Annotated in this window: 118 protein-coding genes and 4 tRNA genes (2 of these 122 running past the window's edge); 27 read left to right on the top strand and 95 right to left on the bottom strand. The window is 69.3% G+C overall.

All coding sequences use genetic code 11. The annotated features are described in order from the left end of the window. A protein-coding gene (locus tag ACIQHQ_RS24885; protein WP_402615143.1) for a DUF397 domain-containing protein crosses the window boundary here: on the top strand, positions 1-136 show its 3' portion. It extends 86 nt beyond the left edge of the window; 136 of the gene's 222 nt are visible here — the last part of the coding sequence; its start codon lies beyond the left edge, outside the window; it ends in the stop codon at positions 134-136. Here the strand turns inward: ACIQHQ_RS24885 and glmS are convergent. Next, the gene (glmS, locus tag ACIQHQ_RS24880) at positions 97-1,944 is read right to left on the bottom strand and encodes a glutamine--fructose-6-phosphate transaminase (isomerizing) (protein ID WP_402615141.1); all 1,848 of its coding nucleotides are present in this window, start codon (positions 1,942-1,944) and stop codon (positions 97-99) included. The genes ACIQHQ_RS24885 and glmS overlap by 40 nt on opposite strands. 210 nt (positions 1,945-2,154) lie before the next feature. Here glmS and coaA point away from each other — a divergent pair, with 210 nt between their 5' ends. Together coaA and ACIQHQ_RS24870 are read left to right on the top strand one after the other, a co-directional pair. Beyond that, entirely contained in the window at positions 2,155-3,123 is a 969-nt protein-coding gene (gene coaA, locus ACIQHQ_RS24875) for a type I pantothenate kinase (protein WP_402615138.1), read from the top strand. A gap of 31 nt (positions 3,124-3,154) precedes the next feature. Beyond that, positions 3,155-4,084: a DUF389 domain-containing protein gene (locus ACIQHQ_RS24870; RefSeq protein WP_402615356.1), complete on the top strand. Its 930-nt coding sequence runs from the start codon at positions 3,155-3,157 to the stop codon at positions 4,082-4,084. A gap of 123 nt (positions 4,085-4,207) precedes the next feature. On the opposite strand, the gene glmM is transcribed toward ACIQHQ_RS24870, so the two are convergent. The 4 genes from glmM to ACIQHQ_RS24850 all read right to left on the bottom strand — a co-directional run bounded on the left by glmM (position 4,208) and on the right by ACIQHQ_RS24850 (position 7,258). After that, positions 4,208-5,566, bottom strand: coding sequence for a phosphoglucosamine mutase (gene glmM / locus ACIQHQ_RS24865; protein WP_402615353.1), 1,359 nt, complete (start codon positions 5,564-5,566; stop codon positions 4,208-4,210). A 164-nt stretch (positions 5,567-5,730) separates the two neighbouring features. Further along, positions 5,731-6,243, bottom strand: a complete 513-nt coding sequence (gene rpsI / locus ACIQHQ_RS24860; RefSeq protein ID WP_004927169.1) for a 30S ribosomal protein S9 — start codon at positions 6,241-6,243, stop codon at positions 5,731-5,733. 42 nt (positions 6,244-6,285) lie between these two features. Beyond that, the gene (gene rplM, locus ACIQHQ_RS24855) at positions 6,286-6,729 is read right to left on the bottom strand and encodes a 50S ribosomal protein L13 (protein WP_010036634.1); all 444 of its coding nucleotides are present in this window, start codon (positions 6,727-6,729) and stop codon (positions 6,286-6,288) included. Positions 6,730-6,946: 217 nt separating this feature from the next. Next, complete coding sequence (locus ACIQHQ_RS24850; protein ID WP_402615133.1) at positions 6,947-7,258, bottom strand: hypothetical protein; 312 nt, start codon at positions 7,256-7,258, stop codon at positions 6,947-6,949. Between the two features lie 74 nt (positions 7,259-7,332). Between ACIQHQ_RS24850 and ACIQHQ_RS24845 the strand changes: the two genes are divergently transcribed. Further along, positions 7,333-8,202: a hypothetical protein gene (locus tag ACIQHQ_RS24845; protein WP_402615132.1), complete on the top strand. Its 870-nt coding sequence runs from the start codon at positions 7,333-7,335 to the stop codon at positions 8,200-8,202. Between the two features lie 21 nt (positions 8,203-8,223). On the opposite strand, the gene ACIQHQ_RS24840 is transcribed toward ACIQHQ_RS24845, so the two are convergent. From ACIQHQ_RS24840 to ACIQHQ_RS24820, 5 genes are all read right to left on the bottom strand, one after another. Next, positions 8,224-9,309 carry an NlpC/P60 family protein gene (locus ACIQHQ_RS24840; protein WP_402615129.1) on the bottom strand — a complete coding sequence of 362 codons (1,086 nt, stop codon included), beginning with the start codon at positions 9,307-9,309 and terminating at the stop codon, positions 8,224-8,226. A gap of 40 nt (positions 9,310-9,349) precedes the next feature. Next, complete coding sequence (locus ACIQHQ_RS24835; protein WP_402615126.1) at positions 9,350-9,832, bottom strand: poly-gamma-glutamate biosynthesis protein PgsC/CapC; 483 nt, start codon at positions 9,830-9,832, stop codon at positions 9,350-9,352. A gap of 87 nt (positions 9,833-9,919) precedes the next feature. Then, positions 9,920-11,407 carry a poly-gamma-glutamate synthase PgsB gene (gene pgsB / locus ACIQHQ_RS24830; protein ID WP_402615123.1) on the bottom strand — a complete coding sequence of 496 codons (1,488 nt, stop codon included), beginning with the start codon at positions 11,405-11,407 and terminating at the stop codon, positions 9,920-9,922. A 7-nt stretch (positions 11,408-11,414) separates the two neighbouring features. Next, the gene (locus ACIQHQ_RS24825; protein WP_402615350.1) at positions 11,415-13,661 is read right to left on the bottom strand and encodes a HAMP domain-containing protein; all 2,247 of its coding nucleotides are present in this window, start codon (positions 13,659-13,661) and stop codon (positions 11,415-11,417) included. Between the two features lie 205 nt (positions 13,662-13,866). Further along, positions 13,867-15,024, bottom strand: a complete 1,158-nt coding sequence (locus ACIQHQ_RS24820; protein WP_402615121.1) for a CapA family protein — start codon at positions 15,022-15,024, stop codon at positions 13,867-13,869. A 131-nt stretch (positions 15,025-15,155) separates the two neighbouring features. Here ACIQHQ_RS24820 and ACIQHQ_RS24815 point away from each other — a divergent pair, with 131 nt between their 5' ends. Then, a complete protein-coding gene (locus ACIQHQ_RS24815; RefSeq protein ID WP_402615118.1) occupies positions 15,156-16,055 on the top strand; it encodes a hypothetical protein in 900 nt (299 codons plus the stop codon). Between the two features lie 17 nt (positions 16,056-16,072). Here ACIQHQ_RS24815 and truA read toward each other — a convergent pair whose 3' ends face one another. The 37 genes from truA to ACIQHQ_RS24630 form a co-directional block, all read right to left on the bottom strand. After that, positions 16,073-16,927, bottom strand: a complete 855-nt coding sequence (gene truA, locus ACIQHQ_RS24810; RefSeq protein ID WP_402615115.1) for a tRNA pseudouridine(38-40) synthase TruA — start codon at positions 16,925-16,927, stop codon at positions 16,073-16,075. A gap of 139 nt (positions 16,928-17,066) precedes the next feature. Continuing rightward, positions 17,067-17,555, bottom strand: coding sequence for a 50S ribosomal protein L17 (gene rplQ, locus ACIQHQ_RS24805; RefSeq protein WP_390987734.1), 489 nt, complete (start codon positions 17,553-17,555; stop codon positions 17,067-17,069). A 176-nt stretch (positions 17,556-17,731) separates the two neighbouring features. After that, positions 17,732-18,754, bottom strand: coding sequence for a DNA-directed RNA polymerase subunit alpha (locus tag ACIQHQ_RS24800; protein ID WP_003966937.1), 1,023 nt, complete (start codon positions 18,752-18,754; stop codon positions 17,732-17,734). 207 nt (positions 18,755-18,961) lie between these two features. Beyond that, positions 18,962-19,366 (bottom strand): 30S ribosomal protein S11, encoded by a 405-nt coding sequence (rpsK, locus tag ACIQHQ_RS24795; RefSeq protein WP_003956432.1) that lies wholly within the window; start codon positions 19,364-19,366, stop codon positions 18,962-18,964. Between the two features lie 64 nt (positions 19,367-19,430). Further along, positions 19,431-19,811 carry a 30S ribosomal protein S13 gene (gene rpsM / locus ACIQHQ_RS24790; RefSeq protein ID WP_004984507.1) on the bottom strand — a complete coding sequence of 127 codons (381 nt, stop codon included), beginning with the start codon at positions 19,809-19,811 and terminating at the stop codon, positions 19,431-19,433. A 194-nt stretch (positions 19,812-20,005) separates the two neighbouring features. Further along, the gene (rpmJ, locus tag ACIQHQ_RS24785; RefSeq protein ID WP_003974245.1) at positions 20,006-20,119 is read right to left on the bottom strand and encodes a 50S ribosomal protein L36; all 114 of its coding nucleotides are present in this window, start codon (positions 20,117-20,119) and stop codon (positions 20,006-20,008) included. Between the two features lie 64 nt (positions 20,120-20,183). Then, positions 20,184-20,405 (bottom strand): translation initiation factor IF-1, encoded by a 222-nt coding sequence (infA, locus tag ACIQHQ_RS24780; protein WP_003948620.1) that lies wholly within the window; start codon positions 20,403-20,405, stop codon positions 20,184-20,186. Between the two features lie 232 nt (positions 20,406-20,637). Continuing rightward, the gene (gene map / locus ACIQHQ_RS24775; protein WP_402615111.1) at positions 20,638-21,474 is read right to left on the bottom strand and encodes a type I methionyl aminopeptidase; all 837 of its coding nucleotides are present in this window, start codon (positions 21,472-21,474) and stop codon (positions 20,638-20,640) included. 131 nt (positions 21,475-21,605) lie between these two features. Beyond that, a complete protein-coding gene (locus tag ACIQHQ_RS24770; RefSeq protein WP_402615109.1) occupies positions 21,606-22,268 on the bottom strand; it encodes an adenylate kinase in 663 nt (220 codons plus the stop codon). Then, positions 22,268-23,581: a preprotein translocase subunit SecY gene (gene secY / locus ACIQHQ_RS24765; protein WP_402615106.1), complete on the bottom strand. Its 1,314-nt coding sequence runs from the start codon at positions 23,579-23,581 to the stop codon at positions 22,268-22,270. Before secY ends, ACIQHQ_RS24770 begins: the two co-directional genes overlap by 1 nt. A gap of 236 nt (positions 23,582-23,817) precedes the next feature. Continuing rightward, positions 23,818-24,273, bottom strand: a complete 456-nt coding sequence (gene rplO / locus ACIQHQ_RS24760; RefSeq protein ID WP_031141307.1) for a 50S ribosomal protein L15 — start codon at positions 24,271-24,273, stop codon at positions 23,818-23,820. Positions 24,274-24,275: 2 nt separating this feature from the next. Further along, the gene (gene rpmD / locus ACIQHQ_RS24755; RefSeq protein ID WP_005481207.1) at positions 24,276-24,458 is read right to left on the bottom strand and encodes a 50S ribosomal protein L30; all 183 of its coding nucleotides are present in this window, start codon (positions 24,456-24,458) and stop codon (positions 24,276-24,278) included. Continuing rightward, positions 24,458-25,066, bottom strand: coding sequence for a 30S ribosomal protein S5 (rpsE, locus tag ACIQHQ_RS24750; RefSeq protein ID WP_013001409.1), 609 nt, complete (start codon positions 25,064-25,066; stop codon positions 24,458-24,460). Before rpsE ends, rpmD begins: the two co-directional genes overlap by 1 nt. A gap of 41 nt (positions 25,067-25,107) precedes the next feature. Continuing rightward, positions 25,108-25,491 carry a 50S ribosomal protein L18 gene (gene rplR / locus ACIQHQ_RS24745; RefSeq protein ID WP_007494754.1) on the bottom strand — a complete coding sequence of 128 codons (384 nt, stop codon included), beginning with the start codon at positions 25,489-25,491 and terminating at the stop codon, positions 25,108-25,110. A gap of 3 nt (positions 25,492-25,494) precedes the next feature. Continuing rightward, positions 25,495-26,034, bottom strand: a complete 540-nt coding sequence (gene rplF / locus ACIQHQ_RS24740; protein ID WP_003992368.1) for a 50S ribosomal protein L6 — start codon at positions 26,032-26,034, stop codon at positions 25,495-25,497. Between the two features lie 24 nt (positions 26,035-26,058). Beyond that, a complete protein-coding gene (rpsH, locus tag ACIQHQ_RS24735; protein ID WP_030839654.1) occupies positions 26,059-26,457 on the bottom strand; it encodes a 30S ribosomal protein S8 in 399 nt (132 codons plus the stop codon). Positions 26,458-26,670: 213 nt separating this feature from the next. Beyond that, on the bottom strand, positions 26,671-26,856 hold the full coding sequence (locus tag ACIQHQ_RS24730; RefSeq protein ID WP_003948630.1) for a type Z 30S ribosomal protein S14: 186 nt from the start codon (positions 26,854-26,856) through the stop codon (positions 26,671-26,673). A gap of 5 nt (positions 26,857-26,861) precedes the next feature. After that, positions 26,862-27,419 (bottom strand): 50S ribosomal protein L5, encoded by a 558-nt coding sequence (rplE, locus tag ACIQHQ_RS24725; RefSeq protein ID WP_283973836.1) that lies wholly within the window; start codon positions 27,417-27,419, stop codon positions 26,862-26,864. Next, entirely contained in the window at positions 27,419-27,742 is a 324-nt protein-coding gene (gene rplX, locus ACIQHQ_RS24720) for a 50S ribosomal protein L24 (RefSeq protein ID WP_003992365.1), read from the bottom strand. The genes rplE and rplX overlap by 1 nt, the downstream gene beginning before the upstream one ends. Positions 27,743-27,744: 2 nt before the next feature. Beyond that, positions 27,745-28,113, bottom strand: a complete 369-nt coding sequence (gene rplN / locus ACIQHQ_RS24715; protein ID WP_003992364.1) for a 50S ribosomal protein L14 — start codon at positions 28,111-28,113, stop codon at positions 27,745-27,747. A gap of 101 nt (positions 28,114-28,214) precedes the next feature. Continuing rightward, positions 28,215-28,502, bottom strand: coding sequence for a 30S ribosomal protein S17 (gene rpsQ, locus ACIQHQ_RS24710; RefSeq protein ID WP_030839660.1), 288 nt, complete (start codon positions 28,500-28,502; stop codon positions 28,215-28,217). Beyond that, positions 28,502-28,726 carry a 50S ribosomal protein L29 gene (rpmC, locus tag ACIQHQ_RS24705; RefSeq protein WP_010036720.1) on the bottom strand — a complete coding sequence of 75 codons (225 nt, stop codon included), beginning with the start codon at positions 28,724-28,726 and terminating at the stop codon, positions 28,502-28,504. The genes rpsQ and rpmC overlap by 1 nt, the downstream gene beginning before the upstream one ends. Continuing rightward, on the bottom strand, positions 28,726-29,145 hold the full coding sequence (rplP, locus tag ACIQHQ_RS24700) for a 50S ribosomal protein L16 (RefSeq protein WP_062928590.1): 420 nt from the start codon (positions 29,143-29,145) through the stop codon (positions 28,726-28,728). Before rplP ends, rpmC begins: the two co-directional genes overlap by 1 nt. A 5-nt stretch (positions 29,146-29,150) precedes the next feature. Next, on the bottom strand, positions 29,151-29,981 hold the full coding sequence (rpsC, locus tag ACIQHQ_RS24695; protein WP_030317320.1) for a 30S ribosomal protein S3: 831 nt from the start codon (positions 29,979-29,981) through the stop codon (positions 29,151-29,153). Next, positions 29,981-30,328 (bottom strand): 50S ribosomal protein L22, encoded by a 348-nt coding sequence (gene rplV / locus ACIQHQ_RS24690; RefSeq protein ID WP_010036727.1) that lies wholly within the window; start codon positions 30,326-30,328, stop codon positions 29,981-29,983. The genes rpsC and rplV overlap by 1 nt, the downstream gene beginning before the upstream one ends. Before the next feature lie 42 nt (positions 30,329-30,370). Next, positions 30,371-30,652 carry a 30S ribosomal protein S19 gene (gene rpsS / locus ACIQHQ_RS24685; RefSeq protein ID WP_003992359.1) on the bottom strand — a complete coding sequence of 94 codons (282 nt, stop codon included), beginning with the start codon at positions 30,650-30,652 and terminating at the stop codon, positions 30,371-30,373. 12 nt (positions 30,653-30,664) lie between these two features. Beyond that, complete coding sequence (gene rplB, locus ACIQHQ_RS24680; RefSeq protein WP_145867745.1) at positions 30,665-31,501, bottom strand: 50S ribosomal protein L2; 837 nt, start codon at positions 31,499-31,501, stop codon at positions 30,665-30,667. 40 nt (positions 31,502-31,541) lie between these two features. Then, entirely contained in the window at positions 31,542-31,961 is a 420-nt protein-coding gene (gene rplW, locus ACIQHQ_RS24675) for a 50S ribosomal protein L23 (protein WP_402615097.1), read from the bottom strand. Further along, positions 31,961-32,617 carry a 50S ribosomal protein L4 gene (rplD, locus tag ACIQHQ_RS24670; RefSeq protein WP_402615095.1) on the bottom strand — a complete coding sequence of 219 codons (657 nt, stop codon included), beginning with the start codon at positions 32,615-32,617 and terminating at the stop codon, positions 31,961-31,963. The genes rplW and rplD overlap by 1 nt, the downstream gene beginning before the upstream one ends. Positions 32,618-32,624: 7 nt before the next feature. After that, positions 32,625-33,269 carry a 50S ribosomal protein L3 gene (gene rplC, locus ACIQHQ_RS24665; protein WP_102909540.1) on the bottom strand — a complete coding sequence of 215 codons (645 nt, stop codon included), beginning with the start codon at positions 33,267-33,269 and terminating at the stop codon, positions 32,625-32,627. Between the two features lie 17 nt (positions 33,270-33,286). Further along, positions 33,287-33,595 carry a 30S ribosomal protein S10 gene (rpsJ, locus tag ACIQHQ_RS24660; RefSeq protein WP_003948644.1) on the bottom strand — a complete coding sequence of 103 codons (309 nt, stop codon included), beginning with the start codon at positions 33,593-33,595 and terminating at the stop codon, positions 33,287-33,289. A gap of 255 nt (positions 33,596-33,850) precedes the next feature. Further along, positions 33,851-34,237: a hypothetical protein gene (locus ACIQHQ_RS24655; protein WP_402615092.1), complete on the bottom strand. Its 387-nt coding sequence runs from the start codon at positions 34,235-34,237 to the stop codon at positions 33,851-33,853. Between the two features lie 96 nt (positions 34,238-34,333). Then, positions 34,334-35,311 carry an SUKH-3 domain-containing protein gene (locus tag ACIQHQ_RS24650; RefSeq protein WP_402615089.1) on the bottom strand — a complete coding sequence of 326 codons (978 nt, stop codon included), beginning with the start codon at positions 35,309-35,311 and terminating at the stop codon, positions 34,334-34,336. Further along, on the bottom strand, positions 35,312-40,003 hold the full coding sequence (locus ACIQHQ_RS24645) for a DUF6531 domain-containing protein (protein WP_402615086.1): 4,692 nt from the start codon (positions 40,001-40,003) through the stop codon (positions 35,312-35,314). It abuts the gene before it with no gap. A gap of 51 nt (positions 40,004-40,054) precedes the next feature. After that, positions 40,055-40,513: a hypothetical protein gene (locus ACIQHQ_RS24640; RefSeq protein WP_402615083.1), complete on the bottom strand. Its 459-nt coding sequence runs from the start codon at positions 40,511-40,513 to the stop codon at positions 40,055-40,057. Positions 40,514-40,519: 6 nt separating this feature from the next. Further along, a complete protein-coding gene (locus ACIQHQ_RS24635) occupies positions 40,520-41,167 on the bottom strand; it encodes a hypothetical protein (protein WP_402615080.1) in 648 nt (215 codons plus the stop codon). Between the two features lie 48 nt (positions 41,168-41,215). After that, positions 41,216-41,911 carry a hypothetical protein gene (locus tag ACIQHQ_RS24630; protein ID WP_402615077.1) on the bottom strand — a complete coding sequence of 232 codons (696 nt, stop codon included), beginning with the start codon at positions 41,909-41,911 and terminating at the stop codon, positions 41,216-41,218. 124 nt (positions 41,912-42,035) lie between these two features. Between ACIQHQ_RS24630 and ACIQHQ_RS24625 the strand changes: the two genes are divergently transcribed. Then, positions 42,036-43,442: a S41 family peptidase gene (locus tag ACIQHQ_RS24625; RefSeq protein ID WP_402615074.1), complete on the top strand. Its 1,407-nt coding sequence runs from the start codon at positions 42,036-42,038 to the stop codon at positions 43,440-43,442. On the opposite strand, the gene ACIQHQ_RS24620 is transcribed toward ACIQHQ_RS24625, so the two are convergent. Both ACIQHQ_RS24620 and ACIQHQ_RS24615 read right to left on the bottom strand, forming a co-directional pair. Further along, positions 43,439-43,642 (bottom strand): DUF397 domain-containing protein, encoded by a 204-nt coding sequence (locus ACIQHQ_RS24620; RefSeq protein ID WP_402615072.1) that lies wholly within the window; start codon positions 43,640-43,642, stop codon positions 43,439-43,441. The genes ACIQHQ_RS24625 and ACIQHQ_RS24620 overlap by 4 nt on opposite strands. Then, the gene (locus tag ACIQHQ_RS24615; protein WP_402615069.1) at positions 43,639-44,514 is read right to left on the bottom strand and encodes a helix-turn-helix domain-containing protein; all 876 of its coding nucleotides are present in this window, start codon (positions 44,512-44,514) and stop codon (positions 43,639-43,641) included. The genes ACIQHQ_RS24620 and ACIQHQ_RS24615 overlap by 4 nt, the downstream gene beginning before the upstream one ends. Positions 44,515-44,669: 155 nt before the next feature. Between ACIQHQ_RS24615 and ACIQHQ_RS24610 the strand changes: the two genes are divergently transcribed. The 4 genes from ACIQHQ_RS24610 (at position 44,670) to ACIQHQ_RS24595 (ending at position 46,879) form a co-directional block, all read left to right on the top strand. Further along, positions 44,670-45,122: an ATP-binding protein gene (locus ACIQHQ_RS24610; protein WP_402615067.1), complete on the top strand. Its 453-nt coding sequence runs from the start codon at positions 44,670-44,672 to the stop codon at positions 45,120-45,122. Positions 45,123-45,324: 202 nt separating this feature from the next. After that, complete coding sequence (locus tag ACIQHQ_RS24605) at positions 45,325-46,191, top strand: helix-turn-helix domain-containing protein (protein ID WP_402615347.1); 867 nt, start codon at positions 45,325-45,327, stop codon at positions 46,189-46,191. 86 nt (positions 46,192-46,277) lie between these two features. Next, positions 46,278-46,625 carry a hypothetical protein gene (locus ACIQHQ_RS24600; protein WP_402615064.1) on the top strand — a complete coding sequence of 116 codons (348 nt, stop codon included), beginning with the start codon at positions 46,278-46,280 and terminating at the stop codon, positions 46,623-46,625. Next, complete coding sequence (locus ACIQHQ_RS24595) at positions 46,622-46,879, top strand: hypothetical protein (RefSeq protein WP_402615061.1); 258 nt, start codon at positions 46,622-46,624, stop codon at positions 46,877-46,879. The genes ACIQHQ_RS24600 and ACIQHQ_RS24595 overlap by 4 nt, the downstream gene beginning before the upstream one ends. 181 nt (positions 46,880-47,060) lie before the next feature. Here ACIQHQ_RS24595 and tuf read toward each other — a convergent pair whose 3' ends face one another. The 16 genes from tuf to ACIQHQ_RS24515 all read right to left on the bottom strand — a co-directional run bounded on the left by tuf (position 47,061) and on the right by ACIQHQ_RS24515 (position 66,610). Then, a complete protein-coding gene (tuf, locus tag ACIQHQ_RS24590; RefSeq protein ID WP_184987131.1) occupies positions 47,061-48,254 on the bottom strand; it encodes an elongation factor Tu in 1,194 nt (397 codons plus the stop codon). Positions 48,255-48,410: 156 nt separating this feature from the next. After that, positions 48,411-50,537, bottom strand: a complete 2,127-nt coding sequence (gene fusA, locus ACIQHQ_RS24585) for an elongation factor G (protein ID WP_402615059.1) — start codon at positions 50,535-50,537, stop codon at positions 48,411-48,413. 39 nt (positions 50,538-50,576) lie between these two features. After that, positions 50,577-51,047: a 30S ribosomal protein S7 gene (gene rpsG, locus ACIQHQ_RS24580; protein ID WP_003992340.1), complete on the bottom strand. Its 471-nt coding sequence runs from the start codon at positions 51,045-51,047 to the stop codon at positions 50,577-50,579. Between the two features lie 2 nt (positions 51,048-51,049). Continuing rightward, complete coding sequence (gene rpsL / locus ACIQHQ_RS24575) at positions 51,050-51,421, bottom strand: 30S ribosomal protein S12 (protein ID WP_003948652.1); 372 nt, start codon at positions 51,419-51,421, stop codon at positions 51,050-51,052. 323 nt (positions 51,422-51,744) lie between these two features. Next, positions 51,745-52,266, bottom strand: coding sequence for a DUF1707 and DUF4190 domain-containing protein (locus tag ACIQHQ_RS24570; protein ID WP_402615056.1), 522 nt, complete (start codon positions 52,264-52,266; stop codon positions 51,745-51,747). Between the two features lie 277 nt (positions 52,267-52,543). Then, positions 52,544-56,443 carry a DNA-directed RNA polymerase subunit beta' gene (locus ACIQHQ_RS24565; protein WP_402615054.1) on the bottom strand — a complete coding sequence of 1,300 codons (3,900 nt, stop codon included), beginning with the start codon at positions 56,441-56,443 and terminating at the stop codon, positions 52,544-52,546. Between the two features lie 94 nt (positions 56,444-56,537). After that, complete coding sequence (gene rpoB / locus ACIQHQ_RS24560; RefSeq protein WP_402615051.1) at positions 56,538-60,023, bottom strand: DNA-directed RNA polymerase subunit beta; 3,486 nt, start codon at positions 60,021-60,023, stop codon at positions 56,538-56,540. A 569-nt stretch (positions 60,024-60,592) separates the two neighbouring features. After that, the gene (rplL, locus tag ACIQHQ_RS24555; RefSeq protein ID WP_031141278.1) at positions 60,593-60,976 is read right to left on the bottom strand and encodes a 50S ribosomal protein L7/L12; all 384 of its coding nucleotides are present in this window, start codon (positions 60,974-60,976) and stop codon (positions 60,593-60,595) included. A gap of 114 nt (positions 60,977-61,090) precedes the next feature. Further along, positions 61,091-61,621: a 50S ribosomal protein L10 gene (gene rplJ / locus ACIQHQ_RS24550; protein ID WP_030839726.1), complete on the bottom strand. Its 531-nt coding sequence runs from the start codon at positions 61,619-61,621 to the stop codon at positions 61,091-61,093. A gap of 308 nt (positions 61,622-61,929) precedes the next feature. Continuing rightward, on the bottom strand, positions 61,930-62,757 hold the full coding sequence (locus ACIQHQ_RS24545) for a DUF1396 domain-containing protein (protein ID WP_402615048.1): 828 nt from the start codon (positions 62,755-62,757) through the stop codon (positions 61,930-61,932). A 92-nt stretch (positions 62,758-62,849) separates the two neighbouring features. Then, a complete protein-coding gene (locus tag ACIQHQ_RS24540) occupies positions 62,850-63,704 on the bottom strand; it encodes a hypothetical protein (RefSeq protein WP_402615045.1) in 855 nt (284 codons plus the stop codon). Between the two features lie 129 nt (positions 63,705-63,833). Then, entirely contained in the window at positions 63,834-64,559 is a 726-nt protein-coding gene (gene rplA, locus ACIQHQ_RS24535) for a 50S ribosomal protein L1 (protein ID WP_283973860.1), read from the bottom strand. 76 nt (positions 64,560-64,635) lie between these two features. Continuing rightward, positions 64,636-65,070, bottom strand: coding sequence for a 50S ribosomal protein L11 (gene rplK / locus ACIQHQ_RS24530; protein WP_003992325.1), 435 nt, complete (start codon positions 65,068-65,070; stop codon positions 64,636-64,638). Between the two features lie 169 nt (positions 65,071-65,239). After that, positions 65,240-66,064, bottom strand: coding sequence for a transcription termination/antitermination protein NusG (nusG, locus tag ACIQHQ_RS24525; RefSeq protein ID WP_402615040.1), 825 nt, complete (start codon positions 66,062-66,064; stop codon positions 65,240-65,242). Between the two features lie 80 nt (positions 66,065-66,144). Beyond that, on the bottom strand, positions 66,145-66,429 hold the full coding sequence (gene secE / locus ACIQHQ_RS24520; RefSeq protein WP_104785540.1) for a preprotein translocase subunit SecE: 285 nt from the start codon (positions 66,427-66,429) through the stop codon (positions 66,145-66,147). A gap of 108 nt (positions 66,430-66,537) precedes the next feature. After that, positions 66,538-66,610, bottom strand: a tRNA-Trp gene (locus ACIQHQ_RS24515). Between the two features lie 306 nt (positions 66,611-66,916). Between ACIQHQ_RS24515 and ACIQHQ_RS24510 the strand changes: the two genes are divergently transcribed. Then, positions 66,917-68,143 (top strand): pyridoxal phosphate-dependent aminotransferase, encoded by a 1,227-nt coding sequence (locus tag ACIQHQ_RS24510; RefSeq protein ID WP_402615038.1) that lies wholly within the window; start codon positions 66,917-66,919, stop codon positions 68,141-68,143. A 131-nt stretch (positions 68,144-68,274) separates the two neighbouring features. Then, positions 68,275-69,306 carry an adenosine deaminase gene (locus ACIQHQ_RS24505; RefSeq protein WP_402615035.1) on the top strand — a complete coding sequence of 344 codons (1,032 nt, stop codon included), beginning with the start codon at positions 68,275-68,277 and terminating at the stop codon, positions 69,304-69,306. A gap of 222 nt (positions 69,307-69,528) precedes the next feature. Here the strand turns inward: ACIQHQ_RS24505 and ACIQHQ_RS24500 are convergent, their stop codons facing one another. The 9 genes from ACIQHQ_RS24500 to ACIQHQ_RS24460 all read right to left on the bottom strand — a co-directional run bounded on the left by ACIQHQ_RS24500 (position 69,529) and on the right by ACIQHQ_RS24460 (position 74,734). Further along, positions 69,529-70,584 carry a UDP-N-acetylmuramate dehydrogenase gene (locus tag ACIQHQ_RS24500; protein ID WP_402615032.1) on the bottom strand — a complete coding sequence of 352 codons (1,056 nt, stop codon included), beginning with the start codon at positions 70,582-70,584 and terminating at the stop codon, positions 69,529-69,531. A gap of 93 nt (positions 70,585-70,677) precedes the next feature. Next, on the bottom strand, positions 70,678-71,058 hold the full coding sequence (locus ACIQHQ_RS24495) for a DUF3291 domain-containing protein (protein WP_402615029.1): 381 nt from the start codon (positions 71,056-71,058) through the stop codon (positions 70,678-70,680). A 31-nt stretch (positions 71,059-71,089) separates the two neighbouring features. Continuing rightward, on the bottom strand, positions 71,090-72,526 hold the full coding sequence (locus ACIQHQ_RS24490) for an MFS transporter (RefSeq protein WP_402615027.1): 1,437 nt from the start codon (positions 72,524-72,526) through the stop codon (positions 71,090-71,092). A gap of 93 nt (positions 72,527-72,619) precedes the next feature. After that, positions 72,620-73,189, bottom strand: a complete 570-nt coding sequence (locus tag ACIQHQ_RS24485) for a TetR/AcrR family transcriptional regulator (RefSeq protein ID WP_402615024.1) — start codon at positions 73,187-73,189, stop codon at positions 72,620-72,622. Between the two features lie 113 nt (positions 73,190-73,302). Further along, entirely contained in the window at positions 73,303-73,731 is a 429-nt protein-coding gene (locus tag ACIQHQ_RS24480) for a MaoC family dehydratase (protein WP_031141254.1), read from the bottom strand. A gap of 5 nt (positions 73,732-73,736) precedes the next feature. Further along, a complete protein-coding gene (locus ACIQHQ_RS24475; protein WP_390987677.1) occupies positions 73,737-74,189 on the bottom strand; it encodes a MaoC family dehydratase N-terminal domain-containing protein in 453 nt (150 codons plus the stop codon). A 100-nt stretch (positions 74,190-74,289) separates the two neighbouring features. Further along, on the bottom strand, positions 74,290-74,454 hold the full coding sequence (gene rpmG, locus ACIQHQ_RS24470) for a 50S ribosomal protein L33 (RefSeq protein WP_003948671.1): 165 nt from the start codon (positions 74,452-74,454) through the stop codon (positions 74,290-74,292). A gap of 88 nt (positions 74,455-74,542) precedes the next feature. Further along, positions 74,543-74,615 (bottom strand) — tRNA-Met (locus ACIQHQ_RS24465). A gap of 46 nt (positions 74,616-74,661) precedes the next feature. After that, a tRNA-Thr gene (locus ACIQHQ_RS24460) sits at positions 74,662-74,734 on the bottom strand. Positions 74,735-74,970: 236 nt separating this feature from the next. Between ACIQHQ_RS24460 and ACIQHQ_RS24455 the strand changes: the two genes are divergently transcribed. Together ACIQHQ_RS24455 and ACIQHQ_RS24450 are read left to right on the top strand one after the other, a co-directional pair. After that, entirely contained in the window at positions 74,971-76,230 is a 1,260-nt protein-coding gene (locus ACIQHQ_RS24455) for an amidohydrolase family protein (RefSeq protein WP_402615021.1), read from the top strand. Between the two features lie 65 nt (positions 76,231-76,295). After that, positions 76,296-76,952 carry an NAD(P)H-binding protein gene (locus tag ACIQHQ_RS24450; RefSeq protein WP_402615018.1) on the top strand — a complete coding sequence of 219 codons (657 nt, stop codon included), beginning with the start codon at positions 76,296-76,298 and terminating at the stop codon, positions 76,950-76,952. A gap of 27 nt (positions 76,953-76,979) precedes the next feature. On the opposite strand, the gene ACIQHQ_RS24445 is transcribed toward ACIQHQ_RS24450, so the two are convergent. The 4 genes from ACIQHQ_RS24445 to ACIQHQ_RS24430 form a co-directional block, all read right to left on the bottom strand. Then, complete coding sequence (locus tag ACIQHQ_RS24445; RefSeq protein ID WP_402615016.1) at positions 76,980-77,192, bottom strand: hypothetical protein; 213 nt, start codon at positions 77,190-77,192, stop codon at positions 76,980-76,982. A 127-nt stretch (positions 77,193-77,319) separates the two neighbouring features. Further along, the gene (gene rox, locus ACIQHQ_RS24440; protein WP_402615014.1) at positions 77,320-78,744 is read right to left on the bottom strand and encodes a rifampin monooxygenase; all 1,425 of its coding nucleotides are present in this window, start codon (positions 78,742-78,744) and stop codon (positions 77,320-77,322) included. A 924-nt stretch (positions 78,745-79,668) separates the two neighbouring features. Further along, positions 79,669-80,496: a hypothetical protein gene (locus ACIQHQ_RS24435; protein ID WP_402615011.1), complete on the bottom strand. Its 828-nt coding sequence runs from the start codon at positions 80,494-80,496 to the stop codon at positions 79,669-79,671. 162 nt (positions 80,497-80,658) lie between these two features. After that, positions 80,659-80,740, bottom strand: a tRNA-Tyr gene (locus tag ACIQHQ_RS24430). Between the two features lie 220 nt (positions 80,741-80,960). On the opposite strand from ACIQHQ_RS24430, the gene ACIQHQ_RS24425 reads away from it, so the two are divergent. Next, positions 80,961-81,449, top strand: a complete 489-nt coding sequence (locus ACIQHQ_RS24425; protein ID WP_283973896.1) for a YajQ family cyclic di-GMP-binding protein — start codon at positions 80,961-80,963, stop codon at positions 81,447-81,449. Between the two features lie 97 nt (positions 81,450-81,546). Here ACIQHQ_RS24425 and ACIQHQ_RS24420 read toward each other — a convergent pair whose 3' ends face one another. After that, on the bottom strand, positions 81,547-81,813 hold the full coding sequence (locus ACIQHQ_RS24420; RefSeq protein WP_010049225.1) for a GlsB/YeaQ/YmgE family stress response membrane protein: 267 nt from the start codon (positions 81,811-81,813) through the stop codon (positions 81,547-81,549). Between the two features lie 191 nt (positions 81,814-82,004). Between ACIQHQ_RS24420 and ACIQHQ_RS24415 the strand changes: the two genes are divergently transcribed. Continuing rightward, complete coding sequence (locus tag ACIQHQ_RS24415) at positions 82,005-83,264, top strand: APC family permease (protein WP_402615007.1); 1,260 nt, start codon at positions 82,005-82,007, stop codon at positions 83,262-83,264. Between the two features lie 261 nt (positions 83,265-83,525). Here the strand turns inward: ACIQHQ_RS24415 and ACIQHQ_RS24410 are convergent, their stop codons facing one another. From ACIQHQ_RS24410 to ACIQHQ_RS24355, 12 genes are all read right to left on the bottom strand, one after another. Further along, positions 83,526-83,918, bottom strand: a complete 393-nt coding sequence (locus ACIQHQ_RS24410; RefSeq protein WP_402615004.1) for a YccF domain-containing protein — start codon at positions 83,916-83,918, stop codon at positions 83,526-83,528. Beyond that, positions 83,915-84,778 (bottom strand): zinc metalloprotease HtpX, encoded by an 864-nt coding sequence (gene htpX / locus ACIQHQ_RS24405; RefSeq protein WP_390987655.1) that lies wholly within the window; start codon positions 84,776-84,778, stop codon positions 83,915-83,917. The genes ACIQHQ_RS24410 and htpX overlap by 4 nt, the downstream gene beginning before the upstream one ends. 254 nt (positions 84,779-85,032) lie before the next feature. Beyond that, entirely contained in the window at positions 85,033-86,556 is a 1,524-nt protein-coding gene (locus ACIQHQ_RS24400; protein ID WP_402615000.1) for an NADH-quinone oxidoreductase subunit N, read from the bottom strand. Beyond that, on the bottom strand, positions 86,553-88,127 hold the full coding sequence (locus tag ACIQHQ_RS24395; RefSeq protein WP_402614997.1) for a NuoM family protein: 1,575 nt from the start codon (positions 88,125-88,127) through the stop codon (positions 86,553-86,555). Before ACIQHQ_RS24395 ends, ACIQHQ_RS24400 begins: the two co-directional genes overlap by 4 nt. 6 nt (positions 88,128-88,133) lie before the next feature. Then, positions 88,134-90,128, bottom strand: coding sequence for an NADH-quinone oxidoreductase subunit L (locus tag ACIQHQ_RS24390; RefSeq protein WP_402614994.1), 1,995 nt, complete (start codon positions 90,126-90,128; stop codon positions 88,134-88,136). After that, positions 90,125-90,523 (bottom strand): NADH-quinone oxidoreductase subunit NuoK, encoded by a 399-nt coding sequence (nuoK, locus tag ACIQHQ_RS24385; RefSeq protein WP_402614992.1) that lies wholly within the window; start codon positions 90,521-90,523, stop codon positions 90,125-90,127. Before nuoK ends, ACIQHQ_RS24390 begins: the two co-directional genes overlap by 4 nt. Next, positions 90,523-91,161 carry an NADH-quinone oxidoreductase subunit J gene (locus tag ACIQHQ_RS24380; protein ID WP_402614989.1) on the bottom strand — a complete coding sequence of 213 codons (639 nt, stop codon included), beginning with the start codon at positions 91,159-91,161 and terminating at the stop codon, positions 90,523-90,525. Before ACIQHQ_RS24380 ends, nuoK begins: the two co-directional genes overlap by 1 nt. Next, on the bottom strand, positions 91,158-91,856 hold the full coding sequence (locus ACIQHQ_RS24375; protein WP_402614986.1) for a 4Fe-4S binding protein: 699 nt from the start codon (positions 91,854-91,856) through the stop codon (positions 91,158-91,160). Before ACIQHQ_RS24375 ends, ACIQHQ_RS24380 begins: the two co-directional genes overlap by 4 nt. Positions 91,857-91,858: 2 nt before the next feature. Beyond that, positions 91,859-92,827, bottom strand: coding sequence for an NADH-quinone oxidoreductase subunit H (locus tag ACIQHQ_RS24370; protein WP_402614983.1), 969 nt, complete (start codon positions 92,825-92,827; stop codon positions 91,859-91,861). Then, positions 92,824-94,383, bottom strand: a complete 1,560-nt coding sequence (locus ACIQHQ_RS24365; protein WP_402614980.1) for an NADH-quinone oxidoreductase subunit C — start codon at positions 94,381-94,383, stop codon at positions 92,824-92,826. Before ACIQHQ_RS24365 ends, ACIQHQ_RS24370 begins: the two co-directional genes overlap by 4 nt. After that, positions 94,380-94,997, bottom strand: a complete 618-nt coding sequence (locus tag ACIQHQ_RS24360; protein WP_402614977.1) for an NADH-quinone oxidoreductase subunit B — start codon at positions 94,995-94,997, stop codon at positions 94,380-94,382. The genes ACIQHQ_RS24365 and ACIQHQ_RS24360 overlap by 4 nt, the downstream gene beginning before the upstream one ends. Beyond that, entirely contained in the window at positions 94,988-95,395 is a 408-nt protein-coding gene (locus tag ACIQHQ_RS24355) for an NADH-quinone oxidoreductase subunit A (RefSeq protein ID WP_030234112.1), read from the bottom strand. Before ACIQHQ_RS24355 ends, ACIQHQ_RS24360 begins: the two co-directional genes overlap by 10 nt. Positions 95,396-95,618: 223 nt before the next feature. On the opposite strand from ACIQHQ_RS24355, the gene ACIQHQ_RS24350 reads away from it, so the two are divergent. After that, complete coding sequence (locus ACIQHQ_RS24350) at positions 95,619-96,842, top strand: sensor histidine kinase (RefSeq protein ID WP_402614974.1); 1,224 nt, start codon at positions 95,619-95,621, stop codon at positions 96,840-96,842. Positions 96,843-97,329: 487 nt separating this feature from the next. On the opposite strand, the gene ACIQHQ_RS24345 is transcribed toward ACIQHQ_RS24350, so the two are convergent. Next, positions 97,330-97,488, bottom strand: coding sequence for a hypothetical protein (locus ACIQHQ_RS24345; protein ID WP_402614971.1), 159 nt, complete (start codon positions 97,486-97,488; stop codon positions 97,330-97,332). A 169-nt stretch (positions 97,489-97,657) separates the two neighbouring features. Between ACIQHQ_RS24345 and ACIQHQ_RS24340 the strand changes: the two genes are divergently transcribed. The 4 genes from ACIQHQ_RS24340 to ACIQHQ_RS24325 all read left to right on the top strand — a co-directional run bounded on the left by ACIQHQ_RS24340 (position 97,658) and on the right by ACIQHQ_RS24325 (position 103,092). Next, a complete protein-coding gene (locus ACIQHQ_RS24340; RefSeq protein ID WP_402614968.1) occupies positions 97,658-99,019 on the top strand; it encodes a sensor histidine kinase in 1,362 nt (453 codons plus the stop codon). A 230-nt stretch (positions 99,020-99,249) separates the two neighbouring features. Further along, positions 99,250-99,909 carry a LuxR C-terminal-related transcriptional regulator gene (locus ACIQHQ_RS24335; protein ID WP_402615344.1) on the top strand — a complete coding sequence of 220 codons (660 nt, stop codon included), beginning with the start codon at positions 99,250-99,252 and terminating at the stop codon, positions 99,907-99,909. A 182-nt stretch (positions 99,910-100,091) separates the two neighbouring features. Further along, positions 100,092-102,020, top strand: coding sequence for a 2-oxoacid:acceptor oxidoreductase subunit alpha (locus tag ACIQHQ_RS24330; protein WP_402614966.1), 1,929 nt, complete (start codon positions 100,092-100,094; stop codon positions 102,018-102,020). After that, positions 102,013-103,092, top strand: coding sequence for a 2-oxoacid:ferredoxin oxidoreductase subunit beta (locus tag ACIQHQ_RS24325; RefSeq protein WP_402614964.1), 1,080 nt, complete (start codon positions 102,013-102,015; stop codon positions 103,090-103,092). Before ACIQHQ_RS24330 ends, ACIQHQ_RS24325 begins: the two co-directional genes overlap by 8 nt. 35 nt (positions 103,093-103,127) lie before the next feature. Here ACIQHQ_RS24325 and ACIQHQ_RS24320 read toward each other — a convergent pair whose 3' ends face one another. Beyond that, the gene (locus ACIQHQ_RS24320; RefSeq protein WP_402614961.1) at positions 103,128-103,517 is read right to left on the bottom strand and encodes a winged helix-turn-helix transcriptional regulator; all 390 of its coding nucleotides are present in this window, start codon (positions 103,515-103,517) and stop codon (positions 103,128-103,130) included. 90 nt (positions 103,518-103,607) lie between these two features. On the opposite strand from ACIQHQ_RS24320, the gene ACIQHQ_RS24315 reads away from it, so the two are divergent. Continuing rightward, positions 103,608-104,462: an SDR family oxidoreductase gene (locus tag ACIQHQ_RS24315; protein WP_402614958.1), complete on the top strand. Its 855-nt coding sequence runs from the start codon at positions 103,608-103,610 to the stop codon at positions 104,460-104,462. A 187-nt stretch (positions 104,463-104,649) separates the two neighbouring features. Continuing rightward, on the top strand, positions 104,650-105,600 hold the full coding sequence (rarD, locus tag ACIQHQ_RS24310; protein WP_402615341.1) for an EamA family transporter RarD: 951 nt from the start codon (positions 104,650-104,652) through the stop codon (positions 105,598-105,600). A gap of 149 nt (positions 105,601-105,749) precedes the next feature. On the opposite strand, the gene ACIQHQ_RS24305 is transcribed toward rarD, so the two are convergent. Further along, positions 105,750-106,373, bottom strand: a complete 624-nt coding sequence (locus tag ACIQHQ_RS24305) for a CGNR zinc finger domain-containing protein (RefSeq protein WP_402614955.1) — start codon at positions 106,371-106,373, stop codon at positions 105,750-105,752. A gap of 21 nt (positions 106,374-106,394) precedes the next feature. Here ACIQHQ_RS24305 and ACIQHQ_RS24300 point away from each other — a divergent pair, with 21 nt between their 5' ends. Together ACIQHQ_RS24300 and ACIQHQ_RS24295 are read left to right on the top strand one after the other, a co-directional pair. Continuing rightward, on the top strand, positions 106,395-106,868 hold the full coding sequence (locus ACIQHQ_RS24300; protein ID WP_402614953.1) for a VOC family protein: 474 nt from the start codon (positions 106,395-106,397) through the stop codon (positions 106,866-106,868). 152 nt (positions 106,869-107,020) lie between these two features. Beyond that, entirely contained in the window at positions 107,021-107,971 is a 951-nt protein-coding gene (locus ACIQHQ_RS24295) for a M28 family metallopeptidase (RefSeq protein WP_402614950.1), read from the top strand. A 21-nt stretch (positions 107,972-107,992) separates the two neighbouring features. On the opposite strand, the gene ACIQHQ_RS24290 is transcribed toward ACIQHQ_RS24295, so the two are convergent. After that, a complete protein-coding gene (locus tag ACIQHQ_RS24290) occupies positions 107,993-109,444 on the bottom strand; it encodes a tetratricopeptide repeat protein (protein WP_402614947.1) in 1,452 nt (483 codons plus the stop codon). Positions 109,445-109,602: 158 nt separating this feature from the next. Here ACIQHQ_RS24290 and ACIQHQ_RS24285 point away from each other — a divergent pair, with 158 nt between their 5' ends. After that, positions 109,603-110,106, top strand: a complete 504-nt coding sequence (locus tag ACIQHQ_RS24285; protein ID WP_402614944.1) for a DUF6668 family protein — start codon at positions 109,603-109,605, stop codon at positions 110,104-110,106. Between the two features lie 35 nt (positions 110,107-110,141). Continuing rightward, a protein-coding gene (locus ACIQHQ_RS24280; RefSeq protein WP_402615339.1) for an amidase crosses the window boundary here: on the top strand, positions 110,142-110,146 show its 5' portion. The gene runs 1,135 nt beyond the window's last position; the window shows 5 of its 1,140 coding nt (coding positions 1-5); the start codon lies at positions 110,142-110,144; its stop codon lies off the right edge, out of view.

Raw genomic sequence — 110,146 nt, 5'->3', positions numbered from 1 at the left:
CCACATAGCCATCCGCGACTCAAAAACCCCGGCCAGAGCGACTGTCACCGTCCCGACCGGTGCCTTCACCGCCTTCGTCGACGCCCTCAAGGCCGACTACTCCACCGTCACCGACTTCGCCAGGTTCCGAGGCTGATCCACCTCGTTGCCCCGGGCCGTGGCCAGCTCACAGGCGAACACCTGCAACGGCACGGTCGCCACCATCGGCTGAAGCAGCGTCGGCGTGACCGGGATCCGGATCAGATGGTCGGCGTACGGCACCACCGCCTCGTCGCCCTCCTCCGCGATCACGATCGTCCGCGCGCCCCGGGCCCGGATCTCCTGGATGTTGGAAACGATCTTGTCGTGCAGCACCGACCGCCCGCGCGGCGACGGCACCACCACGACCACCGGCAGGTCCTCCTCGATCAGGGCGATCGGCCCGTGCTTCAACTCCCCCGCCGCGAACCCCTCGGCGTGCATGTACGCCAGTTCCTTCAGCTTCAGCGCGCCCTCCAGCGCCACGGGGTAGCCGACGTGCCGCCCCAGGAACAGCACGGTGTCCTTCGAGGCGAGCGAGCGCGCCAGCTCCCGTACGGGCTCCATGGTCCCGAGCACCTGCTCCACCGCACCGGCGATCGACGACAGGTCGCGGACCACCGCCCGGATCTCGTCGCCCCACTTGGTGCCCCGGACCTGGCCCAGATACAGGGCGACCAGGTAACAGGCCACCAGCTGCGTCAGGAACGCCTTGGTCGAGGCGACGGCCACCTCCGGCCCGGCGTGCGTGTACAGCGCCGCGTCCGACTCACGGGGAATCGTCGAACCGTTGGTGTTGCAAATCGCCAGCACCCTGGAGCCCTGCTCGCGGGCGTGCCGCAGCGCCATCAGCGTGTCCATGGTCTCGCCGGACTGGGAGATGGCGATGACGAGCGTCTGCGCGTCCAGGATCGGGTCCCGGTAGCGGAACTCGCTCGCCAGCTCCACCTCGCACGGCAGCCGCGTCCAGTGCTCGATCGCGTACTTGGCGATCATCCCGGCGTGGAAGGCCGTACCACAGGCGATGATGACGACCTTGTCGATCTCCCGCAGCACCCGCGGGGGAATCCGCACCTCGTCCAGGGTCAGTGAACCGGACCCGTCGATACGGCCCAGGAGCGTGTCGGCGACCGCCTTGGGCTGCTCGGCGATCTCCTTGAGCATGAAGTAGTCGTAGCCGCCCTTCTCGGCGGCCGACGCGTCCCAGTCGACGTGGTATGAGCGCACGTCGGCGGAGCGGCCGTCGAAGCCCGTGACCGTCACGCCGTCCCGGCGCAGCTCCACCACCTGGTCCTGGCCGAGCTCGATCGCGGAGCGCGTGTGGGCGATGAACGCGGCGACGTCCGAGGCGAGGAAGGCCTCGCCCTCACCCACGCCGACCACCAGGGGCGAGTTCCGCCGGGCGCCCACCACCACGTCCGGCTCGTCGGCGTGCACGGCGACCAGCGTGAAAGCGCCCTCCAGCCGCCGGCACACCAGCCGCATCGCCTCGGCGAGGTCCGCGCAGGAGGAGAACTCCTCGGCGAGCAGGTGGGCGACGACCTCGGTGTCCGTCTCCGAGGCCAGGTCGTGGCCGCGCTCCGCGAGCTCGGCCCGCAGTGGGGCGAAGTTCTCGATGATGCCGTTGTGCACCACCGCGACCCGTCCCGCGTTGTCGATGTGCGGGTGGGCGTTGGAGTCCGTCGGCCCGCCGTGCGTGGCCCAGCGGGTGTGCCCGATGCCCGTCGCGCCGGTCGGCAGCGGCCTGCCCTCCAGTTCCTTCTCCAGGTTGAGGAGCTTGCCGGCCCTCTTGGCCGTCGCCAGCCCGCCGTCGGCCAGGACGGCGACACCCGCCGAGTCGTACCCCCGGTACTCCAGCCGCTTCAGCCCGGCCATCACGACATCGAGCGCGGACTGCGGCCCCACGTATCCCACGATTCCACACATGGGCGGCAGCTTAGGGGCGATTCCCGCGCCGAACCGGCCGAAGCGTGCCCGGAATCGGAAATTCCCACCGGGGTACGAACCCCTCAGCCCGCGAGAGGCCCGGCCGGTTTCCGCCTTCCCGGGGCGAGAGAAGAGCCCGCGTGACGGATCCCACCTCACCATCCGTTCGTACGCCCGTCACAATGGACTGTGATCTCTCCGGTCTCCTCGATGCCCCGGAGCGCCCACCGGCCCCGCCCGGAGGCGACTCCCTACGTCGACCTCACCCGAGCCGAGTGGAGCGCGTTGCGTGACAAGACGCCGCTGCCACTGACGGCCGAGGAGGTCGAGAAGCTGCGCGGTCTCGGCGACGTGATCGACCTCGACGAGGTGCGGGACATCTACCTCCCGCTGTCCCGGCTTCTCAACCTCTACGTCGGCGCCACCGACGGCCTGAGAGGAGCGCTGAACACCTTCCTGGGCGAAAAGGGCTCCCAGTCGGGCACCCCGTTCGTCATAGGCGTGGCCGGCTCGGTCGCCGTGGGCAAGTCGACGGTCGCCCGCCTCCTCCAGGCGCTGCTCTCGCGCTGGCCCGAGCACCCACGCGTCGAGCTGGTCACCACCGACGGCTTCCTGCTGCCCACCCGGGAGCTCCAGGCCCGCGGCCTGATGTCCCGCAAGGGCTTCCCGGAGTCATACGACCGCCGCGCCCTGACCCGTTTCGTCGCCGACATCAAGGCCGGCAAGGACGAGGTCACCGCGCCCGTCTACTCCCACCTGATCTACGACATCGTCCCGGACAAGAGGCTCACGGTCCGCCGCCCCGACATCCTGATCGTCGAGGGCCTGAACGTCCTCCAGCCGGCCCTGCCCGGCAAGGACGGCCGCACCCGCGTCGGTCTCGCCGACTACTTCGACTTCAGCGTGTACGTCGACGCCCGCGTCGAGGACATCGAGACCTGGTACCTCAGCCGCTTCCGCAAGCTGCGTGCGACCGCCTTCCAGAACCCGTCCTCGTACTTCCGCAAGTACACCCAGGTCTCGGAGGAGGAGGCCCTGGACTACGCCCGGACGATGTGGCGCACCATCAACCGGCCCAACCTGGTGGAGAACATCGCCCCCACCCGGGGCCGCGCCACCCTCGTCGTGCGCAAGGGCCCGGACCACAAGGTGCAGCGGCTCAGCCTGCGCAAGTTGTGACGTCCGGAGAAAAGCGGGTTGGATGAGCGCCATGCTCCATCTGCGTCTGATCACACCGTCCGGGAAGACCGACGAGGTGCTGCGGCTCATCGGCAAGACGGTCGGTACCACCCACCTCGTCGTGCTGCCGGGCGCCGCCCGCGACCCCGCGGGGGACGTGGTGATGTGCGACGTGGCACGAGAGGCGGGTGACGAACTGCTCGCCAGGCTGCGGGACGTGGGGATCGACACGGATGGTTCGATCGCCGTCGAGGCCATCGACCTGTCCCTGTCGGAGCGGGCCGACCAGGCCGAGGCGGACGCCCCGGGCGAGGGCGCGGACGCCGTGCTCTGGGAGCAGCTGACCGAGGCGACCCACGAGGAGTCGACCCTCTCGGCCACCTACCTGGCCTTCATCACGCTCGCCACGCTGATCGCGGCCTGCGGTGTGGTCCTGGACAACGCGATCCTGATCGTGGGCGCCATGGCGGTGGGCCCCGAGTTCGGCCCCCTCGCCGGCCTCAGCACCGCGATCGTGCGCCACCGGCCGCGCCTCGCGCTGCGCTCACTGATCGCCCTGCTGGCGGGCTTCGCTGCGGCGATGGCGGCGACGGTCGGCTTCAGCCTCTTCATGGACGCGGTCGGCCTGTTCACCGAGGCCCGGCTGGAAGCCGACCGGCCCAACACGGGCTTCATCTACGCCCCCGACCTGCTGTCCTTCGTCGTGGCGGTCCTCGCCGGAATCGCCGGAACCCTCTCCCTGACCTCCGCCAAGTCGGGCGCCCTGGTCGGGGTGGCCATCTCGGTGACCACGATCCCGGCCGCCGCGAACGCGGCGGTGGCCCTGAGCTACGGCGACATGGGTCAGACCTGGGGCTCCACCCAGCAGCTCCTGCTGAACCTGCTGGGCATCATCCTGGCCGGGACGCTGACCCTGCTGGCGCAGAAGTGGTTCTGGGGGAAGCAACGCCGGCGGCTCTAGAAAGGGACCGGGGGCAGCGCCCTCAGGGGCGCGGGGCCGTGTCCACGGGCGGCTCCGCCGCGTGGCGCGACGAGCCACGAGCAACCCGCGGCCCGCAGACGATCGCAGCCCCCGCCGCTTTCCCTAACCGAGCGCGGACTTCACCTCGTCGGCGAGCCGCCCCGCGACAGACCGGGCCTGCTCGATATCGGCCGCCTCGACCATCACGCGCACCAACGGCTCGGTCCCGGAGGGCCGAAGCAGCACCCGCCCGGTCGCCCCCAGCTCCCGCTCCGCGTCCGCGACGGCCGTCGCGAGCTCCGCGGACGTCCCCACCCGGGACCTGTCGACGTCCGGCACATTGATCAGCACCTGCGGCAACCGCTCCATGACCCCGGCGAGTTCGCGCAGCGTACGCCCGCTCTCGGCGACCCGGGCCGCCAGCAGCAGCCCGGTCAGCGTTCCGTCCCCGGTCGTCGCGTGGTCGAGGATGATGACGTGCCCGGACTGTTCGCCCCCGAGGGCGAATCCGTGCTCCTTCATCTCCTCCAGCACGTACCGGTCGCCGACGGCGGTCTGCACCAGCCGGATGCCCTCGCGCTCCATGGCCAGCTTGAACCCGAGGTTGGACATCACGGTGGCCACGACCGTCTCGGACCGCAGCGCGGAGCGCTCCCGCATCGCCAGGGCGAGCACGGCGAGGATCTGGTCCCCGTCGACCTCCTCGCCGGTGTGGTCGACGGCGAGGCACCGGTCGGCGTCCCCGTCGTGCGCGATGCCCAGATCGGCTCCGTGCTCGAGGACGGCGGCCTTGATCTTGTCCAGGTGCGTCGAACCGCACCCGTCGTTGATGTTGAGCCCGTCCGGCTCCGCCCCGATGGTGACGACGTCGGCACCGGCCCGCTGGAACGCCTCGGGCGAGACCCGGGAGGCGGCGCCGTGCGCCTCGTCGAGGACGACCTTCAGCCCGTCGAGCCGGTTCGGCAGGGCACCCAGCAGATGCGCGATGTACCGGTCGAAGCCCTCGTCGTACTCGCGTACGCGGCCCACGCCGGAGCCGGTCGGGCGGTCCCACGGGGCGCCGGTGCGGTGCTCCTCGTAGACGGACTCGATCCGGTCCTCCAGCTCGTCGGCGAGCTTGTGCCCACCGCGGGCGAAGAACTTGATGCCGTTGTCGGGCATGGCGTTGTGGCTCGCGGAGAGCATCACACCGAGGTCGGCACCGAGTTCTCCGGTCAGATACGCCACGGCGGGCGTCGGCAGCACGCCGACCCGCAGGACGTCCAAGCCCGCGCTGGCGAGGCCCGCGACGACGGCGGCTTCCAGGAACTCCCCGGACGCACGGGGGTCACGCCCGACCACGGCGCTCGGCCGGTGTCCTTCGAACGTGCCCGCCTCGGCCAGTACGTGTGCCGCGGCCACGGAGAGGCCGAGGGCCATCTCCGCCGTCAGATCCGCGTTGGCGACACCGCGCACGCCGTCCGTGCCGAAGAGTCGTCCCACAGTGGTGTCCTCCGAATTGCTGAAGAGAATGCGGCTCACACCCCCAGTACATCCCTTGAGCCTGTCCGGGAACTGTAGGGGTTGTGTAAACGAACCGCCCCGGCAGCACGTCCGTGCCGCCGGGGCGATCGTTGCGAAGCCAGTCGCAAGGACAGGCGACGCGATTAGCGCTTGCTGTACTGCGGAGCCTTGCGGGCCTTCTTCAGACCGGCCTTCTTGCGCTCGACCGCACGGTCGTCGCGCTTGAGGAAGCCGGCCTTCTTCAGCGGACCGCGGTTGTTGTCGACGTCCGCCTCGTTCAGCGCACGGGCGACACCGAGACGGAGCGCACCGGCCTGACCGGAGACACCGCCACCGGCGATGCGGGCGATGACGTCGTAGCGGCCCTCGAGCTCGAGAACCTTGAACGGCTCGTTGACTTCCTGCTGGTGCACCTTGTTCGGGAAGTAGTCCTCGAGGGTGCGACCGTTGATCTTCCACTTGCCGGTGCCCGGGACGATCCGGACGCGGGCGATGGCGTTCTTGCGACGGCCCAGGCCGGCGGCCGGCTGGGGCTCGCCGAAGCGGGAGGCCATGGACTCCGAGGTGTACTCGCCCTCGACGGGCACCTCGGACTCGGTGGTGTAGCTGTCGATGTCAAGCTCTTCGAGCGGCTGCTCGGCAGTGGTCTCGGCCACGATTCTCCTCAGATTCTGTTCAGTCTTAGGGGGTGGCCGGACTTACTGCGCGACCTGGGTGATCTCGTACGGCTGCGGCTGCTGCGCGCCGTGCGGGTGCTGGTCACCCTTGTAGACCTTCAGCTTCGAGAGCATCTGACGGCCCAGCGTGTTCTTGGGAAGCATGCCCTTGACGGCCTTCTCGATGGCCTTCTCGGGGTTCTTGTCGAGCAGCTCGTCGTAACGGACGGAGCGCAGACCACCCGGGTAGCCGGAGTGGCGGTACGCCATCTTCTGGGTCCGCTTGTTGCCGGAAAGGTGCACCTTGTCGGCGTTGATGATGATGACGAAGTCACCAGCGTCGACGTGCGGCGCGTAGATCGGCTTGTGCTTGCCCCGGAGGAGCGTCGCGGCAGTGGTGGCGAGACGACCCAGGACAACGTCCTGAGCGTCGATGACGTGCCACTGGCGCGTCACATCGCCGGGCTTGGGGCTGTACGTACGCACGGTTCGTAGCCTTCGCTTCGAGTGAATGGTCCATAACTGGTCACCGAAACGATCACGACAGCCTGGACCGCACTGCGGCGACGCATACCGCGTACGTGGGGTCGCTGGTCATCGGCCCGGTGGACCGGTGTAAGGGCCCGTCCCGTGAGAATGAGCAAGCCAATACACAACGAACAAGCAGAATACCGGGGTACACCACAAGGGTCAAAACGCGGTATCACCGCAGCCGCTCGGTCACCGAAACATACAGGACGGCACAGACCGTGACGGCCTTCCGCAGCGTCCTGCGCCGCACCGGCCGGACCCAGGGGACGACCGGGGAGAGCAGCACGTCGACGGCGGCCCCGGCGCACCACCGGACCACGGAACGGCCACCGCGCGGACGACCGAACCCCCGCAGCACACCCACCACGACCGACGGCCACACCCCGGCCGCGAGGCCCTGCCACGACGGCGGAAACACCAGCAGCACCACGGCCGGCAGCAGTCGCCCCAACCACCCGGAGATGTCGCCTTTGCCCGTGTGCATGGGAGGAACGCTAAGGGCTGGAGAACCGATCCGGGCGGACCAGCACACCCCTTGCCCCGTCTAAGATGCGGCCCATGAGCTACGGGCAGCAGGGGGGACCTCCGTCCCAGTGGGATCCCTGGAAACCACAATCGCAGCAGCCCTGGACCAGCGGGGGCGGCCAGTCTCCGGACTGGGCGGCGCTCGCCGAGGCCTCCGAGGCCCGCAACAAGCGACGCCGGCTGCTGCTGATCGGCGGCGGCGCGTTCGCCACCGTCGCGGTCGGCACCGCTGTCGCGGTGGCCGTCGTCTCGGCGGGCGGCGACAACAAGGGCACCCCGACCTCCCTGCCGTCGGCCGACATCCCGAGCCAGTCCGCCTCGGCCCCGTCGTTCGCCCCGACCAGCGCCCCTCCCCCGCTGGACCCGAAGGACTTCATCGACAGCGCGAAGAAGGACAAGGCCCCGCTCAGTCCGGCCACCCTCTTCCCGGGCACCCAGCTCACCATGGGTGAGACGGTCTACAAGAAGGGCCCCACGGCGGACACGAGGAACTGCGCCTCGGCGGCCGGAGGCACCCTCCCCAAGGTCGTCACCGCCCATGGCTGCACGCGCCTGATGCGCGTGACCTACGTCAAGGACGGCATCGCGGTGACGGTCGGAGTGGCGGTCTTCGACACCGAGGCACAGGCCCTCAAGGCCAAGGGCCAGACCGACAAGAGGAGCTTCGTCAAGTCGCTCTCCGGCGGCGGCGTCAAGCCCTTCTGCGAATCGGGTTTCTGCCGCACGACCAGCAACTCCTACGGCCGCTACGCCTACTTCACCAACGCCGGCTTCACCAACGGCAAGGACGTGACGCCCAAGGACACCGCGGTCTACAAGACCGGGGACGACCTGGCCCAGTTCACGTTCAACCAGATCCGCCGCCGGGGCGAGGCCCAGGCCTCGGCCGCGGCCGAGGGGTGACCGCCCGCCGCCGCGGGCCGGTCACAGCCTCTTCGCGCTGCGCAGCGTCTTGGCGTAGTAGCCGTTGCCGTCGAGCCGGGACACTCCGCCGACATCACCGATGGTCGGTCCGTTGACCTCCTCGCGGCTGGAGACGAAGAGCAGGTGGCCCTCGGTGTCGTAGCCGAGCACCATGCCGACGTGGTCCAGGCGCTCCTTGGTCCGGGTGTCGAGCTTGAAGAAGACGAGGTCCCCGGGCTGGAGCTGGTCGATACCGGTGGGCCGGTCCTTGGGCGATATGCCGCTGAGCGGCAGGATGTCGGCACCCTGCTTGGAGCGGGCCATGCCGTTGGCGGTGCGCGGCAGGCCGTCGCCCGAGGTGTCCGAGGACATGAGCGGGTAGCGGGCGCGGTAGCCGAACATCATCCGCATGTAGCCCGAGCAGTCGATCGACCGGGCGCGCGCGGTCTCCGGCTGCCCGATCACGCCGTCCCGGAAGGGATACGGGACGCCGAGGTAGTCGTAGAAGTCGGACTGCTCCAGGCGCAGGTCGCCGCCCTCGTCCCCGCTCGTGTTGAGGGGGCCGAAGTTGGCGTCACCGGCGTAGACGGCGCCCTGCTCGTCCTTCTTCTCCTTGGCGCCCGCGACGTATTGGAAGGCGATGGCCAGGAGGTCGTCCTCCTTGCTGGCCTTGTACTCGGCGTACCAGTCCTTGAACCACTTCTGCTGGTCCGCCCCCTTCTTCCAGGGCTCGGGCATGAGGCGGACCCAGTCCGTCGTGGAGACCTTGGAGCTCGTCGACGAGGGCTCGGCGAAGGTGCGGGCCGGTCCGGCCAGGGTCGCGGTGCGCGCCCCGTCGGTGAACACCGCCTTGACCTGGCCGTCGGACCCGCGCAGCACGGAGCGGGCGGGGTTCTCCAGCCGGGACCAGCTCTCCCCGCCCTTGTCACGGGTCTGCGCCGCGCCGCCGGCCCGGTCCGAACCGTCCAGCACGCCGACGTTCGTGATCTCCGGGACGCCCTTGTCCTCCTGCTTGCGCAGCTCCACGGTGAGGTAGCCGGAGGTCGCGACGAGCCCCAGCACCACGAGGCCGGAGAGGACCGGCCTCGATTTCTTCTTCCCTGCCATGTGTTCTCTCCTGGGTTGTCGGTCGCCGGGACGCCGGTTCTCAGACGGTGGGCATGATGCCGAGCAGCAGTCCGGCGGCGACGACGATGTAGGCCATGAGCGAGACGGTGCCGGTCGCCAGCAGCGTCGGCCCCTTGGGCTGGCGGACCATCTGGTAGGCGATCAGGCCGGGCACGATGAAGCCGAGGGTCTGGTTGCCGTACAGCAGCGGGAACTCGATCGAGAGCACGATCATCACGGTGGCCTGGAGCAGCACGCCCAGCAGGACCACCGCGGCGAACAGCCGCTTGCCGTAGAGGATCACCAGCCGCTGCATGATCTTGGTGCCCGCGTAGGTGAGGGCGGTGACGCCGACCACCATCGCCGCCCGCTGGAGGTCCTCGATGAGCGTCAGGGCGAGCCAGCCGGGCGTGATCATGCCACCGGGCGACAGGTTGGTGGTCAGGTAGCACAGCAACGAGAAGAACAGGCCGATGGCGATGCCGAGGGCGGCCATCTCGGGGGTCAGGGCGGCGGTGGTCAACGGGGTCTCCGGGCACGGGGTACGGGTGCGGGTTCGGTGCGGGGCGATCGGCGGTCCTGCGCGAGGCGCTGGCCCCGCCCGTGGACGTCAGGAACGGGGAGGCTGTCCCCCGTCGTCTGCCGGGGCGTACCCGTAGGGCTCGTCGGCGTACTGCCATGTCTGCTGGGCCGGAGCGGCGTACGGCCCTTGCTGGTAGGGGGCCGGCTCGGGGTACCCGGCGTCGGGGTACGGCCCCGACGGCTGGGCGGGGATGCGGACCACTGGGATCTCCTGGGTCTGGGAGGCCTGGTAGCGCTCCTCGTAGGCCATGGGGTACGAGGCGTAGGGGTCCAGGCGCGCCGGCTGGGCCGGCGTCGCCGTCGCCGTGGGCCGGTCGGCCTCGGCGGCGGCGGACTCGTCCGCGGGGAGTTCGGCCAGGTACTCCAGTAGTTCCTCGCCCTGGCCGTGGATGTTGCCGATGGCGACCAGGGAGGAGTCGGCGGACAGTCGCTCCAGCAAGGCGGGCATGAACTCCTCGGCCGACCGCCGTTCGCCGCCGAGGTCGATCGCGCGGTCGCGCCACTCGGCGGGGATGGCGTCGATCGCGCTCTTGGCGGGGTGCCCGATGACGAAGACGTGGTCCGGCTTGAGGTCGGGGATGATCTCGCCCATCTGGCCGTTGCGCTCCACACGGTCGGGCCGGCAGTTGATCACGACGTTCAGCGGCCGGTGGATGGCTCCGAGGTCGAGCAGCTGGTTGATGTTCATCAGCGTCGACTCGGGGTCGTTGGCCGCGAAGACGTTGGCGAAGGCGAGCCGCTTGCCCTCGGGCGTCGCGTAACGCTCGACGGAGAGCACGCCCGGGTCCGGCGGGGCGTCGTACATGCCCTGCAGGGCGACCCGCCGTTCCACGCCGAGCAGGTCGGCCACGACGAGGGCGATCGCCACGTTCTCCTTGAAGGTGAACCAGCTGAAGCCGCGCAGTTCCTCGTCGGTGACGGTCTCCGGGTCGGCGTAGACCAACTGGCAGTTACGGGCGTCGGCCTCCTCCTGGAGGATGTGGAAGCGTTCCTTCTCCGCGGTGACGCAGATGCCGTCCTCCGGCATGGAGCGGCACAGCGACCGCGCCACGTCGTCGAGGGTCGGTCCCATCTCGGCGAGGTGGTCCTCGCGGACGTTGCACAGCACGCCGATCGTGGAGCGGATCAGTTTGCTCTGGTTCACCTCCTGCAGGGCCGGCATGACGGCCATGCACTCGATGACGAGGGCGTCGGGCCGGTAGGTGGCGGCCCGGCGCACGATGCCGATCTGCTCCACCACGTTGGCGATGCCGAACTTGCGGTAGACCGGCTCCTCGGTGGCGTCGGGGTGGATGAACCGGGCCGCCGTGCCCGTGGTCTTCGCCACGGTGACCAGATCGCCGCCGCGCAGCGCCCCGGCGCACAGCCGGGTGATGGAGGACTTGCCGCGGATGCCGTTCACCAGCACGCGCGACGGAATGCTGTGCAGGCTGGCGTAGTGCCGGCGCTGTTCCACGATGCCCGCCACGAGCAGCACCGCACTGCCGGTGAGCAGGACGAAGTACAGATAGAGCACGGCTGGGTCACCTTCCCCGAACGCCGGCCTCCGGCTCCGCGAGCCGGCGTGCCTGGGTCTGCTTACGGGCCTGGAGTTGCTGGCGCAGCAGTTCGAGGCTGCGTACGACGGCGCCGACCTCGTCCTGGTAGCGGGGGTACAACACGGACTTGAGGTCGCCGTCGGCCAGCTTCTCCGCGCTGGTGGCCAGGGCACGCATCGGCCGGGCCACGACCAGGTACACCCAGCCGAGGCAGACGACGATCAGCGCGAGACCGAGCAGTCCCGCCAGGACGCTGCGGTCCTCGCGCTGGTACGGGGTGATCTGGAAGTCCTTGGCGTTCTGCCAGCTCACCACGGTCCAGCCGATGTCGGCCGCCACGCCGCCGCCGGAGAACGGGGCGGCCGCGGCGACCGTGGTCCCGCGTCCTTCGCGGATCAGCAGGCCATTCTCGACGGGGCCGGCGCCGGCGTGGACACGGCCGGCCCGGACGAGGTCGGCGAGCGCGTCGCGCGGCAGGTCCTCGAAGGCCAGGAAGCCGTCGCTGGCGGCGATGGTCTCGACCTTGGAGTCCACCACGCGGACCTCGCCGAGCCCGGGCCGCTTCAGCAGCGAGTTGAGGAACTCGACCCGGATCTCGCCGACCAGGGTCATGCCCGTGCGGTCCGGCACGGGCGCCCCGGCCTGGACGACCGGCTTCTTCGCGCCCTTGCCGGCCACCCGGACCAGCGGCAGGTCGTCCGTGTCGGCGAAGCCGGCGCGCGGCTTCTCACCCGCCCGGGCGACGACCTCGCCGTCCTCGTCGAGGAGGTACAGCGCCTGGTAGCGGGTGTGCTCGCGCAAGGTTCTCTCGAGCAGTGCGCGGCCGGTGTCGGCATCGTCGGGGTCGATCAGCCGGGACGTGGAGACCAGGTCCGCCTGTGCCTCGTTGAGGGCCCGGCGCACCCGGTCGGCGACCAGGTCGGTACGGTCGCGCTGATCCGCGACCATGCTGGCCGGGATGCTGACGGAGTCGTCGGTGCGGTTCAGCAGGAGGCCGACGGGCACACACCACAGCAGCAGCAGTACGGCGGTCAGCGCGAGTGGCCCGCGCACCCCGAACCGCCCCTTGACGCGCTGGCGCCCCGCGGGATCACCGGCCGGGCCGCCCAGCTGCGCGCGCAGCTTCTCCAGTGCGGAGCCGACGCGCGCGGCCTCACCCCAGCGGGGCGCGTCCACCGGGCGGGTCAGGTCACCCCGGGCCAGTCGGCGGGACTCCAGGAACAGCCGCAGCAGTGGCCGCTGCACGGTCGCCCACAGCACGGCCGCGGCGAGCAGTCCGAGCACCACCAGGGCTCCGGCCGCCAGCAGCCCGTACAGCTCCCGGCCCGGAGCGGCGGCCTGCTGCTGGACCACGGGCAACAGGGCGACGACGGTGAGCCCGAGGCCCGCGCCGACGCTCTTCTTCTCCTCCGGGTCCGAGGAGGAGAGGGAGGCATAACCGGCCGTGGCGACACGGCCGTTGTAGCTGCCGCCGACCAAGGTCCCGCTGACTCCGGGGTAGCCGCGGGAGCCCGGTTCCCTGGCGCTGACCGGGTCCTGCTCGGTCTCCCGTGCCGCCTGGGCGGACAGCCCGCTCATCTGCTTCCGCAGGAACGCCAGTTCCTTGCGCTCCTGGTCGGTGTTGAGCGCCTCGGACTGTTCGAAGCCTGCGGTGGCGAGGATCTCCCCGCCGGTGGCGACGACCGCCATGGAGCGGAACTGGCCCAGGTTGATGGCGGGCACGGACAGGCTGTTGGAGGCGAGCAGCAACTGCTGCGGACGGTCCTCGAAGTCGAGGACCGCCATGGTCATCAGGCGTACGTCACCGGTCTCCAGCCGCACCATGCGGGGTTTGAGAGCCGTGTCCCCGGTGAGGACGTCCTTGTCCAGCCATCCGAGGGGAATCGTTTCACCCCTGGCGGCCAGCACCTTGCCGCTCTCCAGGTCCAGGACCGTGGTGCCGGTCCACTTCTGGTATGTCTTCCCCAGGTCGGACAGGACGCGCTCGGGCTTCACCGGCGGTCCCGCGTTCAGCGCGGCGGCGGTGCGGTTCAGGTCGGTGACCCGCTCGTCGATCGAGGCACGCAGGGCGATGGCGCCGTCCTGCGCGAAGTGCTGCTGCGAGGAGAGCACCGCCTGCGGTACGGCCTGCTCGCCGGCGGGGCCGAGCACCTGCGCGGTGAGGCCCGCGAGGGCGAGCACCAGTACGCACAGCAGCGCGATCGGGGGACGGACGCCGCCCAGCAGCGGCATGTCCGCGCGTCTCCGGCTGCGCCGCCGTCCTCCCTTCACGGGGCGCACGGCGCGGGTGGGTGTCACCGGTGGTCTCCTCCGGCCTCTCTGGGTGAAGGACGGCCGCGCAAGGACGCCCCTCCCGCGGGAGGGGCAACGGGCCGTCGTTTACAAGACTGTTGGGGAGGGGCGAGGTTGCGTCGCCCGGCCCCGATGCGCTGTGGCGCTAGTCACGCTCCAGCGTGAGCTCCTTCAGGCCGTCGCCGCCCGGCGCCCCGCGGTTGTACAGGAAGCCACGCGTGCGGTCGGCGGCCAGCCGGTAGCGGGCGAGGCGCTCCTCGGACAGGTCGCCCGGCGCGTCGAGGGCCCGCCGCACGTCCACCACCCGGTGGTCCTCCACCGCGCCGGCGGGCGGCTTCTCACCGGTCTCCACCTCGGGCGGGATGTCCACGAGCGTCGTGGCGTAGCGGGCGGAGACGTCCCAGCCGTCGGTCGTCTCACGGAACTCGAACCAGCCGATCGCGCCCTCCTCGGTGAGCCCGGTGGGCGAGGAGTGACGGGCGACCTGGTTGCCCAGGCTGTAGGCGACCCAGGTGCCGTTCACCTTCTGAATCGGCTGCACCGCATGGGAGTGGTGCCCGATCACCAGGTCGATCCCGGTCTCCGTGGTGAGCCGCTCCGCCAACCGCAGCTGGGGGGCGCTCGGTTCGTTGTAGTGCTCGGCCCCCCAGTGGACCGACAGGATGACCACCTCGGCGCCCTTCTCGCGGGCCCGGGCCTCGGCGGCCTTGATCGCGTCCGCGTCGAGCTCGTTGAACGCCCACTTCTCCTTCTCCGGCGTCGGGTGGCGGAACGACATCCAGGAGAACGAGAGGTGGGCGACCTTGACGCCGTTGACGTCACGAATGGCGACCTTCTCCGCTTCCCCCGGCGTGCGGGCGGAGCCCGTGTGTCCGAGGCCGGCCTTGTCCATGGCGTTCAAGGTGCGCCGCACGGCGCCCAGGCCGTGGTCGTAGGTGTGGTTGGAGGCCGTCGAGCAGGTGTCGTAGCCCACGTCCTTGAGCGCCGTCAGGATCTGCGGCGGGACGAGGAACTCCGGGTATCCCTCGAAGGGCCCACGCGGATTCCCGACGGGCGTCTCCATGTGACAGACGGCCAGATCGGCCGTGCTGATGACTGGCTTCACCCCGGCGAGCAGCGGTCCGAAGTCCAGCCCGGCCTCTCCCTTGCCGGTCTTCTTGGCATCCTTGGCGGCCTGATCGACCAACTCGGGGTGGATCAGCACGTCACCGGCGGCGGCGACCGTGAACGAGCGACCGCCCGGCTTCACCTGGGGCGCGGAGGCCGCGGAGGTGCACGCGGTCGTCACGGCAACGGTGGCCACGAAGGCGGCTGCCGCCCGAGCGATCCGGAGAGGATTACGAAGTGTCACCGCATCATGTTCACATGAACCCCACATGTACCATGCGAATAATCGTCACAAGGCAGCCACATTTGGTTCGAATTTTGGCCCAAATGGGAGTCCTCCTGGCCCTGTTCGGCTGCCAGTCGGCTCCCGACCGGTCAACGGACGATTCCATTCCCCACGCCCGGGAGCTGGTGGACCTCCGCAGCAGGATCCTCACGTACACGGCGGGCCTGGAACCCGGCGGCGCGTACGCCCCGCCGGACGACACCCAGCGCGAGCGGGTAGCCGAGGGTGTCGGCCACCTCCTGGACGGCGACGCCACGAAGGCCGAAAGACTCCTCGCCCCCCTCGGCCTCAAGCTCACCCGCCTCACCGACACCGAGTCCGGCCGCAGATACGACGAGATCGCCGCCGCCCGCCCGGGCCGGACCGAACGCTGGGGACGCTTCTACCTGACCGCTGATGCCGACGTCCGCTGGAACGCGCAGGTACCGCACCCGGTCTCCGACCGGGACACGGAACGCCTCGGCGTGCGACTCCTGGAGAACAACCCCGGCGGCTCACTGGTCCTCGCCGGCGCGCACCGCCAGGCGGGCCGGGGCGATGCCGCCGACGTCGCCCACCGGGAGGACAGCGTGTTCCACACCATCGTCGTGGAACTCCAAAAACGCGACGTACCGGGCGTGCAACTGCACGGCTTCGCCAAGAAGTCAGACCATCCCTACGAGGCCGTGCTCTCCACCGGAGCCGCCCGGAGCGCCCTCACCGAGGCCGCCGCCCTGGCGGACGGCATGCAGACCGAGGGGCTCCGGGTCTGCCGGGGCTGGTCGGCCCGCTGCCCCCTGGAAGGCACCACGAACGTCCAGGGCAGGGCCGCGAAGCGCCATCACGCCACGTTCCTCCACGTCGAACTCTCCCCCGACGCACGCGGCGACGGCCCCGACGCCGACGCCGCCGCCACGGCCCTTTCCGGACTGGTCACGACCTGGAACTCCGCCCACCGGTGAGAAAAGGGCGAAGCCGGTCAGCAGCACCCCGACGACGGCAACGACCGCTTGTTCCGCGCCTCCTTGCTGCGCGCGGCGAGCAGTTCGTCGGCCGGGTAGCCGACCTCCTCCAGCGTCAGGCCGTGCGGCCGTACGACGTGCACGGCCGAGTCCCGTACGCCGGCCGCCAGCACCTTCCCCGGCCAGTCGGCCGGCCGGTGCCCGTCGCCCACGAACAGCAGCGCCCCGATGAGCGAACGCACCATGTTGTGGCAGAAGGCGTCGGCCCGCACGGTGGCCGTGATGATCCCTTCGTCGCCCCGCGCCAGGCTCAGCTCCTGGAGCGTGCGGATGGTGGTGGCGCCCTCGCGCTTCTTGCAGTAGGCGGCGAAGTCGTGCTCGCCCAGCAGCCCCCGTGCGGCCTCGTTCATCGCCTCCACATCGAGGGGCCAGTCGTGCCACAGGACATGCCCGCGCAGCAGCGGATCGACGCCCCCGGGGTTGTCGGTGACCCGGTACGCGTAGCGCCTCCAGACCGCCGAGAAGCGGGCGTTGAAGCCACTGGGCGCCTCCCTGAGGGCCCAGACGCGCACGTCCCGGGGCAGCCGCCCGGCGAGCCGCTTGAGCAGCTTCTGGTGGTGCTCGGCCCACACCTCACGCGGCAGATCGACATGGGCGACCTGCCCCCGCGCATGCACGCCGGCGTCGGTACGCCCCGCGACGGTCAGCTCGTACGTCTCCCGCGACCGCGTCACGGTCCGCAGGGCGTCCTCGATCTCCCCCTGAACGGTCCGCCGTCCCCCGGCCTGCTTGGCCCACCCGGAGAACTCACTGCCGTCGTACGACAGGTCGAGCCGGACACGGACATAGCCAGGTGCTGCTTCATCACTCACGAACCAATCCTCTCAAGACACAAAAGCGGGCCCGCTCCTGGAAAGGAACGGGCCCGCCAACGCCCTGAAGGGGCGCGGGGAACTGCGCGACAGGCGACAACAAACCCGCAGCCGCCGACGAACGGTCCCCGGTAGACGCTCAGGCGTCCTTGGACTCCTCGGCGGCGTCCTCGGCCTTGGTCGTGTCGACCTGAGCCTCAGTGGCCTCGGCGTCCTTCGCGGCACGCTTCGTCGCGGCCTCGGCCTCGCCGGTCGCCTCCTGCGCCACCGTCAGCGCCTCGACCAGCTCGATGACGGCCATGGGCGCGTTGTCGCCCCGGCGGTTACCGATCTTGGTGATGCGGGTGTAGCCACCCGGACGGTTCTCGTAGCGCGGACCGATCTCGGTGAAGAGCGTGTGCACGATGCTCTTGTCCGTGATGACCTGGAGCACCTGACGGCGGTTGTGAAGGTCGCCCTTCTTCGCCTTGGTGACCAGACGCTCGGCGTACGGCCGCAGCTTGCGGGCCTTCGCCTCGGTGGTGGTGATACGACCGTGCTCGAAGAGCGACTTCGCGAGGTTCGCGAGGAGGAGCTTCTCGTGCGCGGCGCTGCCGCCCATACGGGCACCCTTGGTGGGCTTCGGCATGGTGTTTCTCCTAGGTGTCTGCCCCGGCCGTATCAGGTACCGGGGTCAGTATCCGAGCGGGCGGTTGCCCGTCGGAGATCCAGCTGCCCCCGAAGGGACAGCTGGAAGGGGCGCGGGGAACTGCACGACCAGCCACAACCGGCCGACAGACACAGTACGGCCTCCCCGCGGAGCGCTCAGTACTGCTCGGTCTCCACGAAACCCGCGTCCGCGTCGTCGTCCGCGCCGAAGGCGTCCGCGGCGGCGGTCGGGTCGAATCCGGGCGGGCTGTCCTTCAGGGCCAGGCCCATGCCGGCCAGCTTCGCCTTGACCTCGTCGATCGACTTCGCACCGAAGTTGCGGATGTCGAGCAGGTCCGCCTCGGAACGGGCGACGAGCTCACCCACGGAGTGGATGCCCTCGCGCTTGAGGCAGTTGTACGACCGAACGGTGAGCTCCAGCTCCTCGATCGGCAGGGCCAGATCGGCGGCCAGGGCGGCGTCCGTGGGCGAGGGGCCCATGTCGATGCCCTCGGCGTCGATGTTGAGCTCACGGGCCAGACCGAACAGCTCGACCAGGGTCTTGCCGGCGGACGCCATGGCGTCACGCGGACGCATGGCCTGCTTGGTCTCGACGTCGACGATCAGCTTGTCGAAGTCGGTCCGCTGCTCGACACGCGTGGCCTCGACCTTGTACGTGACCTTGAGCACCGGCGAGTAGATCGAGTCGACCGGGATCCGGCCGATCTCCTGGCCGACCTGCTTGTTCTGCACGGCGGAGACGTAACCGCGGCCACGCTCGACCGTCAGCTCCATCTCCAGCTTGCCCTTGCCGTTGAGCGTGGCCAGGACCAGGTCGGGGTTGTGCACCTCCACACCGGCCGGAGGCGCAATGTCGGCGGCGGTGACCAGACCCGGACCCTGCTTGCGCAGGTACATCACGACCGGCTCGTCGTGCTCCGAGGAGACGACCAGCTGCTTGATGTTGAGGATCAGGTCGGTGACGTCCTCCTTGACGCCCGGCACGGTGGTGAACTCGTGCAGGACACCGTCGATACGGATGGACGTGACCGCCGCACCCGGGATCGAGGACAGGAGCGTACGACGCAGGGAGTTGCCGAGGGTGTAACCGAAGCCCGGCTCCAGCGGCTCGATCACGAACCGGGACCGGAACTCGTCGACGACCTCTTCGGTCAACGAGGGACGCTGAGCAATCAGCATGTGTGGATCAGATCCTTCAGTCGTGGGCGCCCGCTATTTGACACCCGACGTGAGCCGTCCCCGGCACAAAAGGGACGGGTACTGCAAGGGTACGGGCGATACGGCCCCTTTACGGAGCCGTACCGCCCGGCTGTTACATGTGGGGGACAACCCCCACGCCCCCGGCCGAAAAGCCCGGAGGCACAGCAAGCCCTGAAAGCGCTGGCGTCAGACGCGACGGCGCTTCGGCGGACGGCAGCCGTTGTGCGGGGTCGGCGTGACGTCCTGGATCGAGCCGACCTCGAGGCCGGTCGCCTGGAGGGAGCGGATCGCGGTCTCACGACCGGAGCCCGGGCCCTTGACGAAGACGTCGACCTTGCGCATGCCGTGCTCCTGGGCGCGGCGGGCAGCCGACTCGGCGGCCATCTGCGCGGCGAACGGCGTGGACTTCCGGGAGCCCTTGAAGCCGACGTGGCCGGCGGAGGCCCAGGAGATCACGTTGCCGGACGGGTCCGTGATCGAGACGATCGTGTTGTTGAACGTGCTCTTGATGTGCGCGTGGCCGTGAGCGACGTTCTTCTTTTCCTTGCGGCGCACCTTCTTGGCAGCGCCCTGACGACCCTTGGGGGGCATCTATAACTCCTACGGGAGGTGGTCGGTCCTACAGCGAAGACCGTGGACAGGCGTCCGCTGTGGACTACTTCTTGCCCGGCTTCTTCTTGCCGGCGATGGCGCGACGCGGTCCCTTGCGGGTACGAGCGTTGGTGCTGGTGCGCTGACCGCGGACGGGCAGGCCACGACGGTGACGCAGACCCTGGTAGGTACCGATCTCGACCTTGCGGCGGATGTCGGCCTGGATCTCGCGACGGAGGTCACCCTCGGTCTTGATGTTGTTGTCGACGTACTCGCGGATCGCGACCAGCTGCTCCTCGGAGAGGTCACGAACACGGGTGTTCGGGTCCACGCCGGTGGCGGCCAGCGTCTGCTGGGAGAGGGTCCGGCCGATGCCGAACACGTAGGTGAGGGCGATCTCCACGCGCTTTTCGCGCGGGATGTCAACACCGGAAACGCGTGCCATTCAATGGCTCCAGTTACTTGTCGGAGGTCTTCCGCAGAACCGACTCCCAGCCGCCGTACCAGGTACGAACTGGGTCCCCAGCCTCCGAACCGGGGGTGTCAGGCGAACGCTCGTTCCCCTGGGTCCTGCGTATGAACATATTCAGCTTGCGTCGCGCGAAACCCTGCGATGAATGCAGAGGGATCGGTCGTGCGTCAGCCCTGGCGCTGCTTGTGGCGCGGGTTGTCGCAGATGACCATGACCCGGCCGTGACGGCGGATCACCCTGCACTTGTCGCAGATCTTCTTGACGCTCGGCTTGACCTTCATGTTGAGGTTCTCCGGGTCAGTGCCGGCAGTCCCACCGCACGCGGCGGCAGGGCACAGGCAAGATCTACTTGTAGCGGTAGACGATCCGGCCACGCGTCAGGTCGTACGGAGACAGCTCCACCACGACCCGGTCGTCAGGGAGGATGCGGATGTAGTGCATACGCATCTTGCCGCTGATGTGTGCCAGGACCTGGTGGCCGTTCTGGAGCTCGACCTTGAACATGGCGTTCGGAAGAGACTCGACGACAGTGCCCTCGATCTCGATGGCACCTTGCTTCTTGGCCACGCTTCGCCCTTCGAATCGACTACCTTGATCGACTCTGTGCTGGCGCATGCAGGCATGCGAGTACACAAGAGCCGACGAGTCAGTCTACGACAGGGCCCTCGGAAACACGAATCGAGAGATCTTGCCCCGCGCGACAGATCCTTAAGCGCACCGCGAGGGGGCGCGAGGCGGAGTCGACGTGCGCGCCGCGTGGGCGCGAACAACCCTGCGCGCCCGCAGACGCAGGCGGCGCTCAGCCCAGCGGATCGGGCGCGGCGACGATCCCCAGCTCGGCGAGCTTCGCCTTGCCCCCGTCGGGAGACGTCAGCACCAGCGGGCCCTCCTCCGTCAGCGCGACGGAGTGCTCCCAGTGGGAGGACCAGGTGCCGTCCGTCGTGATGACGGTCCAGTCGTCCTGGAGGACCTCGGTCTTCGGCGTCCCCAGGGACACCATCGGCTCGATCGCGAGGCAGAAGCCGGGCACCAGCTTCGGGCCCTTGCCGCGCCGCCGGTCGACGTAGTTCAGCAGGTGCGGGTCCATGTGCATCTCGGTGCCGATGCCGTGGCCGCCGTAGTCCTCGACGATCCCGTACTTGCCGCCGCCGGGCTTGGGCTGGCGGCGGATGTAGGTCTCGATGGCCCGGGAGATGTCCACCAGGCGGTTGCCCTGCTTCATGGCGGCGATGCCGGCCCACATCGACTCCTCGGTCACCCGGGAGAGCTCGACGAGCTCCGGAGCGTGACCGGAACCCACGAAGGCCGTGTAGGCCGCGTCGCCGTGCCAGCCGTCGATGATCGCGCCGCAGTCGATGGAGATGACGTCCCCGTCCTTGAGGACGACGTCGTCGGAGGGGATGCCGTGGACGACGACCTCGTTCACGGACGTGCAGATCGTCGCCGGGAAGCCGCCGTAGCCGAGGAAGTTCGACTTGGCGTTGTGCTCGGCGAGCACCTTGCGGGCGACCTCGTCCAGATCCTTCGTCGTGGCCCCGGGCACGGCGGCCTCACGGGTCGCCGCGTGAATGGCTGCGACCACCAGCCCCGCCTCACGCATCTTGGCGATCTGCTCGGGGGTCTTGATCTGCACCATGGGAGCTACGGCCTTTCTGGACCTGCGGCGACTGCGGACGCCTTCAACGATACGGGGCCGCTCACCCGACCCCGCCCACACAGCAGCCGCGGCCCCCGAGGGGAACCGCGGCCGTAGCTGCGTACGGACGACTACTTGTCGTCCTCGCCACGCTTGAGCGCCTCCATGGCGCGCGTCGTGACGTCCTCCACCTTGCCGAGCGCCGAGATCGTGACCACCAGGCCCTGGGCCTTGTAGTAGTCGATGATCGGCTCGGTCTGGGTGTGGTAGACCTCCAGCCGCGTCCGGACCGTCTCCTCGGAGTCGTCGTCACGCTGGTACAGCTCGCCGCCGCAGACGTCGCAGACGCCGTCCTTGGCCGGCTGCTTGTACGTCACGTGGAAGACGTGCGAGGAGTCGTTGCGGCAGATGCGGCGGCCGGCGATCCGCTTGACGACCTCGTCCTCGGGGACCTCCAGGTCCAGCACCGCGTCGAGCTGCATGTTCTCGGTCTCGAGCAGCTCGTCGAGCGCCTCGGCCTGCGACACGTTGCGGGGGAAGCCGTCCAGCAGGAAACCGTTCTCGGCGTCCGGCTGCTCCATGCGGTCCTTCGCCATGGCGATGGTGACCTCGTCGGGCACCAGGTTGCCCGCGTCCATGTAGGACTTCGCCAGTTTGCCGAGTTCCGTCTGCCGGCTGATGTTGGCCCGGAACAGGTCGCCCGTAGAGATGTGCGGGATCGACAGGTTCTTGGCCAGGAACGCGGCCTGCGTTCCCTTACCGGCGCCCGGTGGCCCGACGAGGACGATACGCATCAGCGGAGGAACCCTTCGTAATTGCGCTGCTGGAGCTGGCTCTCGATCTGCTTCACCGTCTCGAGACCGACACCCACGATGATCAGGATGCTCGTCCCGCCGAACGGGAAGTTCTGGTTTGCCCCGAAACCAGCCAACGCCATCGTCGGCACGAGAGCGATCAGCCCCAGGTACAGCGAACCCGGCCAGGTGATCCGGTTGAGTACGTAGCTCAGGTACTCAGCGGTCGGTCGGCCAGCCCGGATGCCCGGGATGAAGCCACCATACTTCTTCATGTTGTCGGCGACTTCCTCGGGGTTGAAGGAGATCGCCACGTAGAAGAACGCGAAGAAAATGATCAGGAAGAAGTAGAGGACGATGTGCATCGGGGCGTCCGGCAGCGCGAGATTCTTCTCGATCCAGATCTTCCAGCCGGAGTTTCCACCGGCGAACTGCGCGACCAGGGCCGGGATGTAAAGCAGGGACGAGGCAAAGATCACAGGGATGATGCCGGCCTGGTTGACCTTCAGCGGAATGTACGTCGACGTACCGCCGTAGGACCGGCGGCCGATCATGCGCTTCGCGTACTGGACCGGAATACGGCGCTGAGCCTGCTCGACGAAGACCACCAGGCCGATCACGACGAGACCGACCACGATGACGGTGCCGAACTCGATCCAGCCGCCGGCCAGGGAACCCTGCGTCTTGATGGCCCACAGGGCGGACGGGAAGGTGGCGGCGATCGAGATGAACATCAGGATCGACATGCCGTTGCCGATGCCGCGGTCGGTGATGAGCTCACCGAGCCACATCACGGCCGCCGTACCGGCGGTCATCGTGATGACCATGGTGATGGTGACGAAGACCGACTGGTCCGGGACGATCTGGCTGGCCACCGGGCAGTTCTGGAACAGCGCGCCGCTGCGGGCGGTGGCGACGAGACCGGTGCCCTGGAGAATGGCGAGGGCGATCGTCAGGTATCGGGTGTACTGCGTGATCTTCGCCGTACCGGCCTGGCCCTCCTTCTTCAGGGCTTCCAGACGCGGGATCACCACAGTCAGCAGCTGCAGAATGATGCTCGCCGTGATGTACGGCATGATGCCCAGGGCGAAGATCGTGATCTGCAGCAGCGCGCCGCCACTGAACATGTTGACCAGGCCGAAGAGACCCTGGTTGGCCTGGGCGTTGTCGATACAGGTCTGGACGTTCCGGTAGTCGACGCCCGGGATCGGGACGTGCGTACCGACCCGGTAGACCACGATGATGCCGAGCGTGAAGAGCAGCTTCTTGCGCAGGTCGGGCGTCTTGAACGCCCGGGCGAACGCGGTGAGCACGGTGCCTCCTGCGACCCCCGCGCAACTGCGTCAAGGGTGACGGTCTTGAGGTTCGACGAATAGGTAACGGTCAACTGCCGCTCAGAGTGCCCGAAGTGAAGCACCCTGTGAAAAGAGGGCAGTGCAGGCCACCTTACCGGCGAGACTGCCGCCCTAGGAACGACCAACCGGGGATACCCCATATGTTGGGGTATCCCCGGTCGGGATCACTCAGGTCATCGAGACGCCTGTGGTGTTCAGACGAGCTCGGTGACGGAACCGCCGGCGGCGGTGATCTTCTCCTTGGCGGAGCCGGAGACGGCGTCGACCGTCACCTGCAGCGCCACGGAGATCTCGCCCTGGCCGAGGACCTTGACGAGGCTGTTCTTGCGAACGGCACCCTTGGCCACCAGACCCTCGACGGTGACCTCGCCACCCTCGGGGTAGAGCGCGGCCAGCTTGTCGAGGTTCACGACCTGGAACTCGGTCTTGAACGGGTTCTTGAAGCCCTTCAGCTTCGGGAGGCGCATGTGGAGGGGCATCTGCCCACCCTCGAAGCGCTCCGGAACCTGGTAACGGGCCTTCGTGCCCTTGGTACCACGACCGGCCGTCTTACCCTTCGACGCCTCACCACGACCCACACGGGTCTTGGCGGTCTTGGCGCCCGGGGCGGGACGGAGGTTGTGGATCTTGAGCGGGTTGTTCTCCGCCATGATCAGTCGACCTCCTCGACCGTCACGAGGTGGCGGACGGTGTGCACCATGCCGCGGAACTCGGGGCGGTCCTCCTTGACGACCTGCGTGTTGATGCCCTTGAGACCAAGGGAGCGCAGGGTGTCACGGTGGTTCTGCTTGCTGCCGATGTACGACTTCGTCTGCGTGATCTTGAGCTGAGCCATTACGCAGCACCAGCCCCGGCACGCGCACGCAGCAGAGCCGCGGGAGCGACGTCCTCGAGCGGCAGACCACGGCGGGCCGCGATCTCCTCGGGACGCTGCAGACCCTTGAGGGCCTCCACGGTCGCGTGCACGATGTTGATCGCGTTCGACGAGCCGAGCGACTTCGACAGGATGTCGTGCACACCGGCGCACTCGAGCACGGCACGCACCGGACCACCGGCGATAACGCCGGTACCGGGGGAAGCAGGCTTGAGCAGGACGACGCCCGCGGCCTTCTCGCCCGTGATCGGGTGCGGGATGGTGCCCTGGATGCGGGGGACCTTGAAGAAGTGCTTCTTGGCCTCCTCAACACCCTTGGCGATGGCGGCCGGCACCTCCTTGGCCTTGCCGTATCCGACACCCACGGTGCCGTCACCGTCGCCCACCACGACCAGCGCGGTGAAGCTGAAGCGACGACCACCCTTCACAACCTTGGCGACGCGGTTGATCGCGACGACGCGCTCAACGTACGCGGTCTTCTCGGCGGCAGCAGCGCCGCCGTCACGGCCCTTCCGGTCCCGCCGCTCGCCGCCACCGGCACCGCCACCGCGGCGCTGGGGTCCAGCCATTGGAATTACCTCTCTCTGTTTCCGCTAGCTACGGAACCGACTCAGAACTTGAGTCCGGCCTCGCGGGCGGCGTCCGCCAGGGCGGCGATGCGCCCCGCGTACTGGTTACCACCACGGTCGAACACGACGGCCTCGACACCGGCGGCCTTGGCGCGCTCGGCGACCAGGGCGCCGACCTGCTTGGCCTGCGCGGACTTGTCGCCCTCGCCACCGCGGATCGAGGTGTCCAGGGTGGACGCCGACGCAAGGGTGTGACCCTTGATGTCGTCGATCACCTGGGCCACGATGTGGCGGTTCGAGCGGGTAACGACCAGACGCGGACGCTCCGCCGTACCGTTGATGTGCTTACGGATCCGGATGTGGCGGCGCTTGATCGCGGCGCGCTTGTAGGCGTCGCCCTTAAGGATCTTCTGTCCGTATGCCATGGCTTACTTACCCGCCTTTCCGACCTTGCGGCGGATGACTTCGCCCTCGTACTTGACGCCCTTGGCCTTGTACGGGTCGGGCTTGCGCAGCTTGCGGATGTTGGCCGCAACCTCGCCGACCTTCTGCTTGTCGATGCCCTCGACCGAGAAACGGGTCGGGGACTCCACCTTGAAGGTGATGCCCTCGGGGGCCTCGACCAGGATCGGGTGGCTGTAGCCGAGGGAGAACTCCAGGTTGGAGCCCTTCGCCACGACACGGTAACCGACACCGCTGATTTCGAGCTTCTTGACGTATCCCTGGGTCACACCGGTGATCATGTTCGCCACCAGCGTGCGGGACAGGCCGTGCAAGGCCTTGCTCTGCCGCTCGTCGTTGGGCCGGAGCACCTGAAGGGTGCCGTCCTCGGCCTTCGCGATGTCGATCGGCGCGATGACGGTGTGGGTCAGTTCGCCCTTGGGGCCCTTGACCGCGACCGTACGGCCGTCGATGGTGACGTCCACGCCGGCGGGAACCGGGATGGGGAGCTTGCCGATACGCGACATTGCTGTCTCTCCTCCGTTCCCGAATTACCAGACGTAGGCGAGGACTTCCCCACCCACGCCCTTCTTCTGCGCCTGCTTGTCGGTCAGGAGCCCGTGGGACGTGGAGATGATCGCCACGCCCAGACCGCCCAGAACCTTCGGCAGATTGGTGGACTTCGCGTACACCCGGAGACCGGGCTTCGAGATCCGCTTGATGCCCGCGATGGAGCGCTCACGGTTGGGGCCGAACTTCAGCTCCAGGACGAGGTTCTTGCCGACCTCGGCGTCCTCGACCTTCCAGCCCGTGATGAAGCCCTCCTGCTGGAGGATCTCCGCGATGTGCGACTTGATCTTGGACGCTGGCATCGTCACGGAGTCGTGGTACGCCGAGTTCGCGTTCCGCAGACGCGTCAGCATGTCTGCGATCGGATCAGTCATGGTCATGAATTGGCCTGTGGCCTCTCTCGCCGGGGTTTCCTGGTGCGCCATCCCTCTCCCCGATCCGAGACGGGACGGGTGCGGCGCGGTGGACCTACGGCGTAGTAAGTCGTAAGGGCGGCGGCAGACGCCCAACCCCACAAGCCTAAGGCATGTGGGCTGGGCGTCCTGCCGCCCCAGATGCTTACCGAGAGTCCTGCAAATCCCTTATTAGGGGGATTACCAGGAGCTCTTGGTCACGCCCGGCAGCTCGCCACGGTGAGCCATCTCACGAAGGCACACGCGGCAGAGGCCGAACTTGCGGTACACGGAGTGCGGGCGGCCGCAGCGCTGGCAGCGGGTGTAGCCACGCACACCGAACTTGGGCTTGCGAGCAGCCTTAGCGATCAGAGCCTTCTTCGCCATCTCGCTCACGCCTCCTTGAAGGGGAAGCCGAGGTGACGAAGGAGCGCGCGGCCCTCAGCGTCGTTGGTCGCCGTGGTCACCACGGTGATGTCCATACCCCGGGTGCGGTCGATCTTGTCCTGGTCGATCTCGTGGAACATGACCTGCTCCGTGAGACCGAAGGTGTAGTTGCCACGGCCGTCGAACTGCTTGGGGGACAGGCCGCGGAAGTCGCGGATGCGCGGCAGCGCGAGCGACAGGGTGCGGTCCAGGAACTCCCACATGCGGTCGCCACGGAGCGTGACGTGGGCACCGATCGGCTGGCCCTCACGCAGCTTGAACTGCGCGATGGACTTGCGAGCCTTGGTGACGGCCGGCTTCTGGCCGGTGATCGTGGTGAGGTCGCGGATGGCGCCCTCGATCAGCTTGGAGTCGCGGGCGGCGTCGCCCACACCCATGTTGACCACGATCTTGACGAGACCGGGGATCTGCATGACGTTCTCGTACTTGAACTCGTCACGCAGCTTGCCCGTGATCTCGTCGCGGTACTTCTGCTTCAGACGCGGAGTGGTGGTGGTAGCCATCAGATGTCCTCACCCGTCCGCTTGGCAACGCGGATCTTGTTGCCTTCGTCGTCGAAGCGGTAACCGACGCGGGTCACGACCTTGTTGCCGTCCTTCTCCACGACCAGCTGGACGTTGGAGACGTGGATCGGCGCCTCGGTGGTGACGATGCCGCCGGCCTGCGAACCGCGAGCCGTCGGACCGGCCTTGGTGTGCTTCTTGACCCGGTTGACACCCTCGACCAGGACACGGTCCTCACGGGGGAAGGCCGCGATGACCTTGCCCTGCTTGCCCTTGTCCTTACCGGTGATGACCTGGACCAGGTCGCCCTTCTTGATCTTCATGCTCACAGCACCTCCGGCGCGAGGGAGATGATCTTCATGAACTTCTTCTCGCGCAGCTCCCGGCCGACCGGGCCGAAGATACGGGTGCCACGAGGGTCGCCGTCGTTCTTGAGAATGACAGCGGCGTTCTCGTCGAAGCGGATGTACGAGCCGTCCGGACGGCGGCGCTCCTTGACGGTGCGAACGATGACCGCCTTGATGACGTCACCCTTCTTCACGTTGCCACCGGGGATCGCGTCCTTGACGGTGGCGACGATGACGTCACCGATACCCGCGTAGCGGCGACCGGAGCCGCCGAGCACACGGATGCAAAGGATCTCCTTCGCACCAGTGTTGTCGGCGACACGCAGTCGCGACTCCTGCTGGATCACGTCTATCTCCTGATTGTCTGCCGGTTCCCGGGGCGGCTGCGCAGCTGCACACCCGCCCCGAGCCTGGCGGAACGATGCCTAGGGGGTCCCCCTAGGAGGGATTACTTGGCCTTCTCGAGGATCTCGACGACGCGCCAGCGCTTGGTCGCGGACAGCGGCCGGGTCTCCATGAGGAGGACACGGTCGCCGACACCCGCGGCGTTCTGCTCGTCGTGGGCCTTGAGCTTGCTCGTACGGCGGATGACCTTGCCGTACAGCGCGTGCTTGACGCGGTCCTCGACGGCGACGACGACGGTCTTGTCCATCTTGTCGCTGACGACCAGACCCTCGCGGGTCTTGCGGAAACCGCGGTCCGTCTTGGTCTCTTCAGTCACGTTGCTCTCGCTCATCAGGCGCTCTCCACCGTCTCGATGCCCAGCTCGCGCTCACGCATCAGGGTGTAGATCCGCGCGATGTCCTTACGGACGGCCTTGAGCCGGCCGTGGTTCTCGAGCTGGCCCGTCGCCGCCTGGAAGCGGAGGTTGAACAGCTCTTCCTTGGCCTCGCGGAGCTTGTTGAGAAGCTCCTCGTTGCCCAGCTCGCGCAGCTCCGACGCCTTGGTACCGGCCGACATCACGCTTCACCTGCCTCGCGCTTGACGATCTTGCACTTCATCGGCAGCTTGTGAGCCGCACGGGTCAGGGCCTCGCGCGCGATCTTCTCGTTGGGGTACGACAGCTCGAACATGACGCGTCCGGGCTTGACGTTGGCGATCCACCACTCAGGAGAACCCTTACCGGAACCCATGCGGGTCTCGGCGGGCTTCTTGGTGAGGGGGCGGTCCGGGTAGATGTTGATCCAGACCTTGCCGCCACGCTTGATGTGGCGGGTCATGGCGATACGAGCGGCCTCGATCTGACGGTTCGTCACATACGCCGGGGTCAGCGCCTGGATGCCGTACTCGCCGAACGCGACCTGCGTGCCACCCTTGGCCATACCGTTGCGCTTCGGGTGGTGCTGCTTGCGGTGCTTGACCCTACGGGGGATCAGCATGTCGGTCAGGCCTCCGTTCCGGTGCTCTCAGCCGGAGCGGCGGCAGCGGGAGCCTCGGCCTTGGGGGCCTCGGCGCCGGCAGCCTGCTGCGGCTTGCGACCGCGCCCGCCACGCTCGCCACCACGGCCACCACGGGCCGGGCGGTCGGCGCCACCACGGGCCGGGCGGTTACCCGCACGGGCCGCAGCGTTCTCGGCGCGGACCTCGGCGATGTTCTTGACGTCGCCCTTGTAGATCCAGACCTTCACGCCGATGCGGCCGAAGGTCGTCTTGGCCTCGAAGAAGCCGTAGTCCACGTTCGCGCGGAGCGTGTGCAGGGGCACGCGGCCCTCGCGGTAGAACTCCGAGCGGGACATCTCGGCGCCACCGAGGCGGCCACCGCACTGGATCTTGATGCCCTTGGCGCCGGCCTTCATCGCCGACTGCATGCTCTTGCGCATGGCACGGCGGAAGGAGACGCGGGAGGAGAGCTGCTCGGCGACGGCCTGGGCAACCAGCTGAGCGTCGGTCTCGGGGTTCTTGACCTCGAGGATGTTCAGCTGGACCTGCTTGCCCGTGAGCTTCTCGAGGTCACCGCGGATGCGGTCGGCCTCGGCGCCACGGCGGCCGATGACGATGCCCGGACGAGCGGTGTGGATGTCCACACGCACACGGTCACGGGTGCGCTCGATCTCGACCTTGGAGATGCCGGCGCGCTCCATGCCGGACGTCATCATCCGACGGATGGCGACGTCTTCCTTGACGTAGTCCTTGTACAGCTTGTCGGCGTACCAACGCGACTTGAAGTCGGTCGTGACACCGAGCCGGAACCCGTGCGGGTTTACCTTCTGGCCCATTACCGGGTTCCTTCCTTGCTGCTGACGACCACGGTGATGTGGCTGGTCCGCTTGCGGATCCGGTAGGCACGGCCCTGGGCCCGCGGACGGAACCGCTTCAGGGTCGGGCCCTCGTCGACGTACGCCTCGGAGATGTAGAGGCTGTCGACATCGGTGTGGTCGTAGTTGTGCGCGGCGTTGGCGATGGCGCTGTCCAGCACCTTGCCGACCGGCACGCTCGCGGCCTGCGGGGCGAAACGCAGGACCGCCTGAGCCTCCGTGGCGTTGAGGCCACGGATGAGGTCCACCACGCGGCGGGCCTTCATGGGCGTGACGCGGATGTACCGCGCCTGGGCCCTGGCTTCCATGGTTGTCCTTCCAGTGTCTGTCATGGTCATTCCACCCCGCGCTTAGCGGCGCTTCGACTTCCGGTCGTCCTTGACGTGACCCCGGAAGGTGCGGGTCGGCGAGAACTCGCCGAGCTTGTGGCCGACCATCGACTCGGTGACGAACACCGGAATGTGGGTCTTGCCGTTGTGCACCGCGAGCGTGTGGCCGAGCATGGCCGGCACGATCATCGAGCGACGGGACCAGGTCTTGATGACGTTCTTGGTGCCGGCTTCGTTCTGGGCGTCCACCTTCTTGATCAGGTGGTCGTCGACGAAGGGCCCCTTCTTCAAGCTACGAGGCATCTCAACCCGTCCTTAGCGCTTCTTGTTCGTCTTGCGGCGGCGGACGATGTACTTGTTCGACGCCTTCTTGGGCGAACGAGTACGGCCTTCCTTCTTGCCCCAGGGGGACACCGGGTGACGACCACCCGAGGTACGGCCCTCGCCACCACCGTGCGGGTGGTCCACCGGGTTCATGACCACACCACGCACGGTCGGGCGAACGCCCAGCCAGCGCTTACGGCCCGCCTTACCCCAGTTGATGTTGCTCTGTTCGGCGTTGCCCACCTCGCCGACGGTGGCGCGGCAGCGCACGTCGACCAGGCGGATCTCACCGGACGGCATGCGCAGGTGGGCCATGGAGCCCTCCTTCGCGAGCAGCTGCACGGAGGCGCCGGCGGAGCGGGCGAACTTCGCGCCGCCGCCCGGACGCAGCTCGATGGCGTGCAGCGTGGTACCGACCGGGATGTTGCGCAGGGCAAGGTTGTTGCCCGGCTTGATGTCGGCCCCGGGACCGTTCTCGACGCGGTCACCCTGCTGCAGGTTGCGCGGGGCGAGGATGTAGCGCTTCTCGCCGTCGGCGTAGTGCAGCAGCGCGATGCGCGCGGTGCGGTTGGGGTCGTACTCGATGTGCGCGACCTTCGCCGGCACGCCGTCCTTGTCGTGACGACGGAAGTCGATCACGCGGTAGGCGCGCTTGTGGCCACCACCCTGGTGGCGGACGGTCACACGACCGGAGTTGTTACGGCCACCCTTGCTGTGCAGGGGGCGGACCAACGACTTCTCCGGCGTGGACCGCGTGACCTCGACGAAGTCGGCGACGCTCGAGCCACGACGGCCCGGCGTAGTCGGCTTGTACTTGCGGATTCCCATTTCTCAGTCCTCGTCCGATATCGGACGATCCGGACCGCCCTCAGGCGGTCGGACCGCCGAAGATGTCGATACGGTCGCCCTCAGCGAGGGTCACGATCGCGCGCTTGGTGCCGGCACGCTGACCGAAACCGGTCTTGGTGCGCTTGCGCTTGCCCTGGCGGTTGATCGTGTTGACCCCGGTGACCTTGACCGAGAAGACCGACTGCACGGCCTGCTTGATCTGGGTCTTGTTGGCGTTCGGGGCGACGATGAACGTGTACTTGCCCTCGTCGAGGAGCGCGTAGCTCTTCTCGGAGACGACCGGCTTGAGCAGCACGTCACGGGGGTCCGTGAAGGACTTGCTCAGCGGGGTCTCGACGGTGTTCTTGCCCTCGGCGGCGTGGCGGCGCGCCTTGGCGACGCGCGCGGCCTTGGCCTTCTTCGCCGCCTTGGAGGCGATTGCGGGGTGACGGATGGCCATCAGACCTCGCTCCCTTCGGTGTCATTGGCCTTCGGGCCGGACACGAAGGACTCGAAGGCGGCCTGGGTGAAGACCACGTCGTCCGAGACGAGAACGTCGTACGTGTTCAGCTGGCCCGGCTCCAGGATGTGGACCTGGGGCAGGTTGCGGGCGGACAGCCACGCGGCCTCGTCGGCGCGGTCGATGACCAGGAGCAGGTTCTTGCGCTCCGAGATCTTGCCGAACAGCGTCCGAGCGGCCTTCGTCGACGGGTTCTCACCCTCGATGACGCCGGAGACGACGTGGATGCGGTTGTGGCGGGCCCGGTCGGTGAGGGCGTGACGCAGCGCGGCAGCCTTCATCTTCTTGGGCGTCCGCTGCGAGTAGTCACGCGGCACGGGACCGTGCACGACGCCACCACCGGCGAACTGCGGCGCGCGGGTCGAACCCTGACGGGCGCGACCGGTGCCCTTCTGGCGGTACGGCTTCTTGCCGCCACCACGGACTTCACCGCGACGCTTGGTCTTGTGCGTGCCCTGGCGGGCAGCGGCGTTCTGCGCGACGACGACCTGGTGGATCAGCGGAATGCTGATCTTCTCCACGCCGAAGATCTCCGCGGGGAGCTCGACGCTACCGGTCTTCTCGCCTGCAGGCGAAAGGATGTCAACAGTGCTCATCGGTACCTCAGGCCCCCTTGGCCGCGGTGCGGACCAGGACGAGGCCGCCGTTCGGACCGGGAACCGCGCCCTTGATGAGCAGCAGACCCTTCTCCGCGTCAACGGCGTGGACGGTCAGGTTCTGGGTGGTGACCCGCTCGTTGCCCATGCGACCCGCCATGCGGAGGCCCTTGAACACACGGCCCGGGGTGGCGCAGCCACCGATGGAACCGGGGGAGCGGTGCTTGCGCTGGGTGCCGTGTCCGGCGCCGAGGCCCTTGAAGTTGTGACGCTTCATGACACCGGCGAAGCCCTTGCCCTTGCTCTTGCCGGTCACGTCGACCTTGATGCCGGCCTCGAACACCTCAGCGGTGATCTCCTGGCCGAGGGTGTACTCGCTGGCGTCAGCTGTACGGATCTCGACGAGGTGGCGGCGGGGAGTGACGTCGGCCTTGGCGAAGTGGCCCTTGAGGGGCTTGTTCACCTTGCGCGGGTCGATCTCGCCGAACGCGATCTGGACGGACTCGTAGCCGTCGGTGTCGTTCGTGCGGACCTGGGTGACGACGTTGGGGCCGGCCTTGACGACGGTGACCGGAACAACACGGTTGTTCGCGTCCCACACCTGCGTCATGCCGAGCTTCTCGCCCAGGATGCCCTTGATCTGCTTAGCCATTCTCAGATCACCAGCCCTCAGAGCTTGATCTCGATGTCGACACCGGCCGGGAGGTCGAGTCGCATCAGAGAGTCAACGGTCTTGGGGGTCGGGTCGAGGATGTCGATCAGGCGCTTGTGCGTGCGCATCTCGAAGTGCTCGCGCGAGTCCTTGTACTTGTGCGGCGACTTGATGACGCAGTACACGTTCTTCTCAGTGGGCAGCGGCACCGGGCCTGCGACCGACGCACCAGTGCGCGTCACCGTCTCGACGATCTTCTTCGCCGAAGAGTCGATGACCTCGTGGTCGTAGGCCTTGAGCCGGATGCGGATCTTCTGTCCCGCCATGGCTACTAGTAGTCCTGTCTCTCGTAACGCTCTGGAACCCGGCGTTCCAGCCCTTCTCTCCGACCCACGCGGTCGGGCGTGTCGCTCTTCCGCTGACACAGATGCCCCTTGTTCGAACATCCCTGCAGGGATTGCGCACGGCCCTTCCGGAACCGCAGACCGGGACCTAGAAGGCCACCGGGTGCCTGGCCGGTGCCGCACTGACACTTCCCGGAAGATTCCCGTACGTCCGCCCCAGCGCTGCCGTGGTGGCAGTTAGGGCGACGAGTACTGTGGGACTCGCTTCCGGTCCCCCCGGCGGGAGGCGCGCAGCATCAACACTCGACCGAGCAACTCGGACAGTCTGCCATATGGGGCAGGGCCGACGCCAATCGAGCCGAGGAGAATACCCCGGGGGTGACGTAGGTCAAACGGGGGCTCGCGCCCCGGGCCCGTGTGCGGCATCCCGCTCGGCCCCGCAGCCGGGTTTTTCTGTCGGCGCCGTCGCCGCAGGGCCTTCCAGCCGTCACTGACCGCGTAGGCGGCCTCCAGCCGCCAGGTCTCCAGCTTGTCCTGGACCGCCGACACGACCGTCCACCCCTTGAGCCACAGCGGCAGCTTCCGGAACGGCACGTAGTCGAGGGTGTCGTCGATGGCGTTCACGGCCGGGCTCTGAGAACGGCCCGCGGCGTCGAGGCACAGCCGTGCTCCTCCCAGCGGTCACACCACGCCCTACCGCCCTCTCCTACCAGCCGTCGTTCAGTAGGACGCCGTCGGCTGGATTCTGCTCGTGAGCTTCTGCAAGGCCTCGTCGGGTGTGGGAGCCAGCAGCCAGACGCTGTCCATGCCGGCATAGACCGAGCCGTCCTCCGCCATGGCCAGATACTGATTCCCGCGGTCGCGCATGCCGATCGGGTACAGGTCGGCACCCGCCTGCTCGGCGAGATCGTCGATGATCTCCGCGTCCCAGACGGCGAGCAGCGGGTCCAGTGAGAACTCCATCCACGGCATCGAGTCCCACGGCTCACGGTAGGGAACGCCTACGGCGCCGAACTCCCCCAGGAAACGCCGTGCCGCGTCGTGCATCTCGAACTCGCCGGTCTGCAGAAGGATGCTTTCCCACGTCTCCGTGGGAACGGACCTGCCCGGGAACCAGCCGCCGGCACGCAGTACCCGGTCGGTCTCCTCCGGCCAGCGGGACCCGGCGTCCGGACCGGTACCCACCGTATGCAGTCGACTCCAGAAAGGAGCTTCGGCCGTCGGAACGCCGGGCCTCCAGAGAGCGGACCGGGCGCCCTGGGTCTCGACCAGCCGGACCAGCGCCCCGTCGGTGGTCGGGGCAAGGGGTTCCACACGGTCTCCCCTCACGAGGTGAAGGGCTCCGTCCTCGGTCATGCCCAGGAAACTGGCGCCCTCGTCCGCCGTGCCTACGGGGTAGAGGAGCGCTCCCGCTTCCCGGCCGGCCCTCGCGAAGTGCTCGTCCTGCCACTGGGCGCGGAGGGGATCGAACCGGATGGCGGACGACGTGGTGATCGAATCGGCGGGCCAGCCGTAGGTCACCAGCCCGCCGAATTCGCGGAGGAACCGGCGTGCCGCGTCGTGGGCCACAAAGGCTCCACGCTCGTTCAGGACCGACTCCCAGGTGACGGTCGGTACCGAGCGCCCAGGACGCCAGCCCGCGCGGCGCAGCACGTCTTCGGTCTGCGGGGACCAGTCCCGCGTGTAGCCGTCGCTCACTTACAACACCGTCCGAACGCCTAGTTCCTCAAGAACATGCCTGCACGACGGGCAGGCCGGCTTGGGTTGGCCGTGAACCGGATTGCCCGGCGCGCGAACCTCCACTGCCGCCATCACCCCGCCTCGGGGGTCGACCCCCGCCCTCATGGCGTGCGAAAGGGCCTCGGCCTCGCCGCACCTCGAATGCGCGCCACCGACCTGCTCCCTGATGTGGTCCGGGACCCGATCATAAGCAGCCTGCACGTCAGGGTGGAGGTTGTGGCTTCCCCCACCCTTGATGCTGGCGCCGTGGAAAGGCGTCTCGTGCCCTGGAACCGACAGTCCCGCAGCACTCGTGGGCCTGGTCTTCTTGCTTGCTCCCGGCCGCTGCTGTTCCACGTCCGCCCGACGCTCGGCGGCACTGCGGGCCGCATCCTCACAGGAAGGTGCGAGGCCGAAGGGGTCGACGGCCGTGAACGGGTTGGCCACGTAGGTCCGCGGATTCGGCCCGGGAGACAGACCGAGCGGATCCAGGGACGCATACCGTCCCGTCTCCGGGTCGTAATGGCGTTGGTAGTTGTAATGGAGTGCCGTCTCGGGGTCGTCGTACTGCCCAGGGAAGCGCAGCGGGCAGTACGCACCGTCCGGACCCGCGGATCGAAGTGGCGCCCCCCACGCCGTGGTCCGCGCCTGCCAGGCCACTTCCCCGGGTTCCGTGACCATCTCGGTGGGGGTCCCGACCAGGTCCGTGACGATGGAGTAGAACTCGTGGTCGATCCACTCCTGCGACACGTCCGGCGACGCCACTCGCTCGATCTGTGTGATCGGGCTGAAGCGATCCTGCTCCCAATCCCACACAGTGCACCGGGGGGCCTCGTCGACGGACCTGGTGACCTGTTCGGCCAGCACGAAGCCGTCCCAGACGAACCTGGTCTCCTCCACCACCGTCTCGCCGTCCGGACCGAGCCGCCGTTTGGCTATGCGGCGGCCGTACGGGTCGTACGCGTAAGTCCACTCCGTTCCGTCCGGGGTGATGACAGCGACCAGACGGTCCTGACTGTCCCAGGTGTAGCGCCATACGTCGGGTTTCCGGGACAACCGCTTCTTCCGCCGGACGACGACCCGGCCTTGGTCGTCGTACTCATAGCCGATGTCCCCGACCCGCCGGAGCGGTACGTGCCCTCCCGGCGGTACCACGCGGGCGGGCGACGCGGGTTGCCACTCCCCCTCAGCGAGGTTGCCGGCCGCGTCGTACGCGTAGCGTTCCGACCAGTCCGCCGACCGCACAGCGGCGACTCGGCCGTGACCGTCGATATCGACGACGCGGTCACCCTGCAGCATGTCGGTGATCGCGGCGACCGTTCCGTCAGGCCGGTAACGGTAAGCGCGGTGCTGGAGAGGCTCGGGTTCCTCCACCGGAACAGGCCCGTTCACCGGACCGGCAGCAGCCAGGGTCTGAGAGCTCAGCCTGCCGACCGCGTCCCAGGTCTGGCTCAGCGTGACCCCGCCCACGCGCCGTTCGGTCTCACGCCCCGCCTGGTCGTAGGCGAACGCGACGGTTCGTCCGGCCGTCCTCAGCAGTACGGGCCGGTCCCGCCCGTCGTACTCCCACATGCTCACCGCGTTCGACGGGGTCACGCGGCTCACGCGCCTGCCCAGTACGTCGTAGGCCGAGCGCACGGTGGCTCCGTTGCAGGTCTCCGCCAGGATCCGGCCCCGGGCATCACGCTCGTAGGTCAGTTCCGCCCCGGGACCGACCACTCGGCGCACCTGCCCGCGGGCGTCGTACTCGTAGCGTGTGACGCCCTCGGCTGTACGTTGCTCCGTCACCTTGCCGAGGTCGTCGCGGACATACTCGATGGACTGGCCCGCGCCGTTGGTCTGACCGATAAGACGCCCGATTGCGTCGAAGCGGTAGGACTGGACCCGGCCGCCGAAATCCCGCTCCCGGACCAGACGGCCCGCCTCGTCGTAGAAGTACTCCCAAGCCAAGGCTTGCTGGTTGGTCACGGAGGTGACGCGCAGTTCGCCGTCGTAGGCGAACCGCACCTGCGAGCCGTCGGGGTCCGTGCGCGCCAGGAGCAGGTCGAAGCCGCCGTACTCGAAGCGAGTCACCCGGCCCTGTGCGTCGACGTGCTCAACGAGGTTGCCCTCAGCGTCGTAGCGGCGTCGTTCCGTGCTGCCGTCGGGCAGGTCGAGCGCGAGCTGACGACCTTCCGGGCTCCAGCTCATCCTCGTGACGGACCCGTCGGGGCCCACCTGAGCGACCACCCTTCCGAACGCATCACGGCTGTACCGTGTGATGCCGCCCTCGGCATCCGTGGCCGTAAGGGGCAGCCCCGCTGCGTCAGGCTCCAGAACAGCGAGACGACCGAGCGCGTCAGTGATTTCGGTGAGTGCGCCGTCGGCCCGGTACCGGTAGCTGACTCGGGCTCCCGCGGGATCGGTCTCGGCGATCAGATTGCCGTGCTCGTCGTACTCCAGGTGCCATGTGTGACCATCGGCTTGGACCACGGCGACGGGTTGCCCCCACGCATTGTTCTCGGCCGTCTCCTGGCTGCCGTCGGGCCGGGTGACGGCGGTTGGGGCACCCGTTCCGTCGTACGTGTAGCGGGTTGTACGGCCGCATGCGTCCGTCCGTGTGAGCAGCCGGTCGTACCGGTCCCACTCGGAGCGGGTGGTGTGCCCCAGAGGGTCCGTCACGGCGACGATCTGGTACAGCTCGTTCCAGCGATATGTCGTCGTGTTGCCCGACGCGTCGGTGTAGCGGGTCTCACGGTTGTCGGTGCTGTAGGCAATGGTGCACCGCAGGAGGCCGTCGGTGCCCTCACCGGCTACGCAGCGGTCCTGGTCGTCGTAAGTGAAGCGGTACCAGTAGCCATTGCGATCGGTCCAGGAGGTGATGCGGGAATGATCGTCATACGTGAGCTTCAGCGGGAGACCGCTTGAGTCACGGATCTCGGTGAGATCACCTTCGGGGTTGTAGTCGAAGCGCCTGAGCAACGTGCCCTCGGAGCCGGCCTCCGGATCGCGCAGCCTCAGCGCCGTGACCCGCCCGTTCTCCGTGTCCACGTGAACGTGTCGGCCTCCGGAGTCTCGCACGGCGACCGGCGTGCCGTCGGCGCTGCGGTCGATGTCGATCCGGTAGCCATTGCGGTCGGTCAGGGCGACGAGGAGGAGAGAGAACGCCTCGTCGCCGGCGACAGGCCGCCGTGGGGCGGCGAAATGACGGGTGACTGCCGTGAGTGGATCCGTAATGGTGACCGGCGCCCCGGGGCCGCCGTCCCAGTGCATCGGCCGGCGCGGCCCTTCCTGCGGCATCACCGAAGCGCCGGGCTCGGGCACCGGATAGAGGAGGATCATTCCGTCCTCAGTGGCATAGACGGCGCCTCGGTCGTCCAGCTCCAGACGTTCGTCCAGGGTCGAAGCCCAGGACGGGCCGAAGGAACGCCCGGCCCGGTAGGACGACAAGTGAGTACGCCGCAGGATCAAGGGCAGCAGCCCGGAGAGCTCGACATCAGTCTCGGCCATGTACATCTCGCCGGAGACCATGTCGATCGGGTCGCCGTTCAGGCACCGCCCCTTACCGGGCTTGGCGCTGGCTACGGCGTCATCGACTTCCCCTCGGAGCCCCTTCTTCCCGAGCCCCTTCGCCATGGCCTTGAGTCCGCCCTTGCCCAGGGCCTTCATCCCCTTGGCCAGTCCACCCAGGGTCGTCAGGCCCTTCATGCCCGGTATGCAGTCCAGCGCCGCGAGGCCCACATCCCATAGGGACGCCCGCCCCTTGGAGTATTTGTAGAGCGTGTCGGCGAGCACCACCGCGGCCGCGATCAGCACGATCGCGCCCAGGATCGGCCCCCCGATGATCATCGCCACGATCCCGACGACCGCCACGACGACCTTGCAGACCGCGACGATGGTGTCCCAGTTGTCGACGAACCAGTCGCCGACGTCCTCCCACCACGACCGGTTCTGAATACCGGCGTCCGAGGCCTCGTCGATCTTCGACTTGGCCTCTCGGGCGGCCTCGTCGCGCATCTTGCGCGCGTCCTCGGCCATCTTCTTGGCGGCGGCGAGCGCGTCCTGCGCGTCGGAGACATCCGACTGGGCCTTGGACTGGGCCGACTTGGCGTGCTGCACGTCCCGGGTCGCGGCCCGCACCTTGGCCTCGTCCGGCTTGTCGGCGTCGGACTTGCTGCCGGTCGGGTCGTCCTTGTACTTGTCGGCCTCCTTGCCGGCCCGTGTCACCCACGAGTCGGCCGACGCCAGGCGGGACTGGGCCGAGGAGAGGCTGTCCCGGGCCTCACGCCCCTTGCGCAGAGCCTTGTCCGCCAGCGACTGCGCCCGCTCCAGCTTCGGCCAGAAGTCCGCCAGTGCGTCACCGCACATCTCATAGGACTTCTTCAGCTTCTTGAGGTTCTTCGGGACATCCGCGAAGTCCTCCTTGAACACGTCCGCGGACTTGCCCGCCCACTCCAGGAGCGTGCCCTCACCCGCCATGCCCTTGACCAGACGCAGCGCGTCGGAGACATCGTCGGCGAAGTCGTGCAGGTGCTTCGCGAGTGTGCGCACCCGCTGCGGGTCACCCGGCGTCGGATCCTTGTCCAGATCCAGGACATGCCAGTCCGAAGGCCTGTGCCCCGCCATACCGCAACCCCCGTCACGTGCACATCCACTGCAACAACCGTATGCACACGTGAACTTACAAGGCACAGCAGTTCGATGGAAAGGCGGGATTCGTAGCGCGGACTGCGGTGGCCGACGTCAGGAGCGCCCGCGTACGGCCCGCCGGGCATCCTCGACGGCGTACGCGCACCGCAGCCACCAGGATTGCAGTTTGTCCCGCACCGCCACATACACCCACCGCCGCTTGAACCACGGCGGCAGCTTCCGGAACGGCACGAAGGTGAGGGTGTCCCTGTTGGGGTGCTCGGCGATGCCGCCGGGCCCCTCCGCACGCAGGGCCGCGTACAGCTCCGGACTCAACTCCCCGTTCAGACGGGCGGCGTGGCCAACCGCCGTGAAGGCGAACCCCCGCTGTCCGGCGTCCGGCAACCGCATCGCCATGACGATCCGCGGAGACACCTCCGCCAGCGAGCAGTGCAACGCCAGGCCGATCACCGCCGTCCCGAGACCCGCCTCACCACGTTCGAACGCGGCGTCCCATTCCTCGGGGTCATCCAGCCTCAGCTGGCCCTCACCGCTCCCCCAGTCCCCCTCCACGGGGCATCAGCCCGTGAACCGGAACGTCGACGTGATCGCGTCGAAGATGTCGAAGAAGGAGTCCGCGAGGTCGAGGACCTGGCTGCTTCCGGCGACCAGGGCCACCTTGCCCTCCTGGCCGGGCACCGGGATGTACGTCTGCATCAGCACGGCGCGGACGGTCCGGTCGAGCGCGTCACCGGGAACGGCGATGTCCTCGATGCCGTGCGTGCGCGCGGCCGGGCCGACTCCGGGGATGTCGACGGTCGTGACCTTCCGCCAGGAGTCGCCCTCCCTCTTGGCCTCCTTGACCGCGAGCTGGCTCGCGATGACGGCGGGGTCGTTCGACAAAGGCTCGCCGCGCTCGTTGCGGCCGCCGACGAGGGAGACGGTCACCGAACCCGTGATCGGCGTGTCCCCGCCGAAGCTCTCCGCCATGCAGCCGCAGTACATCGCGCCCGACTTCCAGGCATCCGCGGCGGCCTTCCGGAGGAAGTCGACGTACGCGTCCCGGTACTGCTCCAGCTCCGGGCGCTGCCGCACGCGCTCGCTCACCATCCGCCGGATCGAGTCGTCCCGCGACTCCGGCCGTACGTCGAACTCCCACCAGGACTCCGGCACCTTGATCCGGAAACCGCCCCGCTCGACGGTCAGTGTCTCCATGTAGCGGGCCATGACGCCGGTCTCCCCGTTCGCTCGATCACGTGTGCGCACATCGTGCCACTACTCCTCCAGCGTCCAGAACGGTGAGTCCTTCACAGGTGCCGGGCGGACGGGATGGGTGCCGAAGTCGATGTCCGCGTCGGCGGTCGGGTCTCCGACGGGAAGACGGTCCCGGTGGTCCCGGCTGTAGTAGGTCCCGTAGGCCCAGTACTCCGGGAGCTCGTGGCCCATGAGGCCCACACCGAAAGCAACCGACTCCCGCGTCCCGTACACGGCGTTGATCCTGGCGACCGCCTCCGCCCGGCGGATACCGACGCGTTCCACCAGGACGTCCACCATCTCCCGGAAGTACACGAGCATCTCGTCGTCGAGGGGCATGACGAACTCCGTGCCTGTCGTGCCGGCCGTGGGGCACGCCCCGAATTCCACGAGCCACCGCAGGCGCCTGACCTCTGCCACGAGCTGTGGTACCGCCTGTCTGGCCATGGCGATGAACACGGCGTTCTGGTCCCAGAGTCCGTCGGCGCAGTCGACGTAGCGAGGGTGCTGGACGAGGGTGGCCGCGATCAGTTCCCCGTGGTCGAAGTCGGGCCATCGCTCGGCCCGGTCCGTGCCCTGCATCGTGCTGACCGCCACCAGGTTCATGGCGTGGTCGTCGTCGAGGTTCCTGACGAACCAGGGCCCCGGGGTGGCGGCCTCGCACACTTCCTCGATGGCGTCCAGGTCCAGCTCGTCGCGGGCGGGGTCCGAAGTCATGCCCCCAGTGTCACCGCCCTGGGACGGACTCGATTTGCGGGGGCTGCCCCCACCTCCGTCCACCGGCCCACCGGATGGCCCGGCCTCGCTCCCCCGGGCACCGTAGGGGCACACGGCCGACTACATGACTGGGGAATTCACCATGCGCACCGCCGGCGCCACCGCCACCGCCTTGGTCCTGACCCTCGCCGCGGCAGCCGCAGTACCCGCCACGGCCGCCTCCATCCCCGGCAGGCCGGGCACCGACGGCCTCTGGCGCATGGACGGCTACGGCACGGTCCTCTCCCTCGACGGCGACACCCTCCAGGAGTTCCAGACGACATCCGTCAGCTGCATCGCGGGCGACACGGCCCGCAGGACCGCCCCCGGCACCTACGCGACCGCCGACGGCACCACACTGACCGTCCGTCCCGGCCCCGGCGGGAACCGCGCCACCCTCGGTTACGACACCTCGGTCGGACACCGTTCGCTGCGGCGGATCCAGGAACTGCCGGCCGACTGCACCCGCCCCACCCCCAAGGACCCCGGCGCCGCCTTCGACGTCTTCTGGCACTCCTTCGCCGAGAACTACCCTTTCTTCGCGGCGAAACGTGTGGACTGGCAGCACATGCGCGATCGGTACCGGCCGAAGGTCCACACGGACACCGGCCGTGAGGAGCTCTTCCAGATTTTCAGCGACATGGTCCGGCCGTTGTACGACGCCCATGTCGCCGTACTGGACGGAGAACGGGTCTTCGCCCAGGTGCGTCCCGGCACCGAGATGCCCAGCCCCCAACTCGACGCCAAGGTCGAGAAGTTCATCACCGAACGCGACCTCAAGGGCGCCCCGTACCGCCAGGACTTCGCCAACGGCCGGATCACCTACGCCGACCTTTCCGGCGGCGGGGACCGGGGTTACCTCCGCATCTCCGGTTTCGCCGGCTACACCGCCGAGGACGCCCCCCACCCCGCCCACCTCGCCGAGCTGGACAAGGCCCTGGACGCCATCCTCACCAAGGACCGCACCCGGCGGCTCAAGGGCCTGATCATCGACCTGCGCATCAACGGCGGCGGCTCCGACGCCCTCGGCATCCACATCGCCGAACGCCTCACGGACAAGCCCTACGTCGCCTACGCCAAGCGCGCCCGCAACCACCCCACCGACCCGGACCGGCACACCCGCCCCGAGCCCATCCGGGTCGTACCGGCGTCCGGGCCCCGCTACACCGGGCCCATCGCCGTACTGACCTCGGGCACGACCGTCAGCGCGGGTGAGACCTTCACGCAGGCCCTGATCGACCGTCCGGGCGGCACGGTCCGCATCGGGCAGCCGACCCAGGGTGTGTTCTCCGACGTCATGCAGCGCAACCTGCCGAACGGGATGACGGCGATCCTCCCGAACGAGGAGTTCCTGAACCGGTCGGGCCGGACCTACGACGGCACGGGCATCCCGCCCCACCTGACCGAACCGGTCTTCACGAAGGAGGAGTTCGCCAAGAAGCGGGACTCGGCGTTCGACCGCGCGGTGCGCGTCCTGAGGAACGAGGACTAGACGAAGGCCACGAAGTCCGACCAGGCCTCCGGCGTGAGCGTGAGCCGGGGGCCCTGGGTGGCGTGCTTGGAGTCGCGGACGTGGATGGTGTGGGGGGCTATGGCGATCTCGACGCAGGAGTTGCCGTCCGTGCCACTGCTGTAGCTGCTCTTGAACCAGGCCAGTTCGGAGGTATCCCCGGCAGAAGCGTTGCGGATCATGTTTCTCCCAGCACTTGCTCGATGAAGGCCAGCGACTCCCGAGGGGAGAGAGCCTGCGCACGGATGGTGCCATACCGCAGCTCAAGGATGCGGAGCTGCTTGGGATCACTGGTCGGCCGTCCACTGAACGCTCCGTCGGAGCGACCCACCGCCGTACCGTCCGGGAACTTCAGCAGCTCGATCTTGCCGTCCACCCCGGGGTGAGCATCCGTCTCGGTCGGCATGATCTGAAAGGTCACGTTGCGCAAGCGGCCCACCTCCAACAGCCGTTCGAGCTGTTGTCGCCACACCATTGTGCCCCCGACCCGTCGACGCAGCACCGCCTCCTCCAGGACGTAGTGCACCGACGGGGCAGGGTCTCGTTGGAAGACCGACTGCCGGGCCATGCGGGCAGCAACCATCCGTTCCACGTCGTCCGGCGCGTACGGCGGCTGCGCTGCCTCGAACAAGGCCCGCGCATGCTCCGGGGTCTGCAACAAGCCATGGACGCTGTTGCACTCATACACCCCGATCTCCACCGCTTGCCCCTCCAGCTTGGCAAGCTCCCGCACCTTCTTGGGATACCGGACCTTCTTCACGTCCTCCCACGCCGCCGCGACCAGCCCGCCCGCCCCCAGCACCTCATCAGCCCTGACCAGATAGTCCTGCCGGGGAATCCGCTTCCCGCCCTCGATCTTGTAGACCATGTCCTCGCCGTACCCCACGGCCGTCCCGAACTCGGAGGCCCGCATCCCCACCGCCTCACGCCGCAGCTTCAGCTGCCGCCCGACCGTGGCGATGACCGCGACGCCCCACTCGTCGTCCGGGTCCACCTCCCAACCCGGCTCGTCCGCCTCGCCCTTGAGCCGCCCCGCGTCCGCCTCGACCGTCATCCCGCACCCTTCCGCCGTCGTACGACCGTGCCCGGCGCCCTACCCGTACGCCCGGCCCCGACAGCCCGGACAACGCCGGACAAGCTCCGGACAGTCACCGTACGCACTCGCCGAGTCACTGTTCACGGTAAGCGCGGACGGCCACGCTGAGTGACGTGAAGCAGAACTCCCCCGAACTCGGCACTCCTGTCCGCAACTTCAGCCTCCAGCTGTCCCCCACCCCGCGCGGGGCCCGCCTGGCGCGTCTCCTCGCCACGGAACAACTGCGCTCCTGGGGACTGCCCCTGGACCCGGCGCGGCAGGTCATCGCCGAGTTGTCGAACAACGCCGCGACGCACGGCCGCGCCCCCGGCCGTGACTTCCGCCTGCTCCTCTACGTCGTCGCCGGCACCCTCCGCATCGAGGTGACGGACACCCGCGCCGACCGGCTGCCGACGGCACGACCCGGCCTGGGTCTCCTCCTGGTCGACGCGCTCGCCGATCGCTGGGGCGTCACCCGGGGGCTGCCACCCCGCAAGACCGTCTGGGCCGAGATCGACCTCGCGCCGGAGCCTGAAAACCCACACTCCGGCGGCACAGGCGCCCTCCTCAAAGGACCACAAGGGTGAAAGGACCTGACCAAACCCCACCCCTCCTCCCAGCCTCAGGGCCGCCTCACCCTCGCGAGTGAACATCGCCAACTCAGCTGGATTCCGGGGCCCTTGCCTGCCCTACGCTCAGCGCAACACAACCGCAGACATGCGACGGCCCCCGCCGGGACGGCAATCCCAGTGCGAGGGCCTGACCACCGAGGAAGGCTCCAACTTCCTGATGGATACGCAGAACCCTAACGTGCCCGCGCACGCCCACACCCGGGTTGCCGGAAAGAAGCACCCGAACCGGCGGCATCCCCACGTCGGCCTGGTGCACGACAACACCCGCCACACCACCCGCTTCACGGTGATCGGCAACCACCTGGCCCAGCACCCGGAGCTGTCACTGCTCGCGATCGGGCTCTCGGTGCACATCCAGTCGCTCCCGGCGGGCTCCCGCATCGACATCAAGTCCCTGGCCGCCCGCTTCCCGGAGGGCACCACCCGTATCGCCGCCGGCCTGCGCGAGCTCGAAGCCCACGGCTACCTGCGCCGCACCCACGAACGCGTCCCGGACGGCCGGATCATCACCCGCACGACCTCCTGCAACCAGCCGGGCCACAGCGGTGCGGACACCCCGCGCCCGGCCCCGAGGAGGCGGACGAGGCAGCCCGGCGGCAAACCCCTCCCCGCGCTACCGCGCCCGGCCTGCCCCGCCCCCGCCCTCCTCCAACGGGCCACCGACCTCCTCGCCGGCCTGCGCCGGGACGACCCCCGCCTTCTCCTGTCCGGGTGCGACACGGCCCACCTCGCCCCGGGGGTCGCCGCCTGGCTCGAACGGGACGTCACCCCGGCCGCCGTACGCCACGCCCTGACGACGGACCTCCCACCGGAGCCCCTCCACCGCCCGGCCGCCCTCCTCGCCCACCGCCTCACAGCCCAGCTGCCGCCCCCACCGCCCTTCGGGGCACCGCAGGCGCCACCGCCGCCCACCCGGCACCCCCTCCAGACCTGCGACGGCTGCGACCGCGCGTTCCGCGCACCGGCGCCCGGCCACTGCCGCGACTGCCGATCCAGCCGAACCGAACTCCTGGAAGCCGCATGAGGCGAGCAACGGCCACACATGTCGCCTCGCTCCCCCGCCGACCGAGCGGGTTAGCCTGGCCGGGGCACTCCCTGGAGGTGGACGCGATGAGCACTCAGGCTGACCACGGACATGAGCTGGCCCCCCGCCCTCAGCACACTCCTGACGCCCTGCGTGCGGCCCTCGCCGCTGTCGATCCGGCCCGTCTGGAAGAGATGCAGGCCACGAAGGACGACGCCTTCGCCAAGGCGGTCGAGTGGCAGTCCCTCAGCCCTGTGCAGAGCTGGGTGCTGACCTGGGCCCGCGACATCGAGATCGCCCGGCGTCCTGACCTGTCCACCCGTTACGCCCGCGCGAAGGGCAACCTGGAGCACGAGAAGCCCGCCATCGCGCAAGAGGCCCTGCGTGAACTGAGCGCTGTCCTGGACGAAGCCATGAACGCAGTCCGCGAGTGAGCTGGAAGTGGGAGTACGCCTTCGGCGCGGAGGAAGCGGCCCGAACCGCTCCCGCCGGCTTCCTCGCGGAGGTGGAACGCACGGCGGATGAGCTGGTCAGGGCCGCCGAAGCCCTGCACATTCACGGACAGGCGCATGAGAGCGTCGACCCGAAGGTCGGCGACGTCATCGTGCCCGGCGGCATGTTCACGTATCAGGTCGTCGTCCGCAGCGAGCGGATCTACGTCGTCCAGATCACGTACCTGGGCTTCTGACCCGACCGCTCGAAACACACCTGCCGTGTGGCTGCGCCCCCTGGGCCGGTGAGCCCGACCACCCGCGTGTGCGGAACAGGCCGTGACCACCCCGGGCACGGCAAAGGGACCCGCACGACCGAAGTCGTACGGGCCCCTTCGAGCCACTCAGGTCAGTAGACCCTCAAGCCAGTCCGAGGACTCACTTGGTGATCTTGGTGACCTGGCCGGCGCCCACGGTCCGGCCACCCTCACGGATGGCGAACTTCAGGCCCTCTTCCATGGCGACGGGCTGGATGAGCTCCACCTTCATCTCGGTGTTGTCACCCGGCATGACCATCTCGGTGCCCTCGGGGAGGGTCACCACGCCGGTCACGTCCGTCGTACGGAAGTAGAACTGCGGGCGGTAGTTGTTGAAGAACGGCGTGTGGCGGCCACCCTCGTCCTTGGACAGGATGTAGGCCTGCGCCTCGAACTCGGTGTGCGGCGTGACCGAGCCCGGCTTGATGATGACCTGGCCGCGCTCGACGTCCTCGCGCTTGATGCCACGGAGGAGCAGACCGACGTTCTCACCGGCCTGGCCCTCGTCGAGCAGCTTGCGGAACATCTCGATGCCGGTGACCGTGGTGGTGGTCTTCTCCTGCTTGATGCCCACGATGTCAACGGTCTCGTTGACCTTGAGGACACCACGCTCGATACGGCCGGTGACGACCGTACCGCGACCGGTGATCGTGAAGACGTCCTCGATCGGCATGAGGAACGGCTTGTCGACGTCACGCTCGGGCTGCGGGATGTTCTCGTCCACGGCCTTCATGAGCTCGAGGACGGAGTTGCCCCACTCCTTGTCGCCCTCGAGGGCCTTGAGCGCCGAGACCTTGACGACCGGCAGGTCGTCGCCCGGGAACTCGTACTCGGAGAGGAGCTCACGAACCTCGAGCTCGACGAGCTCCAGGATCTCCTCGTCGTCCACCATGTCGGCCTTGTTCAGCGCGACGACGATGTACGGAACGCCGACCTGGCGGGCCAGGAGCACGTGCTCCTTGGTCTGCGGCATCGGGCCGTCGGTGGCGGCGACCACGAGGATGGCGCCGTCCATCTGCGCCGCACCCGTGATCATGTTCTTGATGTAGTCCGCGTGACCGGGGCAGTCGACGTGGGCGTAGTGACGCGTCTCGGTCTGGTACTCGACGTGCGCGATGGAGATGGTGATACCGCGCTGGCGCTCTTCAGGAGCCTTGTCGATCTGGTCGAAGGCCGAGGCCTCGTTCAGGTCCGGGTACGCGTCGTGCAGCACCTTGGTAATGGCGGCCGTGAGGGTCGTCTTACCGTGGTCGATGTGACCGATGGTGCCGATGTTGACGTGCGGCTTAGTCCGCTCGAACTTCGCCTTCGCCACGGGGGTCCTCCTGGGGAGTGGTTCTGGTACGCCTTACTCATCGGCGCCAGGTGATCTTTGCTGGAAAGCCCGGGCCCCGGGGCACTCGCACCGCGATTGCGGCGGAATGCCCCTCAAGGCTCCGGAGTCAAGCCTACGGCGTGTAGACGCGGTGCGTTACTCGCCCTTGGCCTTCGCGATGATCTCCTCGGCGACGTTCCGCGGAACCTCGGCGTAGGAGTCGAACTGCATGGAGTAGCTCGCACGGCCGGACGTCTTGCTGCGCAGGTCGCCGACGTAGCCGAACATCTCCGAGAGGGGCACGAGGCCCTTCACGACGCGGGCACCCGCCCGCTCCTCCATGGCCTGGATCTGGCCACGGCGGGAGTTGATGTCACCGATGACCTCGCCCATGTAGTCCTCGGGCGTGGTGACCTCGACGGCCATCATCGGCTCGAGCAGCACGGGGCTGGCCTTGCGCGCGGCCTCCTTGAAGGCCTGCGAACCGGCGATCTTGAACGCGAGCTCGGAGGAGTCGACCTCGTGGTAGCCACCGTCGATGAGCGTGACGCGGACGCCCGTCATCTCGTAGCCCGCGAGGATGCCGAACTGCATGGCCTCCTGCGCACCGGCGTCCACCGAAGGGATGTACTCCTTCGGGATACGGCCACCGGTGACCTTGTTCACGAACTCGTACGAGGCGTCGCCGCCCTCGATCGGCTCGATCGCGATCTGCACCTTGGCGAACTGGCCGGTACCACCAGTCTGCTTCTTGTGCGTGTAGTCGACGCGCTCGACCGCCTTGCGGATGGTCTCACGGTAGGCGACCTGCGGCTTGCCGACGTTGGCCTCGACCTTGAACTCACGGCGCATACGGTCGACCAGCACCTCGAGGTGCAGTTCACCCATACCGCCGATGATGGTCTGGCCGGTCTCCTCGTCCGAGTGAACCTGGAAGGACGGGTCCTCCTCGGCCAGGCGCTGGATCGCGACGCCCAGCTTCTCCTGGTCACCCTTCGACTTGGGCTCGATGGCGACCTGGATGACCGGCGCCGGGAAGTCCATGGACTCCAGGATCACCGGGTTCTTGTCGTCGGACAGCGTCTCACCGGTGGTGGTCTGCTTCAGGCCCATCACGGCGACGATGTCGCCGGCGCCCACCGAGTCGATCTCCTCACGCTTGTTCGCGTGCATGCGGTAGATCTTGCCGATGCGCTCCTTCTTGCCCTTGACGGAGTTCAGCACCGCGGTGCCGGACTCCAGGCGGCCCGAGTAAACCCGGACGAAGGTGAGCTTGCCGAGGTGCGGGTCGCTCATGATCTTGAACGCGAGCGCGGCGAGGGGCTCGTCCTCCGACGGCTTGCGCGCGACGACCAGCTCCGGGTCCTTGACGTCGTGGCCCTCGATGGCCTCGACGTCGAGCGGAGTGGGCAGGTAGCGCACGACCGCGTCGAGCAGGGGCTGAACGCCCTTGTTCTTGAACGCGGTGCCGCAGAACACGGGGGTGACGGTGGTGCCGCCGCCCTTGCCGGACGCGATCGTGATACGGCGGATCGCGGCGTAGAGCTGCTCCACGGTGGGCTCGGTGCCCTCCAGGTACAGCTCCATCAGCTCTTCGTCGTTCTCGGCGACGGCCTCGAGCAGCTTGCCGCGGTACTCCTCGGCAGCCTCGACGTGGGTGTCCGGGATGTCGACGGTGTCGTACATCTCACCCTTGGTCGCCTCGGCCGACCAGACCAGGGCCTTCATCGTCACGAGGTCGATGACGCCCTTGAAGTCCGCCTCCGCACCGATCGGCAGCTGCATGACCAGCGGCTGCGCGCCCAGGCGGTCCGAGATCATGTCCACGCAGCGGTGGAACTCGGCGCCGGTACGGTCCAGCTTGTTGACGAAGCAGATACGCGGCACACCGTAACGGTCGGCCTGACGCCACACCGTCTCGGACTGCGGCTCGACACCGGCGACACCGTCGAACACCGTCACGGCACCGTCGAGCACGCGCAGGGAGCGCTCCACCTCGACGGTGAAGTCGACGTGACCCGGGGTGTCGATGATGTTGATGGTGTAGTCGTTGTCCTCGAGCGGCCAGTGACAGGTGGTCGCAGCAGACGTGATCGTGATGCCACGCTCCTGCTCCTGCTCCATCCAGTCCATGGTGGCAGCGCCGTCGTGGACCTCACCGATCTTGTACGACACGCCCGTGTAGAACAGGATCCGCTCGGTGGTGGTCGTCTTGCCCGCGTCGATGTGGGCCATGATCCCGATGTTGCGGACCTTGGCCAGGTCAAGTGAAGTGGTAGCCATAAGGCTTCAGTCTTCTCTCGGTCTCGATGTGGGTAGCGACTACCAGCGGTAGTGCGCGAAGGCCTTGTTGGACTCGGCCATCTTGTGGGTGTCCTCGCGCTTCTTCACAGCGGCACCGAGGCCGTTGGAGGCGTCGAGAAGCTCGTTGAGCAGACGCTCGGTCATGGTCTTCTCGCGACGGGCGCGGGAGTAACCGACCAGCCAGCGCAGCGCGAGCGTGTTGGCGCGACCGGGCTTGACCTCGATCGGAACCTGGTACGTCGCACCACCGACACGGCGGGACTTGACCTCGAGGGTCGGCTTGATGTTCTCCAGCGCGCGCTTCAGCGTGATGATCGGGTCGTTGCCCGTCTTCTCACGCAGACCCTCCATGGCGCCGTAGACGATGCGCTCGGCGGTGGAGCGCTTGCCGTTCAGCAGCACCTTGTTGATGAGGGAGGTCACCAGAGGAGAACCGTAGACCGGGTCGATGATGACCGGGCGCTTCGGGGCGGGGCCCTTACGAGGCATTCTTACTTCTCCTTCTTGGCGCCGTAGCGGGAACGGGCCTGCTTGCGGTTCTTGACACCCTGGGTGTCGAGGGAGCCACGGATGATCTTGTAGCGAACACCCGGCAGGTCCTTCACACGGCCGCCGCGCACGAGCACGATGGAGTGCTCCTGCAGGTTGTGTCCCTCACCCGGAATGTAAGCGGTGACCTCGATCCCGCTGGTCAGACGCACACGCGCGACCTTACGCAGGGCCGAGTTCGGCTTCTTCGGGGTGGTCGTGAACACACGCGTGCAGACGCCCCGACGCTGAGGGGAACCCTCGAGTGCGGGCGTCTTGTTCTTCTCGACCTTGTCCTGCCGGCCCTTACGGACCAGCTGCTGGATCGTAGGCACTACTTCTCCGGTTTCTGTGTGCCGAATGGTGAAGCTAACCTGGAACACCTCCGACCCACGCGGTCGGGTGTGTCGAATCACGCGGACTCCCGCCGCCAGGCAGAAATAAGCGCAGATTGCGGTGGCCGGTGTCAGCCCGCCGTGCGGTTCATGGCACACACGCGAGCCAGGGCACACCCCAGGCACAAGGTCTGAGCGTACCTACCGCATTCGCTGCGGTCAAAACAAATGGGCACCGCCCGCATCGCCCCGCGGGACATGTCAAGCCCCCCGACCCTTGTCGATCTTCAATTCGGTGGCGTGTGTCCGATATGCACACACCTTCACGATGCTACGACGGACACGACCGTCAGCAACACCAGAACGAGTGCCCAACCCGCCGTGGACAACCACCCGAGCACCAGTCCGGTCAGCGCCAGCCCGTCCCCCAGCTCTCCGCGGCTGCGGATCTCCGCCCGGGCCACATGCCCCAGCACGACGGCCGGAATGCCGGTCAGCCCCATGGTCGGCACGCACAGCAGCCCGCAGACGCCCGCCGCGACGGCCTTCCCGTTGGTTCGCGTGCGGGGCACGGGCAGGAACGCCGGTGGCACGGACACGACCGAGGCCGGCTGCGACAGCGGCCCCTGCGGCAGATCCGCGACGAGCATCGCCAGCTCCCCCACGGTCCGCGCCGCGTACGCCCGCCCCACCCGCTTCTCGAACTCGTCCCGTTCCATCCGGCCTTCGCCGTACCCGGCTCTGAGCACGTCCACGGCCCGCTCCCGATCCGCGTGCGACGCGAGCATCGACGGAGCACCGGAGCCCTGCCAGGGCTGCCAGGACGGATAGTGCGGCTGCGACACGGGGCACCTCCCCGGGGTCCGGAGTCCTTCCATGATGCGCCCGGGCGCATGGTTCCGGCACCGGTGCGTGGCGAGGGAGGCACCGCATGTCGGCCAGACAGCCGACAGACGCCCTCCCAGCACGGGAACGCGCCCCGGCCTCACCGCACTCCCCGGGACGCGCCGCAGGCCCGCCGGGACGGCGTACGAGTCCGCCCCACCCGGGACACCGGCCCGCGGAAAACGCCGAAGGGCGGCCACCCGGCAGGGTGACCGCCCTTCGACTCAAGCGACTCGCTTACTGGTTGTACGGACCGTAGTCGTAGTCCTCCAGCGGAACGGCCTGGCCGGAGCCCGTGCCGAACGGCGAGTAGTCGATGTCGTCGTAGCCGACGGCCGAGTACATCGCGGCCTTGGCCTCCTCGGTCGGCTCGACCCGGATGTTGCGGTAGCGGGACAGACCCGTACCGGCCGGGATGAGCTTACCGATGATGACGTTCTCCTTGAGGCCGATGAGGCTGTCGGACTTGGCGTTGATCGCCGCGTCCGTCAGGACTCGGGTCGTCTCCTGGAAGGAGGCGGCCGACAGCCAGGATTCCGTCGCCAGCGAGGCCTTGGTGATACCCATGAGCTGCGGACGACCCGAGGCCGGGTGACCACCCTCCTGGACCACACGACGGTTCTCGGTCTCGAACTTCGAGCGCTCGACCAGCTCGCCGGGCAGCAGCTCGGCGTCGCCCGACTCGATGATCGTCACACGGCGGAGCATCTGCCGGATGATGATCTCGATGTGCTTGTCGTGGATCGACACACCCTGCGAGTTGTAGACCTTCTGGACCTCGCCGACCAGGTGGACCTGGACGGCACGCTGGCCCAGGATGCGCAGCACGTCGTGCGGGTTGGTGGCACCCACGGTGAGCTTCTGGCCCACCTCGACGTGCTCGCCCTCGCTGACCAGGAGACGGGCACGCTTCGAGATCGGGAACGCCGTCTCGTCGCTGCCGTCGTCCGGGGTGACGACGATCTTCTTGGTCTTCTCGGTCTCCTCGATCCGCACGCGGCCCTGGGCCTCGGAGATCGGGGCGACACCCTTCGGGGTACGGGCCTCGAAGAGCTCGACGACACGCGGCAGACCCTGGGTGATGTCGTCACCGGCCACACCACCGGTGTGGAAGGTACGCATCGTCAGCTGGGTACCGGGCTCACCGATGGACTGGGCGGCGATGATGCCGACCGCCTCACCGATGTCGACCAGCTTGCCGGTGGCGAGCGAACGGCCGTAGCACATCGCGCAGGTGCCGACGGCGGACTCGCAGGTCAGGACCGAGCGGGTCTTGACCTCCTCGACGCCGCGCCGCACGAGCTCCTCGATGAGGACGTCGCCCAGGTCGGTACCGGCCGGGGCCAGCACCTGCCCGTCGACGACGATGTCCTCGGCGAGGCAGCGCGCGTACACGGAGGTCTCGACGTCCTCCGTCTTGACCAGCGTGCCCTCGGCGTTCCGGTCGGCGATCTTCAGACGCAGACCGCGCTCGGTGCCGCAGTCCTCCTCGCGAATGATGACGTCCTGGGAGACGTCGACCAGACGACGCGTGAGGTAACCCGAGTCGGCGGTACGCAGAGCGGTGTCCGCCAGACCCTTACGGGCACCGTGCGTGGAGATGAAGTACTCCAGCACGGACAGGCCCTCACGGAAGGAGGCCTTGATCGGACGCGGGATCGTCTCGTTCTTCGCGTTCGACACCAGACCACGCATACCGGCGATCTGACGCATCTGCATCATGTTGCCTCGTGCACCCGAGTTCACCATCATGAAGATCGGGTTGGTCTTCGGGAAGTTGTCGTTCATCGCCTCGGCGACCTCGTTGGTCGCCTTGGTCCAGATCGCGATGAGCTCCTGCGTGCGCTCGTCCTTGGTGATCAGACCGCGCTCGTACTGCTTCTGGACCTTCTCGTCCTGCGCCTCGTAGCCCTTGACGATCTCCTTCTTCGCCTCGGGAACGACGACGTCGGAGATGGCCACGGTCACGCCGGAACGGGTGGCCCAGTAGAAGCCGGACGCCTTCAGGTTGTCGAGCGTCGCCGCCACGATGACCTTCGGGTAGCGCTCGGCGAGGTCGTTGACGATCTCCGAGAGCTGCTTCTTGCCGACCTCGTAGTCGACGAACGGGTAGTCCTCGGGCAGCAGCTCGTTGAAGAGCGCACGGCCCAGGGTGGTGTTCAGCCGGAAGCTGTCACCCTGCTGCCACTCGGGCTCGCCCTCCTCACGCGCCGGCGGGGTCCAGCCACGCGGCGGGATGGTGCCGACCGGGAAGCGGACGTCGATCCTCGACTGGAGCGACAGCTCGCCCGCGTCGAAGGCCATGATCGCCTCGGCGACCGAGGAGAAGGAACGGCCCTCGCCCTTGAGGTCGCGCATCTCGCCGTCGGTGGTGAGGAAGAACAGACCGAGGACCATGTCCTGGGTCGGCATCGTCACCGGGCGGCCGTCGGCCGGCTTGAGGATGTTGTTCGAGGACAGCATCAGGATGCGGGCCTCGGCCTGCGCCTCCGCGGACAGCGGCAGGTGCACGGCCATCTGGTCACCGTCGAAGTCCGCGTTGAACGCGGTGCAGACGAGCGGGTGGATCTGGATGGCCTTGCCCTCGACCAGCTGCGGCTCGAAGGCCTGGATACCGAGGCGGTGCAGCGTGGGCGCACGGTTCAGCAGAACCGGGTGCTCCGCGATGACCTCTTCCAGCACGTCGTACACGACCGTGCGGCCGCGCTCGACCATGCGCTTGGCGCTCTTGATGTTCTGCGCGTGGTTCAGGTCCACCAGGCGCTTCATCACGAACGGCTTGAAGAGCTCCAGCGCCATCGCCTTCGGCAGACCGCACTGGTGCAGCTTCAGCTGCGGACCGACGACGATCACGGAACGCGCGGAGTAGTCCACACGCTTACCGAGCAGGTTCTGACGGAAGCGACCCTGCTTGCCCTTCAGCATGTCGCTGAGGGACTTCAGCGGGCGGTTACCGGGACCGGTGACCGGGCGACCACGGCGGCCGTTGTCGAACAGCGCGTCGACGGCCTCCTGGAGCATGCGCTTCTCGTTGTTCACGATGATCTCGGGCGCACCGAGGTCGAGAAGGCGCTTCAGTCGGTTGTTCCGGTTGATCACACGGCGGTACAGGTCGTTCAGGTCGGAGGTCGCGAAGCGGCCACCGTCCAGCTGCACCATCGGGCGAAGGTCCGGCGGGATGACCGGCACGCAGTCCAGCACCATGCCCTTGGGGCTGTTGCTGGTCTGCAGGAACGCGGAGACGACCTTCAGGCGCTTGAGCGCACGGGTCTTCTTCTGGCCCTTGCCGGTGCGGATGATCTCGCGGAGGCGCTCGGCCTCCTCGTCGAGGTCGAAGGACTCCAGACGCTTCTGCAGCGCCGCGGCACCCATCGAGCCGTCGAAGTACGTGCCGAAGCGGTCACGCAGTTCGCGGTAGAGCAGCTCGTCGCCCTCGAGGTCCTGGACCTTGAGGTTCTTGAAGCGGTTCCACACCTCGTCGAGGCGGTCGATCTCGCGCTGCGCACGGTCGCGCAGCTGCTTCATCTCGCGCTCGGCACCCTCGCGCACCTTGCGGCGCACGTCGGCCTTGGCGCCCTCGGCCTCCAGCTCGGCCAGGTCGGTCTCGAGCTTCTTGGCGCGGGCCTCCAGGTCGGCGTCGCGGCGCTGCTCGATCTGCTGGCGCTCGACGGAGACGTGGGCCTCCAGCGAGGGCAGGTCACGCGTACGGCGCTCCTCGTCGACGTACGTGATCATGTACGCCGCGAAGTAGATGACCTTCTCGAGGTCCTTGGGGGCCAGGTCGAGCAGGTAGCCCAGACGCGACGGGACGCCCTTGAAGTACCAGATGTGGGTGACCGGGGCGGCGAGCTCGATGTGGCCCATCCGCTCACGGCGCACCTTGGCGCGGGTGACCTCGACGCCACACCGCTCACAGATGATGCCCTTGAAGCGGACACGCTTGTACTTGCCGCAGTAGCACTCCCAGTCCCGGGTCGGACCGAAGATCTTCTCGCAGAAGAGTCCGTCCTTTTCGGGCTTGAGCGTGCGGTAGTTGATCGTCTCGGGCTTCTTGACCTCGCCGTGGCTCCACTGACGGATGTCGTCAGCGGTGGCCAGACCGATCCGGAGCTCGTCGAAGAAGTTGACGTCGAGCACTATGCGTCAATCCCTCTCAGGGTTGTAAGTCATGGGGTCTGATACGGGGGTCCTGGGGCCGGAGGCCTTCATGACGAAGGCCTCCGAACTCCCGTCAGACCTCTTCGACGCTGCTCGGCTCACGCCGGGACAGGTCGATGCCAAGCTCCTCCGCAGCGCGGAAGACGTCCTCGTCGGTGTCGCGCATCTCGATGGACATGCCGTCCGAGGACAGCACCTCCACGTTGAGGCACAGGGACTGCATCTCCTTGATGAGCACCTTGAAGGACTCGGGGATGCCGGGCTCGGGAATGTTCTCGCCCTTGACGATGGCCTCGTAGACCTTCACGCGGCCGGTGACGTCGTCGGACTTGATGGTCAGCAGCTCCTGGAGGGCGTACGCGGCGCCGTAAGCCTCCAGCGCCCACACCTCCATCTCACCGAAGCGCTGGCCACCGAACTGGGCCTTACCACCCAGCGGCTGCTGGGTGATCATCGAGTACGGACCGGTCGACCGGGCGTGCAGCTTGTCGTCGACCAGGTGGTGCAGCTTGAGGATGTACATGTAGCCGACCGAGATCGGCTCCGGGAACGGCTCGCCGGAGCGGCCGTCGAACAGCGGCGCCTTACCGGTCGGGAGCACCATGCGCTCGCCGTCGCGGTTCGGGATGGTGTGGTTCAGCAGACCGGCCAGCTCGTCCTCACGCGCACCGTCGAAGACGGGGGTGGCGACGTTCGTGCCCGGCGCGACCTGGTCGGCCTCGATGGCCTGCAGGCGCTGAGCCCAGTCGTCCGCGAGCCCGGAGACGTCCCAGCCGCGGCTGGCGAGCCAGCCGAGGTGGATCTCCAGGACCTGCCCCGGGTTCATTCGGGACGGCACACCGAGCGGGTTGAGGATGATGTCGACCGGAGTGCCGTCCTCCAGGAACGGCATGTCCTCGATCGGCAGGATCTTCGAGATGACGCCCTTGTTGCCGTGACGGCCGGCGAGCTTGTCACCGTCGGTGATCTTCCGCTTCTGCGCGACGTACACGCGCACCAGCTGGTTCACACCGGGGGGAAGCTCGTCGCCCTCCTCGCGGTCGAAGACGCGGACGCCGATGACCTTGCCGATCTCGCCGTGCGGCACCTTCAGCGAGGTGTCACGGACCTCACGGGCCTTCTCACCGAAGATGGCGCGCAGCAGGCGCTCTTCCGGCGTCAGCTCGGTCTCACCCTTGGGCGTGACCTTACCGACGAGGATGTCGCCGGCGACGACCTCGGCACCGATGCGGATGATGCCGCGCTCGTCGAGGTCGGCGAGGACCTCCTCGGAGACGTTCGGGATGTCCCGGGTGATCTCCTCGGGGCCGAGCTTGGTGTCACGGGCGTCGACCTCGTGCTCCTCGATGTGGATCGAGGAGAGGACGTCGTCCTGCACGAGGCGCTGCGACAGGATGATCGCGTCCTCGTAGTTGTGACCCTCCCACGGCATGAACGCCACGAGCAGGTTCTTGCCGAGCGCCATCTCGCCGTTCTCGGTGGCCGGACCGTCGGCCAGGACCTGGCCCTCGATGATCCGGTCGCCCTCGTTGACGATGACCTTCTGGTTGACCGAGGTGCCCTGGTTGGAGCGGGCGAACTTGGCCAGGCGGTACGTGATGTACGTGCCGTCGTCGTTGGCGGTGGTGATGTAGTCCGCGGAGACCTCCTGGACCACACCGGCCTTCTCGGCCTTGACCACGTCGCCGGCGTCGACCGCGGAGCGGTACTCCATGCCGGTACCGACGAGTGGGGCCTCGGACTTAATCAGCGGCACGGCCTGACGCATCATGTTCGCGCCCATGAGGGCACGGTTGGCGTCGTCGTGCTCGAGGAAGGGGATCATGGCCGTCGCGACCGACACCATCTGGCGCGGCGAGACGTCCATGTAGTCCACGTCCTCGGGGCCGACGTAGTCGACCTCGCCGCCCTTGCGGCGGACGAGCACCCGGGCCTCGGCGAACCGCATGTCGTCACCCAGCGTGGCGTTCGCCTGCGCGATGACGAAGCGGTCCTCCTCGTCGGCGGTCAGGTAGTCGACGTCGTCGGTGACCTGGCCGTCGATGACCTTGCGGTAGGGGGTCTCGACGAAACCGAACGCGTTGACCCGGCCGTAGGAGGCGAGCGAGCCGATCAGACCGATGTTCGGGCCTTCGGGCGTCTCGATCGGGCACATGCGGCCGTAGTGCGAGGGGTGCACGTCACGGACCTCGAAGCCGGCCCGCTCACGGGAGAGACCACCCGGGCCAAGCGCCGACAGACGGCGCTTGTGGGTGAGACCCGACAGCGGGTTGTTCTGGTCCATGAACTGCGACAGCTGGCTGGTGCCGAAGAACTCCTTGATGGAGGCGACGACCGGCCGGATGTTGATCAGGGTCTGCGGCGTGATCGCCTCGACGTCCTGGGTCGTCATCCGCTCGCGGACGACACGCTCCATACGCGCCAGACCCGTACGGACCTGGTTCTGGATGAGCTCGCCGACGCTGCGCAGGCGGCGGTTGCCGAAGTGGTCGATGTCGTCGGTCTCGACGACGATGTTCGTACCACTGTCGCCGACCGTCTCGGTCTCGCCCGCGTGCAGCTTCACCAGGTACTTGATCGTCGAGATGATGTCCTCGACGGTCAGGATCCCCGCGTCCAGCGGAGCGTCCGCACCCAGCTTCTTGTTGACCTTGTAGCGGCCGACCTTGGCCAGGTCGTAGCGCTTGGGGTTGAAGTACAGGTTCTCCAGCAGCGTCTGCGCGGCCTCACGCGTGGGGGGCTCGCCCGGACGCAGCTTGCGGTAGATGTCGAGCAGCGCGTCGTCCTGGCCCTGGGTGTGGTCCTTCTCCAGGGTGGCGCGCATCGACTCGTACTCGCCGAACTCCTCGAGGATCTGCTCGGTGGTCCAGCCGAGCGCCTTGAGCAGGACGGTGACGGACTGCTTGCGCTTGCGGTCGATGCGGACACCGACCATGTCGCGCTTGTCGATCTCCATCTCCAGCCAGGCACCCCGGGACGGGATGATCTTCGCGGAGAAGATGTCCTTGTCGGACGTCTTGTCGATGGAGGAGTCGAAGTAGACACCGGGCGAACGGACGAGCTGCGACACCACGACACGCTCGGTGCCGTTGATGACGAAGGTGCCCTTGTTCGTCATGAGCGGGAAGTCGCCCATGAAGACCGTCTGGGACTTGATCTCGCCGGTCTCGTTGTTCGTGAACTCGGCGGTGACGAAGAGCGGGGCCGCGTACGTGAAGTCGCGGTCCTTGCACTCGTCGATGGAGTTCTTCGGCGGCTCGAAGCGGTGGTCGCGGAAGGTCAGCGACATCGACCCGCTGAAGTCCTCGATCGGGGAGATCTCCTCGAAGATCTCCTCGAGCCCGGACTTGGTGGGGACGTCCTGACCGTTCTCGAGAGCCTCCTCGACCCGACTCTGCCAGGCGGTGTTGCCGAGGAGCCAGTCGAAGCTCTCGGTCTGCAGCGCGAGCAGGTTCGGAACCTCGAGAGGCTCCTTGATCTTTGCAAAAGAGATGCGCAGCGGGGCAGTGCTGGCGGCGTTGTTCGTATTCGCGGTCGAGGCGTTGCGCGAGGCGGCCAAGAGGGGGTCCTTCCGAGGGCTCGGACTCACTACGCGCGTACCGGCCCCTCTCCCGTACACGGAGACAAGCCGCGCCGATCCGGCCAAAGGCCAGGTCAACAGGTCTTGTCGTCGATGCTCGGGCGAGGGCAGACCCCTGGTGACGGGCAGGGGACAGCTAACAGGCAGCGCAAAGGGTCAGTGTAGCCACTTGGCACACTGATGTCCAGTGCGGGTTGTGAAACCCGTGTTCACCCTCGTTGTTCCACTCCTGCGACACGGCGCTGCCCTCAACGCACGTTGATACTGCCCTCTTCGTCGCCGATCCATGCCTCGGATTCGGATCCTGTGACGACGCGTCCTGAGAATTGCGCGCTGCGTGCGGTTCGTCAAGGCCCCCCTGCCCGATCCGGAGCCGCCCGGGGGCACGACGAAGATCACCATACCCCCCGTCACAGAGGGTTCAAGGCAACCGCGGCCGACCCCCGAGAACGCCGAAGAGCGACCACCCGGATGGATGATCGCTCTTCCGCGCTTACGCGTTACACGTCCAGCCGGACGTGTTGCGGATCCTGACGGATCCGAGGGTCTTACTTGACCTCGACGGAGGCGCCGGCGCCCTTGAGGGACTCGGCGGCCTTCTCGGCGGCGTCCTTGGCGACCTTCTCGAGAACGGGCTTCGGGGCGCCGTCCACGAGGTCCTTGGCCTCCTTCAGACCCAGGGAGGTCAGCTCACGCACGACCTTGATGACCTGGATCTTCTTGTCGCCGGCACCGGTGAGGATGACGTCGAACTCGTCCTGCTCCTCAGCGGCCTCGGCCGGGGCGGCCGGACCGGCCGGGCCGGCGACGGCGACGGCCGCGGCGGCGGTGACGTCGAACTTCTCCTCGAACGCCTTCACGAACTCGGAGAGCTCGATGAGGGTCATCTCCTCGAACTGCGCGAGCAGGTCTTCCTGGCTGAGCTTCGCCATGATGGCGGTCCTTCCACTAAATCGGCAGGTGCCGGATGTACATGTGAGGCGGGCGTACTACTGGCCCGCGACGGTCGCCGCGTTCAGGCAGCGGCGGCCGGGATGCGAGCCGAGTTACTCGGCACCGCCCTGCTCGTCCTGCTTGGCACGGAGCGCGTCCACGGTGCGGACGAGCTTCGAGGGAAGCGCCTGGAAGAGCTGAGCAGCCTGGGACTGCTTGCCCTTGAAGGCACCCGCCAGCTTGGAGAGCAGAACCTCGCGGGACTCGAGGTCCGCAAGCTTCTTGATCTCATCGGCGGACATCGCCTTGCCGTCAAGGACGCCGCCCTTGATGACGAGGTTGGGGTTGTCCTTGGCGAAGTCACGGAGACCCTTCGCCGCCTCGACCGGGTCACCGGTCACGAAGGCGACGGCCGACGAACCCGCAAAGAGGTCGTCCAGCGTCGTGATCCCGGCCTCGTTGGCCGCAATCTTGGTCAGCGTGTTCTTCGCCACACGGTACTGAGCGTTCTCACCGAGTGAACGACGCAGCTGCTGGAGCTGCGCGACGGTGAGACCGGTGTACGCGGTAACGACAGCAGCGTTGGAGTTGCGGAACTTCTCCCGCATCTCCTCGACGGCATCGACCTTGTCTGGCCTCGCCATGAGCCTCGGCCTCCTTCCGGGTGATTCGGACCGCGCGGACCCGAAGGAGGACTGGGGAAAACGAAACGCCCCGGCGCAAGCGCACGGGGCGTAGCTCGACCGGATTCACGCACACACGAGGCGGCGGACTCCGGGAGCTTCTCCAGTGTCACCTGCGCGGGTCGTCCGCCGTTCAGCGGATCCTTCGGCCACCGCACCCTCTGATGAGCGCGCGGTAACGACCAGCGGTCTTTGGCTTCTGTAGGAGAGTACGGGAACGGATCGCCGTCAAGCAAATCCGCCCGTACGGCTGATCAGCGCGGGGCGGTTCAGCCCTGCTCCAGCTCCTTGAACATCTCGCCCAGGTCCGCGACGTCCTTGGCCGGCGGGGCCGCGACGGTGACCGGCTTGTTGTAGTCGAGGAAGGTGATCGTCATGTCCATGGGGCCCTTGTCGGCCTGGCCCTTCATGCGGAACTGCTTGGTGTGGTCCTCGCCGTCGACCCACATGTCCATCGTGAACTTGTCGACGCCGAGCTTCTCGTACTGCTTGATGCTCTTCTCGCGCTGCTTGCGGGTCTCCGCCTTCTCGTCCTTCAGCGAAGCGCGCAGGTCGGCGAGGGTGACCGTGCCCGTGTAATGGGTGGTCTCGACTCCGTCGACCTTCTCGCTGCCGACCTCCTTCACGTCCTTGGCGCCCGTGAGGAAGGTGGACTCAGCCGCCGGGTTCTGCTCGGCCTGGCTCGTGGACCCCATCCGGTCCAGGTCCTTGGCGGCGTCGGAGCCGGACAGGTCGAACTTCAGCCAGCGCTTGCCGTCCATCTCCTTGGCCATCTCGGCTCCCCCGCCGAGGTACATGGCCTTGTCGACGAGACGGATCTCCACGGTCTCGCCCGCCGCCTGGTCGGGGGCCTGCATCTTCATGCTCATGGCGATCGTGGGCTTCAGGCGCATGGAGGCCTCGCCCTCGACCCGACCGGACTCGGGGACCGAGCCCTTCATGCGGTACTGGAGGGACGTGATGTCCTCCGTGTTCTTCGCCGCCTTGGCGACGGCCGCCGCGGGCGTCATCTCCGGCGACTCCTCGGAACCGCAGCCGACGGCACCGGCGGCGAGAAGCAGAGCGCCCAGGCCGGCGGCAGGTATGGACTTCTTCATCGGATTCCCCCCAAGGAATACATGCTTGCTTCACAGCAAGGCCGCGAGCCTATCTCAGGCGCACACAAGTGATCTATCCGATAAGGCAGGGCTCAGGACGTACCGGACTGCTTCCGCATCAGGTCCTCGAAGTCCCCGGTGTCGGACTGCGGGGGCCGCTCGGCCCGGACCGCCACGCCGTAGTCGGTGTAGTGCGCGGTCTGGGTCATCAGGCCCGTGGCCATCCGCGCCTTCTCCACCTTCTTGACCAGCAGGTTCCGCTTGTCGACCCAGATGTCGACCGTCTCGGTGGTGACACCCGCCTCGGTGAGCTGCTTCCTCAGGCCGGCATCGGCGACGTCGGCCGCCGCCACGGTGCCCGACCAGTGCGTGGCGGTCCGGCCGCGGACGGTTTCCTCGCCGATCTTCCTGACGTCGCCGGAGGACAGCAGGAGCTTCACGGACTGATTGGGCGTCGTGCTGCGCATCTGGTCGCCGAGTCGGCCGCCCGAGCCGCCGGTGAGGGCTTCGAGATCCTCGTAGGCGTACCGGATCCAGTGCTTGCCGCCGGCCTGCTCCGCGAACTTCTCGCCCATCCGCGCGTAGTACGCGTCGGGCAGGTACCGGGCCTCCATCGAGGTGCTGCCCAGCCGGCGCATGGTGTCGGCCATGGTGCCGCCGGTGTAGGTGATGGTGAGGGTGCCGGAGATGCCGTCGCTCCAGCCGAGCGTGCCGGCGGCGGTCATGGACATCAGGGAGCCCATGGTCGTCGTGGACTCGACCCGGGCGGACGCCGCCTGCTCGGTGGCGCGTTCGGCCGAGCGCAGGGCCGCCGGGGACCGGCCGCGCCCAGCACGGTCGTTCTGGCCGGGTCCGTCGGAGGAGTCCTGAGAGGTGCAGGAGGCCACCCCCGTCAGCGCGGTCGCCACGAGCACCAGGCCCACGCGGCGCACGGTCGTGCCCTGCATACGTCCCCCCGTTCGCATCCGGTTCCCGCACGTTAACCCAGGCCACCGGCGTACGTACCGGAAAAAGGGAACGGGCCCCGCACCTGTGAGAGGTGCGGGGCCCGTGACCGGTTGGGTGAGCCGTCAGGCTCAGACCGCAGCCGGGTCCTCCTCGACGAGGAGGTTGCGGGTGCGGTTGGAGTCGACCGGAATGCCGGGGCCCATCGTGGTGCTGATGGCGGCCTTCTTGATGTAGCGACCCTTGGCGGCGGAGGGCTTCAGACGGAGGATCTCCTCCAGCGCCGCGCCGTAGTTCTCCACCAGCTTGGTGTCGTCGAACGACGTCTTGCCGATGATGAAGTGCAGGTTCGAGTGCTTGTCGACGCGGAACTCGATCTTGCCACCCTTGATCTCGGTCACGGCCTTGGTGACGTCGGGGGTGACGGTGCCGGTCTTCGGGTTCGGCATCAGACCACGCGGACCGAGCACACGGCCGAGGCGGCCGACCTTGCCCATGAGGTCCGGGGTGGCGACGACGGCGTCGAAGTCCAGACGGCCCTTCGACACCTCGTCGATGAGCTCGTCGGCGCCGACGATGTCGGCGCCCGCGGCACGAGCGGCCTCGGCACGGTCACCGGTCGCGAAGACCAGGACCCGGGCGGTCTTACCGGTGCCGTGCGGGAGGTTCACGGTGCCACGGACCATCTGGTCGGCCTTGCGCGGGTCGACACCCAGACGGAAGGCGACCTCGACGGTGCCGTCGAACTTGGTCGTGGAGGTCTCCTTGGCGAGACGGACGGCCTCGAGCGGGGCGTAGAGCTTCTCCCGGTCGACCTTGGCGTCCGCAGCGCGAAGGGACTTGCTGCGCTTGCTCACTACTGCTCCTGTGGATTCTTAGGAGTCGTGGTCCGGGCCGAGCAGGCCCTGCCACTTCTGCTGATGGGGTTGGGGCTCAGCCCTCGACCGTGACGCCCATGGAACGGGCGGTGCCGGCGATGATCTTCTCGGCGGCGTCCAGGTCGTTGGCGTTGAGGTCGGGCATCTTGGTCGTGGCGATCTCGCGGACCTGGTCACGCGTGATCTTCGCGACCTTGGTCTTGTGCGGCTCGCCCGAGCCCTTCTCGATGCCCGCGGCCTTCAGGATCATCTTCGCGGCCGGCGGCGTCTTGGTGATGAAGGTGAAGGAACGGTCTTCGTAGACCGTGATCTCCACCGGGATCACCCAGCCACGCTGCGACTCGGTCGCGGCGTTGTAGGCCTTGCAGAACTCCATGATGTTCACGCCGTGCTGACCCAGCGCGGGGCCGACCGGCGGAGCCGGGTTGGCGGCACCGGCCTGGATCTGGAGCTTGATGAGCCCCGTGACCTTCTTCTTCTTGGGAGGCATGTGCTCTCTCCGGGTCCTAGTGAGAGTTTTTCAGCCTCCGAACCGGATCATCCGGATGGAGGCATACCGCACAACGATAACGGGTATCCATGTGCGGCCAAAAACCGAGCAGGTCAGACGGGCTGTGAGGCCTGTCTGACCTGTTCGGAAGCGGTGCGTCCAGAAGCGGTTAGTTCTTCTGGATCTGGTCGAAGGAGAGCTCGACCGGCGTCTCACGGCCGAAGATCTCCACGAGACCCTTGACCTTCTTCGAGTCCGGGTTGATCTCGTTGATGGTCGCCTGCAGCGTGGCGAACGGGCCGTCGGTGACGGTGACCGAGTCGCCCACCTCGAAGTCCAGCACCTGGACCTCGACCTTGCGCTGCGGAGCCGGCTTGCCCTCGGCCTCGGCGGCCTCGCGGGCGGCCTTCTCCTCGGCCTCGGGGGCGAGCATCTTGACGATCTCGTCCAGGGTCAGCGGGTACGGGTCGTAGGCGTTGCCCACGAAGCCGGTGACGCCGGGGGTGTTGCGGACGACGCCCCAGGACTCGTTCGTCAGGTCCATGCGGACGAGGACGTAGCCCGGAAGCTTGTTCTGCTTGATCGTCTTGCGGTCGCCGTTCTTGATCTGGACGACCTCTTCCTGCGGCACCTCGGCCTGGAAGATGTAGTCCTCGACGTTCAGCGAGACGGCGCGCTGCTCCAGGTTGGTCTTCACGCGGTTCTCGTAGCCGGCGTAGGTGTGGATGACGTACCACTCGCCGGGCAGGACCCGCAGTTCCTCGCGGAGCTTCTCGATCGGGTCGCGGTCGTCCTCGGGCTCTTCCTCGAGTTCTTCCGCGGCCTCTTCGCCGTCCTCGGTCTCCGCCTCGGCGGCGTCGTCCGCGACGGCGTCGGCAGCCTCGACCTCGGCGGAGGCCTCGGTGTCCTCGCTGTCCGCGCCCTCGACGACGTCGAGCTCGTCCTCGACGGACTCGACAGGCTCGATGGCGTCGTTCACGTTCGGGTCAGACACGGTGGCTGCTTCTTCCTGGATACATAGGGGTGGAACATGCGAAAGGAGCGCCGGGTACCTCGGCGCTCTTCGCGGACTGCTCAGCCGAACACGTACTTGGCTGCGTTGCTGAGCCCATAGTCAATCACGGTGACCAGGCCGATCATGATGACGACGAAGATGATCACCACGGTCGTGTAGGTCGTCAGCTGGTTACGGGTCGGCCAGACGACCTTGCGCAGTTCCGCGACGATCTGGCGGTAGAAGAGGGCGAGCCGCTTCAGCGGGCCCTTCTTTCCGCGCTTGCCGCCCTTGCGAGCCTTCTTGGACTCCGGCGCCTCGTCCTGGGCATCAGGCATGTCGATGGAGCCCACGGCGTCCGTCACTCGTCCTCACCTGATTCCGGGTCGTGGCCGTGCCGCGCCCGGTCTGAGCCGCACGGCGGTGCATTGCTGTACGTACATGCGCACACATCCTGGCGATGGAGTGTGTAGCAGGGCCGGAGGGACTTGAACCCCCAACCGCTGGTTTTGGAGACCAGTGCTCTACCAATTGAGCTACGACCCTTTGTGTGTCCCCCAACGTACCGCATCCATCCGGATGCTTGGTGTGCACCGAACGGGCGCGGCCTGCTGAAGGCCAACGAGGTGAGAGTGTACGTGCTCGGCGGCCGGTCGTCGAACAGAAAGGGCGCGGCGCAGGGCTCGTTGGCGGAAGATCGCCTCGGGAGCGGGGGCCGGACTGACGTGAATTCGCTGAAGGCCGCCCAGGCCGTGCAGGCGATCCGCACTGTTGTTCAGGGGTCTGCCCGACGTTGTTCAGTCTGTGAAACCCCTGTGCCGCGCGCGTTTCCGGTCTGAAACGATGGGGTCCATGAGCGCTGCAACCCCTCCCACCGAGCGCCGGGTCTCCGCCCGAGTCGGCGCGATCTCCGAGTCCGCCACCCTCGCCGTGGACGCCAAGGCCAAAGCCCTCAAGGCCGCAGGGCGGCCGGTGATCGGCTTCGGCGCCGGTGAACCCGACTTCCCGACCCCGGACTACATCGTCGAGGCCGCGATCGAGGCCTGCAAGAACCCGAAGTTCCACCGCTACACGCCGGCCGGCGGCCTGCCCGAGCTGAAGGCCGCGATCGCCGCGAAGACGCTGCGCGACTCCGGCTACGAGCCGGACGTCTCCCAGATCCTGGTCACCAACGGTGGCAAGCAGGCCATCTACGAGGCCTTCGCCGCGATCCTCGACCCGGGCGACGAGGTCATCGTGCCCGCGCCGTACTGGACGACGTACCCGGAGTCGATCCGGCTGGCCGGGGGTGTCCCGGTGGAGGTCGTCGCCGACGAGACGACCGGGTACCGGGTGACCGTCGAGCAGCTGGAGGCGGCCCGCACGGAGAAGACGAAGGTCGTCCTCTTCGTCTCCCCGTCCAACCCGACCGGCGCGGTCTACAGCGAGCACGAGACCGAGGCGATCGGCCACTGGGCCGTCGAGCACGGCCTGTGGGTGCTGACCGACGAGATCTACGAGCACCTGGTCTACGGCGACGCCTCGGCCGTGTCGCTGCCGGCGGTGCTGCCCGAGCTGCGCGACAAGTGCGTCGTGGTCAACGGTGTCGCGAAGACGTACGCGATGACCGGCTGGCGCGTGGGGTGGATCATCGGCCCCAAGGACGTCGTCAAGGCCGCGACGAACCTGCAGTCGCACGCCACGTCGAACGTGTCCAACGTCGCCCAGGCCGCCGCGCTGGCCGCCGTCTCCGGTGACCTGGACGCCGTCGCGACGATGCGCGAGGCGTTCGACCGGCGCCGCAAGACCATCGTGCGGATGCTGAACGAGATCGACGGCGTGGTGTGCCCGGAGCCGGAGGGTGCCTTTTACGCGTACCCGTCGGTGAAGGCGCTGGTCGGCAAGGAGATCCGGGGCAGGCGCCCCAAGGACACCGTCGAGCTGGCCGCACTGATCCTGGAGGAGTCCGAGGTCGCGGTCGTACCGGGTGAGGCCTTCGGCACGCCGGGCTACCTGCGGCTGTCGTACGCGCTGGGTGACGAGGATCTGGTCGAGGGCGTGAGCCGGATCCAGAAGCTGCTGGCGGAGGCGCGGGACTGACGTCCGCTTCGTCGGTCCTCCGGCTCGGGGCACATGCCGTTTTCGGCATGTGCCCCATTTGTTTGTGCGAGCAAGACCACGAAAGGGGAAACGGCTACCGGGACGGCCGGGACGTACGGCAGGATCCTGGGATGGAGCGTGTACGTGATGTCTCTGAGCTGCCGAAAGCCCATCTGCACCTGCACTTCACCGGGTCGATGCGGCCCTACACCGTGCTGGAACTGGCCGATAAGTACGGGGTGCGGCTGCCCGACGCGCTGACCGAGGCGCTGGCCGGCGGGGAGCCGCCGAGCCTGCGGGCGACGGACGAACGGGGTTGGTTCCGTTTTCAGCGGCTGTACGACGCGGCCCGCTCGTGTCTTCAGGAGCCGGAGGACATCCAGCGGCTGGTGCGGGAGGCCGCGGAGGAGGATCTGCGGGACGGGTCGGGGTGGCTGGAGATCCAGGTCGACCCGACGTCGTACGCGCCGCGGCTGGGCGGTCTGATCCCGGCGCTGGAGATCATCCTGGACGCGGTGGAGACGACGTCGCGGGAGACCGGGCTCGGGATGCGGGTACTGGTCGCGGCGAACCGGATGAAGCACCCGCTGGACGCGCGGACGCTGGCGCGGCTGGCGACGCGGTACGCCGACCGGGGCGTGGTCGGCTTCGGGCTGTCGAACGACGAGCGGCGGGGCATGGCACGTGACTTCGACCGGGCGTTCGCGATCGCGCGGGAGGCCGGACTGCTGTCGGCGCCGCACGGGGGTGAGCTGGCGGGTCCGTCCTCGGTGCGGGACTGTCTGGACGACCTGGGGGCGAACCGGGTGGGGCACGGGGTGCGGGCGGCGGAGGATCCGCGGCTGATGAAACGGCTGGCGGACCGGCAGGTGACGTGCGAGGTGTGCCCGGCGTCGAACGTGGCACTGGGCGTGTACGAGAAGCCGGAGGACGTGCCGCTGCGGACCCTGTTCGAGGCGGGCGTGCCGTTGGCGCTGGGCGCGGACGATCCCCTGCTGTTCGGATCACGTCTCGCCGCGCAGTACGAGATCGCGCGGCAGTATCACGGGTTCACGGATGCGGAGCTGGCGGAGGTGGCGCGGCAGTCGGTGCGGGGGTCGGCGGCACCGGAGGACGTGAAGACGAAGCTGCTGGCGGGGGTGGACGACTGGCTGACCGCGTAGCTCGCGTCGTCGCCTGCCGGCGGGGGCGGGTCCGGGCCGTCCCGCCTGGCGGCGGGCATGCGTACTGCCAGGGCGGCACGGGTGGGCGCGCCGCACGCCGCGCCGCCGGGCTGCGGGCGCTGCCATGTCGGGCGTCCGGATGTGCATCCCTATCAGCACACCGATCACGATGAGCGCCACCAGCAGGTGGAGCCCATCGACCTCGGCGGCACCGCCGGGTGCCTACAGGCTGACCCCGACCGTCACCGGCTCGTTGACCAGGGTGATGCCGAAGGCCTCCCGGACACCGGCCACGACCTCGCGGGCCAGGGCGAGGAGGTCCTCCGTCGTGGCGCTCCCCCGGTTGGTGAGCGCCAGGGTGTGCTTCGTGGAGATGCGGGCGGGGCCGTCGCCGTAGCCCTTGGTGAAGCCCGCCTTGTCGATCAGCCAGGCCGCGGAGGTCTTGGTGCGACCCTCGCCGGCGGGGTACGCGGGCGGCTCCACCCCGTCGCCCAGCCGCTCCCGCACGCGTGCCCGGAACGTCGCGAAGTCCGCGTCCGTGAGGATCGGGTTGGTGAAGAAGGACCCGGCCGACCAGGTGTCGTGATCCTCGCTGTCCAGGACCATGCCCTTGCCGGCGCGCAGCTTGAGCACGGTGTCGCGGGCGGAGGCGAGGGGGACGCGGTCGCCCGCTGCCACGCCGAGGGCTCGGGCCGTCTCGGCGTACCGGAGGGGCGCGGAGAGCCCCTCGGCGTCCTCCAGACGGAAGCGGACGCGCAGGACGACGTAACGCTCGGGGTCGGACTTGAAGCGGCTGTGGCGGTAGGAGAAGGCGCAGTCCTCGTTGGCCAGGGTGACCGTCTCGCCGGTGCGGCGGTCGTAGGCGACGACCTCGGTGATCGTCGAGGACACCTCCTGGCCGTAGGCCCCGACGTTCTGGATCGGTGTCGCGCCCGCCGAGCCGGGGATGCCGGCCAGGCATTCGATGCCGGCCAGACCCGCCTCGACCGTGCGGGCGACGGCGTCGGTCCAGACCTCGCCCGCGGCCAGCTCCAGCGTCGTGCCGTCGAGGGAGAAGCCCTTGGTGGCGATGACGAGGGCGGTGCCCTCGAAGCCCTTGTCGCCGATGACAAGGTTCGAGCCGCCACCGATGAGCAGCAGCGGGGTGCCCGCCTCGTCGGCTTCGCGGACGGCGGCGATCACCTCGTCGTCCGTCGTCGCGGTGACCAGCCGGGTCGCGGGGCCGCCCAGGCGGAAGGTCGTCAACGGGGCGAGGGGGGCGTCGTGGAGTTCCTGCACGGGCTCAAGACTACGAGACGGCACTGACAGGGTCGGGCACGCGTGCGTGCGGCCACGTTCGCGGGAACGTGGCCGCACGCACGCTGGTGGCCGTCAGGAAAGCCGGCGGAGGGCCTCCGGCCAGGAGAGCGGGAGGTCTTCGCTGTTCACCTGCCAGGTGGTGAAGGCCGAGTCCCTCATCTGCGGGGCCAGGCGCCGGGAGGCGGGGCCGTGGGCACCGGCGCGGACGAAGGCGTGGAGCGCGTCCTTGGACTCCCAGGCCGACAGGGTCCAGAAGGTCCGCTTCAGCGGCTGCGCCTTCAAGGTCGCCCCGTAGGCGCCGGGGCTGCGGCGGACCTGCCGCCAGACGGCGGGCGTACCGGCGAGGAACCTGAGGGCGCCCCACAGGGTGCGGGTCTCGAAGCGGGAGGCGAAGACGTGCACCTCGGTGTCGCGGGGCGGGGTGTTCGGGACGGTCCAGGGAAGGGTAGGCATGGCCGCTTCTCCTTGCTCGGGTTCGTCGGGGTCAGGGGGAGACCGTCTCCCGCACCGGTGTGGGTTCGGCCGTCCGCGCCTGTCGTTCCGTGCGCCGCCGGGTCGGAATCAGCAGGGCCGCGATGCCCGCGAGGGCGACCACCGCCGAGCCGGTCACGAGGGCCGGTCGCATGCCGTCGACGAAGGTCTGGCCGGTTTCGTAGCCGCCCCGCGCCGCGAAGATCGACGCCATGACGGCGATGCCGAGCGCCCCGCCGACCTCGCGCAGAGCGTTGTTGGCGCCGGAGGCGACGCCCTGTTCCGAGGGTCGCACGCTGGACATCACCAGGTGCGAGGCGGGGGCGAAGAACAGCGCCATGCCGATGCCGCTGACGATCAGGGCGGGCAGCTGGGCGGTGTAGGCGGCGTCGGCCGTGGCGACCACTGCCATGTAGCCGAGGCCCAGGGCCTGCAGGAAGAGGCCCGTGGCGACGACGGGGCGTCCGCCGATGCGGTCGGCCAGGATGCCGGCGACGGGGGCGACGAGCATCGGCATGCCGGTCCAGGGCAGCATCCTGAGGCCCGCCTCGGTGGGCGAGTAGCCGAGGACGCCCTGCATGTACTGGCTGAGCAGGAAGATCGAGCCGAACATGCCGAGGAACATCATCAGGCTCGCCGCGTTGATGCCGGCGAAGGCCCGGGAGCGGAACAGCCGCATCGGGAGCATGGGGTTCTTGGCGCGGGTGCTGTAGAGGACGAACCCGGCGAGCAGGGCCGAGCCCGCGAACAGGCCTGTCAGGACGAGGGAAGAGGTCCAGCCGTCGGCCGGGCCGCGGACCAGGCCGTAGACGATGCCGAAGAGGCCGCCGCTGGCGAGCAGGGTGCCGGGGACGTCGAGCGGGGCTCCGGTGCCGTGGGACTCGGCGAGTCGCAGCCGGGCGAGCGGCAGCAGCACCAGGCCCAGCGGGACGTTCAGCCAGAAGATCCACTGCCAGGAGAGGTGTTCGGTGAGGGTGCCGCCGACGAGCGGCCCGGAGGCCACGGCGAGTCCGTTGACGGCGCCCCAGATGCCGTAGGCCATGCCGCGCTTGGCAGCGGGCACGGCGGCGGTGAGCAGGGTGAGCGTCAGCGGCATCATCACGGCCGCGCCGGCGCCCTGGACCGCGCGGGCGGCGATGAGGGAGTCGATGCCGGGCGCCATGGCAGCCGCGGCGGAGGCTCCGGTGAAGACGGCGATCCCGGCGATGAACAGCCGGCGGCGACCGAAGCGGTCGCCGAGGGCCGCGCCGAACATCAGCAGGACGGCGAAGGTGAGCGTGTAGGCGCTCACGGTCCATTCCAGGTCGTGCAGTCCTCCGCCGAGGTCCTCGCGGATGGAGGGCAGGGCGGTGGTGACGACGAGGTTGTCGAGGGCCGCCATGAATCCGGCGACGCTGGTGAGGACGAGGGCCCAGGCGGCTCCCCCGCGATGTGCGGTCTGCTGTGACATCTCTCCCCCAGAGAGGTGGTTCACTTGAGTAATTAGTTATTGATTACTAACTTTCGCGGCCATGGAAAGGCGCCTCGATGCGCCCTTCCCCCGTCATGCCTCCAGCCGGCCCGTGAGTTTCGCCGACGGGTACAGCCCCTCCCAGACGCGGTGCTCGGGAGGGAAGCCCATTCCCAGCAGACAGTTGATGAGCATCCCGTACGCCAGGAAGGTCGTCGTCTCTTTGACGTCGGCACCCAGCGGCACGTGGACGGTGTCCCACAGCCGCATCCAGCCGGCCCGGACCGACTCACCGAACTCGTGGTCGCCCTCCTGCTCGGCGGCCGCCACGGCGACGTACATCTGCATCTGCATCATCAGCCGCTCAGGCCGTTCCGCGATGACCCTGGTGTACGCGTTCGCCATGGCGTGCTGGGCCTCTTCGCCCTCCAGGCCCTCGGCAGCCTCCTCGAAGGTGTGGATGGACTCCTCGACGCAGCGCTGCGCCGCCGCCAGGAAGATCGCCTTCTTGCCCGGGAAGAGCCGGAAGAGGTACGGCTGCGAGACGCCGACCCGGCGGGCGATCGCCTCGGTGGACGTGCCGTGGTAACCACCGCGGGCGAACTCGGTCGTCGCCGCCCGGATCACACTCTCGCGCCGCTCTTCGGCGCTCATCCTTGCCATGCCCTCGAAGTTAGTACTCAATCACTAACTAGGTCAAGTGAAGGTCCGGGTGCCTTACGCGTAAGGGGCGCCCCGCAGTGGAGAGCGCCCCTTACACCGTGTCGCGACCGGTCTCAGGCCAGTCGGACAACCGCCCTGGACATGCCCAGCACCTTCTGCCCCGCGCTGGTCGCGGTCAGGTCCACGCGGACGGTGTTGTCGTCGAGCTTGGCGGCGACCTTGCCGGCGACCTCGATCACGGCTCCCTGGTCGTCGTTCGGGACGACGACCGGCTTGGTGAAGCGGACGCCGTACTCGACGACCGCACCCGGGTCGCCGGCCCAGTCGGTGACCACGCGGATCGCTTCGGCCATGGTGAACATGCCGTGCGCGATGACGTCCGGCAGGCCGACCTCCTTGGCGAACTTCTCGTTCCAGTGGATCGGGTTGAAGTCGCCGGAGGCGCCCGCGTACCGGACGAGGGTCGCGCGGGTCACGGGGAAGGTCTGGGCGGGCAGCTCGGTGCCGACCTCGACGTCGGAGTAGGAGATCTTCGCGGTCATGTCGCTCACGCCCCCTCGGCCGCGCGGGCCACGAGCTTGGTCCAGGCGGTCACGACGTGCTCGCCGGCCTCGTCGTGCACCTCACCGCGGATGTCGACGATGTCGTTGCCCGCGAGGGATTTGATCGCCTCGATCGTCGAGGTGACCGTGAGCCGGTCGCCGGCGCGGACCGGACGGCGGTAGGCGAACTTCTGGTCGCCGTGCACCACGCGGCTGTAGTCCAGGCCGAGCTGTGGGTCCTGAACGACCTCGCCCGCGGCCTTGAAGGTGATCGCGAAGACGAAGGTCGGCGGGGCGATCACGTCGGGGTGACCGAGTGCCTTGGCGGCCTCCGCGTCCGTGTACGCCGGGTTGGCGTCGCCGACCGCCTCGGCGAACTCACGGATCTTCTCCCGGCCCACCTCGTAGGGCGCGGTGGGCGGGTACGTCCGCCCCACGAAGGACTGGTCGAGCGCCATGGCTCGGCACCTCCTGGTAGCTCTACTGACCGGTACGGGTCCCTCAACGACACGAGGCCGCCCCCGATCACTCGGGAACGGCCTCGTGTACGAGCCTGTTTTATCGCGTTTCGCGGTGCGCGGTGTGCGCATTGCAACGCGGGCAGTGCTTCTTCATCTCAAGACGATCCGGGTTGTTACGCCGGTTCTTCTTGGTGATGTAGTTCCGCTCCTTGCACTCCACGCAGGCCAGCGTGATCTTCGGGCGGACGTCGGTGGCAGCCACGTGAGTGCTCCTAAGACGAACGGATGGACTGTTTAACGCAAGAAGAGTAGCCGATCGAAGGACCGACCCCGCAATCGGCTACTGTCAGTAGCGGTGACCGGACTTGAACCGGTGACACAGCGATTATGAGCCGCTTGCTCTACCGACTGAGCTACACCGCTTTGATGTGTCAGGGCCCCGTCTCGCGACGGGAACCAGTCACACCAGAGCCCCAAAACGGAATCGAACCGTTGACCTTCTCCTTACCATGGAGACGCTCTGCCGACTGAGCTATTGGGGCGAGCGATGAAGACATTACACGCTCGGCCGCCGTTCGCCCAAATCCGTTTCGAGGCCCCCACCCCGGGCGCCCGGACCCTCCTCCCGGCAGCCTCGTCAGTGACTCCGTTGCGTGAGCGGACCACGCCGGTACGACTATTGCGCTCCTCCCCGTCCCACGCGGGAGGCCGTCCTAGGCTCGTCTCACTCTGCGTGATCACGCGTCCTCCCGCGCGCAGCCCGAGCCCCTGGAGTGCGATGCCCGACAGCCGGCCGCAGCCACCACCGCCCCCGTCGTCCTCGCCGGGTCCGGCCGACCCGTCGTCGCTGCTGCTGTGCGGAGCGCGGCTCACCGACGGACGGACCGTGGACGTGCGGCTGGGCGGCGGGCGCATCGAGGCGGTCGGCACGGCCGGCAGTCTGGGTGCGGGCGCGCCGCGCGCGTGCGGCGCGCGGGTGGACCTCAGCGGCTATCTGCTGCTGCCGGCCCCGGCCGAGCCGCACGCCCACGCCGACACGGCCCTGTCGGCCGACACCGAGGGGCCCGTCTCGTACGAGCCGCAGGATGTGCAGCGCCGGGCCACCGAGGCCGCGCTGATCCAGCTCGGGCAGGGGGCGACGGCGACGCGGGCGCACGTGCGCGTGGGCGACGTCCAGGGGCTCGGCGCGCTGGCGGCCGTTCTGCAGGCGCGGCGGGCGCTGCGGGGGCTGGCGGAGCTGACGACGGTGGCGATGCCCCGGGTGCTGACCGGAGTGGCCGGTGCGGACGGGCTGGCGATGCTGAGGGACGCCGTGAAGATGGGCGCCTCGGTGGTGGGCGGCCGACCGGACCTGGACCCGGATCCGACCGGCTACGCGGAGGCGGTCCTGGAGGTGGCCTCCGAGCACGGCTGCCCCGTCGACCTGCACACGGACGCCGCGGATCCGGCCCGGCTGGCCCGGCTCGCGGCGATGGCCGGCGGACTGCGCCCCGGGGTGACCCTCAGCCCGTGCGGCGACCTCGGCCGGCTGCCGTCCGACGTGGCCTCGCGCACCGCCGACCAGCTCGCGGCCGCCGGGGTGGCGGTGGTGTGCCTGCCGCAGGGCGGATGCGGTGGGGTCGACAAGCGAGGAGCGGCCCCGGTACGGCTGCTGCGCGCGGCCGGGGTGCGGGTGGCCGCCGGGAGCGGGGCGCTGCGGGACGTGTCCAACCCGGTGGGGCGCGGTGATCCGCTGGAGGCGGCCTTCCTGCTGGCCTCGCGCTACGGGCTGTCGCCCGAGGAGGCGTACGACGGGGTGAGTTCCTCGGCACGGGCGGTGCTGGGGCTGCCCGAGGTGCGGGTGGAGGCGGGTTTCCCGGCCGAGCTGCTGGCGGTGCGCGGGGACCGGCTGGCGGGGGTGCTGTCCCTGGCGTACAGCCGGATCGTCGTGCACCAGGGGCGCGTGGTGGCACGGACCAGCGCGGTGCGGGAGTACTGCAGTTCGGCGGCCTCGGCGGAACTGGGGCTGCCGCGGCAGGGGCGGGGCGAAGTGCCGTAAGGCCGGGACGGCGCGGGGCCGGTGTCGTGCGGCGCACGATGCCGTCCGGGCGTACGGTCGAAGGCATGCGCATTGTCATTGCTGGTGGTCATGGTCAGATCGCGTTGCGGCTGGAGCGGCTGCTCGCCGCGCGCGGGGACGAGGCAGCGGGGATCATCCGCAAGCCCGAACAGGCCGACGATCTGCGGCAGGCCGGTGCCGAACCGGTCGTGCTCGACCTGGAGTCGGCGTCCGTGGACGAGGTCGCGGAGCGGCTGAGGGGCGCCGACGCCGCGGTCTTCGCGGCGGGCGCGGGCCCGGGCAGCGGTGCGACCCGCAAGGACACGGTGGACAAGGCCGCGGCGGTCCTCTTCGCGGACGCGGCGGTGAAGGCGGGCGTACGGCGGTTCGTGGTCGTGTCGTCCATGGGCGCCGACCCGCGCCACCAGGGCGACGAGATCTTCGACGTGTACCTGCGCGCCAAGGGCGAGGCGGACGCGTACGTGCGCGGGCTGGACGCCCTGGACTGGACGATCCTGCGTCCCGGCCGGCTCACCGACGACGCCGGTACGGGTCTGGTGCGCCTGGAGGCGCGGACGGGCCGCGGCCCGATTCCGCGGGACGACGTGGCCGCGGTGCTGGCGGAACTGGTGGACACCTCGGCGACGGCCGGGCTCACCCTGGAGCTGATCAGCGGGTCCGCACCGGTGTCCGTGGCCGTGAAGTCCGTGGCCGGCAACTGAGGTTCGCGACCGGCCGCTCGACGGGGTTCAGAACAGGGGCAGTTGACCGGCGAAGTCCGGGACCGTGTAGCCGTCGAGGGACGGCTGCTCGGGGCCCGGACGGGCCTGGCGGCGGGAGCCGGGGCACGAGGTGAGTTCGCCGTGCTCGCGGGCGCCGGGCGGGTCGTGGCGGGCATACCGCCCCGCGACGACGGCGATCTCGCGGCGGCACTCGGGGCAGATCCTGCGGCGGGAGGACATGGGGCCAGTGTGCCGCGCGAGCGGCCCGGCCACGCCTCTCCCCTGCGGGGACTGCCCTCTCCGGGGCGAGCAGGACAGGCGGGGGGCGCCCCGCATGCCCCCGTCCCGGCCGCACCACCGGGGCCTCTCAGCCGGTTGCCCTTCCGAACCACCTCGGCAGCCGGTCGAGCAGGTCCTGCTGGTCGCCGCCGGCCCAGGCCACGTGGCCGTCCGGTCGCAGCAGCACCGCGGGCACGTCGAGTTCCTCGCTGACGTCGACGACGTGGTCGACCCGGTCCGCCCAGCCCGCCGGAGACAGTCCGCCGGTCTGGTCGAGCAGCAGTCCGCGACCACCGCGCATCCGCTCGTAGAGGCGGCCCCGCCGCAACCGCACGTCGCGCAGCCGCCGTCCGAGCAGTTCGTGTCCCTCGCCGAAGTCGTAGCGGACGGCGATGGCGGTGGTCTTCTCGGTCAGGTACCGGTTCACCTCCTCGAAGTCCATCAGTTCCCCCATCAGCCGGCGCACGGCCCGCGGCCCCGGCTCGGGCGACAACAGGTGCATCTGCGCACGGGTGTTGTCCAGCACGGCGGCGGCCACCGGGTGGCGTTCGCAGTGGTAGCTGTCCAGCAGTCCCTCCGGTGCCCAGCCGCGCACTTCGGCGGCCAGTTTCCAGCCGAGGTTGAACGCGTCCTGGATACCGAGGTTGAGCCCCTGTCCGCCGGTCGGCGGGTGGATGTGCGCGGCGTCGCCGGCCAGCAGGACCCGGTCGACGCGGTAGCGCTCGGCCAGCCGGGTGGCGTCACCGAAGCGGGAAAGCCAGCGCGGCGAGTGCACGCCGAAGTCGGTGCCGGCGAACTTCCGCAGCTGCCGCTTGAACTCCTCGAAGGTCGGCGGAACCGTGCGGTCCTCGGCCACTCCCTCGGCGGGCACGATGACGCGGTACGCCCCGTCCCGCACGGGCATGGCGCCGAACCGGAAGTGCGTCTTGCGGACTTCGGCCATCACGGCCGCCAGCTCCTCCGGTGACGCGGCCGCCTCCATCTCGCCCAGCAGCGTCTCGACCCTGGAGGGCTCACCGGGGAAACCGACGCCGAGCAGGGTGCGCACCGTGCTGCGGCCGCCGTCGCAGCCGACGAGGTAGCGGGAGCGCAGCCGCGTGCCGTCGGCCAGCTCGGCGGTCACACCGTCGCCGTCCTGGCTCAGCCCGGCCAGCGCGCGGCCGCGCCGGATCTCGGCTCCGAGCTCGGCGGCATGCTCGGCCAGCAGGCGGTCGGTGACGGGCTGCGGGATGGCGAGGACGTACCCGTGTGCGGTGTCGAGCCGGCCGGGCGGTGGCTTGGTGAGGCCGGCGAAGCCGCCGACCGGGTGCCTGCCGCCCTGGGCGAGGAAGCGCTCCAGCAGACCGCGCTGGTCCAGCACCTCGATGCTGCGCACGTGCAGACCGAGCGCACGCACGTACGGGGGCGGGTCCGCCTCCTTCTCCAGCACGAGCACCCGCACCCCGTGCAGCCGCAGCTCCCCGGCCAGCATCATTCCGGTCGGACCACCGCCGACGATGATCACATCAATCATGACATCCCCCGATTGTCGCCGGTTTCCGGCTTCAGGCCGAAGATTCTGCGGCACCCAGGGGGCCTTGCCGCAAGGCCCCCCATGCGCTATATGTTGAGAGCGGCAAGGAGCAGGCGACTCCTTGCCATTTCTTTTGACGCCTCCTTTCCTTTATGAAATGGACCGACAGCGCCGACCACGGGTGTACCGGCAAAAAGGCCGAGCAGCGGTTCAACAGCCGGTGACCATGCCCCGTCCAGGGGCCACCAGGACCCCCAGTCCCTTCTCGACGCCGACCCCCAGCGTGGGTAACGGCAGGTCAGGATGTGGCCCACTGCCGGGGACCGTCGACCCAGGCGCGGACGGCGGACTGGGGTGTGCCGGGATCGGCGGCGACGTCTCTCGGCGACGAGGCCCGCAGCCGTCCGGAGCGCCAATCGACCCGGTTCCGCTGCCGGTTGACGAAATCGACGGCTTCGGCCGCCACATCGTCACGGACCCGGCCCGGGCGGGTGTCGGTGGTGCTGTCCCTGATTGCGCCGGCCAGGGCGCCGACGGGGGGCCACGAGGGCGCTTCGCGCCAGGGCGACGGCATCGGCACGGGCGGCCCGGCGCAGATGGGAAGGAGGGCTCCCAGAGCGAGCGCGGCTGCCCCCATCCCGGCCGCCTTCTCCCTCTTCCATTCTTTGCCTTTCCCTCCGCGAACCGCACTCAACACCGTGGATATCCGTGTCCGCTGTTGCGTCCAGCCGTTCATCCGGGACAACAGGGCATGTGAAGCGCCGCTTCGGGAGTTTCTCCTTCCTCTCGTTGTGAAGATTCATGGTGCTCGAGTGGATTCTGACCGCGCCGACGAGCGGGTGAAGACGAAGAACCCCCTCCCGCCTGCGGCTGCGCAGGCGAGAGGGGGTCGTCTCCCCCGCTCCCGATCGTGTCCTGAGGGAGTCAGCGCACGTCGACGTAGTCGGCCGCGCTGGTGGCGACGCCCGTCGTGGAGTTGCCGTAGTACACCCAGCGGTAGGAGCCGTCCACCGAGGCGGTGACCGTGGTCCTCAGACCTCCGGTACTGCCGGTGGTGGCCTTCTTGACCGTCTTGTACGTGTCGGTGCCCTTGGCGCGGAACTGGAGGCTGACCGTACGGCCGCTGTAGGCGTCGTACTTCTTCGTGCTCCAGTTCGCCCGGGTCAGCTTGCCCGTGACGGTGATGGTCTTGCCCTTGGTGACCGGCTCCGGTGAGGCGTTGGTGGTGGCCTTGGCCGCCCGCTTGAGCTGGACGGCCGTGGACCTCGTCTCCAGTTCCCCGGTCTTGAGGCCGCCGTCGGCCTTCCACAGCCGCAGCGCGACGCCGACCTTCCAGGTCGTGGCGTCACTGTTGGAGTCGACGTGCTCCTGGCTCGGGTGCGGGTCGATGTAGAGGCTGCCCTCGCACTGAGCGTGCTTGGCGTCGACCTCGTAGCAGGTGTAGCTGCCCGGCTGGATGAAGTTCTCTCCCGTGTCGGCCGCCGTCGTGATGCTGCCGCGGTAGAGGAAGGGGTAGGCGTCGTAGCGGGAGGGGTCGGCGGTGGTGTAGCCGGAGGGCAGCGCGATGTCGAAGCTGACCGGCGGCTCCACCGGCTTCGACGTACCGACGACGATCGGCTTGCCCTTGTTGATGACGATGTCCGACACGGTGATACCGGTGTCCGCCGCCTGAGCCGCCGGCGCGCTCAGCACCGCAAGCCCCAGCGCCCCCACGAGCGTGGCCACCGCGACGGTTCGTCTGCCAGTTTTCATTCACACCTCATCAGGAGGATGCCGTTACAAGAGGCGGCAGCCTATCTGACGCGTCCATGCCGTCCGGCCGACGGCCGAGCTCCACCCACGGCAGACTTCGACCTAACGAAAAACCCCCTCTGACCAGGTAAGGAACCTGATCAGAGGGGGTCTTCCCCAGTGTGGCGGCGCCAGGATTCGAACCTGGGAAGGCTGAGCCGGCAGATTTACAGTCTGCTCCCTTTGGCCGCTCGGGCACACCGCCGGGGTAGCTGCCCGTCGAGCCGCTTTTCCGCGGCGCTCCGTGGCAACGACGTAAACAATACCCGATGCGCAGGGGTGCTTCGCCACCCGATTGATCGGCGCTCGGAGGGCCGGGGGTGGCTAGGCTTGTCCGGATGCGGCCCGGGACCCGAACGGGCCCTGCGGCCGCCCACATACGCCGGTACGCACGATACGCACCCCGATACAAGGAGCCACAGGACATGGCCGACTCCAGTTTCGACATCGTCTCGAAGGTCGAGCGGCAGGAGGTCGACAACGCACTCAACCAGGCCGCCAAGGAGATCTCGCAGCGCTACGACTTCAAGGGCGTGGGGGCCTCGATCTCGTGGTCCGGTGAGCAGATCCTCATGGAGGCGAACTCCGAGGACCGGGTGAAGGCCATCCTCGACGTCTTCCAGTCCAAGCTGATCAAGCGGGGCATCTCGCTGAAGGCTCTGGACGCAGGCGAGCCCCAGCTCTCCGGCAAGGAGTACAAGATCTTCTCGTCGATCAAGGAGGGCATCTCCCAGGAGAACGCCAAGAAGGTGGCGAAGACCATCCGCGACGAGGGTCCCAAGGGCGTGAAGGCGCAGGTGCAGGGCGAGGAGCTGCGGGTCAGCTCCAAGAGCCGTGACGACCTGCAGGCCGTCATCAACCTGCTGAAGGGCAAGGACTTCGACTTCGCGATGCAGTTCGTGAACTACCGGTAGTCCGGTCCCCCGGGCTTCCGCCCGCAGGGTCACGAGGAAGGGTGGGCACCGCCGGTGTCCGCCCTTCCCGTCTGCCGGTCGCGGTCGGCGGGCGCGGTCAGTCGCGCGAGTTGCCGAACAGAAGGCGATAGGCGATCAGAAGGACGAGCGATCCTCCGATCGCCGCCGCCCAGGTCGCACCGTCGTAGAAGTCCTTGGTGATCGGGTGGTCCATCCAGCGGGCCGATATCCAACCGCCGATGAACGCGCCCGCGATACCGATCAGCGTCGTGCCGATGAGGCCACCCGGGTCGCGCCCCGGCAGCAGGAACTTCGCTATGGCTCCGGCCAACAGCCCGAGGATGATCCAGCTGATGATGGTCATGCCGTGACCTGCCCTTTCACGCTGTGCCCGCACTGTCCCGACCCTGTGATCTTGCTCCGGCAGGCCGAGACCCTGCGTCGTAGGTCGGACGTCTCGCGTGCGGCGGCCTTGCCGCGCCCGTTAACGCCCTGTTGGTGGACAAGACGCCTCGGCTCTGCCCGCCGGTTGCGCTGATCAGTAAGGTGCGACGCATGACAACCCCCGGTTCCGGACTGCGCCGCACCCTCGGTGTGGGCGACGCCGTCGTCATCGGACTCGGCTCGATGGTGGGAGCCGGGATCTTCGCCGCCCTGGCGCCCGCGGCACACGCAGCCGGCTCGGGGCTGCTCCTCGGACTCGCCCTCGCCGCCGTGGTCGCGTACTGCAACGCCATGTCGTCGGCCCGTCTTGCCGCCCTGTATCCGGCGTCGGGTGGCACGTACGTGTACGGGCGGGAGCGGCTCGGGGAGTTCTGGGGGTATCTCGCGGGCTGGTCGTTCGTGGTCGGGAAGACGGCCTCCTGTGCGGCGATGGCACTCACCGTGGGCACGTACGTCTGGCCGGGGCAGGCGCACGCGGTGGCGGTCGGGGCCGTGGTGGCGCTGACGGCCGTGAACTACGGCGGTATCCAGAAGTCCGCGTGGCTGACGCGGGTGATCGTGGCGCTGGTCCTGGCTGTCCTCGCTTTCGTGGTGGTCGTGTGTCTGGTGTCCGGTGCAGCCGATGCCGGGCGGCTGGACATCGGTGCCTCGGGTGGTGCGGACGGGGTGCTGGAGGCGGCAGGTCTGCTGTTCTTCGCGTTCGCGGGGTACGCCAGGATCGCGACCCTCGGTGAGGAGGTGCGGGATCCGGCTCGCACCATTCCGCGCGCGATCCCGCTGGCGCTGGGCATCACCCTGGTGGTGTACGCGTGTGTGGCGGTGGCTGTCCTTTCGGTCCTCGGGCCGGCCGGTCTCGGGGAGGCGACAGCACCGCTGGCCGACGCGGTGAGGGCGGCCGGGGCGCCCTGGCTCGTGCCGGTGGTGCGGATCGGTGCGGCGGTGGCCGCGATGGGGTCGCTGCTCGCTCTGATCCTGGGGGTGTCCCGGACGACGCTGGCCATGGCGCGGGACCGGCATCTGCCGTCGGCGCTGGCGGCCGTGCATCCGCGTTTCCAGGTGCCGCACCGGGCGGAGCTGGCCGTGGGTGCGGTGGTCGCGGTCCTGGCCGCCACCGTGGACGTCCGGGGCGCGATCGGGTTCTCCTCCTTCGGTGTGCTGGCGTACTACGCCGTGGCCAACGCATCGGCCTGGACCTTGTCATCGGCGCCGACGGCGCGGATGGTGCCGGTGGTGGGACTGGCCGGGTGCGCGGTGCTGGCGTTCTCGCTGCCCGGGGTTTCCGTGGTGGTGGGCACGGGGGTGCTGGCGGTGGGGGCCGTTGCGTACGCGGTGCGGCGGGGAGTGAAGGCGGGGGGCGCCGGGAGGCGTTAGGGCCCGACAACGACCCTTGCGGCCCGGGCGCTCATCGGTCTCTCGGCCCGGGTCTTCCGAGTGCTCTCGCGTTGGCGGCCGGGCCTCGCGAAGTACTGGCCTCTGGGTGGGTGTTGGGTGTCTGGGTCGTCACTCGGGCGGGCAACTGCTCGATCGCGGTCATGGGTTCATCATGCAGGCCGCCACCGACAGCCGGACGGGCCTGTGGACAACCCATGGCCTGTGGATATCGAGGAGGGATGGCCCTCTCTCTTCCTTCCGTCAGCGCGCCGCGAACGGCTCGTCCGTCCGCACGATGTCCCGCCCCAGCGGGAGCAGCGAGACGGGGATGAGCTTGAAGTTGGCGATGCCCAGCGGAATGCCGATGATCGTGACGCACAGGGCGATGCCGGTGGCGATGTGGCCGAGGGTGAGCCACCAGCCCGCGAGCACCAGCCACAGCACATTGCCCACACAGGACGGGGCGCCCGCGTCACGGCGTTCGACCGTCGTGTACCCGAAGGGCCACAGGGCGTAGACGCCGATGCGGAAGGCCGCGATGCCGAACGGGATGCCGATGATCGTGATGCACAGGAGCAGGCCCGCGAGCATGTAGGCGAGGAACAGCCAGAAGCCGCTCAGGACGAGCCATATGACGTTGAGAATGGTCCTCACTGGTTCCCACCTGCCATCTTCTCGAGCCGGGCGATGCGTTCCGCCATCGGCGGGTGTGTGGAGAACATCTTCGAGAGGCCCTGACCGGGCCGGAACGGATTCGCGATCATCATGTGACTGGCGGTCTCGATGCGCGGCTCGGGCGGCAGCGGCAGCTGCTTCGTGCCGAGTTCGAGCTTGCGCAGGGCGCTGGCCAGGGCGAGCGGATCGCCGGTCAGCTGGGCACCGGAGGCGTCCGCCTGGTACTCCCGGGAGCGGCTGATGGCCAGTTGGATGAGCGAGGCGGCGAGCGGGCCCAGGAGCATGATCAGCAGCATGCCGAGCAGGCCGGGGCCGTCGTCGTCGTCCGAGCGCCCGATGGGGATGAGCCAGGCGAAGTTGACCAGGAACATGATGACCGAGGCGAGGGCGCCGGCCACCGACGAGATGAGGATGTCGCGGTTGTAGACGTGGCTGAGCTCGTGGCCGATGACGCCGCGCAGCTCGCGCTCGTCCAGCAGGCGCAGGATGCCGTCGGTGCAGCACACCGCGGCGTTGCGTGGATTGCGGCCGGTGGCGAAGGCGTTGGGCGCTTCCGTCGGGGAGATGTACAGGCGCGGCATGGGCTGGCGGGCCTGGGTGGAGAGCTCGCGGACCATGCGGTAGAGGCCGGGGGCCTCGAACTCGCTCACCGGGCGGGCGCGCATGGCGCGCAGTGCCAGTTTGTCGCTGTTCCAGTACGCGTACGCGTTGGTGGCCAGTGCGACCACGACGGCGATGACGAGCCCCATGCGGCCGAAGAAGCTGCCGATGACGATGATGAGTGCGGACAGTCCTCCGAGGAGGATCGCTGTCCTGAGCCCGTTGTGCCGGCGGTGCACGGTGCGCCCTCCAAGTGGTGCGGCAGGGGGACCTTTGCTTGCTGGATGTCGGTGCCACTGGTGCCGCGTTCTCACGTCCAGTGGAACCTCCCGTACTGGTCAACGCCAGGCGGGAGGCTCTAGTTCCCTTGCGCGTGCGGCGCCGGGTGTGGACCGTCCGGGTGACGGCGCCGGGCAGCGGCACGCGCGCGTCGGGGCGAGTGCCCCACGCGCGCGCGGTGTAAGCGGCTGGTTTTCCGGGAAGCCCGGTCTGTTCAGAAGAGCCCGGTGTCGGTGAAGCGCAGGACGAGCTGGGGTGCGCCGGACAGGGCGATGCCGAGGACACCGGTCAGGGCGATCGCTGCCGTGACCGGGCCGGGGACGCGGTGCTTCTCGGGTTCGCCCTCGGGGGCGCGGAAGAGCAGGGCCGTCCACTGGAGGTAGTAGAACAGCGCGATGACGACGTTGACGGCCATGATCACGGCCAGCCAGCCGAGGCCGGCGTCGACGGCCGCCGAGAAGACGGTGACCTTGGCGAAGAGGCCGATGACGCCCGGTGGCAGTCCGGCGAGGCAGAGCAGGAAGAACGCCAGGAGCAGCGCGGACAGGGGGCTCGAGGCGTAGAGGCCGCGGTAGTCGGCGACGCGGTTGAGGGATTTCGTACGGCCGACCAGCGCGGCCACGGCGAAGGCGCCCAGGTTCACCGCGCCGTACATCAGGGCGTAGGCGACGGTGGAGCCGATCGACTTCTCCGCGTCCCCGGAGTACGCGGCGGCGGCGATCGGCACCAGGAGGTAGCCGGCCTGGCCCACGGAGGACCAGGCGAGCAGGCGGACCGCGCTGTACGCGCGCGTGGCCTGCTGGTGCAGGGCCCCGACGTTGCCCACGGTCATGGTGAGCGCGGCCAGGGCCGCCAGGGCGGGGCCCCAGACGGCGGCGTACGACGGGAGAGCCACGACCGTGACGAGGATCAGGCCGCTGAAGCCGACGGCTTTGCCGATGACCGACAGGTAGGCCGCGATGGGCAGGGGCGCCCCCACGTACGTGTCGGGCACCCAGAAGTGGAAGGGCACGGCGGCCGTCTTGAAGGCGAAGCCGACGAGGGTCAGGACGACGCCGGTCTGGGCGAGGGTGTGGAACTGCCCGTCGACGTTCTGGATGCGGTCGGCGACCTGTGTGAGGTAGAGGGTGCCGGTGGTGGCGTACACGAAGCTGATGCCCATGAGGCTGACCGCGGTCGCGGTGACCGAGGACAGGAAGAACTTCAGGGCTGCCTCGGAGGACTTCCGGTCGCCGTAGCGCAGGCCGACCAGAGCGAAGGCGGGCAGAGAAGCGACCTCCAGGGCGACGATCAACGTCGCGAGGTCGCGGGAGGCGGGCAGCAGGGCGGCGCCGGCCGCTGAGGACAGCAGCAGGAACCAGTACTCGCCTTCGGGAAGCTCCTTGCGGGCGTCCTTCAGCGCGGTGACGGACAGGAGGGCGGCGAGGAGGGCTCCGCCGAGGACCAGGAACTGGATGACCAGGGTGAAGCGGTCGGCCGTGTAGCTGCACACGGCGGCGTCACCGGTCAGGCAGAAGGTGCTGCGGTCGCCGTCCAGCAGGGGCAGCAACATCACCGTGGCGACGGCCAGGCCCGCCGCCGACGTCCAGCCGAGCAGTGCCTTGCGGTGCTCGGCGACGAACAGGTCGGCGACCAGCACCACGAGTCCGACGACCGCCACGATGGTGGGCGGTGCGATGGCGAGCCAGTCGACGGACTGGACCAGTGAGGCGGCCGGGGGCTGGGCCGGGGAGCTCATCGGGTGCCTCCTGCGAGGAGCTGCTGGACGGCCGGGTCGCTCAGGCCGAGGAGAGCTTTGGGCCACAGGCCCGCGACGACGGTGAGGACGACGAGCGGGGTCCACGCCGCGAACTCGTACGAGCGGACGTCGGTGAGCCGGGGGGCGTCCTTGGGCAGGGCGCCCATGCAGACGCGGCGGACCACGATCAGCAGGTACGCGGCCGTCAGCAGCGTGCCGAACGCGCCGATGGCCATGAAGGTGAGGAACGCCGGCCGGCTGAGGCCCTCGGCCGGCCGGAACGCGCCGAACAGGGCCAGCATCTCGCCCCAGAAGCCGGCCAGGCCCGGCAGGCCGAGCGAGGCGACCGCGGCGAAGGCGAGCAGACCTCCCAGGCGCGGGGCCCTGCCGTACAGGGCGGCTCCGGTCTCCTCGGCGAGGGTGTCGAGGTCGGTGGTGCCGGTGCGGTCCTTCAGGGCGCCGACCAGGAAGAACAGCAGGCCGGTGATGAGGCCGTGGGCGATGTTCGCGAACAGGGCCCCGTTCACGCCGGTCGGGGTCATCGTCGAGATGCCGAGCAGGACGAAGCCCATGTGGCCGACGGAGGAGTAGGCGATGAGGCGTTTGAGATCGCCTTTCGCACCCTGCTTGGCGAGGGCCAGGCAGGCCAGCGATCCGTAGATGATGCCGACGACGGCCAGGGCGGCGAGGTAAGGCGCGAAGGTGCGGAACCCGTCCGGTGCGATGGGGAGCAGGATCCGAACGAATCCATACGTACCCATCTTCAGCAGGACACCGGCCAGGAGGACCGAGCCGACGGTGGGCGCGGCGGTGTGGGCGTCGGGCAACCAGCTGTGCAGCGGCCACATCGGCGTCTTCACGGCGAGCCCGATCCCGACCGCGAGAACGGCGATGACCTGCACGGATGCGGTCAGGGACCGGCCGTTGTCAGTGGCGAGTGCCATCATGTCGAACGTGCCCGCCTTGATTCCGATCAGGAGCAGGCCGAGCAGCATGACCACGGAGCCGAGCAGCGTGTAGAGGATGAACCGCCACGCGGCCTGGCTCCGGCCCTCGCCGCCCCAGCGGGCGATGAGGAAGTACATCGGGATGAGGACCATCTCGAAGGCGAGGAAGAACAGCAGCAGGTCGAGGACGGCGAAGGTCGCCAGCGTGCCGGACTCGAGGACGAGCAGCAGGGCGACGAAGGCCTTCGGGGTCGGACCCGCTGGCGTCTTGAAGTACGAGTAGAGCGCGCAGAGGAAGGTCAGCAGCGCGGTCAGGACCAGAAGGGGGAGGGAAATGCCGTCGATGCCGAGGTGGATGCGTACGTCGAGTGCGGGAATCCAGCTGATGTCGGTGCTGGCCTGCATCTTCGACGGCTGGTCGTGGTCGAAGCCGAGCGCGAGGACGATCACCGCGATGAGGACCGCGCCCGTGACGGTGACGCCATGCCGGAGCACGGCCTGCTCGGGTGACTTCCCCTTCAGCCCGGGCGGGGCGGGCAGGAGAGCGGCGGCGGCGCCGAGGAGCGGGCCGACGACGACGAACGCCAGAAGGAACTGCATCACGGATTCGTTGATATCGATCACGCCTGCTCACGCTCCCGTGGCGACGAGGACGACGGCGACCGCGAGGACGACGGTGCCGGCGAGCAGCGCGCTCACATAGGTCTGGACGTTGCCGGTCTGGGCGCGCCGCACGGCGGCGCCGAGCCAGCGGGGCAGCGCACCCGCACCGCGCACGTAGGTCTCGACGACCTCGCGGTCGAGGAACCGGACGAGGCCGGCTCCGGCCTGGACCGGGCGGACGAAGAGGGCCGAGTACACGGCGTCCAGGTGGAAGCCGGCGGCGGCGTGCCGGTGCAGGGGGCCGAGCAGCAGCCGTCCCGGGTCGGCGGGGTCCGGCGCGTAGGCGATGTCCCCGTAGGCCGGCTCGTGCGTGGCGATGGCTTCCGCCTCGACCCGCGCGGCGTCGCCCTCGGGGTGGGCCGCGACGGCGCCGAGCGGGACGCGGGCGGTGAGCGCGGTGCTGTGCCGCCAGGCGGCGTAGGTGACGATGCCGCCGACCAGGGCCACACCCGTGCCGAGCACCGAGGTGGTCAGAGTCGGGCCGAGGTCGCGGCCGTCGAACCAGTCGGGCAGCAGGCGGAAGGTGAACCCGCCGAGGGCCAGGGACGGGACGGCCAGCACCCACAGCACGACGGTCATCGTCAGCGGCTGCCTGCCGTGGTCGGGGGCCTCGGTGCCCCGGCCCCGGAAGGCCAGCAGCCACAGGCGCGTCGCGTAGGCGGCGGTGAGCACGGCCGTGAGCAGACCGGCGACGAGGACGATCCAGCCCGCGGCGGCGGGGGCGTGCTCGGTGTGTCCGGTGACGACGTGCTCGGCGACGCCGAGGACGGCCTCCTTGGAGAAGAAGCCGCTGAACGGCGGGATCGCGGCGAGTGCGAGGAGCGCCACGGTCATCGTCCAGTAGGCGTCGGGAACGCGGTCGCGCAGGTGCCGCATGCGGGACATGGCGGCGAGCGAGTTGGTGCCGGCGGCGTGGATGATCACGCCCGCGGCGAGGAACAGCAGCGCCTTGAAGGCGCCGTGGGACAGGAGGTGGAAGACGGCGGCTCCGCGGTCGCCGACGGCGAGGGCGCCCGTCATGTAGCCGAGCTGGCCGATCGTCGAGTAGGCGAGGACGCGCTTGATGTCGCCCTGGGCGAGCGCGGCGAGCGCCGAGCCGGTCATCGTGACGGCGGCCATGACGGCGAGGACGGCCATCGCGGCCTGGGAGGCTTCGAAGACCGGGAGGAGACGGGCGATGAAGTAGACGCCGGCGGCGACCATGGTCGCGGCGTGGATCAGCGCGGAGACGGGGGTCGGGCCCGCCATCGCGTCGGGGAGCCAGGTGTGCAGCGGGAACTGCGCCGACTTGCCCGCCACACCCGCGAGGAGCAGCAGGGCGATCAGCGTCGGATGGTCGAGTCCGCCACTCGCGACGGTGCCCAGGATTCGGGTGATGCGGAACGAGCCGGCGTCGGTGGCCAGGGCGAACAGGCCGATGAGGAAGGGGACGTCGCCGAGCTTGGTGACCAGGAAGGCCTTGAGGGAGGCGGCCCGGGCCTCCGGGGTCTCCCAGTAGTGCCCGACGAGGAAGTAGGAGCAGATGCCCATGACTTCCCAGCCGACCAGCAGCACCATCAGGTCACCCGAGTAGACGACCAGGAGCATCGCGGAGGTGAACAGGGAGACGAGGGCGGCGTAGGAGGGGTAACGCGGATCGTCGCGCAGGTAGCCCGTCGAGTAGATCTGCACGCAGGAGGCGACCAGGCCGACCAGGACGGCGACGAGGGCGGCGAAGCCGTCGATGTGCAGGGCGAGCTCGATCGGGACCGAGCCGGTGGGGGTGAGTTCCGTGGCCGAGTCGACGGCCGCGTCGCCGCCCTGGCGTACGGCGACCAGCGCGGCGAGCACCAGCGAGGTGAGCGTCGGCAGGACGGCGAGCGGGCGGACGAAGCCGGGTGCCGTGCGGCCGAGGAGCAGGCCGGCGGCGGCGCCGAGGAAAGGAAGGAGGGGGACGAGGACGGCGAGGGTGGTCGTGGTCACGCGGTGGCCTCAGCCTTCTGGGCCTCGTCGGGCGTCCCGGCCGTGCGGGCGTCGTGGTCGGGGTCGTCGGGGTCGTGCCGTTCGGCGGTGTCGCGGAGCCTGTCGATGTCCGCGGTGCCGCGGTTGCGGTGGACGGCGAGGACGATCGCCAGGCCGATGCCGATCTCGGCGGCGGCGATGGCGATGGTGAAAAGGGTCAGGGCCTGGCCGGAGTGCAGGGTCTCCTCGGCGGTCTTGCTCAGCCAGACGTCGAAGGCGACCAGGTTGAGGTTGACGGCGTTGAGCATCAGCTCGACCGACATCAGGACCAGGATCGCGTTGCGGCGGGCGAGGACGCCGTACAGGCCCGTGCAGAAGAGGAGGGCGGAGAGCACGGCGGGATAGGCGAGGTGCATCAGCGGGCCCCTTCCGTGTCACGCCCGGGGTCCGCGCCGCTCGGGGTGGTGGCGTCGGCCTTCGCCTTGCGGGACAGGACGATCGCGCCGACCAGGGCGGCGAGGAGGAGGACGGAGAGGGCCTCGAAGGGGAGGACCCAGTTCTGGAAGAGGCTCGCGCCGGTCACCTCGGTGGAGCCGGCGGCGGGGCCGTCCAGGTCGATCCAGGTCGTGCGGAAGGCGTCGACGACGACCCAGACCAGCGCGGCGGCCGCGGCGACGGCCACGGTGAGGGCGGCCCAGCGGTTGCCCGAGTCGGCGTCCGGGGAGCGGCCGATGGGGGCCCGGGTGAGCATCAGGCCGAACAGGAGGAGGACGACGACGGAACCGACGTAGATGAGGACCTGAACCCAGGCGATGAATTCCGCGGTGAGCAGGAGGTACTCGACGGCCAGGCCGCCGAGGGTGACCACCAGCCACAGGGCGGCGTGCACCAGCTGCCGGGTGGTGACGGTGACGAGCGCGGCGCCGAAGGTGACCAGGCCGACGAGGAGGAAGGCGATCTCGACGCCGGTCGGGGAGAGGAAACCGTGGGTTTCGGCGGCGGCCCCGGTGGTCCGGCCCGTCGCGAGGAGAGCTGCGGTCACGGCGAAGGTCATGCCTGGCCCTCCTGATCCGGCCTCGGCTGACCCGACCCGGACTGGCCCGGCTCGGGTGGGCCAGGGTTCTTCGGCTGGTCCGTCTGCTGTGGGGAGTCGCCCTGGGGACGCGTGGGCTGCTCGGCGGCGCGGGCCTGCTCGTCGGCGTGCGGTTCGGTGACCGGCGGGGCCTGCTGGGCGGCCAGCTTCTCGGCGGTCTTGCGGGCCGTGGCGAGTTCCTTCGGTTCCTCCGCGCCGGGGTCGAGGGCGGGCGGGGCCGGGACGGTCCACATCCACTCGCGGAGCTTGTCGCGCTCATGGGTGAGGTCACGGATGTCGGTCTCGGCGTACTCGAACTCCGGGGACCAGAACAAGGCGTCGAAAGGACAGACCTCGATGCAGATACCGCAGTACATGCACAGGGAGAAGTCGATGGCGAACCGGTCGAGGACGTTGCGGCTGCGCTCGCGGCCTCCCGGGGTCGCGGCCGGGACCGTCTCCTTGTGGGAGTCGATGTAGATGCACCAGTCCGGGCACTCGCGCGCGCACAGCATGCAGACCGTGCAGTTCTCCTCGAACAGGCCGATCACACCGCGGCTGCGGGGCGGGAGGTCGGGCTGGGCGTCCGGGTACTGCGCGGTGACGGACTTCTTCGTCATCGTGCGGAGGGTGACGGCCAGGCCCTTGGCGAGGCCACTGCCGGGAAGGGGGGCCATGGTTACTGGATCACCACCTTGACGATGCCGGTGAGGGCGATCTGGGCGAGGGCGAGGGGGACGAGAAGGGTCCAGGCGAGCTTCTGAAGCTGGTCCTCGCGCAGGCGGGGATAGGTGACGCGCAGCCAGATCACGAGGAAGGCGAGGACGGCGGTCTTCAACAGGGTCCAGACCCAGCCGAGGCCGTCGGCGCCCCAGGGGCCGTGCCAGCCGCCCAGGAAGAGGACGGTGGTCAGGCCGCACAGGACGACGATTCCGGCGTACTCGGCGAGGAGGAAGAGGGCGAAACGCAGGCCGGTGTACTCGGTGTAGGCGCCGAAGATGATCTCCGAGTCGGCGACGGGCATGTCAAAGGGAGGCCGCTGGAGTTCGGCGAGACCGGCCACGAAGAAGACGATCGCGCCGACGATCTGCCACGGCAGCCACCACCACTCGAAGGCGTCGAGGATGCCGGGGAGGGAGACGGTGCCGGCCGCCATCGCCACCGAGGCGGCGGTCAGGAGCATCGGCAGTTCGTAGGCGAGGAGCTGGGCGGCGGTGCGCAGGCCCCCGAGCAGGGAGAACTTGTTCGCGGACGCCCAGCCGGCCATGAGCGAGCCGAGGACGCCGACGCCCATGACGGCCAGGACGAAGAAGACACCCGCGTCGATGACCTGGCCGACGGCTCCCTCGCCCGGGCCGATGGGGATGGCGAGCAGGACGAGGAGATACGGCAGGAGCGCGACGGCCGGGGCCAGTTGAAAGATGCGGCGGTCGGCGCCCGCGGGGACGATGTCCTCCTTCTGCGCGAACTTCACACCGTCGGCGACGAGCTGGGCCCAGCCGTGGAAGCCGCCGGCGTACATGGGGCCGAGGCGGCCCTGCATGTGGGCCATCACCTTGTGTTCGGTCTGGCCGATGACCAGGGGGAAGGTGAGGAAGACGGCGAAGACGACCAGCAGTCGCAGGGCGACGTCGAGCACGTCATTCACTGCGAGCCTCCTGCGGGGTCCTCGGGGCTTTGGGGGTTGCCGGGGTTGCCGGTGGGCTTGGTGTCGTCGTCCGTGGGGCCGGAGGCCTGCGACCCGTCCGGCTGCTCCGGGGACGGCAACTGTCCCGTCTCCGGCGAGGGTCCGGGGGCCGGTTCGTCGAAGGCCGGGCGGGCGTGGTGCCAAGGGGCGTCCGAGCTGCGCGAAGGGCTCGAAGCCCTGCCCGGCCGGCTGTCACCACGACCGGGCGCGCCCCGCCGACTCCCCCCGCCCTCCGGACCGGGCGTCCCGGAGTCGGGGCCAGGTGACGCGGACTCGGGGTGAGGTGCCGCGGACTCAGGGTGAGGTGTCGCGGACTCGGGGCCAGGCGAAGCGGACTCGGGGCCAGGTGACGCGGCTGCCGGTCCGGTCGGCTGCTGACTCGCCGAGCCCTCCGACGCCGAGCGATTGCGCCGCGGTCGGGCCGAAGCAGGGGCGGCCGACCCGCCGGACGGGGGCTGACCCGTCCCACCCGGAACCTGTGGCGTGGGCTGGCCCGCCGCACCCTGCGCAACCGGCTCCCCCGCCGCGGACGGACCCACCGAAGCCGGAGCAGTCGCGTCACCCGACGCGGACTGGCCCGCCGCGCCCCGCGCAACCGGCTCCCCCGCCGCGGACGGACCCACCGAAGCCGGAGCAGTCGCGTCACCCGACGCGGACTGGCTCGCGGAGCCCTCCGCCGCCGTACGCGTCCGCCGTGGGGAAGAAGCCGGGGTGGCGGTCTCCGCGGCACCGGACTGGCCCGCCGAGCCCTCCGCCGCCGTACCCGTCCGCCGTGGGGAAGAAGCCGGGGTGGCAGTCTCCGCGGCACCGGACTGGCTCGCCGAGCCCTCCGAGGCCGAGCGGGTCCGGCGTGCCGGGCGTTCTCCCGCGGGACGTGCCGCGGCTCGGGCGGGGCGTTCGCCTGCCGCGCGTCCCGCGCCCCGGGCCGGACGGGCGGGGGCGGGAGGAAGTTGGCCCTTGAGGGGGCCCCACTCGTTGGGGTCGGGGACGCCGGGGGGGAGCATCTGACGGCGCTTGGGGCCGCCGTGTTCCGACTCCCCCGGCTCCTTCGCACCGGGCCAGGCCTTGGCGACGCGGGCGGCCAGGACGAAGTCCTTCCGCAGGGGGTGGCCCTCGAAGTTCTCGGGCAGGAGCAGATGGTCCAGCCCCGGGTGGCCTTCGAAGGTGATGCCGAACATCTCGTGGGTCTCGCGCTCGTGCCAGGCGGCACCCGCGTAGACGTCGACCGCCGAGGGCAGGGCGGGGGTCTCGTGCGGGACGGTCGTGCGCAGGAGGAGACGTCGTACGGGAGTGAGCGCCGCGACGTGGGCCGTGACGCGGAAGCCCGTGCCCGGTTCGTCGACCGCGCTCAACCAGTCGAAGTAGGTGCAGCCGAGCCGGTCGCGGGCGGTCCGCAGGGCGGCGATCCAGGCAGCCGGCGGAACGTCGACCGTCAGGACCTCGTAGGACTCCTCGGCGGTGGCGTCGGGGCCGAAGAGTTCCTCGGCGTCGGTGGGCAGCCAGCCGACCGCGGTCATCGCCCCTCCCCCGGCGAGTCGGAGCCCCGGGCGGGGGCGGGCGGCTGCACCAGGCCGCTCTGCAGCGCCGCCGCCGACGGACGGGCGGTGCCGTACCGCTCCCCCAGCGACTCGCGGGCGATCTTCTCCTGAAGCTTGAGGATGCCCTGGAGCAACGCCTCGGGCCGGGGCGGGCAGCCGGGGACGTAGACGTCGACGGGGATGATCTGGTCGACGCCCTTGGTGACGGAGTACGAGTCCCAGTAGGGGCCGCCGCAGTTGCTGCACGCGCCGAAGGAGATGACGTACTTCGGTTCCGGCATCTGCTCGTAGAGGCGCTTGACCGCCGGTGCCATCTTGTCCGTGACCGTGCCGGACACCACCATCAGGTCGGCCTGGCGCGGCCCCGGGGCGAACGGGATGACGCCGAGCCGGATGAAGTCGTGGCGGGCCATCGACGCGGCGATGAACTCGATCGCGCAGCAGGCGAGGCCGAAGTTGAAGACCCAGAGCGAGTAGCGGCGGCCCCAGTTGAGGATCACCTTCATCGGCTCGGGTGCGAGGCGCGCGAGGGCACCCAGCCGCTTGGGCTCGGGCAGCGGAACGGGCTCGGACACCGAGGGGTTCACGTCCATGCCAGGACGCCCTTCTTGTATGCGTAGAGCAGGCCCACGGCCAGGAAGCCGAGGAAGATGAACATCTCGACCAGGGTCGCGGCGCCGTAGCCGGGGGCGGCGAAGACGGTCGCCCAGGGGAACAGGAAGATCGAGTCGACGGCGAAGATCACATAGAGGAAGGCGTACACGTAGTAGCGGACCTGGGTGTGGGCCCAGCCCTCCCCCACCGGGTCCACGCCGCACTCGTACGTCAGGAGCTTCTCGGGGGTGGGGACCACGGGCCGCAGCAGGCGGCCGGCCCCGAAGGCGACGGCAACGAACAGCACACCGACGACGGCGAGCAGTCCGACGACCGAGTAGGACTGGAAGTAGTCCGCCGCGACGACGGTCGTGGTGACGACGGTCGGTTCCGGCACGTCCGTCCCTCGCTCCCTGAAACTCGGACCTGGATCCTGCGACGATGCTGCGGCTCACTCGGACGCCGCCGTTCGACGATCTGTACGCACGGGAGTCTAGGCCCTGATAAAGGCAGGGTAAGCAGCCCGTCACCACCCGGCATGCGGGGGTGGGGTTTTCCTCAGTTGATCCTGGCGGTCCACCTCATGGCGCAGCCGCCGGCCGCCGGGCACGCTAACGCATATGACCTCACACATCCCGCCCCCGGGCACGAAGGCGGCCTCGACGGCGGCCGGGCCGGACGACCGTCCGCCGCCACCGCGTCTCGCCTATGACCGGCACACCTGGAAAGAGATCGCGCACCTGCTGGCCAACCTTCCGGTCGCGCTGCTCGGATTCACCTACGTCGTGACGGTGCTGTTCACCGGTTTCGGACTGACCGTCACGGTGATCGGGTTCCCGCTGCTCGCCGCCGGTCTCATGGGCGCGCGGCAGTTGGGCAGGCTGGAGCGTGCGCGGGCCAGGGCGCTGCTCGGAGTGCGGGTGGACGAGCCGAGCCGGCTGCGGCTGCGCGGCGAGGGCGGCTTCTTCCAGCGGCTGTGGATGCAGCTGAAGGACCCGGTGGGCTGGCGCACGGTCCTGTACGAGTTCATCCGGCTGCCGTGGGGCGTCCTCACCTTCACCGTCACGCTGACCTCGCTGTTCGTGCTGTGGCCGGTGCTGCCGTTCATCGCCCGCGGGCTGACCAACGCCGACCGGGCCATGGTGCGGGGACTGCTGTCGCCCTCCGACGAGCTGGAGCGGCGGATCGCCGAGCTGGAGTCGGACCGGGGGGTCGTGGTGGACACGGCGGCGGCCGACCTGCGGCGCATCGAGCGGGATCTGCACGACGGGGCGCAAGCCCGGCTGGTGGCGCTGGCGATGGGTCTCGGCCTGGCCAAGGAGAAGGTGCTGGAGGATCCCGACGCGGCGGCGGCGATGGTCGAGGAGGCGCACGGCGAGGTGAAGCTCGCGCTCCAGGAGCTGCGTGACCTGGCGCGCGGTATCCATCCGGCGGTCCTGACCGACCGCGGGCTGGACGCGGCCCTGTCGTCGGTCGCCTCGCGCTGCACGGTTCCGGTGAAGGTGACGGTCGATCTGCCGGAGCGGCCGGCCGCGGCCATCGAGGGCATCGCCTACTTCACCGTCTCGGAGCTGCTGCAGAACGTTAGCAAGCACAGCGGGGCGAAGTCGGCCTCGGTGGATGTGTGGCGGACGGACACCCGGCTCCTCATACAGGTGTGGGACGACGGGGGCGGGGGGGCGAGCCTCGACGGCGGTACGGGGATGAAAGGCCTGGCGGACCGGCTGAACGCCGTCGACGGGCTGTTCGTCCTGGAGTCGCCTCCGGGCGGCCCGACGACGATCACCGCGGAGCTGCCGTGGCGTACCCGCGACGACGCCACCGTCGCCACGGCCGCACGTTAGGCCTCCGGCCCGGTGCCCAGCACGCCGTGACCCACCCAGGCCGGGGCCCAGCACGCCCTGGCCCTCCGGGACGGGGCCCTGCGTGACCCACCGGGCCGGAATCCGGCACGCCGTGACCCACCGGCCCGGTGCCCAGCACGCCGTGACCCACCGGGGCCGGAGCCCAGCACGCCCTGGCCCTCCGGGCCGGGGCCCTGCCTGACCCACCGGGACGGAATCCGGCACGCCGTGACCCTCCGGGCCGGAGCCCAGCACGCCGTGACCCACCCAGGCCGGGGCCCAGCACGCCCTGGCCCTCCGGGACGGGGCCCTGCCTGACCCACCGGGACGGAATCCGGCACGCCGTGACCCCGGGCCGGGGCCCAGCACGCCCTGACCCACCGGGCCGGGGCCCTGCGTGACCCACCGGGCCGGAATCCGGCACGCAGTGACCCCCTCGGACGGAGCCCAGCACACCGTGACCCACCGGGAGGGTGTCCGCCGAGTCTCAGCCCAGCGAACCGCGGCCCAGCAGGCCGTACTCCACCGGGCCGCGGCCCAGCAGGCCGTACTCCCCCAGGCCACAGCCCAGCAAGCCGTACTCCGCCGGGCCGCGGCCCAGCAGGCCGTACTCCCCCAGGCCGCAGCCCAGCAAGCCGTACTCCACCGGGCCACAGCGCTGCAGGCCGCGGCCCGGTGGGTCGGAGCCCACCGGGCCACAGGTGGGGAAAACCCCCCTCCACAGAGGCCGACGGACTCCATGGTCCGGCGACCCGCGGCGGAGCAGGGTGGGGGTACGGGAGCACAGCCGCAGGACGAGGAGAAGGACGACGCCGATGGCCACGGAGTACGGGCAGGGATACGGGTTCGACAGCGGGTCCGGGTTCACCGGGAGCACCGAAGGGCGGCACCGGCTGCCCGCCGCGCTGCGGGCGCCGGTCGAGGGCCGCACGTGGCGCGAGCTCGCCCATGTGCTGCTCAGCCTGCCGATCAGCATCCTGCTGTTCACCTATGCGGTCACGATGGTGTCGCTGGGGGCGGGCCTGCTGGTCACGTTCCTGGGCATCCCGGTGCTGGCGGCGGCCCTCGCCGGGTGCCGCGGCTTCGGCGCGATGGAGCGCACGCGGGCACGGGCCCTGCTGGGTCTGGAGGTGGCCGAGCCGGAGCCGCTGCGGGTGAGGAAGGCGGGGGCCCTGGCGTGGATGGGGGCCGTCCTCAAGAGCGGTGCCTCCTGGCGGGCGCTGCTGTACGCGGTGCTGCAGCTGCCCTGGGCGGTGTTCTCGTTCGTCGTCGCCGTGAACGTCTGGGTGCTGGGGTGGGCGCTGCTGACGTACCCGCTGTGGTTCTGGGTGTTCCCGGCGTACGCCGGGCAGGACGGCGTCCAGCTGTACGGCGACGAGGCGCACCGGATCTACCTGGACAACCCCTTCGAGATCACGGTGACCGCGCTGGTGGGTCTGCTGGTCACGATCGCCACGCCGTGGATCGTGCGGGCGCTGACGATGGTGGACCGGCTGCTGGTGCACGGGCTGCTCGGGCCGTCGCGGCTGGTCTCGCGGGTGGTGGAGCTGGAGTCGGACCGGGGGGTCGTGGTGGACACGGCGGCGGCCGACCTGCGGCGCATCGAGCGGGATCTGCACGACGGGGCGCAAGCCCGGCTGGTGGCGCTGGCCATGGATCTGGGGCTGGCGAAGGAGAAACTGCAGGAGGACCCGGAGACGGCCGCGCGGATGGTGGACGAGGCACACGGAGAGGTGAAGACGGCGCTCCAGGAGCTGCGGGACCTCGCCCGGGGGATCCATCCGGCGGTCCTGACCGACCGGGGGCTGGACGCGGCCCTGTCGTCGGTCGCCTCGCGCTGCACGGTGCCCGTGCAGGTCGAGGTCGACCTGGCGGAACGGCCGGCGCCGGCGATCGAGGGGATCGCGTACTTCACGGTGTCGGAGCTGCTCCAGAACGTCAGCAAGCACGCCCGGGCCACCTGGGCGGGCGTCGAGGTGTGGCGGACGGAGAACCGGCTGCTGCTGCAGGTCGTGGACAACGGCGTGGGCGGGGCCGACACGGCCCGGGGGTCGGGACTCGCGGGGCTGGCGGAACGGCTCGACGCGGTGGACGGGATCCTGGTGGTGGACTCGCCGGCGGGCGGTCCGACCCGGGTGACCGCGGAGTTGCCGTGGCGGGGGGCGCACGTGCGCTGACCGCCGCGGGGGGGGGCGGCCCCCGTGATCCGTGACGGGGCCAGGGGTCTTCGCCTCTGGCCCCGAAGCTTCTCCCCACCACCCGTTTCGGCCAGTCAAGAAGCCGGTCCCGTCCCCATCCACCCCCCGATCCTGAAATGCTGGACCGGTCGCACGGGTGGGCGCGCAGCCGATGTGGGCTGTGGACGGGCGGCATCGGGCTGTGGGGGCCGAACATCGTGGAGGACAGGGTGCGGGTGGTCATCGCCGAGGATTCAGTGCTGCTCAGGGAGGGCCTGACCCGGTTGCTGACCGACCGGGGGCTCGACGTCGTCGCCGGGGTGGGCGACGGTGAGGCACTGATCAAGACCATTACCGAGCTGGACGCGCAGGGTGAGCTGCCTGACGTGGTCGTGGCGGACGTGCGGATGCCGCCGACGCACACGGACGAGGGAGTGCGGGCGGCGGTGCAGCTGCGCAAGGCGCACCCGGGGCTCGGGGTCCTGGTGCTGTCGCAGTACGTGGAGGAGCGTTACGCCACGGAGCTGCTGGCGGGATCCAGCCGGGGTGTCGGTTATCTGCTGAAGGACCGGGTCGCAGAGGTGCGGGAGTTCGTGGACGCCGTGGTGCGGGTGGCGGAGGGCGGTACGGCGCTCGACCCGGAGGTGGTCGCGCAGCTGCTGGGCCGCAGCCGTAAGCAGGACGTGCTCGCGGGGCTCACCCCCAGGGAGCGTGAGGTGCTGGGGCTGATGGCCGAGGGGCGGACGAACTCGGCGATCGCGCGGCAGCTCGTGGTGAGCGACGGGGCGGTCGAGAAGCACGTCAGCAACATCTTCCTGAAGCTGGGGCTGTCCCCGAGCGAGGGTGACCACCGCAGGGTGCTGGCGGTGCTGACGTACCTCAACTCCTGACGCACTTCGACATGAGGCGTACGGATAATCCGGACAAGTCCGGGCGCGTGCGACCGTCTCAAAAGTCGTGTCCAAGATACGAATGACCCGAAGAAGGCGACCCTTGCGGTCGTAGGGTTGATCCTGGGAGGGCCTGCGGGAAGGCTTCTCCCGGACAGCCGCCTCTAGGGAGGTCCAGTTCAGTGACCAGCCAGGTCAGTAGTCCAGCGGAGCAGGCCGACGGAGCAGTCGCAGGAGAGCAGCGCGAAGCGGCGGGCGCGAAGGATGTCCGTCGTCTGGACCGGGTGATCATCAGGTTCGCGGGGGACTCGGGTGACGGTATGCAGCTCACCGGTGACCGTTTCACCTCGGAGACGGCGTCGTTCGGCAACGACCTGTCGACGCTGCCGAACTTCCCGGCCGAGATCAGGGCGCCCGCGGGGACGCTGCCGGGTGTGTCGTCCTTCCAGCTGCACTTCGCCGACCACGACATCCTCACACCCGGGGATGCGCCGAACGTGCTGGTGGCGATGAACCCGGCCGCGCTGAAGGCGAACATCGGCGACCTGCCGCGCGGGGCGGAGGTGATCGTCAACACGGACGAGTTCACCAAGCGGGCGATGCAGAAGGTCGGCTACGAGAGCAGTCCGCTGGAGGACGGGTCGCTGGACGGCTATCACCTGCACCCCGTGCCGCTGACCACGCTCACGGTCGAGGCGCTGAAGGAGTTCGACCTCAGCCGCAAGGAGGCCGAGCGCAGCAAGAACATGTTCGCGCTGGGTCTGCTGAGCTGGATGTACCACCGGCCCACCGAGGGCACGGAGAAGTTCCTGAAGTCGAAGTTCGCGAAGAAGCCCGACATCGCGGCGGCCAACATCGCCGCGTTCCGGGCGGGCTGGAACTTCGGTGAGACGACGGAGGACTTCGCGGTCTCCTATGAGGTGGCGCCGGCGGCGACGGCGTTCCCGCCGGGTGTGTACCGCAACATCTCCGGCAACCTCGCCCTGTCCTACGGTCTGATCGCCGCCTCACGGCAGGCTGATCTTCCGCTGTACCTGGGGTCGTACCCGATCACTCCGGCGTCGGACATCCTGCACGAGCTGAGCCGGCACAAGAACTTCGGGGTGCGCACGTTCCAGGCGGAGGACGAGATCGCCGGGATCGGGGCGGCGCTGGGCGCGGCGTTCGGCGGTTCGCTGGCGGTGACGACGACATCCGGCCCGGGTGTGGCGCTGAAGTCGGAGACGATCGGCCTCGCGGTCTCCCTGGAGCTGCCTCTGCTGATCGTGGACATCCAGCGGGGCGGGCCGTCGACGGGTCTGCCCACCAAGACCGAGCAGGCGGATCTGCTGCAGGCGATGTACGGGCGCAACGGCGAGGCTCCGGTCCCCGTGGTCGCCCCGCGCACCCCGGCGGACTGCTTCGACGCCGCGCTGGAAGCCGTCCGTATCGCCCTGACCTACCGCACGCCCGTCTTCCTGCTGTCGGACGGGTATCTGGCGAACGGTTCGGAGCCGTGGCGGATCCCGGAGCTGGACGAACTCCCGGACCTGCGCGTGCGGTTCGCACAGGGCCCCAACCACACGCTGGACGACGGCACCGAGGTGTTCTGGCCGTACAAGCGGGACCCGCACACCCTGGCCCGCCCCTGGGCGATTCCGGGCACGCCGGGTCTGGAGCACCGGATCGGCGGCATCGAGAAGCAGGACGGCACCGGGAACATCTCCTACGACCCGGCCAACCACGACTTCATGGTGCGCACCCGGCAGGCGAAGATCGACGGCATCGACGTCCCCGACATCGAGGTCGACGACCCGCATGGCGCCCGTACCCTCGTGCTGGGCTGGGGCTCGACGTACGGGCCGATCACGGCGGCGGTGCGGCGGCTGCGGCGGGCCGGTGAGTCCGTCGCGCAGGCGCATCTGCGCCATCTCAACCCCTTCCCGCGGAATCTGGGCTCTGTACTGGAGCGTTACGACAAGGTGGTGATCCCCGAGATGAACCTCGGGCAGCTCGCCACGCTCATCCGGGCGAAGTACCTGGTCGACGCCCACTCGTACAACCAGGTCAACGGCATGCCGTTCAAGGCGGAGCAGCTCGCCGCGGCTCTGAAGGAGGCCATCGATGGCTGAGACGTCCACGCACGGAACGGGCACCGTCGAGGCGCTTTCCCTGGTCCCCAAGGCCGAGGGCAAGCAGTCGATGAAGGACTTCAAGTCCGATCAGGAAGTGCGCTGGTGCCCCGGCTGCGGCGACTACGCCATCCTCGCCGCGGTGCAGGGCTTCATGCCGGAGCTGGGCCTGGCGAAGGAGAACATCGTCTTCGTCTCGGGCATCGGCTGCTCCTCGCGGTTCCCGTACTACATGAACACCTACGGGATGCACTCCATCCACGGCCGCGCCCCGGCCATCGCCACGGGTCTGGCGAGCTCCCGCCGCGACCTGTCGGTGTGGGTGGTCACCGGTGACGGCGACGCGCTGTCCATCGGCGGCAACCATCTGATCCACGCGCTGCGCCGCAACGTCAACCTCAAGATCCTGCTGTTCAACAACCGGATCTACGGTCTGACCAAGGGCCAGTACTCGCCGACCTCGGAGGTCGGGAAGATCACGAAATCGACGCCGATGGGTTCGCTGGACGCGCCCTTCAACCCGGTGTCGCTGGCGATCGGCGCGGAGGCGTCGTTCGTGGCGCGGACGGTGGACTCGGACCGCAAGCACCTGACGGAGGTGCTGCGCCAGGCCGCCGCCCACCAGGGCACGGCGTTGATCGAGATCTACCAGAACTGCAACATCTTCAACGACGGCGCCTTCGACGCGCTGAAGGACAAGCAGCAGGCCGAGGAGGCCGTGATCCGGCTGGAGCACGGCAAGCCGATCCGCTTCGGCGCCGACCTGGCCAAGGGCGTCGTGCGGGACCCGCTGACCGGCGATCTGAAGGTGGTCGCGGTGACGCCGGACAACGAGGACCGGGTGCTCGTCCACGACGCGCACTCCCCGTCCCCGACGACTGCGTTCGCACTGTCCCGGCTCGCCGACCCGGACACCCTGCACCACACGCCGATCGGTGTCCTGCGCTCGGTCGACCGGCCCGTCTACGACACGCAGATGGCCGACCAGCTCGACACGGCGATCGAGCAGCACGGCAAGGGCGACCTGGGCGCGCTGCTTGCGGGCGGCGACACCTGGACGGTCGTCGGCTGACGCCGTTCGCAAGGCACCCTCAGGGCCCGGGCCGCCTAAGACGCGGCCCGGGCCTCGTCGTACGCCCGGCGGGCCTTCTCCACCTCACCCAAGCGCTGGTGCGTCCATGCCGCGAGGCCCCGGACCTGCTCGGCGGCCTCGCGGCCCAGGTCGGTGAGGGAGTAGTCGACGCGCGGTGGAATCACGGCCTTGGCGTCGCGGTGGACGAGGCCGTCGCGCTCCAGGGTCTGGAGGGTCTGCGTGAGCATCTTCTCGCTGACGCCCCTGCCGCCGGCGCCGATCGCACGGCGCAGTTCGCTGAAACGGTAGTCGCGGTCCAGGAGCTCGATCAGGACGAGCACGCCCCAGCGGCTGGTGACGTGCTCCAGGACCAGCCGGTGGGGGCACATCGCCTCGGGGTCGCTCACACTCATACTTACTGGCATGCCAGTACCTTACTTCAAAGTGGGTACTTTCCAAGAGTTAGCGCAGCTCCTATGGTTAGTGCCAACGCACCCCCACAAGGAGAGCCCACCATGAGCATCGTCGTCACCGGAGCCACCGGACACCTCGGCAGTCACGTCGTGGAGCAGCTGCTGGAGAAGGTCCCCGCCGAGCAGATCACCGCGGTCGTGCGCACCGCGGAGAAGGCCGCCGGCCTCGCGGCCCGCGGTGTGCGGATCGCGATCGCCGACTACAACACCCCCGCCTCCTTCGACGGCCTGTTCGCCGCCGGTGACAAGGTGCTGCTGATCTCCGGCACCGAGTTCGACAAGGGCCGCGTGCAGCAGCACAAGGTGGTCATCGACGCCGCGAAGGCCGCCGGTGTCGCCCTGCTCGCCTACACCAGCGCCCCCAGCACCCTGACCGCCGCGCTCGCCGACGACCACCGCGGCACCGAGGAGCTCCTGCTGGACTCGGGTGTGCCGTACGCGCTGCTGCGCAACGGCTGGTACCACGAGAACTACACCGAGAACCTCGCCCCGGTGCTGGAGCACAACGCGGTCGTCGCCGCCGCCGGCGAGGGCAAGGTCTCCTCCGCCGCCCGCGCCGACTACGCCGCTGCCGCCGTCGCGGTACTGACCGGCGAGGGACACGAGAACAAGACGTACGAGCTGGGCGGCGACACCCCCTGGAGCTTCGCCGAATACGCGGCCGAGCTGAGCCGGCAGACCGGCAAGGAGATCGCCTACCACGCCGTCTCCCCCGAAGCCCTCGTCGGCATCCTGACCGGCGCGGGCCTGCCCGAGCCGTTCGCGCAGATCCTCGCGGGTGTCGACGCCGCCATCGAGAAGGGCCAGCTGGTCGTGTCCACCGGTGACCTGTCCCGCCTGACCGGCCGCCCGACCACCCCGTTCTCCGAGGCGATCGCGGCCGCCCTCAAGAGCTGACTCCCCGCCTCACTCCCCCACCCCCGGGATGTCATGACCGTATGCCGATACGGACATGACATCCGGGGGCGCTCGGCGTTACCGTCGAGGACGCGGACACACGCCAGGCGCGAAGGAGGGGCCCGTGACCGGCAAGCCGAGGGGTGAGCGGCACATAGGACTGCTGAACGGCTTCGCGGCCTACGGGATGTGGGGGCTCGTCCCCCTGTTCTGGCCCCTGCTGAAGCCCGCCGGCGCGGTGGAGATCCTGGCCCACCGGATGGTGTGGTCGCTGGTCTTCGTGGGCGCCGCCCTGCTCCTGCTCCGCCGCTGGGCCTGGGCCGGTGAGCTGCTGCGGCAGCCGCGCAAGCTGGCGCTGATCACGGTCGCCGCGGCGGTCATCACCCTCAACTGGGGCCTGTACATCTGGGCCGTGAACTCCGGGCACGTGGTCGAGGCCTCCCTCGGGTACTTCATCAACCCGCTGGTCACCATCGCGATCGGCGTGCTGCTGCTGAAGGAGCGGCTGCGGCCGGTGCAGTGGACGGCCGTCGGAACCGGATGCGCCGCGGTCGTCGTACTGACCGTCGGCTACGGCCGGCCCCCGTGGATCTCCCTCTGCCTCGCCTTCACCTTCGCCACGTACGGGCTGGTGAAGAAGAAGGTGAACCTCGGCGGCATCGAGTCGCTGGCCGCCGAGACCGCGATCCAGTTCCTGCCCGCCGTCGCCTTCCTGGTGTGGCTGACCGCGCGGGGCGACTCCACCTTCGCCGCCGAGGGCGCGGGGCACGCGGCGCTGCTCGCCTCGGCCGGCATCGTCACCGCGCTCCCCCTGGTGTGCTTCGGCGCGGCCGCCATCCGCGTGCCCCTGTCCACCATCGGTCTGCTGCAGTACTCGACGCCGGTCCTCCAGTTCCTGCTCGGCATCCTCTACTTCCACGAGGAGATGCCGCCGGAGCGCTGGGCCGGGTTCACGCTGGTGTGGCTGGCGTTGGCACTGCTCACCTGGGACGCCTTGCGCACCGCCCGCCGAGCCTCCCGCACGCTCACCAGCGAGATCGGCGTGCCCGGCACCACCAGGGCGACCGGCACGGTCAGTGCCACGCGGAACGCCGACAGCGTGGCCCCGGGGCCGGACCCGGTGGACGCCAGGCCGTAGACCGCGGCCACCGCCGAGAGCCCGATCGCCGAGCCGAACCGGGTGGCGGCCATCAGCAGTCCGCCGCCAGGCCACGCTCCGGCCCCGCGACCCCGTCCGTCACCGCGATCGTCAGCGGTCCGTGGGCCAGGGCCGAGCAGGCCCGGAGGCTACGGCTTCGCAGGGGCGTGGCGGGCCCGGTGCGCCCGGACCTTCTCGCGGTTCCCGCAGTGCTCCATCGCGCACCAGCGGCGGCGCCCCGGGCGGGAGGTGTCGACGAAGAGCAGGTGGCAGTCGTGGGCGCCGCACTCACGGATCCGGTCGGCGAACGGCCCGGTGAACAGGTCGATGGCGTCGCGGGCGATGGTGGAGAGCAGCTGGGCGCCGGTGGCACCGGGAGCCCAGGAGCGGGTGCCGCCGGGCTCGATGCGGGCGACGAGCGGGGGCCCGGCCGCGGCGGCGTTGACGACGTCCAGGTGGGCCGGCTCCAGGGGGCGGCCGTGGGCACGACCGGCGGCGAGCAGGAACACGGCGTCGCGCAGGGCACGCACCCGCTCCAGCTGCGCGGCGGAGACGGTGAGGTCGAGCCCGTCCGGCAGCCGGCTGCGCCCGGCCCAGGTGACCAGGTGTGAGGGCTCGTGCAGCACCTCCCAGCGGGCGAAGGCCCCGGGGCCGCCCGTCGCCGTCAGCTCCAGGCACAGGGTGCCCGGGTCGAAGCAGTAGGGCTTGCCCTCGTGCGGGACCAGTGTCAGACCGGGCGGTCGTTCCGGCGTTTCCCCTGCGCGTCCACTCACCTAACCAGTATAAGTGGTTACATGACGCAGACACCGGCATCACCCACTCCCGTGCACTGGAAACTCGTCATCGACGCCGATGACCCGCACGCCCAGGCCGACTTCTGGGCGGCCGCCCTCCGCTACGAGACCGAGGACAACAGCGCCCTGATCGGGAAGCTGCTCGGCTTCGGCGCCCTGCCGGAGGAGGCCACGGTCGACTTCCACGGCCGCCGCGCCTTCCGGGACCTGATCGCCGTACGGCACCCCGAGGACCCGTTCGACGAGGAGAGCGGGACCGGGCTGGGGCGGCGGCTGCTGTTCCAGCGGGTGCCGGAGGCGAAGACGGTCAAGAACCGGCTGCACCTCGATCTGCACCCGGGTGAGGGGCGGTGCGACGAGGAGGTCGCACGACTGGAGGAGCTCGGGGCGAGCACGCTGCGGCGGGTGAAGGAGCAGGGCGGTGAATGGGTCGTGATGGCGGACCCGGAGGGGAACGAGTTCTGCGTGCAGTGACAGGGGCACCAAAGGCCTGCACTCCGTGATGCCCTGGCCGAATACATACCTTGACGGAGAGTCAGTACCAGCTTCACCATCCAGGCACCCCATTCACTGCGGGCGGCCCGTGGACACCCCACGGGCTTCCCGACGGAATCCGGAGCCCCCACATGAAGCTCTCCGTTTCCGCGCGCGCCGTCGCGGCAGGCGGCATGGCAACAGCCATGCTCCTGACCGGCGGTGCCGTGGCCGACGCCGCGTCCTCCGCTCCTTCCAGAGCGGCCGCCGCGCCGGACATCCCCGTGGCGAACGTCAAGGCCCACCTGTCCCAGTTGCAGTCCATAGCCACCGCCAACGGCGGCAACCGGGCGCACGGCCGGGCCGGCTACAAGGCCTCGCTCGACTACATGAAGGCCAGGCTGGACGCGGCCGGGTACACCACCACGATCCAGCAGTTCACCGCCTCCGGCCGCACCGGCTACAACCTGATCGCCGACTGGCCGGGCGGCGACGCGAACCAGGTCGTGATGGCCGGCTCGCACCTCGACAGCGTCTCCTCGGGGCCCGGCATCAACGACAACGGCTCCGGCTCGGCCGCCGTCCTGGAGACCGCCCTGGCCGTGTCCCGGGCGCAGTACAAGCCCACCAAGCATCTGCGGTTCGCCTGGTGGGGCGCGGAGGAGCTCGGCCTGGTCGGCTCCCGCTACTACGTCAACCGGCTGACCACCGGCGACCGTTCCCGGATCAGCGCCTACCTGAACTTCGACATGATCGGCTCCCCGAACCCCGGCTACTTCGTCTACGACGACGACCCGGCGATCGAGAAGACCTTCAAGGACTACTTCGGCGGCATCGGCGTCCCGACCGAGATCGAGACCGAGGGCGACGGCCGCTCCGACCACGCGCCGTTCAAGAGCGCGGGTGTGCCGGTGGGCGGGCTGTTCACGGGGGCGAGCCGGACGATGACGGCGGCGCAGGCGGCCAAGTGGGGCGGCACGGCGGGGCGGGCCTTCGACCGCTGCTACCACTCCTCCTGCGACACCACCGCCAACATCAACGACACCGCCCTGAACCGCAACAGCGACGCCCTCGCGTACGCGGTGTGGGAGCTGTCGGAGTAGCCCTCCCGGGCCACGCCACGCCTACTGCTTGCGGGCGCGTTCGGTGAGACGGCCCATGCGCGCGCGGGCCGACTCCAGTTGCTCGACCTCCTCGGCGGCCGGGCCGCCCTCGGCGGCGAGCTCCGTCCACAGGCCGATCAGGGCGCGACCCAGCTCCAGCCCCGGCGCCGGGTCGCGCACCGCACGCCACGCGGTGGCCGCGCTCTCCACGTTGCCGTAGGCGGCCTCCGCGTCGCCGGCCCGGCGGCGGGCACCGGCCAGGTCGAGCGACAGCCGGCAGGCACGGACCGGGTCGCCCGCCAAGTAGGCGATGTACGCGGTGAGTTCGCGCAGCCGGAGCACCTCGGGGTGCTCCGGCCCCAGCGTCCCCGACGCCTGCGCGACGGTCTGCTCCGCCAGGTCGGCGGCCGCGTCGATCCGGCCCTCCTTCACGGCCTCGTTGATCCTCGCGACGGGCTCCGCGAGGAGTGCGGGCGCGGCGGGATCACCCGGAGCGGTCAGGGGCTCGTCCCCGAGCACGGCCTCCGCGACGGCGTCGAAACCGCGCGGGGGCGTGGGCTTGGGGTCGGGGTCGGCGGCGATCAGGGCCTCTTCGGGGACCGGTACGGGTCGCGGAGCCGGACGGGTCTCGGGGACGGGGAGCGGCCTGGCGTCCATGGGCGGGGGCGGGCCGAACGCGCCGGTGGGCGGCGCGACGGTGCCGGGCGGCGTCGCCGTGCCCGGGGCCGGTGGCCCGTCGTCCGGCACGGGCTCCGCCGACCCCGGCACGGCTCGCAGCTCGAACGTCGGTACGGGTTCATCGGCCGACTGCGGCTCGGGCACCGCCCGGAGCCGGAACGTCGGCGCCGAGTCCCGGCCGGACTCCTCCGCGGGGCGCAGCACATGCGTGGCACTGTCACCCCGGGCAGGCGGGGCGTGCGGCGGCTGCGGCGGCACAGGGGCACCGTTGTCCCGGACGGACCGCGGCTCCGGCGGCGCCGCGGCGCTGCCGCTCCGGACGTGCTGCGGCTCGGCCGGGGTCACGGTCCCGCCCGGGGCGTGCGGCGGCACAGGGGCGCCGTTGTCCCGGACGGACCGCGGCTCCGGCGGCGTGAGGGCGCCGTTGCCCCCGGCGTGCCGGGGCGCCGGTGGGGGCGCGGCGACCGGCTCGGCCGTGAAGCGGCTGGAGCCGTCCGGGTCGACCTGGAGCGGGACGACGTAGCCGATGCGCTCGTCGTGGATCGTGGCGAGAACGGGGTGGCCGGTGGCGAGGGCGATGTGGTGCAGGCGGTTCAGGACGGCCCGCTGGATCTCCTCACCAGGGGCCGCGAAGACCGGCACCCCTCCGACGGAGGCCCCGTCGGACACCCCACCGGCTGCCCCTCCCGCGTCCGTTCCGGCCCGGGGGACATGGACCTCGATCGGCGCCGCCGGGGTGGCCGCGCGTGCGGCCTGCTTCTGTTCCCGCTTCTTCTCGCGGCTGAGTCGCGACATCGTCCCCTCACTGGGCGTCGTACACCTACTGTCGAGTGTGTCCGCTCGCCCCCGTTTCTCACGTCACCACGGTGTCACAGGCTCGTCCCAAGGGCCGCCGGCCCCGGCACGGGTGTTCCGGGGGCGTGAGGGCCGGGCGTACGAGGGAGGAGAGGGGCATGCACACAGGCACGCGACAGGGACCGGAGATCTGGCTGCGAGGCCCGGTGACCACGCCGGAGCCGGGACCGCCGGAGCCCGCGCACGCCCATGCCGCAGGGCGGCGCTTCTCCTGGGTGGGCACGCACGGCGGCGCGGGCGTCTCCACCCTCGTGGCGGTCTACGGCGGCCATGACAGCGGCCGGTCCTGGCCCGGGCCCGGTGATCCCCCGTCCGTGTTGCTGGTCGCCCGGACGCACGCGGCCGGGCTGGACTCGGTCGCCGGGACGGTGGAGCTCTTCCGGCGCCGTCAGGCTCCGCCGGGGCTCGACCTGGACGCCGTCGTCCTCGTGGCGGACGCCCCGGGCCGGCTGCCGCGCCCGCTCGTCCAGCGGGTCAGGTCCCTGGAGTCGGTCATCGACGTGTACCGCGTGCCGTGGGTGCCGTCCTGGCGGCTCGGCGAAACGGGCCACCCGCCGCGCGAGACGGCGGACCTGGCCCGGCTGACGGGAGCGGCGCGCTGACGGCCGCGCCCCTGTCGGACCTGCCCCTGCCGGACCTGCC

This window comes from Streptomyces sp. NPDC092370 (assembly GCF_044755265.1).
In the GTDB taxonomy this organism is placed as follows: Bacteria; Actinomycetota; Actinomycetes; order Streptomycetales; family Streptomycetaceae; genus Streptomyces.
The sequence above is the reverse complement of the archived record's forward strand: the minus strand, read 5'-3'. Positions and strand labels throughout refer to the sequence as shown.

Bases quoted from the DNA above. Each gene is read 5' to 3' on its own strand.
- rpsM (WP_004984507.1), bottom strand. From the start codon at position 19,811: ATGGCACGCGTTTCCGGTGTTGACATCCCGCGCGAAAAGCGCGTGGAG.
- ACIQHQ_RS24400 (WP_402615000.1), bottom strand. From the start codon at position 86,556: ATGAGCTCCCCGGCCCAGCCCCCGGCCGCCTCACTGGTCCAGTCCGTC.
- ACIQHQ_RS24540 (WP_402615045.1), bottom strand. From the start codon at position 63,704: ATGCAGGGCACGACCGTGCGCCGCGTGGGCCTGGTGCTCGTGGCGACC.
- ACIQHQ_RS24295 (WP_402614950.1), top strand. From the start codon at position 107,021: ATGAAGCTCTCCGTTTCCGCGCGCGCCGTCGCGGCAGGCGGCATGGCA.
- ACIQHQ_RS24360 (WP_402614977.1), bottom strand. From the start codon at position 94,997: ATGGACGTGAACCCCTCGGTGTCCGAGCCCGTTCCGCTGCCCGAGCCC.
- rplV (WP_010036727.1), bottom strand. From the start codon at position 30,328: ATGGAAGCCAGGGCCCAGGCGCGGTACATCCGCGTCACGCCCATGAAG.
- ACIQHQ_RS24625 (WP_402615074.1), top strand. From the start codon at position 42,036: ATGACTGGGGAATTCACCATGCGCACCGCCGGCGCCACCGCCACCGCC.
- rpsQ (WP_030839660.1), bottom strand. From the start codon at position 28,502: ATGAGCGAGAGCAACGTGACTGAAGAGACCAAGACGGACCGCGGTTTC.
- ACIQHQ_RS24495 (WP_402615029.1), bottom strand. From the start codon at position 71,058: ATGCCTACCCTTCCCTGGACCGTCCCGAACACCCCGCCCCGCGACACC.
- ACIQHQ_RS24475 (WP_390987677.1), bottom strand. From the start codon at position 74,189: ATGGCGCTCGACCAGTCCTTCGTGGGGCGGACGTACCCGCCCACCGCG.
- ACIQHQ_RS24445 (WP_402615016.1), bottom strand. From the start codon at position 77,192: ATGTCCTCCCGCCGCAGGATCTGCCCCGAGTGCCGCCGCGAGATCGCC.
- rplR (WP_007494754.1), bottom strand. From the start codon at position 25,491: ATGGCATACGGACAGAAGATCCTTAAGGGCGACGCCTACAAGCGCGCC.
- map (WP_402615111.1), bottom strand. From the start codon at position 21,474: ATGGTGCAGATCAAGACCCCCGAGCAGATCGCCAAGATGCGTGAGGCG.
- rarD (WP_402615341.1), top strand. From the start codon at position 104,650: ATGTGGGGGCTCGTCCCCCTGTTCTGGCCCCTGCTGAAGCCCGCCGGC.
- ACIQHQ_RS24300 (WP_402614953.1), top strand. From the start codon at position 106,395: ATGACGCAGACACCGGCATCACCCACTCCCGTGCACTGGAAACTCGTC.
- ACIQHQ_RS24545 (WP_402615048.1), bottom strand. From the start codon at position 62,757: ATGAAGAAGTCCATACCTGCCGCCGGCCTGGGCGCTCTGCTTCTCGCC.
- ACIQHQ_RS24425 (WP_283973896.1), top strand. From the start codon at position 80,961: ATGGCCGACTCCAGTTTCGACATCGTCTCGAAGGTCGAGCGGCAGGAG.
- ACIQHQ_RS24415 (WP_402615007.1), top strand. From the start codon at position 82,005: ATGACAACCCCCGGTTCCGGACTGCGCCGCACCCTCGGTGTGGGCGAC.
- ACIQHQ_RS24420 (WP_010049225.1), bottom strand. From the start codon at position 81,813: ATGACCATCATCAGCTGGATCATCCTCGGGCTGTTGGCCGGAGCCATA.
- ACIQHQ_RS24455 (WP_402615021.1), top strand. From the start codon at position 74,971: ATGCCCGACAGCCGGCCGCAGCCACCACCGCCCCCGTCGTCCTCGCCG.
- ACIQHQ_RS24350 (WP_402614974.1), top strand. From the start codon at position 95,619: ATGACCTCACACATCCCGCCCCCGGGCACGAAGGCGGCCTCGACGGCG.
- rpsC (WP_030317320.1), bottom strand. From the start codon at position 29,981: ATGGGCCAGAAGGTAAACCCGCACGGGTTCCGGCTCGGTGTCACGACC.
- rpmJ (WP_003974245.1), bottom strand. From the start codon at position 20,119: ATGAAGGTCAAGCCGAGCGTCAAGAAGATCTGCGACAAGTGCAGGGTG.
- ACIQHQ_RS24315 (WP_402614958.1), top strand. From the start codon at position 103,608: ATGAGCATCGTCGTCACCGGAGCCACCGGACACCTCGGCAGTCACGTC.
- ACIQHQ_RS24630 (WP_402615077.1), bottom strand. From the start codon at position 41,911: ATGACTTCGGACCCCGCCCGCGACGAGCTGGACCTGGACGCCATCGAG.
- ACIQHQ_RS24870 (WP_402615356.1), top strand. From the start codon at position 3,155: ATGCTCCATCTGCGTCTGATCACACCGTCCGGGAAGACCGACGAGGTG.
- rpsE (WP_013001409.1), bottom strand. From the start codon at position 25,066: ATGGCTGGACCCCAGCGCCGCGGTGGCGGTGCCGGTGGCGGCGAGCGG.
- rpsK (WP_003956432.1), bottom strand. From the start codon at position 19,366: ATGCCCCCCAAGGGTCGTCAGGGCGCTGCCAAGAAGGTGCGCCGCAAG.
- rplX (WP_003992365.1), bottom strand. From the start codon at position 27,742: ATGAAGATCAAGAAGGGCGACCTGGTCCAGGTCATCACCGGTAAGGAC.
- ACIQHQ_RS24840 (WP_402615129.1), bottom strand. From the start codon at position 9,309: ATGGCAGGGAAGAAGAAATCGAGGCCGGTCCTCTCCGGCCTCGTGGTG.
- rplW (WP_402615097.1), bottom strand. From the start codon at position 31,961: ATGGCCATCCGTCACCCCGCAATCGCCTCCAAGGCGGCGAAGAAGGCC.
- rplO (WP_031141307.1), bottom strand. From the start codon at position 24,273: ATGGCGGAGAACAACCCGCTCAAGATCCACAACCTCCGTCCCGCCCCG.
- rpsJ (WP_003948644.1), bottom strand. From the start codon at position 33,595: ATGGCGGGACAGAAGATCCGCATCCGGCTCAAGGCCTACGACCACGAG.
- ACIQHQ_RS24605 (WP_402615347.1), top strand. From the start codon at position 45,325: ATGGATACGCAGAACCCTAACGTGCCCGCGCACGCCCACACCCGGGTT.
- ACIQHQ_RS24615 (WP_402615069.1), bottom strand. From the start codon at position 44,514: ATGACGGTCGAGGCGGACGCGGGGCGGCTCAAGGGCGAGGCGGACGAG.
- rplJ (WP_030839726.1), bottom strand. From the start codon at position 61,621: ATGGCGAGGCCAGACAAGGTCGATGCCGTCGAGGAGATGCGGGAGAAG.
- coaA (WP_402615138.1), top strand. From the start codon at position 2,155: ATGCCCCGGAGCGCCCACCGGCCCCGCCCGGAGGCGACTCCCTACGTC.
- rpmD (WP_005481207.1), bottom strand. From the start codon at position 24,458: ATGGCTCAGCTCAAGATCACGCAGACGAAGTCGTACATCGGCAGCAAG.
- ACIQHQ_RS24770 (WP_402615109.1), bottom strand. From the start codon at position 22,268: ATGCGTATCGTCCTCGTCGGGCCACCGGGCGCCGGTAAGGGAACGCAG.
- rplF (WP_003992368.1), bottom strand. From the start codon at position 26,034: ATGTCGCGTATCGGCAAGCTCCCCATCCCGGTTCCCGCCGGCGTGGAC.
- rplD (WP_402615095.1), bottom strand. From the start codon at position 32,617: ATGAGCACTGTTGACATCCTTTCGCCTGCAGGCGAGAAGACCGGTAGC.
- ACIQHQ_RS24435 (WP_402615011.1), bottom strand. From the start codon at position 80,496: ATGAAAACTGGCAGACGAACCGTCGCGGTGGCCACGCTCGTGGGGGCG.
- rplQ (WP_390987734.1), bottom strand. From the start codon at position 17,555: ATGCCGAAGCCCACCAAGGGTGCCCGTATGGGCGGCAGCGCCGCGCAC.
- rpsG (WP_003992340.1), bottom strand. From the start codon at position 51,047: ATGCCTCGTAAGGGCCCCGCCCCGAAGCGCCCGGTCATCATCGACCCG.
- ACIQHQ_RS24325 (WP_402614964.1), top strand. From the start codon at position 102,013: ATGGCTGAGACGTCCACGCACGGAACGGGCACCGTCGAGGCGCTTTCC.
- ACIQHQ_RS24480 (WP_031141254.1), bottom strand. From the start codon at position 73,731: ATGACCGCGAAGATCTCCTACTCCGACGTCGAGGTCGGCACCGAGCTG.
- ACIQHQ_RS24450 (WP_402615018.1), top strand. From the start codon at position 76,296: ATGCGCATTGTCATTGCTGGTGGTCATGGTCAGATCGCGTTGCGGCTG.
- ACIQHQ_RS24380 (WP_402614989.1), bottom strand. From the start codon at position 91,161: ATGACCTTCGCCGTGACCGCAGCTCTCCTCGCGACGGGCCGGACCACC.
- rplP (WP_062928590.1), bottom strand. From the start codon at position 29,145: ATGCTGATCCCCCGTAGGGTCAAGCACCGCAAGCAGCACCACCCGAAG.
- ACIQHQ_RS24365 (WP_402614980.1), bottom strand. From the start codon at position 94,383: ATGACCGCGGTCGGCTGGCTGCCCACCGACGCCGAGGAACTCTTCGGC.
- rpsH (WP_030839654.1), bottom strand. From the start codon at position 26,457: ATGACCATGACTGATCCGATCGCAGACATGCTGACGCGTCTGCGGAAC.
- rplK (WP_003992325.1), bottom strand. From the start codon at position 65,070: ATGCCTCCCAAGAAGAAGAAGGTCACGGGGCTCATCAAGCTCCAGATC.
- ACIQHQ_RS24815 (WP_402615118.1), top strand. From the start codon at position 15,156: ATGGGAGTCCTCCTGGCCCTGTTCGGCTGCCAGTCGGCTCCCGACCGG.
- ACIQHQ_RS24290 (WP_402614947.1), bottom strand. From the start codon at position 109,444: ATGTCGCGACTCAGCCGCGAGAAGAAGCGGGAACAGAAGCAGGCCGCA.
- ACIQHQ_RS24825 (WP_402615350.1), bottom strand. From the start codon at position 13,661: ATGCCGCTGCTGGGCGGCGTCCGTCCCCCGATCGCGCTGCTGTGCGTA.
- ACIQHQ_RS24285 (WP_402614944.1), top strand. From the start codon at position 109,603: ATGCACACAGGCACGCGACAGGGACCGGAGATCTGGCTGCGAGGCCCG.
- rplC (WP_102909540.1), bottom strand. From the start codon at position 33,269: ATGGCTAAGCAGATCAAGGGCATCCTGGGCGAGAAGCTCGGCATGACG.
- ACIQHQ_RS24845 (WP_402615132.1), top strand. From the start codon at position 7,333: ATGAGCTACGGGCAGCAGGGGGGACCTCCGTCCCAGTGGGATCCCTGG.
- ACIQHQ_RS24800 (WP_003966937.1), bottom strand. From the start codon at position 18,754: ATGCTGATTGCTCAGCGTCCCTCGTTGACCGAAGAGGTCGTCGACGAG.
- ACIQHQ_RS24505 (WP_402615035.1), top strand. From the start codon at position 68,275: ATGGAGCGTGTACGTGATGTCTCTGAGCTGCCGAAAGCCCATCTGCAC.
- ACIQHQ_RS24730 (WP_003948630.1), bottom strand. From the start codon at position 26,856: ATGGCGAAGAAGGCTCTGATCGCTAAGGCTGCTCGCAAGCCCAAGTTC.
- ACIQHQ_RS24340 (WP_402614968.1), top strand. From the start codon at position 97,658: ATGGCCACGGAGTACGGGCAGGGATACGGGTTCGACAGCGGGTCCGGG.
- nuoK (WP_402614992.1), bottom strand. From the start codon at position 90,523: ATGCACCTCGCCTATCCCGCCGTGCTCTCCGCCCTCCTCTTCTGCACG.
- rplB (WP_145867745.1), bottom strand. From the start codon at position 31,501: ATGGGAATCCGCAAGTACAAGCCGACTACGCCGGGCCGTCGTGGCTCG.
- glmS (WP_402615141.1), bottom strand. From the start codon at position 1,944: ATGTGTGGAATCGTGGGATACGTGGGGCCGCAGTCCGCGCTCGATGTC.
- ACIQHQ_RS24485 (WP_402615024.1), bottom strand. From the start codon at position 73,189: ATGGCAAGGATGAGCGCCGAAGAGCGGCGCGAGAGTGTGATCCGGGCG.
- rpmC (WP_010036720.1), bottom strand. From the start codon at position 28,726: ATGTCGGCCGGTACCAAGGCGTCGGAGCTGCGCGAGCTGGGCAACGAG.
- rplL (WP_031141278.1), bottom strand. From the start codon at position 60,976: ATGGCGAAGCTCAGCCAGGAAGACCTGCTCGCGCAGTTCGAGGAGATG.
- rpsS (WP_003992359.1), bottom strand. From the start codon at position 30,652: ATGCCTCGTAGCTTGAAGAAGGGGCCCTTCGTCGACGACCACCTGATC.
- ACIQHQ_RS24850 (WP_402615133.1), bottom strand. From the start codon at position 7,258: ATGCACACGGGCAAAGGCGACATCTCCGGGTGGTTGGGGCGACTGCTG.
- ACIQHQ_RS24375 (WP_402614986.1), bottom strand. From the start codon at position 91,856: ATGGCCCCCCTTCCCGGCAGTGGCCTCGCCAAGGGCCTGGCCGTCACC.
- rplE (WP_283973836.1), bottom strand. From the start codon at position 27,419: ATGGCTACCACCACCACTCCGCGTCTGAAGCAGAAGTACCGCGACGAG.
- ACIQHQ_RS24490 (WP_402615027.1), bottom strand. From the start codon at position 72,526: ATGTCACAGCAGACCGCACATCGCGGGGGAGCCGCCTGGGCCCTCGTC.
- ACIQHQ_RS24320 (WP_402614961.1), bottom strand. From the start codon at position 103,517: ATGCCAGTAAGTATGAGTGTGAGCGACCCCGAGGCGATGTGCCCCCAC.
- fusA (WP_402615059.1), bottom strand. From the start codon at position 50,537: ATGGCTACCACTTCACTTGACCTGGCCAAGGTCCGCAACATCGGGATC.
- ACIQHQ_RS24510 (WP_402615038.1), top strand. From the start codon at position 66,917: ATGAGCGCTGCAACCCCTCCCACCGAGCGCCGGGTCTCCGCCCGAGTC.
- rox (WP_402615014.1), bottom strand. From the start codon at position 78,744: ATGATTGATGTGATCATCGTCGGCGGTGGTCCGACCGGAATGATGCTG.
- ACIQHQ_RS24635 (WP_402615080.1), bottom strand. From the start codon at position 41,167: ATGGCCCGCTACATGGAGACACTGACCGTCGAGCGGGGCGGTTTCCGG.
- ACIQHQ_RS24600 (WP_402615064.1), top strand. From the start codon at position 46,278: ATGAGCACTCAGGCTGACCACGGACATGAGCTGGCCCCCCGCCCTCAG.
- ACIQHQ_RS24620 (WP_402615072.1), bottom strand. From the start codon at position 43,642: ATGATCCGCAACGCTTCTGCCGGGGATACCTCCGAACTGGCCTGGTTC.